Source organism: Methanohalophilus sp. RSK (assembly GCF_003722075.1).
Lineage (GTDB): Archaea > Halobacteriota > Methanosarcinia > Methanosarcinales > Methanosarcinaceae > Methanohalophilus.
The window spans coordinates 57,672-173,014 of record NZ_RDSK01000014.1; the positions used below are offsets into that span (position 1 = coordinate 57,672).

The following is a 115,343-nucleotide window of genomic DNA, read 5'->3' on the forward strand; positions in this document are numbered from 1 at the left end:
AGGCAATGCGCTACATTCATGATGTTGCAAAGGATGGAATAGTGGTGATGAATACCTCCCCGATTTATCCGATAACCGTTACATCGGGACAATGCACCTACCCTGACCCGCAGGAAATAGTTGCCAGACTTGAGAAGGATTACAGGGTTGTGGCCTTTGATGCTGTGGCCCTTGCCAGACAGGCCGGGAATATGAAAACCCTGAATGTCGTGATGCTCGGGGCAATTTCCTCTTATCTTCCAATCCCCGTGGATACACTGGTGGAATGTATAAGGAATATGGTGCCCCCAAAGACCATTGGTACCAATCTTGAGGCATTCCGGCTGGGCAGGGAAACAACAAGACAGTAACAACATTACCATGTACAGTATACCGGTTTCATGTTTTGATCTTGACCACACTCTGGATTGTGGTCAGGTATTTCGCTGGTCAAAAGAAGATGACTGGTGGCACGGTGTGGTACAGGGAGATTATGTACATATCTTTTATGAACAGGATACGGGAACTCTTTACATTGATTCCCGTCTCCCTGTGGAGTTTTTTGTGAAATACTTCAGGCTGGATGATGACCTGCCCTATATCTTTTCCTCAATCGATCATGACCCTTACGTACATGAAGCAATATCAAAATACAGGGGATTGCGCCTGATTAGACAGGATCTCTGGGAATGCCTTGTGTCTTATATGATAGCAACTGCTTCGAATATTCCCCGTATAATGAAATCCATCGAGAAACTGTCCCGGCTGCTGGGGGAGGAAATTGTAGATGGGATTTATGCCTTCCCTGAAATATCTGCCCTTGCAGATTGTTGTGGTGAGGATCTTTGTGACTGCAGCCTGGGTTTCAGGGCACGCCGGCTTGTCAAAGCTGCCAGGATGATAGAATCAGGAGAGTTAGACCTGTACGGGCTGTATGATATGGATTATTTTCAGGCCAAACAGCAATTGATGAATATAGAAGGCATCGGGGATAAGGTGGCTGATTGTATCCTCCTTTTTTCTTATGGAAAAATGGAAGCTTTTCCCGTAGATACCCATGTTGACAAGGTCATCAGAAATTATTATTCCGACAGTTTTGAAGGACCTTATACCAAACCCCGAATGGCTGAGTGGGCACGATCCTATTTTGGACCTTACTGTGGTTATGCCCAGCAGTATCTTTTCTATCAGCACAGGCTTGAAGGTAAGCTGGGCAATGGAATGGATTAAAGAAACTTATTGAGGAAGGCCCTGTAATCGGCATCCTTTATTTGCAGGATATTTTTCCCGGACAGGATTTCATATTCTTCTTTAATGCTCTTTGCAACCTGTTTTCCCAGGGAACAGTTGTGAATTTCATTTTCAAGTAATGAAGAGACAGTCGTATATTTGCGCGGGACTTCAGCTACATATTTCCCGTCTTCTATGTAGAATGCAAACACATCTGTTCTGTCGGTGTATTTCTCCCTGAACATCTCAGCATGTTGCTTAACCCATACCGGTGGACCTCTGTGTTTTTTGACCGTTGCAATCTGGAAATTTTCCAGTTCAATGATAAGTACGACATCCTTGCCTGCCCATATACCACTTTTAATGGGGCGAAAATCGTGTTTTTCAAGCAATGCTTCCACAGATTTCTGCATTTTGAAAAGCTGGGGATACAGTATGTCTTCCACGACATCGGGACTTTTGAATTTCAGAGCAACGAAAGAACTTGCCCTTTTATCCATTCTCTGGATTACTTGTTCACCGGACAGTGGAGCAGCATCTTTTCCGTTAAAAAAAGATTCATTTGGTTCTTTCAGGTACTGGCGGCAGAGGTCAATAAATAGACAAAATTTATCCAGGGATAGAGCAGCGGCTACGTTTCTTCCCGCATCTGTGGGGTCAATCACCTGAAGAGGCTCGCTAAATTCCTTTGTAGGCTTCAGGAACTCAATTTTCTGATTCGGCTCCCATGCTGATGCGGCTTCAAGCACGTTTTTGAAAGAGCCATAATGGATAATGAGCAGTTCAGTAAGATAGCCTGAGAAACCCCGGGTTTTCAGTTCTGAGCCATATGTTCCTCCGGCTTTCATGAACTGTTTGAGTAAAAGCACGTCATTCTCAAGATCTTTGATCCTTTCTTTTATGAAACGATTGTGAAAAGGCGTCCTGTCAACAGCTGAGATTATTCTGGAAGCATCGGTTACACGGTAGCAGGGGACGATATCTACATCAAAGCCGGCATAGTTCATTTTGGTGTAGGGGTGTTCTGCATAACCCTCCTCCCAAGATTGCCCTTCTTTTGCGAGTTCGTGGCCTATGAACAAACCATACTCTTCAAGTTTTTCCCGTGGAAGGGATGGGTCAAAACTTATGAATATATCAAGATCATGTGTTCCGGTGATCCATGTATTGCGAGCAGCTGAGCCTACCAGCTGGACCTTCACATCGGTAATACGTTCTTTTTTGGCTATCTGGATCGCTCTTATCATCAGATGATCGGCAGTCTTTTCCAGTTTTTCTTTTTCTTCCAGTGAAGGTTTGATACGTTCCAGTACCTTTTGTTCAAGAGGCAGCATGTAAATCCTTTTTATTTCTGTGTTTTTTAGTTACGTTATGTATGGCGTTTTAGTCGTCTTTCGCTATATATTATTTGAAGCTATATACTGTTTCTTTTATTGTTATTTAATAATATAAATAATCATAAAACTGTCTAACGATAAAAATTTATAGCTATCGATCTTCTCTTCTATGGATAACGGGAGTTTGACAGATGGAGAACAGGTGGGTGCAGTTTAACTGTCGTTGTCTTTTTTGAGTTGATATTTGGAGGTAAATATGTTAAGTGGAAAGATGACCGATGCGCTGAATGAGCAAATTAACAGGGAAATGTATTCTGCATATCTTTATATGGCAATGTCAGCTGCAAGTTCCTGTAAAGGACTTGACGGCTTTTCGAACTGGTTCATGGTGCAGTATCAGGAAGAAATGACTCATGCCATGCGCATATATGATTACTTGAATGGGCAGGGAGCACAGATCCAGCTTAAGGCAATAGAGCAGCCACCAAAGGAATTTGGTACGCCTCTTGAGATGTTCAAAGCTACCCTTGAACATGAGCAGTTCATCACAAGATCAATCAATGAACTGGTCACTCTTGCAAATGAAGAGAAGGACTATGCAACAAACATATTCCTGCAGTGGTTTGTCACCGAACAGGTCGAGGAAGAAGGCAATGATAATGAGATAATCAGCAAACTCCAGCTTGCCGGTGAAGAAGGCAATGGTCTGTTCATGATTGACAAGGAACTCGGGGCAAGAGTGTTCACCCCGCCTGCACAGGAAGGACAATAATCAGTAAAAGGAGGATTTGGTGTGGATATTGAAGAATTAATTAAAGGAAAAGTATCGGAAGGCAAAGAGAAACATGTACCTGACATTTCAATCAGCAAGTCCCATGGTTCAGATGTGGAAGACCTTGTGACGGTCCATGTGGGAAAGGAAGTTGCCCACCCCAATACTATTGAGCATCATATTGTATGGCTTGAGTTGTATGGTGTGAAAGAGAACGGGCAGGTAGTGGACCTTGGACGTGCGGAGTTTGGCCCCTCTTTTACCGAGCCTCTTGCAAGGTTTAAATTAAATGTTGCCGATTTCAAGGCTGTGTTTGCTATGTCCTATTGCAATGTACATGGCCTGTGGCAGAACCTTATCGAACTCTAAGGATTGATAAATTCATGGGCACAAATGCAGATAATGTAAAAGAAGTCAAGGTTTTCCTTCCAAGGTCCATAAGGTATGCCCAGGACATAAATGAAGACTTCTCTGAAGCTCTTGCGTCCTTTTATACTGCTGTTTGGGAAGACAGGGAGGATGGCCTCTCAATGAAGGAGAAACACCTTCTTGTCTTTTCCATTGCATGTTCCAATAATAACAGTGAAAGTGCAGTGAAAATTCTTGAAAGGCTCAAGAAATTTGGGGCAACCCGTACTGAGATTACGGATTGTATGATGATCGCTGCCTGGACAGGTGGGATTCAGAATTTCACTGATTTCAGCAGGCATGTATTAAAGCAGATGGATAAATTGGGATTTTGAAAGGCGATAGACTATGACTTTCAAAGATATATTGCTCGAGGAAAATGTCGGGGGATTTGATCTTTTCCTCAGAGCTCTTATAGGTTCGGTGGCAACGATTGCCCTGGCCATGGACCTGGTAGAAACCTCTCCCTGGAACTGGCTGGTCGCTCTGGTGGCTTTGGCCGGATTATTTACGGCAATGACAAGGCACTGTACGCCCTATCATTATCTGGGCATCAATACCGCAAAAAAATAATTATTCCAGCCCGATCTCTTCATCTGTAAGATAACAGGCCGGGTCATCTGCCCAGATATTGCCATAAACAGCTTCTGCACGGACACGGAAATTCCCATTGCAGATGTCCAGCCACTTGCACTGGCCACATCTTTTTGCATTTTCCTTCAATAGAGGTTTGCGATCTTTCAGGCCTGCAAGTAAATCGTCACTGAGATCTGTCCAGATCTCGCTGAAAGGCCTTTTCCTGATATTCCCGATTGTGTAGTGGCGCCAGAACTGATCGGGGTGGACTGTTCCGTCCCAGGAAACACAACCAATTCCTACACCGGTGGAATTGCCTCCGTTCATTTTCATAAGATCGAGGACTTCGGCCGCACGTTCGGGTTCTTCGTCCTTTAATTTCATGTAGAGGTAGGGGGCATCACAATGATTGTCCACGGTGAGTACCTCTGGTTTAATTCCCTTTTCATAAAGCTGTTTTGTACGATCCATAATCAAATCTACAGTTTCCCGGCTTTCTTCATGTATCAGGTCCTGTTTTATGAGGTCGCTGCCTCTGCCTGCATACACAAGATGATAGAAACAAATCCGTGGAATTCCTTCTTCTTCCAGCAGGTCAAATATTGCAGGGATTTCCCGGAAATTACTCTTATTAATTGTAAAACGCAGGCCAACCTTGATTCCTGCTTTCATACAGTTGTGGACACCTTCAAGTGCTTTTTTGAATGCCCCCTGTTGTCCCCGGAACCTGTCATTTGTCTCTTCTGTACCGTCAATGGATATTCCAACATAGGACAGACCGATTTCCTTTAGTTTTTTTGCCATGTCCATATCTATTAGTGTACCATTTGTGGAAATTACTGCTCTTAGGCCTTTTGAGACTGCATACTCGGCCAATTCAGGCAGGTCTTTCCTTACAAGAGGTTCCCCTCCGGAAAAAAGTATGACAGGCGTTTTGAATTCTGCCAGGTCATCAATGAGTCTTTTTCCTTCTTCTGTGGATAGTTCTCCCTCAAAATTCTTATCTTCTGCCCGGGCATAACAGTGAATGCATTTGAGGTTACATTTGCGGGTGATATTCCATACTACAACAGGTTTCTTGTCCTTTGAGAACTGGAGGAGGTGGGAAGGCAATCTGGAGGAATGCCTTCCATATCTCAGGGCATCCGATGGTTCAACAGTTCCGCAATAAAGTTTTGAAATACCGATCATTTCTAAACCTTCTTTAGTCAAAGTATTCGTCTTTAATGGTCTTTAGCATTTCATCGAAGGTGTACTTGCAGGGTTTTATAGTTGTTTCCACACCATATTCCTGAATGGTATTTGCCGTAGGAGTACCAATTGCAGCAATGATAGACTTTTTCATTACTTCCTTTATGTCATTGGTTTTTCCCATCTCTTCTACCAGGCTGAAAAAATTGCGTACCATCATGGAACTTGTGAAGGCAAAAACAGCAATATCCCCGGCTGCCGCCCTTTTGATAAGTTCTCTCTGCTTGTCTCCTTCGGGCCTCACGAGTGTATATACCTGTGTTTCCAGAACCGATGCACCACACCTTTCAAGCCCTTCTATAAGCAATATTGAACCATAGGCACTGCGCGCGGTATCCACGATCTTCCCCTTTACATCAGGACACAGATATTCAACCAATCCTTCTGAGCTGTAGACACCTGGTATACCAAGAACTCCAATATCAAGTTCTTCCAGCCTTTTTTTGGTATTTGGGCCGATGGCTATTACTTTTGTCCTGTTCAGGGCATTGATGAATTCATTCCTGTCATCTACCTTGTCCAGGGTATAGTCGATACCATTGGCACTGGTAAATATCACATAGTCACTTTTTCCAGAAAGAACATGGTTTTTGAATGTATCGAACATGTCGTCTTTCATATCAGTGAGTTCGATCATTGGTGCCTCGAACACCTCATATCCCATGGATTGTGCCATCTCGCGGGATTTTGCAAGGTAATTGCGAGGCCTCATTATTGCTATGGTATTCTTTTTTTTATCCATATTATCCCCATAAGACCTTTTGCATACCCAGGATGTCATGTACGGAAACCACATCACCCACAACTGTTATTGCAGGGGCTTTTACACCGGCTTCCTTTGCTTTTTCTGCTATGTTCTCAATATTTCCTGTGGTGATCCTCTGATCGGGGCGGGTTCCTTTTTCGATAATTGCTACCGGAGTTGTCGGATGTTTGCCATATTTTTTCAGTGCGTTCATATTCTGCTCCAGCCTTTTCACTCCCATAAATATGACCAGGGTCCCGGGGAATCGGGCCAGGCTTTCCCAATCAAGACCGGTTTTTGTTTTGTTCGGATCTTCATGGCCGGTTATGAATGTAACCATCGATGCGTGGTCTCTGTGGGTTACAGGGATTCCGGCATAAGCAGGTACTGCAATTGCAGAGGTGATACCTGGTACAACCTCAAAATCGATTCCCGCCTGCACAAGTTTTTCAGCCTCTTCGCCGCCCCTGCCGAACATATAAGGGTCCCCTCCCTTTAATCGAACGACACTTTTTCCTTCTTCTGCCTTTTTCACTATCAGATCGTTGATTTCTGTCTGGGTCAGTTTGTGGTTGCCTGCATATTTTCCTGCATCTATTTTTTCTGCCTCTTCAGGCATGCTCTGCAGGATTGCTTCTCCTGGCAACTGGTCATAGACGATGACCTCTGCGCTGTCTATCAACTTTCTTGCTTTTATTGTGAGCAGTTCCGGATCTCCGGGACCGGAACCAACAAGATATACTTTCCCGTAGCCGCTATTCATGGTATTTATCCTCGATTGACTTGTTTGAGGAACTAAGGAATTGATTGGTTAAAAAGGTTATATGTACTGGATAGAAGTTGGAGGAAGAAAAAGTGAAAAATATACTCATTGTTTATCGAGTATATATAATAAAATGTCCTTGTTGAGTTTTCCTTCTCTTTCTATCTTTCGGGCAACTTCTTCGTCTGACATGCCCTCAGATTTCAATTCCTTTATCCTTTCATTAACAGAAGGTGAGATGCTGTAATATTCATTTATGTCTTTCCGGTGGCCCCACACATCTCCCTCTATAAGTCTGATTCCTTCCATCTCAAGGAACATCTCAATGGATTTTGATACAGTTTTCCTGTAAGATGACGGTATCTGAATTACTTCCACATTCTTACATCTTTTAACGAGATCAAATATGTCCTTGTTGGACGGACGGAAAGCCAGATGAATCACCCTTTCCCCTTCATCGAGTGTTTCAATTTCATTCCTTTTGCTGACAACTCTGATTTTCATGATTTCACTCCTGATATCAAGTTTGATGTATAACTCAATAAATTATTATTAAGTCTAACCTCTTAAATAATTATCGAGTGAGAGGATCATTCACCTTTCTTCAAACGCAACCTTACAGCATCAGCATGAGCGTACAACCCTTCTTCTTCTGCAAGTGTGATTATTGTATCACTCAGGGATTGCAAGCCTTTCCTGTCCAGCTGCTGTATCGTGGAATATTTCAGGAAATGATTGATGTTTAATCCCGAGTAGAGTCTTGTATATCCTGCTGTAGGGAGAACATGATTTGTTCCTGAAGCATAGTCACCGGTTGAAACAGGAGCATATTTTCCTATGAAAATCGATCCGGCACTATCAATCCTGTCCAGGACTGTATCATCATCTGCTGTCACTATCTCAAGATGTTCGGGTCCGAAACGATTGGATAATTCAATACACTCATCAAGAGAATCACCTATAAGGATGGCCGCATTTTGCAGGGCTTCTTTCACTATTTCTGATCTGGGTGTAGTATCTGCAAGTTCCCTTAAGTGTTGTTGTGTATTCACTGCAATTTCCTCAGAGGTAGTGGTTAATACACAGATTGCATTGGGGTCATGTTCGGCCTGTGCCAGCATGTCAGCTGTGATAAAATCCGGGTCTGCAGTTTCATCTGCAATTATCAGGATCTCACTGGGCCCTGCCGGGAAATCTATCTCTGCATGTGTGCGGATAAGCATCTTTGCCGTAGTCACAAAGACATTTCCCGGTCCCACGATCTTGTCTACGGGTTTAACGCTTTCAGTTCCATAGGCAAGAGCTGCGACAGCCTGCACACCACCTAGTCTGTATATCCTGTCAGCACCAGCGACCTTTGCAGCTGCAAGTGTCAGGGGATTAACCTTTCCATCGGGCCCGGGAGGAGTACACATGGCTACGTCCTTCACTCCTGCAACTTTGGCCGGGATTATTGTCATAAGGGCGGTTGAAGGGTATGATGCTCTTCCTCCGGGCACATATGCACCTACGGACCTTAAGGGTACTGTTTTCTGTCCGGCTTTAACTCCCGGGAAAATTTCTACAAACCATTTGTCCCGAGGTAACTGTGCTTCATGGAATTTCCTGATGTTAGATGCAGCTTTATCCAGATGTTTCAGCAAAGATGGATCTATTTTTGTCATTGCTTCATTAATTTCGTCTTCAGTTACTTCGATGGCACCAATCCGGGCCTTGTCAAATTTTTCAGTATAATGACGCAGGGCATTATCCCCATCCTTTTTTACATCCTCAAGGATTGTTTCAACTGCATCCCTTACAGCCATCAGGTCTGATGCCCTTTCCATAAGATTATCCAATTCACCATTGGTGAGGTCTTTAATTTTCTTATAAAGCATGGGGTAAGTCTCCGTCTTTGTATTATGTATTAGATAGTTATCTCAGATGAAGTCCTGAAATGTTTTCTGTTGTTTTTTATTTTCCAATGTTTTCGGCTCTACATAACCATTGCTGTCAGTTTCCCTGCCCAGATATGATAGGATTTTTTGGGCGATCTTTGGCCCGACGATCCCTGCAAGTTGCTTTTCATTTGCGGTTGCAAGTTTCTGACGGCTGCGATATCCTTTCTTGAAAAGCTTGCGTGCTCTTGCCCTGCCTACATCGGGAATTTCCACCAATTCCATTAGTTCACTGCCTGCACCATAATGTATCCTTTTTTCAAGTTTAGCACATTCTTTTTCAAGTAGTGGATTTATTCTGGATGCAATCCTAAAAGTGGCATGCATAAGCCACTCGGCAATATCAGAGCTGGCATAAATGTCGCCTTCTCCGACCCGATAGTTCTCAACAATTTTTTCCAGGCTCTTTTCATTGATCCATTCCAGGAGTAACAGAGCGGTCTTGACCTCTGAAAGAAACCATTCATATTCTATCTGTTTGAAAGGGCTGGGCACTTCGATAAAATCTTCGGTATGATTCATCACATAATCATTTATTATTTCATAATCCCTGTTGCGCAAGTAAAGCAGGCGCATATCCGGTGTACTGCAAATCAGTTGCAACAAAGTCATATCTGTGACATGTGTTGTCTTTTCCAGTCCACGGATGATTTTTGAAGCCGAAAGAGGATCAATATATAGCGAGGATATCATTTTTCCCAGTTCGGTTGCCCGGATGATCTCATTATCCTGTTCAAGCATCCCCTCATTTTTAAGGAATATCAGGCAGTCTTCCAGCAGTTCCTCGAAATTCCAGCTCTCTTGCTGGTGGGCAAAAAAAGTGGAACCGAGAAAGGTAAGTATCTCCTTGTGGCAATTTGCAAAACCGCTTGCAATAGTGGAAAGTATGTGGGTACGCAGTGCATTCTCGGTACCCAGTTTGGACCATATATCTTCTGCGGAAGCGTTGATATATCTCTCCAGCACATCGGTGAGTTCTTCATAGGTTTTCACTATGACTACAGCCTCTCCATAGGGGTCCAGATGTGGTCTGCCTGCCCTGCCGGCCATCTGCTTGTAGTCAAGCACAGGAATGGGTTGCATCCCTGCATTGGGATCATAACGTTTGTAACTGCGGATGATCACACGTCGGGCAGGCAGGTTCAACCCGGCGGCCAGTGTTGGTGTGCTACAGATCATCTTTATTAAATTGTTCCGGAAAGCATCTTCTACGATCCTGCGATGAGCGGAATTCAGTCCTGCATGATGAAAAGCAACACCTTTTTTTATGCAGTAGGCAAGGGTTTCAGTAAGTTTAGTCTCCCCGTTTTCCAGAACTTCTTTTGCAACTTCTTCCAATTTATTCCGATTTTGCCTGTCGAGAAGTTCTCCTGCCACAGGGGCACACTTCTTTGCAAACCCTACGCAATTGCGCCGGCTGCTGTCAAAGACAAGACATTGCCCTCCCTCGATAACAGTGTCCAGCACAAGGTTTACAGTGTCTTCCTTGTGGCGTCTTTCGATAAACTTCTGGCTTTCATTGAAATTGATGGCATCCCCGAAAAAAATCCCCTCATGTAAGTCCGTAGGTCTCCACTCACTCAATACGAGTTTGGCTTCCAGCCACTGAGCAATTTCCATCGCATTACCAACTGTAGCTGAAAGAGCAACTACCTGTGCCTCAGGATTGAGTCTTTTGAGTTTTGTCAGGGTTACTTCCAGTGTGGGTCCCCTGTTTGCTGAGTCCAGCAGATGGACCTCATCAACGATTACAGCGGTGATATCTTTCATCCAGGGTGTGGAATTACGCAAAAGGGAATCAGTTTTCTCGGAGGTAGCAACGATTATATCATTGGAACCGAGCCATTCATCCCTTGAATCAAAATCCCCTGTTGATATGGCAGTTTTTATTCCCAGGCTTTCAAATCGTTTAAAATCCCTATATTTTTCAGAAGCCAGCGCACGCAGTGGTACAATGTAGAGGGCCTTGCCTCCCTTTTTGATAGCTTTTAGCATAGCCATTTCCGCAAGCAGGGTTTTACCGGATGCTGTGGGAATTGCTGCCAAAAGGTTTCCTCCTTGCAGAAGTCCTTTTTCTACAGCTTCTGCCTGGGGTGGATAGAGTTCTTCTATACCGGCCTGAAGATATAGGTTAATGGCTTCTGAAGGTAGGTCCAGTTCTTCGATTTTCATGAAATTTCACATCTAAAGGCGAGTTTGGATACCACTTTTGTTGATGAAAGTTACAAATACAATTAATAGCATTTATTATTAAGGGAATAAAGCTTATTTTGAAAATAGATGTTCTGCTTCAAAGTAAAAGCATCGTCTAAATCTCGCTCTGGACATTTAATAGTAAAAACTAAATTATAAGCACTATTATTTATTGGATGTTTTAGTAAGAGTAAATATGGTAGGTCCAATGGCAAACACATCAGATATTTCCACAACGGTACTTTCTGACACTTCCTGGCACTTCTGGAATTCCTGGAATGGACTGGATGTTGTATTCGTAATTTCCGTTATTGTACTTACGCTTGTTGCATCAAAATTAGTTGACAGGCTAATCCATCATCAATTTGAAATGGCCAGCCGTAGAATGGATGTCGATGAAACTGCTTATCGAATTATCAGGCATACATCCGTAGCTCTTGTTTATGTATTTGGCTTAGTTCTGATAATTATGCGTTTTCCGACGCTTCAAAACCTTTCTTTTGCTATCTTTGCAGGTGCAGGGTTTTTGGGTATAGTTGTTGGTCTTGCTGCACAGAGTACAATGTCAAATATAATTTCAGGTGTATCCCTTGCCATATTTCGTCCCTTTAGGGTAGGAGATCGTGTTAATGTCAGAGATGATTACGGCAAGATTACAGACATCACTTTGCGTCATACGATCGTTAAGACATGGGATAACCGCAGGCTTATCATACCAAACCATGTAATCAGTGACGAAGCAATCATAAATTGGACTATAGAAGACCCAACGGTATGCTGGCCGATTGACATTGGTATAAGCTATGATTCAGATATTGATCTTGCCCGTAAGATAATGGTCGAAGAAGGGCGCAAACATAATAAGACGATGTCTTTCTCTGAACTACGTCAATATGATGAAAAGTTCAGTGATGATGATATTCTTGTCCTTCTAACAGAACTCGGAGACTTTGCAGTTAACCTAAAATTATTTGTGTGGGTGCGGGATAGAAGTTTTGCTTATCTTACAGGATGTGAGATAAGGGAAGCCATCAAGAAGCGTTTCGATCAAGAAGGTATAGAGATTCCATTCCCATACAGGACACTGGTCTACAAAAAAGACCTGATTGCAGAACAATCAAACAGTTATTTCGGGCAAAAAGAAGATTAAGAGGATCTTTTAAATCCTCTTCTTTTTTTACTCGTTTCCAAGTTCCCCGTTGAAATACTTATCATAGGAACTCATATCGAAATGACCATGGCCACTCAGATTGAACAGGATTGTCTTTTCTTCTCCTGTTTCCTTGCATTTCAGTGCCTCATCGATAGCACATTTGATTGCATGGGATGATTCGGGAGCTGGGGCAAATCCTTCTGTTCGGGCAAAGGTCACACCTGCTTCGAATACTTCGATCTGGTGGTAATTTGTGGCTTCCATGAGGCCTTCATTGACAAGCTGGCTGATTATGGGTGAGCAACCGTGATAGCGCAATCCTCCGGCATGGATTGCAGGCGGTATGAAATCGTAGCCCAGAGTATGCATTTTCAACAATGGTGTCATTTTGGCAGTATCACCGTAATCATACCTGAATTCGCCGGCGCTTAATGTAGGACATGCGGATGGTTCTACACCGATTACTCTCAGATCATGACCATCCATTTTATCTTTGATGAATGGAAGTCCGATTCCTGCAAGGTTACTACCGCCACCACAGCAGCCGATAACTACATCTGGGTAATCTTCGGCCATTTTCATCTGTTCCTGGGTTTCCAGTCCGATTATTGTCTGGTGATGCATCACATGGTTAAGCACACTTCCCAATGCATACCGTGTATTATCATTGAGGGCAGCATCTTCCACAGCTTCACTGATAGCTATACCCAGACTTCCGCTTGTATCAGGGAAATCTTCCTGGATCTTCCTTCCGAACTGGGTCTCATTGCTCGGGGATGGAATCACATTTGCTCCCCAGAGGTTGATTAGGGATTTCCTGTAAGGTTTCTGGTAGAAACTTGATTGTACCATGTATACTTTACATTCAATGTCAAAATAATTGCATGCAAGAGAAAGAGCACTTCCCCACTGTCCTGCTCCGGTTTCAGTAGTGATCCTTTCGGTTCCCTCTTTCATGTTGTAGTAAGCCTGGGCAATTGAGGTGTTAGGTTTGTGGCTGCCTGCAGGGCTTACACCCTCGTGTTTGTAGTAGATCTTTGCAGGTGTGTCGAGTTCTTTTTCAAGTCTTGAGGCACGGTAAAGGGGTGATGGTCTCCAGAGCTTATAGATATCTTTTATTTCATCGGGAATGTCTATGTAACGCTTATCAGACATTTCCTGCTTAATAAGTTCCCTGGCAAAAAGAGGTTCCAGTTCCTCCGGTTTGATTGGTTCATTTGTTGCAGGATTCAATAGAGGCTCAAGGGGGGTGGGCATGTCAGGTAAAATATTATACCATTTCTTTGGCATATCATTTTCATCGAGTATATATTTTGTATATTCCATGATAAGTCCCTCATCTTTAGTGTACACTTTAGTACTATTTTGTACGGACAGTTGTTTATTTAAGACTATCGGATAATCATACCAGAAAAGGTTGCAATAGAAAAGATATATTTGTGAAGTTTTAGGGTTTGCAACCCAGTTCCACTCTTTCTTCTGGTGAGAGGGATAAATAAAAATCGATTATTTCAAGATCATCATAGTGTTTGCTATGCAACACTTCAAAAAAGCGGTCAAGTTTCTGGATAGTTTCCTTATGCATGGGCTTTAAAGATAGGAATTCTTTTGATTCTTTTTCCAAACCCACTTTAGCAAGCTTGTCTGCCAGTATTTTCACTGTTTCTCGATCCTGTTTCAAAAATTGTTGTCTTATGTAATCTATGTCATCCCTGGAATCATCAATTCCCTCTTTGTTTTCCCTGAATTCTTTTGCAGTAATATCATCATAAAGATGCATGTACCTTTGATGCAATTTTGCACTTTTTTCCATGTACCAATACCAGAAGCCATTGTCCATATCAGGATTACTTTCCCTTGTGCCATGGCTACTTCTTTCCTTTGCCTTTTTGACCAGCCATTCCCTTCTCCATTTATTGAATTCTGAATCGGGATTCTGGCTGGTCTCGGGGGCTTCGTTTGGACTATCCCCACTATTCATTAGCTCATACCACCACGTCTGCTATAAAGATAGAGAAGCACAACAGATAGCCTAACCTATCGCTATTAATGTAAGCTTTCTTGCTGTACCACCTGCTATACCACTAGCAAGTTTAAATTATATTTATTCTTATTTAACGTTATCCGCATCGTTTTGTATAGTAATCATTAGTATGAGGAAGTATGTTTAAAGATTTTAATTTCTAAAGATTATTATGCGTGAAATACTTGTAACAATATGTGATAATTATACATATTCACAAAATCATTAGTGATCACAATGAATACAGAAAATCAACTTTCTATGGAAGAAAAGGAATTATTGGGCCAACTGGTAAGTGGCAACCTTTCAATGCATCGTCTGGACAAACATGTCGAAAAGGATAGGGCTGTGCTCCTTCGCAGAATGGCTCTGGAAAGAATCTGGGATGTACAATTGGAACATATTGGTAGTTTCAGTATAAATGCAAATGAAGCAAGTAAGAGCAATATTGAAAATATGATTGGAGCAGTGCAGGTTCCTGTGGGAATAGCAGGCCCCATAAAAATTGGAGGAGAATTTGCGCAAGGGGATTATTATCTTCCTCTTGCTACTACAGAAGGAGCTCTGGTTGCCAGTGTGAATCGTGGTTGTTCAGCGATTTCTGTTTCAGGTGGCACTGTAGTGAGGGTCTTCAATGAAGTGATGACCAGGGCGCCTGTGTTCAGGATGAATGATATTAATCATGCAAAAGAATTTGTTGACTGGATAAAAGATGGGGACGTTTTTGAACAACTTCAAAATAAAGCTTCTGAAACAACACGATTTGGTGAACTTACCGGTGTTGAACCATATGTACTGGGTAACAATGTTTACCTGCGTTTTGAATTTGACACCAAGGATGCTATGGGGATGAATATGGTAACGATTGCTACCCAGGCGATTGTGGATCTTATCAGTGACGAGTTCGGTGTGTACCCGGTGTCCCTTTCAGGAAACATGTGCTCCGACAAAAAACCCGCAGCTATCAATAACATCAAGGGCCGGGGTAAAACTGTGGTTGTTGAGGCTGAATTGCCTGCTGAAGTTGTAGAAAAGAAATTAAAGACCACTCCGCAAGCAATGGAAGAGGTGAATTACAGGAAAAATCTTCTGGGTTCTGCCCGTGCCCAGTCCCTGGGATTCAATGCCCATGCGGCCAATATAATCGCTGCCATGTATATTGCCTGTGGCCAGGATCCGGCTCATGTTGTTGAGGGTAGCAGTGCGATAACTACAATGGACGTCACAAAATATGGTTCCCTTTATTGTACTGTTACCCTGCCGGCATTACAGCTGGGTACTGTAGGAGGAGGCACTAAAATAGGTACGCAGGCAGAATGCCTGGCTTTGCTGGGAGTTGCCGGTGGAAGTGATGTGCCCGGTGCCAATTCAAAAAAACTGGCTGAAATAATAGCATCAGCGGTACTTGCAGGCGAAATCTCTCTTGTAGGTGCACAGGCAGCCGGTCATCTGTCACGCGCCCATGCTGAACTGGGACGATAATCAGGATCTCTGGGAGTGGTATATCTCCCCTATCCTTTCCAGGCTCTCTGCTTCTTCAGGGGACTTATCATCCCTCACATTAACAAGCCTGGGAAAACGCAGGGCATATCCGGATTCATAATTGGGACTCTTTTGTATCTCTTCAAAAGCAATCTCAAAGACAATTTCGGGTTTTAATTCTATTTTTCTGCCAGCTTCATAAACAATCAAATCAGAAAAAAGAGTGGTAAGTTCTGCCAGTTTTTCGTCTGTAATTCCGGTGGCAACCTTCCCTATGGCAGGGAATTTCCCGGTGTCCGGATCATAACAACCAAGTGCATAGGAACCAATGAGGTTTGCCCGTCGTCCATATCCCCATTCGGCACCGATAACTACAAGGTCCAGGGTTTCCATAAGTGGTTTTTTCTTGAGCCAGTTCTTGCCTCTTTTACCGGGAGAATAAGGTGCATCGGGCTTTTTAATCATTATGCCTTCATGGCCTGCCCTGAGGGCATCTGCATAAATTTCCTGTATCTCTTCCTCATTATCAGTAATTATTTGCCTGTCTACGAGTATCCTGTTACTACTCTGTACATTCTGGAACAATAATTCTCTTCTTTTCCTGAGGGGGCTATCAATCAGGTTTTCCCCGTTAAAGTAGAGCATGTCAAAGAGGTTCAGTTTGAGAGGGATTGATTTGGCAATTGCTTCAACATCATATTTTCTTCTGAACCGCTTAAGTATATCCTGGAATGCCCGGGGTTTGCCATCTTCTCCGATTGCTACGGCTTCTCCTTCCAGAATAGCCGTGTCTGCATTCACATTTTCCTGTACTGCTTCTACTACATCGGGCAGGGAGGATGTTACATTTTCAAGCCTGCGGGAAAATATGTGTATGTTATTTCCCTCTTTATGGATCTGGACCCTTGCCCCGTCAAACTTCCATTCCACGGCAACTTCTCCGAGGTCATTCAGGGCTGACTGGATACTGGGTGTTACCTGGGCCAGCATCATTTTGACAGGGCGATTCAGCTGAATGTCAAGTTTCTGTACTTCTTCATTGCCCCCATTGCAGGCTGCAACGGCTACAAGCCCCAGGTCGTTTGTCAGCATGAATGCCCGTTCGACTGCAGCCACATCAGTTTCAAAGGCTTTGGAAATCGCATCCCTGACGATTCCTTCTCCCACACCTATACGCAGCTGCTCGATAGCAAGCCGGGCCAGATAACGTGCCTCTGTCGGGGTTGCCGAATTGAAAAGGTATTGTAGATTTTTTATTTTGGTACCCTGGGAACGTTTCCCTGCAGTATCTGCAATATGGGTAAACCTCTCATAGACTTCTTTAATCTCCATGCCGGGGTTTTCTTCAGTAAATGCTGAGAATGTGGACTGTCCGGCAGGATTTGAGGACAGGGCCTGTACTGCTGTTTCCCCTATATCCCCGGTTTTACGGATGATATTTTCTATTTCTTCTTCTGAAACCCCTGATGATTTTGAGAGGGCGGTATATAGGAGTCTGTTCCCGACACCCATCTGCCTGTCACTCCAGGCAGGGAAAACCGAACCCATTACAAAGTGGGTCACGACAGGGAGTTCATCAATTGTGACCTCTTTTAGGAGTTTTGCAATCACATCGGTCATTTCCAGTGAACCGGGGATCTGTTCGATACTTGCACATGTATCTGCAAAATATTCAAAAGAGGTCACTTATGAACACCTGTTCTCAATCTTCCCTGTAAATGGATATAAGGTCGCTCAGGATTGCACTTGCGGTTTCGATAGAACCCGCACCCCTGCCAGTTGAAGTTACTGTGCCTGCAAGATCGGTCTGCACCGATACAACATTGAGGGTTCCTCCGACAGCAAGTGGATGGCTTTCCGGAACAAGACGTGGTGATGTTCGGATATATCCGTCCTTGACTTCTCCGATTTGCTTGATAACATATCCTTCGGATTGTGCCAGGGAGAGAGCTTCAGGAGTAATTTTGGTGATACCTTTTACATCCACATCATGGTATGTTGCTTTCATTCCGAATACATAGTTTGCAAGAATTACAAGTTTACAGGCCGCATCGATTCCTTCCACATCATACGTTGGGTCGGTTTCAGCAATCCCCAACTCCTGGGATTCTGCAAGCATCTGTTCATATGAGGCGTGCTCTTCCCTCATCCTTGTTAAGATGTAATTGCAGGTTCCATTCAGGATTCCTTCAATACTGATAATTGAGTTGCCTGCGATAGTATCACGTATCAGGTTTATTGCCGGCATGGCACCACCGACGGTTGCCTCAAACCTGAATTTAGCATTGTTTTTCTGGGCAGCTTTTGCAAGTTCCCCGTATTTGAGGGCCAGGGGACCTTTGTTGGATGTGACCACATCCATTCCCTTCCCAAAGGCTGTCAACATGTTGTCAAGTCCCACTCCTCCGGTTTCAATGTCAGTAGGGGTGGTTTCAATGACAACTTCATGTTCTACATTCTTTATAACTTCCAGTCCGCTAAGTGTTTCGGTTCCCACCCGGCCATTTTCCTTTTTACTCTTGAGGATCTTTTCAAGATCAAGGCCATTTTCATCGATAGCAGCACTCTTGGAATCTGCCACAGCAATAACTTTCAGGTCAAAACCCTTTTTTTGGATCTCCTCTTTTTTCTGGAGGAATACCTGAGCTACTCCCTGTCCTACAGAACCAAAACCGATTATTGATGCACGAATAACTTTCATGTGTATAACTCCTCAGGAAAATTCTGCCCTTATGGGCTCAACAACAAGCAGGTCTTTTTTCTCTGCAACATCTTTGAGTATGCTGATTGCTTCATGCAGTTCTTTTATACCAACAGCACAGATCTTCAGGGAAGCAGATGAAGTGGTGTTTATGTGGGGCATGGAAAGGGAAATATCCACAACTTCTGCATATCCGGTCCTGTCAATGCTGTCTATAGTGTCCTGGATATCGGTATGTACAATATGGCCTATCAGGATGACCGCTCCTTCCTCTATCAATCTTTTTTCATCAACCCTGCTGATACCGATACCATTTTTTTCCAGTTTTTCTATAATTGCATCGAGATTATCAGGTTCGGCTTCAAAAACGAGCTGTACTGGAATGGTGCCTCTGGGTGTTCTTTCTTCATGATGATGGACAATTGATTTCAGGTTCCCGCGTAATTCTGATATGGGTGTCAGAGCGCAAAGGAGCTGACCTGGCGTGTCTTTCAGTTCTATATCCATTGAAACTCTCATAGGTAACCTCCTTTTGGTATAATTCGGATTATCTGTTTTTCATTCCTAACGGGTAATAGGCAATTATAGGTTTTGGTGGTCGGGAACTTTTTAATTTTTCAATACCAGTATATTCCCTCTTCCCTTTTTGAACTTGTCAATGAGTCCTCTTCTCTGCAGATCTGCGATCATCAGGCTTGCTTTTGCCTCTGAACAATTAAGTTTCTGCCTGAGGTCTTTCTGGGTGATTCTTCCTCCGGCTTTCTGTATTATTGCCAGGATTTCCTTCAGGTCTGCAGGCAGTTCCTCTTCATTTTTGTCCTCTTCTTCTGGCTTTACTTCATGAGGTATTTCACCTGATGGTGCCACCTCAGGCGTCTGTTCAGCATCAGACAAATCTGGAATAGTTGTAACAGAATTTTTGCCATTTTCTTCCCTTTTGCGGCGATAAAAATAGATTGCAACGATAAGTAGTGGAATTATGAGTATTAAGAAATAGGAGTAGTTATCCTGATCGTCAGATGTTTCTTCAACGATTTTTGTACCTTCCTCTACAGAGGCTGTCAGGTTGTTTAATTCGGTATCGTTGAGGTCTTCAATATCTTCTTCATATACCGGATAAAGCAGGATGTCGATTACGTAATCTCCTTGCTTTTTGATTGTAATTTCTTCTTCCGAGTAAGCTGTGAGTGTACTGTTTTCATACCCTCTGGCTTCTATAAGATATGATCCCGGCTCCAGGGTGAATGCATATATCCCATTATTTGCCACTACAGTTTGTGCAGGAGTTGTGTTTATTTCAAGTATCACATCTTCCTGTGGTTCCAAAGTGTACCAATTATATAGTGAGCCATGCACTGTTGCAGTTTCTTCGGCGGCTGCACAGCTGCTCAATATCAGAATGCACAGCAGGACAATTGTGGCTATTCGAAGTTGTTTGCTACTCACATTCCTACTTTAATACTGTATTGCATATATTGTTTATTGAAAATATGATTCTTCCTTTTTTTGATAATTTTCGTTTATTAATCCGGTTTATTGGGTTTAATTGAGTTTTAAGCCTAATTAAATTCTTATTTATAAAAATTAAACCATTATAAAGTTTTAAAATGCTTTATTTTTCTTTAATCTTTCCTGTTTTGAAAGTATATTTATATTCTCATCCGCCCAATATGCAATTGATGACGATGCTAAATACAAGGAGGATTGAGATGGATTTCAGAAAGATATTGATTTTTGTTCTGGTCATTGCAATGTGTGCAAGTATGTTTACAGCGGTTGCATTTGCAAAGCCAGATAATAATATGAACGGATAGGAAGGGGATTGTGCAGAATGCCACGATGATAACAGGGGCAATATGAACCCTGGCAATAATTCAAACCCTCAAGCTTCTGCTCGTGACAAGGTCCCGGGACAAAGGGAGCGGATGAAGAATAATTATGAGAATTCCAGGCAAAATCTCCTGGATGTTAAGGACAGGGTCCATAATGGGCAAATTTCTGCTAATTCCGAAGAGGTATGCAATGTATCCAGTGTGTATCTCAATGACACGATCACCTACATGGTCACCCGCCTGTCCGATACAAAGGAAGATTTCGAGGATAAAGGTGTACCAGAGGATTCCATTGAAAGAATTGATGAATACATCGGTCAACTTGAAGAGCAGCAGGAAAAACTCGAAGATGCCAATGACCGGGAAGAGCTTGCAGAAATTGCACAGGATGTACGTAAGGTCTGGCATGACGGTTCAAAGGACCTATACAAATTCAGGTCTCTCAACGTCATGAACGGTATTGGAAATTACATTGATGAAGCCGATTCGATTTCAGAGCGTCTCGAGTCCGAAATAGAGCGTCTCAATGAAAGTGGAGTGGATACAACCGATGTCGAACTAATGCTTGAGCGCTATAACACACTTATAGAAAATGCATCAGAATACCGTGAACTGGCCCTGGATGAGGAGCAAGGCAGCAGTGAATCCCTTGCCTACATGCAACAGGCAGTGGATGCTACACGTCAGGCCAACGATGTACTCCGTGACATACTGGAATTCCTGAAAGACCACAGACCGGGTTTTGCTAATCTTTCAGATGACACAAATGTCAGTGCCAATGGCAATGGTACAGCCGTGATTTCCGGGAATTTCGATATAAACCTCTCTGCAACAGATGCAAAGCTTGTTGTGAAGGATCTGGCAGGTGATGCAACCATAGAGATGGATGGGGAATATGAACGGATCACTCTCGAAGAATCCATGGGTAGAGGTACTCCTGCAGCAGTATATCTTGACTTCACAGGAGATGCTCATATCAATGGCAGTCGTCTTACTATGATGGTTTCAGGGGGGAATATCTCCATTGATGCCACAGGTACAGGCAGCACGGTGTTCACCGGGGAAGGAACCTATGCCACGGATTCTGAAACCATGGACTGGGCAGGAACCTATTCTACAGAGGATGAAGATTTTGATGATGAAGAAGAAATCGAGATTGAAGTAGCAATTGAAGGTGAGCAATCAGAAGTGAAAATAAAGTTCAATGAAACCGAGGATGAGTTTACTCTCAATACCACCGATCTGAATGAAATCATATCTGAGATTGGTAACAGAACTTCATTGACAGATGAACAGATCGAACAGTATATGGAGATCGATGAGGGCGAAGATTTCGATGATGAAGAAGAGATCGAGGGCGAAGATTTCGATGATGGAGAAGAAATCGAGATTGGAGTAGCAATTGAAGGTGAGCAATCAGAAGTGAAAATAAAGTTCAATGAAACCGAGGATGAGTTTACTCTCAATACCACCGATCTGAATGAAATCATATCCGAGATCGGTAACAGAACTTCATTGACAGATGAACAGATCGAACAGTATATGGAAATCGATGTGGACGAACACTCCGTAAACAGTACAATGAATGTGGAAATCGATGAGGGCGAAGATTTCGATGGTGAAGAAGAAATCGAAAATGAGGCCCTGGAGGAATGAATATCATGAAAAAGTTCATGGCTTTGTTGTTTGTCTTGGTCATGTTTTCATTCCTGATGGTTTCGGGATGTACAGACCAGAGTGATTCGAAAGTGGAAAATGAAACTGCATCCGGACAGAGTGGCTCGGAAGTGGATAATGAAACTGCATCCGAAGATTCTGCGGAAGATATACTTGCACAGGAAGGTGCAGCTCTTACTGATGAGGAAATATCATCATTGGATGATGATCTCGCAGAACTTGAATCAATGCTAGAAAGTGTTGATAATGAATCCAATATTACTGTAGAGGATATCTGAATTTCCTCTTTCCTTTTTGAGGGCCATGTATTAATAGAATAGTTTATATATTAACATATGATTAACATCAGGAGATGATTATGCAAAACACGAAAATTTATGGAGAGGAAGGTGCACAATACAATCCAGGTAATGTACTCCTTATCTTTGCTCTTGTAATCATGTTCCTGTTAGCCCTGCTTTTGGTAGGTATTGTAGGAGTAACCTGAGTTGTCCGCAACGTTTTTATAGAATTACAAATCATCTTTATTTACTAATATGAGCTTATTTTGACATAATCCGAAGTATGCTCGAGGTATATCATGAAGAACATGCTTAAAACTACAGTATTACTTGCAACACTTACAGGTCTGCTGGTAATGGTTGGTTCATACTGGGGTACAGGAGGAATGCTGGTTGCTTTTGCCTTTGCTATCCTCATGAATTTCGGTACCTACTGGTATAGTGACAAGATTGTGCTTAAAATGTACAAGGCAAAAGAAGTTACAGAAGCACAAGCTCCACAGCTGTACCGTATAGTGCATAACCTTGCTTACAATGCCGGCCTTCCAATGCCGCGGGTTTATATTGTGGAAACCTCAATGCCCAATGCGTTTGCTACAGGCAGGAATCCTGAGCATGCTGCAGTGGCAGTAACTACAGGTATTATGAATATCCTGGATTCAGAGGAGATCGAAGGTGTTCTGGCTCATGAACTTGCCCATGTCAGAAACAGGGATACACTTATCAGTGCAATAGCCGCAACAATTGCAGGTGTAATCACCATGGTTGCCACATGGGCCCAGTGGGCAGCAATATTTGGTGGACTCGGCGGACGTGATGGCGAAGGCAACAATATCATAGGCTTCCTGGCCCTTGTAATCGTTGCTCCCCTTGCAGCCACTATTATACGCCTTGCAATTTCCCGCTCCCGCGAATTTGCAGCGGATTCAGACGGGGCTCGTATTTCCAAAAACCCCCGGGCTCTTGCAAGTGCTCTTTCTAAACTTGAGAAAGGTGCAAGCAATTACAGGCAGAATCCAAGGGATGTGAAAGCATCTGAAAGTACGGCTCATATGTTTATCGTAAATCCGATAAGGAAAAGTACGCTTGCAAACCTTTTCCGTACACATCCCACAACAGAAGAGCGTATCAAACGCCTGGAAAATATGCATTAAAAGGTGAGGGATGCCTGTCCGGGTTCGGTCAGGTGTATCACCTTTATCCTCTCTTTTTCAAGTCTTTCTGCAATATGTCTGCGATGGCAGTTGCGTGGATTCTTTTCTGCACACATAAGAGCGATCTTTGTATCGTTGTCTGCCTTACTGTTTATCTGGTATAATAGGTCTGCAAACCCTTTCCTGAAGTCTGCGCTTTTCATATATTCCATATAAGAACGTTTACCTATCCCGCCAAGTAAAGGGTAGTGGCAATAGATAATTTCATTCTCTGGCAGTTTAACTTTCAGGTTCTCTGCATTGAATTCCGGACGCTGTGATTGTGGATAACTACGTACATCCACAACTATTTTTATGGAATTATCCAGTAACCTATTCAGGAATTCATTAAAAATGCTATTTCCATAGCCAATAGTATAGCATATCCGCCGGTCTTCCATAAACACTCTATTTGATACCTGGTTTAATTAGGATTTCGATGGGTTGCTATATATGGGCCTATTCAGGTAAAGATTATATATTCAGGAAATTCTATTCCCTTGCAGCTTGAGAGGATTTTACATGGTTCACAATACGCCCATAGGACGAATAATTAAGGCCGATACAATTAGCGATGCATGGTATCGCGGACTCAATATAATATGGAATCACGGGGAAAATGTAACTGATGAAAGGGGCAGCAAAATCAAGGAATTCATGAATCTAATGGTTGTTATCGATGATCCTTATTCCAATGAGATACCTGCTGATATTTCCTGGAATCAGGAACGTCTGGACGAATATGCAAAACAGCTAATTACGGGAGAAAATCCCCAGGACTTTGAATATACTTATGGGCAGCGATTACGCAACTGGGATGAGCGAGTGGACCAGATCTCCTATGTAATTGACAAACTCAAAAACAGTAAAAGTACCCGCAGAGCAACTGCGGTAACATGGATACCATACATTGATAATGAAGTTGATGAAGTGCCATGTATGATTCTCGATGATTTCAAAGTCCGGAACAATCGGGTTCATATGACCACCCTTTTCCGCAGTCATGATTTCGCAGGAGCCTATCCTGCAAATCTTTACGGTCTTTCACAGCTTCTAAAATATGTGGTACAGAATACCGGTTATGAAACAGGTACGATTACAACTATCAGCGTATCTGCACATATTTATGAACATGACTGGGACCGCATTGAAAGGATTGTAACAGGTGTGTGCTAAATGAGGGTAAAAATCAGTCGTACCAGTGTGGAGGGTGAAGTTTTTGCACCCCCATCAAAAAGTTACACGCACAGGGCAATCACTATTGGTTCCCTGTCTGAAAAATGTGTTGTTCGCAGGCCACTTATTTCGGAAGACACCAAGGCTACGATCCGTGCATGTAAAATGCTTGGCGCACATATTAATGAGGAGAAAGGGGACCTTTTTATAGAGGGAGTTAAGGGTAAACCTCACATTCCTGAAGATGTAATTGATGTGGGTAATTCGGGTACAACATTGCGTTTTATGACTGCTGTGGCATCCCTTGTGGACGGTGTATCAATTCTAACAGGTGACAATTCCCTGCGCACCAGGCCAAATGGTCCCCTTATTGAAGTTTTGCATGATCTGGGTGCGGAAGTACTATCCACTCTGAATAACGGCTGTGCTCCTCTTGTAGTTAAAGGGGGGTTGAAAGGAGCAATAACCAAGATAGATGGCTCCATCAGTTCCCAGTTCATCTCCGCACTTTTGATAGCATGTCCCCTCACAAGCCAGAGTACCACTCTTTCCATAAAGGGTGAGCTTCGTTCAAAACCCTATGTCAATGTCACTCTCGAAATACTGCGTGAGGCAGGAGCTGAAATATTTGAAGATAGTAGCCATAATATCAAATTCATAATTCCTCCCAACCAGCATTACAATTTAAGGGATTACCTGGTCCCGGGAGACTTTTCTTCTGCATCATATTTACTGGCCGCTGCCGCAATGACCGGTTCCAGGGTAGTTGTGAAGAACATGTTCCCTTCCCAACAGGGGGACATGGCTATAATTGACATACTCAAGCAAATGGGTGCGGGAGTATCCTGGGATAAAGAAAACGGTGTGGTAACGGTTAATGGACGTGATCTTAAAGGTGTACGGGTGGATGCTGCAGCAACGCCGGACCTTGTGCCAACCATAGCCGTCCTGGGTGCTGTTGCTGAAGGACAAACCGTGATAGAGAATGCCGAGCATGTCAGGTATAAGGAAACTGACAGGCTACATGCAATGGCTGTGGAACTCAAGAAGATGGGTGTTTCTGTGAAGGAGGATCAGGATCAACTGACAATAAAAGGGGGTAAACTTAAAGGAGGCGACCTGCACGGCTGGCATGATCATCGTATCGTAATGGCACTTACGATTGCCGGTATGGTTGCGGGCGATACAACCGTGGATACGGCAGAATCGATATTCATCTCCTATCCTAATTTCTTTGATGATGTCAGGTCTTTGGGTGCTGATGTTGTTGTGAATAAACAGTGATTGTGAACCATGAGGTACGATGTTGCCGTGGTGGGAGCCGGGCCTGTGGGTTCGGTTGCTGCAAGGTATGCTGCGCTGTACGGGGCAAAGGTTGCTCTTTTTGAGGAACATGCAACTGTGGGAAGTCCGGTCCAGTGTGCAGGCCTTTTGAGTGTTCGGGCTATGGATGAATGTGGTATAAGTCCCAATGACCTTTCAGTTATTAACAGTGTCAGGGGTGCTTTCGTGTATTCCCCGGCTGGGACCTGTCTTCCGATAGATGGTGGAAGTACCCGTGCCTTTGTGGTCTCACGCAAGATTTTTGACAGGAAACTGGCATCTCTGGCAACTTCTGAAGGAGTGGATCTTTTCCTGAATTCAAAAGTTGTTGCAATAGATAAGAATTCAGGTTTTAGCAGGTTGCATGTCCAAAGATCAGACAAACATGATGTGATCGAAGCTTCTGTGGTCATAGGTGCAGATGGTGTACGTCATGGTGTGGCTTCCATGGTAGGCCTGCCGGCTCCTTCACGTATTATGTCCGGAATCCAGTTTGAAGTTCAAATGAAAACAACTCGCCAGGACTTTGTGGAGCTTTTCGTAGGTACCTGTGCACCTGGTTTTTTTGCATGGGCAATTCCTTTGTCAGATGGCACTGCCAGGCTGGGACTTGCAACCGATAATATGGGCAGTCGGGATTCTCTGTCATATCTCTGTGAACTTAAAGACAAGCTTTCAAAAAGAGGGTGTGCAGTAGAAGGTATGCTGGATTTTGTAGTGGGAGGCATTCCTATAGGTGTTGCAGCCAGGACGTTTTCAGATGGTGTATTGATTTGCGGTGACGCAGCAGGTCAGGTAAAACCAACATCAGGGGGTGGTGTTTATACAGGGGCTGTCTGTGCAAAGATAGCAGGTGAAGTTGCTGCAAAAGCAGCATTTGAAAATGATACTTCCAAATCCCGGCTGGAAGAATATGAAAATCGCTGGAAGCAGGCACTGGGAAAGGAGTTAAATCTGGGGCTGAAAGCGCACGATTTTGTAGGTAGTCTGTCAGATGAGCAACTCGATGAATTATTTTCATCCCTGGCAGAACCGAATGTGCTTTCATTAATTGAAAAGTATGGGGATATGGACCATCCTTCCATATTATTGCGTAAATTCCTGAATCCTTTAAACTCCAGGCATCTAAAAGGTTTTTTTGTAGCTTTTTTGAAGACCCTGCTGTGAATTCAGTATATACTGACCCCTTTTACACTTTTTATGTTAAGGATTTCATTTACAGTATCTCCTGATATCTTTGAATCAGTGATAATAGTCATTTTTGCCTGATCGGTAAAATACGGATCATCTGAAACTGCCTGTCTGATACTAATACTGTGGGCGGCGATCACTCCTGATACTTCTGAAAGAATACCTACTGTAGCCGCATCTTCAGGTGTAATTATTATTACTCCAAGTCCCAGTGCAGGAGCCACATCCCTTAAGAAAGGAATTGAACGCACATTCTGGAATATGTTTCTAAGGGTTTCATCTTCAAGTATTGTGTCGGTAGTTGCATCTACGACCCGGCGGTCCACGCCTGCCTCTTTTGCAAGCTGGGTATGTGCAATCTCTATCTTACCGGAGGTCACTTTCCCATCCTTACTTACCTGAAATCCCCTTTCGAATAAAATTTTCAGTACCTTCTGTTGGGCAGGATGTTTTTCAAACTTTTCAAGTAACATTTTCCACATACAAATCACTATTCATTCAAATTATAAATAGAATTAAGTTCTTTGGTATTTTATTACCTCTTGCAATTTCTAGGTGGGAACTTCTTATTTTGTTTTTACATGTAGGAAGAAAGACATTTTAAGGATAAAGTCCATCATAATACAATCTGATTTGATTGGTTAAATGTGCTTTTTACGAATAAAAAAATCCCTTTCAGGGGTTATACACAAATCTTTTACAATGTGTTATTGTTAAAAATACGGGATTAGGATTATCATATTTGTGTGAAAGGAGGTATTTTGTGAAGGTATACAAAGATTATGAAGACCTGCCAAAAATCAAGCTTCCGCTTGATCAGGAGGTTTGTATCAGTGATAGTACCATCAGGGATGGAGCCCAAATGCCGGGGATTGTCTTAAAAAGCGGCCACAAGGTTCGAATTTATGACTATCTGCACGAGATTGGCATTGAAAAACTGGAAACGTTCGTTTATAATGAACGAGATCGCAAAGCCATTGGTCTCATGCTTGACAGAGGATATGAAGTACCCGAGGTAACGGGCTGGGCACGTGCAAAAAAAGAAGATATAGATAAGGTACTGCAGATTGGTGGTCTCAATGAAACCGGTATATTGATGTCTGTCTCAGATGTCCACATTCTGGAAAAGATGGGATTGCCCAGCAGAGAAGCTGCCGAGGACAGGTACCTTGAAGCCCTTCAGTATGCGGTAGATCATGGTCTTGCTACCCGTGCTCATGTGGAAGACATGACCCGTGCTGATAATTATGGTTTTGTCTATCCAATGATTGAAAAGATAATGGAAATTGACCCGGAATGTACCATAAGGGTGTGCGACACCATCGGCTATGGAATACCTTTTGATGGAGTGGACGAACCCTATGGTATTCCCTCAATTACCAAATATCTCAAAGATGAGATTGGTGTTAGAAACATCGAAAGCCACTGCCATGATGATTTTGGTTTTGCTTTTACAAATTCGATGGCATCTTACTGGTATGGTGCCAACTGGTCCAATGTAACCTTTATGGGTATAGGTGAGAGGGCCGGAAATGCTGAAATGGAAAAATTGCTTTTGTTCCTGGGCCAGCGGGTGGAAGGTTTTGATAAATACAATCTTGATGTCATAACTGAATTCTCTGAATTCATGCAAAAAGAAATCGGGATACGTGTACCTCGCAATAAAGCTGTGGTTGGTAAAAATGTATTCTCTCACGAATCAGGTATACATGCTGCCGGTGCTATTAAGAATCCTTTCACATACGAACCATATCCCCCGGAGGTTGTGGGTGGGGAACGTATATTCCTTGTCGGCGATTCTTCAGGTACTGAGGTCTTAAGATATAAGATCCAGGAAACCCTGCGGGAATTGCTTGATGTACAGATCACCGTGGAGAAGAAGGATCCCAGACTTAAATCCATACAGAAGGATATCCAGGCACTCTATGACAACGAAAAGCGTGTATCCTGTATCTCTGATGAGGAAATCCAGGGTTATGTCGAGAAATACTTCCTGTTTGAGCCAGTTGTAGAAAAGAACATGAGCAGGGAAAGTGCCTACTCTGGTGAATTTGTACCAGATCCCCTTTCAAGAAAGAAGAAGGATGTATAAGGTAATTATTCACCTTATACATTTTTACTACTTTTACTGAAGTTTACTGATGATAGCGTCTGTCATTTCACTGAGTTTTGCACTGCCGCCCATATCGTAAGTTACATACTTACCTTCGGAAATGACTTCTTCGGTTGCTTTAAAAATAGCATTTGCATTGTCTTTTTCTCCGAGATAGTCAAGCATCCAGGCACCGGCAAGAATTGTTGCAACAGGATTTACTTTGTCTTCTCCTGCGTATTTAGGTGCTGAACCGTGGGCAGGTTCGAACATTGCATAATTGTCCCCGATGTTTGCGGAATATATCAGGCCGATACTTCCTATAAGAGCGGAGCATTCCTCGCTGATAACATCCATGAACAGGTTAGTGGAAAGCAATACTTTCTTGTTGAAAAACTGCGGGTTCTTGATAAGTTGCTGGGCAATATTGTCAATGTGATATTCCCAGATGTCAATATCAGGATATTCTTTTCCTATATTCTCGACCTCTTCTAGGAAAGTTCCGCATGTCTGTTTGAGGATATTGCTCTTGTGGATTGGAACGACTGCATCATACCCACGTTTCTTTGCTTCTTCAAAGGCATACCTTGCAATGCTACGGCAGGCCGGTCGGGTAATCTTACGCAGTGCGATATATACATCATCCGTCAGTTTTACTTCTTCACCTATGTATATTCCTTCCGTTCCTTCACGTACGCAGATAAAGTCAACATCACCAAGGGGTGTGTTCGTGTTGGGGAATGTTTTTGTAGGCCGGACATTTGCGTAAAGATTGTATTTCTGTCTGATTGATACTGCGACACTTTTTGGAGAACCCGCGCCTCCGGGGGTGGTAGTTGGTCCTTTGAAACAGGCATCGGAGTTTTCCAGTATTTCCCATGTCTCATCGGGAATAAGGGTATTTCCTCCGTTTTCCTCCCACCAGGCGGCACCGGCTTCACAGGGTACAAACTCCACATCCGTACCTGCTGCCTCTGCTACTTTAAGCATGGCATCGACAAGTTCCGGCCCGACTCCGTCTCCTTTAATAACTGCTGCAGTTTTACTCATTTTAATCACTTCTATAATTAATTGTATTAATACGGCTATTGTGCCCCTTTAATGCCTCCATCATATATATGCTATCTGCCCAGTTGATCGCAACAACAATGTTCATCTATTTTTGATAATTTCCAGGTGTTTATTAGATTAATTGCGTTAATTTCATTTCCTGAGTATTTTTATATGGCAGGGAATCATACTTTCTTTCATGTCCCCAAACATTCCTATTACAGATGAGCATATACATATTGACCCTCGGGCAAAGGGTATTGATGCTGTAAAACAATTCCAGAATGCCGGGGGTACCCATATGATGGTGGTCTCCAAACCTACATGGACGCTTGGGGTCGAAGTTGTAAAACCAGATGACTATCGTATTGTTTTTGATGAAACCGTGGATATAGTTCGTCAGATCAATGAAATAGGGGTTGGTGCTTTTCCTGTCCTTGGTGTACACCCGGCTGAAATAACCAAACTGTGTGAAAGGATGGAACTTGAAAATGCCATCTCTCTTATGAAGTCAGGTCTGGAAATTGCATCTGAATATGTAAACGAGGGTCTTGCCGTGGGGTTGAAAAGCGGACGTCCTCATTATCCTGTTTCGGATGAGGTATGGGAAGCCTCCAACTCAATAATGTCTCATGCTTTTTCCCTGGGCAAGGATCTGGGATGTGCTGTCCAGCTGCATACTGAAAGTGTAGGAGAAGCTGAGCTGGAGGACATTGCCAGCAGGGCAAAGAGTGTTGGTATCTCCCTGGATAAAGTTGTAAAACATTATGCACCTCCCCTTGTGGATGTCTGTGAAAGGATAGGCTTGTATCCTGGTGTACTTGCCGGCAAAGGAGCAATTGAACAAGCCCTTAAGCAGGGTAGTCGTTTCATGATGGAGACGGATTATATTGATGATCCGCAACGTCCCGGTGCAGTACTGGGGCCAAAAACCATTCCCCGGCGAACCCTGAAACTTGTTGAAACCTATGGGGAAGAAGTTTTTTGGAAGGTTCATAAGGAGAATATCGAATCTGTTTATGAAGTGGCCATTGAACTTTAAATATCAAATAACAACAATTATCTATATTTTTGTTCGTTATTATCCTATCAGGAGATAATTCATGAAATTCCTTGTTGATAAACTACCGGAAACTGCAAATGCTTTTGCAGATATGCGTGCATCCCTTTTCAAGGACAGCGCCCTGGACATAAAGACAAAAGAATTGATCGCTGTTTCCTCATCTGTCCTGATGAGGTGTGAAAAATGTGTAGAAATACATTCAAAACGTGCAAAAGAGAATGGTGCAACAGAGGAGGAGATTGCGGAAGCAATTGCAGTCTCGATGTTTATTGCCGGGGGTTCGCAGTTACACTGGACCCGGAAATATGATCAGATTTTTGAAAATGCAAATGAATGAAACTGATGCTGGCATTATTAAAATTTAGACTCCGAATCCTTCCTGCAAACATTTTTCTCTGCGGCATCCGGCAGTTAAACGGAGTTCTTCTCTTATTTCAATACAATTTTGCCATAATCCGTGAACATTGCAGTATGCAAGGGCGCAGAACTCTCTGTATTTGCCAAAATGTACCAGTCTGAATAATGCATCAGGTGAAGTTCCCGGGGCGAAGTTGACTCGTCCGATCTTGATAGTATTCAGCATTTTAGTGCGTGCATACAATTCAATCCATTGAATTTGATGCTGCAGCGAATTCGGATGTTTCACATTTACCCCGGCTGCAACATGGATGTAATCCTTGCCGCTGTTGCCATAATTTTTTAGAACTTCAATAGAAGGTATGTGTCTTTCTTTTGATTGGTCGTCATATTTGTGTGACCTGTCATTTTTCATAATTTCTGATGGATCCATAATTTAGCCTGCCTGTTATCTTTAAAAGTGGGTAGTTTCTCAGAATGTTGTCTCCACTCTTCTTACAACTCCTCTGAGCAGTCTGGCAAGAATATCCGACCCCGTCATTATTCTTTTTTCATCATCTCCCCAATAGATTATGACATCCAGATCAATTACTTCCCCTTTATCCTGGTCAGGATACAGCCGGAGTTTCGGGATAACCTCTTCAAGTCTGGTTTTTGGTGACGTGACAATAACAGGTCTGTGGCAATAGTCTTCGGGATAGATGGTGTTACCGTAGGCTAGATCTCTGAAAAGATCATCACTGTTAAGGGTTCGTATGGGTTCCCCTTCCAGATTGGTGATAATAATCCATTTTCTGCCCGCTTCACTGACTTTCTTAAGAAACGGATCTTCAAGGGTCTGTTTAACTTCCGGAAAAACCGGTTTCCTGTTTTTTGTAGGAAGTGCAATTATACTCTTTGGGTCGATTGGGTTACCTTCCTTTGTTATTTTGGTATCATCCAGAGTCAAGAAATTAAGAGCCCCCTGTCCTTCCACACTTCCGATATCGGACCTTTCCGACTGTATATGCCTCTGGAGAACTTTTTTCAACGAGCGTTCCCTGAAAAATGTTAGCTCCTCTTTCCCAAGCCACCAGTCAAGCATTATTGCCGAAGATTTTGCAACCGGGAACAGGAGCAACTGATATACTCTGACAATTGGTACAAGGGATGCGCCGGCTTTCAGGGCTTTCCTTGTAAAATATGCCTGAGGCATAATTTCCCCAAAACATGTAGTAATTACTGTAGAGAAAAGGAAGGCAGCCATTCCGCCCATTAGAGAATTTGTTAACAGGGCTATAAGGACATTTGCAGCTACATTCCCCCACAGTAAAGTTGTTAAAAGATAGTTCGAATCGTGCCTGATGTCCAGCACTTTTCTTGCATCCAAATTGCCTGATTCGGCTTCAGTTTCCAGACCCATTCTGCTCAGTCCGAAAAGTCCAATTGTAAGGCCGGAAAACATTGCCGATTGACTGACAAAAAATAAAAGTAGAATCCAGGTTATGATTTCCATATTTTGCTTCCACTATAGTTGTGCGCCAATATATTTATACCTACTTAAAACTTTGACTGTTGGAAGATTATACTTATTGCTACCAATTTGTATTATCGAAGTTTTTGGTGTTATTTTCCTGTCAGCACAAATGCCATTAATTATTATAGAAGAGAGGTTGTTTCAATTTTAATGGGGATATGTTTGCCTGACTGGTAATCTTTGCTATATAGCCTTATATTTACTTTTGTTTGCGGGTTTGGTATTTTTACTTCATGGGTATCTGTGATATTATCATCCAGGGTTACCTTGAATATAACCTTGCCTTTAGATCTCGGCAGTTTAAGCTACCAAGACCTTTCCTTTGAGATATCCGTTTTACCTTCTAATTTGTATGTTTCCTTTATTATAGATATATTATTTGAGTCAAAAACTTCGATTACTGCAATGTGCTTCATCTCATCTTGATTATGAACTGTGAATAAAAATTGGGATACGCCTGTATATATAAAAGGGATTAGGACAAAGAATGATATTAACAGAAAAACTGCTGCAAATCCTGTGGCAACAATTAATTTTTTAGATTTTCTCAGGTAATCCCTCCATTAGAAACAAGTGTTTCATCTTTTATTATAATTAATATATTCAAAATTTATATTTGTTCAGATATCATTTATTTTATATATTAATTATACCTGGTTTTTCATCTAAATGTTTATTTTTTGTTTATTGGTTGGGTTAATATACTATTGACATTTTTGATTTGAGAATTATATTATAACTTCTATTGGTTATAAGGGTAAAAGTCATAATAGTTTTCAATGTAATATTCATGTGTCTATACGAAATAGGCTTTTGAGTGAGGGTAGAATATGACCGAGAAAACAGCATTAGACTGGATAGCAATTGCTCTTGTAGTAATTGGAGGTTTGAATTGGGGATTGTTTGGTATATCACAGGACTATAACCTGGTAGAACTTATCTTTGGATATAGTGCAATCGCACGGGTAGTCTACATTCTTGTAGGACTGGCAGCCCTGTATATGATATACTTTGCAAGCAAAGACCACCAATAATTTGGTGGCCTTATTTTTTATGCATGATGAAAAGTGCAGACAGCATAATTATGCTTTCCAAAAGCCCGAATGAAGGCGATTTTTCCGGCATCTTTGTACTATCTGGAAGGCTTTTATCACCCAGTTCTATCACTGAAATGGAATGTCTCTTTTTTTTTGTGGATGTATACGCAATTTTATTTCCTTCCGGTGACCACTGTTGCATAAACCCTTTCCCGATTTGCAGTTTTTCATTTCCTTTGTGGTCAGTTATCCACATTCCATATTCTCCGATATCTCCATAATTAAATACAATTTTATCTGCATCAGGCGACCATGCAGGAAATGAATATGCCTTGAAGTATCCCGAATCGTTGGTTATTTTTCTTTGATTGCTACCATCAGTGTTCATAACCCACAGGCTTGTAGTGTGATTATTATTCGTTTTAACATATGCAATTTCATCCCCCTCCGGTGACCAGGCAATGTCATATGCTTTTCCTTCGAAAATCCGGGATTTTTCTGAACCGTCACTTTCCATAATCCAGATGCCTTCAGTTTCCGGATTATTCGAAACGTAAGCAATGAGGTCCCCTTCGGGTTGCCATTGTGGTTCAAGATAGGGGCCATTGCTATCAGTGAGTCTAATATTTTCGCTACCATCGGAATTAATTATCCATATATCTGAGTCCTTGCAGATATTTGAGTTATTTAACATTCTTTGTTTTGTCCCATCTTCTTTTTCTACCATACCCCATATATCACCGTTTTCAGAAGCTGCAGATACATAAACAATTTTAGAGCCGTCAGGATTCCAGTCGGCTTCCCAACCCCTCAAGCCCAGCAGGTAGTTTTCCAGAAAGGCTCCTTCAGTTAGTTTCTTTTTGCCAGAACCGTCTGGATGCATCGTCCATAATTCATGATTTCCTGTCAGATTTGATATATAGAGTAACAAATTTCCTTCAGGAGACCAAGGGTCAAAGAAAAAACCACCGCTTTCATTTCCAGAAGTTAATTTTTCTTTATCCATTCCACCTTCTCTTGATAAGCAGGCACTTAGATTTTCCAGTGAATTACCTGTGCTTGAAGAATAGGCGATATATGTTCCGTCGGGTGACCAGTACGGAGCAAAAGTGTGTGTGGAATTTTCAATTGCAAATGTATTCTCGTCTGCACTAGAGGGGGTTACAATAAAAAATAATACCAGACAGAAAAAACAAAGAATTATTTTTAAATTCATTTTCATACATCCAATACACAGTAACAAAATGTACTGCCCGATCCCAGCACAATCCCAGATATAGGGGCTACGCACCAAACATCATAATTCAGCTTGATTTTATATGTATCTGAGTTGGAAGGTACATCAAAATTGATTGTACGTGATTTGGAGCATCCATCATATTCATACTCATCCCCAAGCATATTAATGGGTTCTATAAGTTTGACTGTTACTTTTGCCTCATTACAATTTACTGGAGTAGGATTTGAAGGATCATCATAATATATTCCTGCACAGCCATATGCACTCCATGTTGCTTCGATGTAACGGCTTCCGTCTTCTCTTTCATATAATGATGCTGTTACTTCCAAATCTGCATTTGTACTGTTAGAACCAGACGTACATGTAGTTATTTTTGTTGTCATTCATGAAACTCCTTTGTCTTATGTGGGTATAACTTACTAAGTGCACACTATATAAATTAATTGGGCATATATTTTATTTTACTTCAAGGTTGCCACATTGATTCACAATGTCTGATAGCAAACCTTTAATCCTCCCAGACAATATTCTCTTCCCCAAACCAACCTAAAACAATCCTTTTAATTTTTCAGTACCCATGTCTCTCAAAAATATAATGATAAAAGGTGCCAAAGAGCACAACTTAAAGAATATTGATGTAGTGTTGCCCAGGGATAAATTAATCGTGATCACGGGTTTAAGTGGCTCGGGCAAGTCATCTCTTGCGTTTGATACGATCTATGCTGAAGGCCAGCGTCGCTATGTTGAATCCCTTTCATCATATGCCCGGCAATTCCTGGGCCAGATGGAAAAACCCGATGTGGAATACATTGAAGGTCTCTCTCCTGCTATTTCCATCGAACAGAAAACCACCAGTAAGAACCCTCGCTCTACTGTGGGCACAGTTACCGAGATATACGATTACCTGAGATTGCTGTTTGCTCGGATAGGGGTTCGCCACTGCCCGGATTGTGGGCGTGCCATCGAACCCCAGAGTGTTGACCAGATTGTGGACAACATAATGAAGTTCCCTGCAAAAAGCAAACTTCATATCCTGGCGCCTGTTGTTCGGGAGCGTAAAGGTGAATACAGGAAGCTGCTTTCTGATATCCGGTCTGATGGTTATTCCCGTGCACGTGTGGATGGGGAGATAATCCGGCTCGATGAAGCTGATTCCCTGGAACTGGGGCGCTACAATAAACATAACATTGAAATTGTGGTAGACAGGCTTTCCATCAAAGAAGGAATAGAAGAACGTCTTTCTGATTCTGTGGAGCAGGCCCTTGCCAGGAGTGGCGGGACTGTTATAGCTGATGTTGTCGATGGCGATGAATTCGTATTCAGCGAAAAACTTGCCTGTCCACACTGTGGAACCGGATTTGAAGAACTGGAACCTGCCATGTTTTCCTTTAACAGCCCCCAGGGAGCATGTGATGTCTGTCATGGCCTGGGTACTTCCATGGAATTCGATCCGGACCTGATAATTCCTGGCAGATCCCTGTCTCTCAATGAAGGAGCAGTTGAACCTTGGGGTACGAGAAAAGATGGCTACTACATGCAGTCTCTCCAGTCCCTTGCTGATCATTTCGGATTTTCTATGGATGCACCGTTTGAAGATCTGGAGCCACAGTACCAGAATATGATTCTCTATGGCACGGCCACCAAAGTCCCGATGGTCCATACCGGTAAAGGTGGAGGTATCTGGAAACGTAACAGTAGGTTTAAAGGTGTTATTGCTGCCATTTCCAAGATATACAATCGTACAGATTCAGAAAATACCAAGGACCGGCTCAAACGGTATATAAGCACCAAACCATGTCCGGCATGTGAAGGTGAAAGACTCAAGCCAGCCAGTCTGTCTGTTTTCATAGAAAAGTTCAACATAATCCAGACAACTCATATGCCTATTGAGGATTGTCTCCACTTCTTCGAGAAACTGGAACTTCATTTGGACCAGCGGGAATTTTCCATAGCCCGCCTGATATTGAAGGAAATTAAATCCAGGCTGGGCTTTTTGGTTGATGTGGGTCTTGATTATCTAACTTTGAGTCGTTCAGCATCCACTCTTTCCGGAGGGGAGGCCCAGCGTATCCGTCTTGCCACCCAGATAGGCTCCAGTTTGATGGGTGTACTGTACATTCTGGATGAACCGAGTATTGGTTTGCATCAGCGGGATAATCTCAGGCTTATCAACACTCTCAAACACTTACGTGATATCGGTAACACTGTGATTGTTGTGGAGCATGATGAAGAAACAATAATGAGTGCCGATCATGTCGTGGATATGGGTCCAGGTGCCGGTATTCATGGGGGTGACCTGGTAGCGGAGGGTACCCCTGTGGAAATTATGCAAAATCCGGATTCTCTCACGGGGAAATACCTTGAGAGGAAACTGGAAATCCCGGTACCATTGGAAAGGCGTACTCCTGAGGGTTTCATTAAACTGATTGGTGCTGCTGAAAACAATCTCAAGGAAATTGACGTGGAATTCCCTCTCTCAGTAATGATATGCGTAACCGGGGTTTCAGGGTCAGGTAAAAGTACACTTATCAATGAAACCCTGAATAAGGTGTTAGCCCGCAAACTCAATCGTGCCAGGGAGAGAACCGGAAAATATTCCGGTATAGAAGGTCTTGAAAATGTTGACAAGGTAATTACAATAGACCAGTCTCCGATTGGCAGGACTCCCAGATCCAATCCGGCTACCTATACCAATCTCTTCACACCCATACGTGAATTATTTGCCCAGACAAAACTTTCCAAATCCCGTGGCTATAGACCGGGACGTTTCAGTTTCAATGTACGTGGAGGCCGTTGTGAGACATGTGGCGGGGAGGGAATAATCACTATTGAAATGCACTTTTTGCCCGATGTTTATGTGCCCTGTGAAGTCTGTCATGGTAAACGGTATAACAGGGAAACCCTTGAGGTCACTTACAAAGATAAAAGCATAGCCGATGTACTGGATATGACAGTGGAAGAGGCTCTTGGTTTTTTTGAGAATGTGCCAAAAATAAAACGTAAGTTACAGACACTTTTTGATGTTGGTCTGGGCTACATCAAACTCGGCCAGTCTTCAACCACGCTTTCTGGGGGAGAAGCCCAGCGCGTCAAACTTGCTACTGAACTGAGTAAACGCTCTACCGGTAAAACTGTCTATATTCTTGATGAACCAACTACTGGATTGCATTTTGATGATGTCAGGAAGTTACTTGAAGTGCTCCAGCGCCTCGTTGAGGGGGGAAATACAGTAATTGTCATAGAGCACAATCTGGATGTTATCAAGGTTGCAGATTGGATTATTGATCTTGGTCCTGAAGGTGGAGAAGGTGGAGGACGTGTCATTGCAGAAGGGGTCCCCGAAAATGTGGCAAAGGTCGAAGGTTCCTATACCGGTGAATTTTTGAAAAATATTCTCTCCCGATAATTCGGCCACAAGGTTTATTTTCTTTCAGGAAAAAATTTACATAACCAAAATACTGGTTACCGGTTTTCCGGGGGTGTATGTATGGTAAGAAAAATCCGTTGCAAGAATATCAAGAATGACCTCGAATATCTTGGGGACATTATGTCGCATCAGGAATGCAGGGAGCCCACTCCTGATGTGGCCAGGTTCAAGACCCAGGTAGAATATAAGAAGACATTATGCAAAATACTAAGGGATGAAAAAGAGAAGGAAGAGCTTGATCGCTGATTCCTTCAGATATCATATTTTTCAAAACAGGGAAGGCAGTAATAGTTCCCGTTCATAACTCTTGCCCGGCTTTCCATCATTCCTTCGCCACATTCGTGGCAGATGAGGGTCTGGAAAATAACTGCCTTTTCAGGCGGCTTTATTTCGATTTCCTCAATTTTGAACAGCTCTTCAAGAGGCATGTTCAGGACATCGTGGGATTTTTCTTCATGTTTTTCCTTAAACCGTTTCTTTTCCTCTTCTGTAGCACTGCCTTCCCTTATTTTTGGAAACAGGTTCTGATGTTCTTCATCATTTTTCATCCCATCAGGTTTCAACACAAGCCTGAGGGCTTTATCGTCTCCCCGATTGAAGAAAGTGTATACATGTTTGCCGAAATCACGGTATATCAGATTACCTTTACCGAAGGTGCATCCATTGACCACCTGTATGGCATCCACAGAGCATGACTTGTTTTCAACTATGCACACGAGCTCTTCATCTTCTGCCCTTATATTTTTGAAATGTTCTTCAGCTGCTTTTGCAGCCCTGAATCCCAGGGATAATCCGGGACAAAGATGGCCGTGGAACTTTATTGCGTCTTCAATTTCCATTAAATCCCTCATAGGTATTGTTTTCTTAATTTTTCAACTGTAATTTCAACTTGCTTAACTGCGGTACCGGTATATCGGTAAGGATCAACAAGTTTTTCGACATCCTCTTCATTAAGATAGCCGGATACTTCTTTATTTGCGAGTAAAGTTTCACGCAGGTGTTTTCCGCTTTCGTGGGCCTGCATGGCAGCTGTACGTACTATCTCATGGGCTTCCTGCCTGCCGACACCTCTTTTTGCAAGTTCTATCATGACCGCTTCGCCCATATTGAGTCCTTTGAGCAATTCGAGGTTACGCTTTATGTTTTCCGGGTAGAAGCGCAGGTTATCGGTCACACGGATACCGAGTTTCAGGATGTGATCGGTCAGTACACATGTTTCCGGGAAAACAACCCTTTCACAGGAAGAGTTTGTAAGGTCCCTCTCATCCCATAATGTGTTATTCATAAGTTCAGGTTCAATCATGGAACGTACAATTCTTGCAAGCCCGCAGATCTGTTCGGATTTGATGGGGTTGCGTTTATGGGGCATTGTAGAGGAGCCTACCTGTTTTTTGCCGAAACTTTCCTCTACTTCGGCAAGTTCACTTCTCTGCAGTGTTCGCAATTCAACGCCAATCTTATCCAGTGTTGTTACGACATTTGCCATCCACATGACAAATTCCGCATGACGGTCCCTCTGGATAATCTGGTTGGAAACATCCACACCTGTGATCCCAAGATATTCCATCGCTTTTTTCTGGATTTTAATACCCTTCTCGCCAAAAGCAGCCTGGGTACCTACAGCTCCGGTCATCTGGCCGACCTCTACCCTGGGCTTGAGCTGTTCGAGTCTCTCGATATGCCTGCCAATCTCGGATGCCCAGATTGCAAAACGCAGGCCGTAGGTTGTTGGCACACCGATCTGTCCGTGGGTTCTGCCTGCACATACAGTTTCTTTGTGTTCCTCAGCCTGATGCAGGAGTACTTCCAGTAATTGTCTGATTTTTGGTTCCATTACTTCAATGGCGTCTTTCATCTGGAGGCCTGTAGCCGTATCCAGCATATCGTTTGATGTTGCACCGAAATGTACCCATTTACTTGCCTCCTCTTCACATTTTTCGGAGATAGCAAGCACAACTGCCATCATGTCATGATGGATCTCATCTTCGATTTCCTTGACCCTTTTGAGTTCCACATTTTCAATGCTTTGTTCTATTATCCTGGCAGCATCTTCAGGGATTAATCCTACATCAGCTTCTGCTTTTGCAAGGGCTGCTTCTGCTTTCATGATGCATGCCAGGCGGTTTTCCTCACTCCAGACATGTTTCATTTCCTCGGTTCCGTATCGGTATTCTATGGGATGGATGGCCATTGATATTCTCCTTTTGTGAATTGGATCAGTGCGTTAATTACAATGGCATACAGATTGTTTTTAATTATAATTATGTTTGGGTTTGTAACATTACTTCTTTGATATTGATCTGAAGTTTAAAGGGCTGAATTTATGGTCTGCATTTCTAAGTTTCTATTTTGATATCGGCTATATTTACGGAAACCCTAACTTTTATATAGTTCACAACGTTAATTAGGAGTACCTAAAAATTACAGGAGAACAAACATGTTGGAAAGCTTTATGATTACATTCAGGGAAGGCCTGGAAGCCCTTTTGATTGTGGGAGTTATTCTGGGTTACCTGGTACAAACAAACAGAGTTTATGTGAATAAGTATGTATATGCCGGTGTGGGTCTTGGTATTCTTGGCAGTTTGCTGGCGGCAGTGACCCTCAACATTCTTGCAATTGAATTTGAAGGCAGGAATGAGGCACTTTTTGAAGGAGTAGTGATGTTGCTTGCAGCTCTTGTGCTCACGTCAATGATCATATGGATGCTCAAAGAAAGCAGCAATATATCCGCAAATATACGCAAGAATGTAGATTCCAAAACGGAATATGGCTTGATGGGTCTGGCTTTTGTTTCTGTATTCAGAGAAGGTATTGAAACGGTACTCTTTATGGGTGCTGCGGCAATGAACACAGAAACAAGTACCGTTCTTTACGGCGGTTTGCTGGGACTGGCCGCTTCTGTGGTCATAGCGTATCTGGTATTCAAATCCTCATATCACCTGGATCTGGGTATGTTTTTCAATCTTACCAGTGTTTTCCTGATACTCTTTGCTGCAGGACTCACTGCCCATGGTATACATGAACTTCAGGAAGCGGCTCTCATTCCGGTATTCAATGAACATCTGTGGGACATTAACCACATATTGAGCGAAGATGGTATTGCAGGATCATTGCTGAAGTCCTTGTTCGGGTACAATGGGAACCCTTCATTGCTGGAAGTAGTTTCATACATTGGTTACTATGTAGCACTTGGTATTGGCATAAAAGGTTTGAATTCAAAGAGTAAAACCGGTACGGTGCAGACTACATAATACTGTAAACATATATTCCGTCTGGAATATATTTTTTATTTAAGGGAAATATCCTGTTGTGGAATTGTAAACATAAACGTGCTGCCTTTTCCTTCTTCACTTTCAACATACACGTTCCCTCCATGCATTTCCACATAATTTTTTACAAGAGCCAAACCCAGGCCTGTACCTTCATATCTTCTGTTTTTTGCAGAATCAATTTGCTTGAATGGTTCAAAGATCATTTCTTTTTTGTCTTCAGATATGCCTATTCCATTGTCTTTTACCGATATACTTGCCTCTTTTTCTTCGGATTTGGCTGTGACAGATATTTTTCCTTTTTCTGCAGTGAATTTGATTGCATTGTTGAGAAGATTGTACATGACTTGTTTGAACATAATTATGTCCGCGTAGAGTAAATTATTTGCATTTTCACAATCAATAATGACTTCTATGTTTTTCTTTGAGGCGAGGGGGTGTATTAGCATATTCACGTCATCAAGTGCTTTCTGAATGTCAAAATATTCCGCTTCAACTTCTTTTTTACCTGCTTCAACTCTCGAAATATCCAATATGTCATTGATGAGTTGTAGTAGATTTTCTCCACTTTTTAAGATGTTCGATGCATATTTGTTTTGGGCATTGGTAAGTTCACTGCCGGGAACTTCAAGAAGCATCTGAGAAAAACCGATAATTGAATTCAGGGGAGTTCTGAGTTCATGGCTCATGGTAGTCATAAACTCAGATTTAGTTCGGTCTGCTTCTTCTGCTTTCATTTTTGCCTGTACGAGGACATTTTCGTTTTCTTTCCTTTCAGTAATATCCCTGGCTGAGCCAAGTGCTGCACACTGGCCTTCATATTTGATACTGCTTATTGCAATTTCTACCTGTCTTTTTTCCCCGTTTTTAGTAACTATACAGGTTTCAAGAGTTGCAGGTGCATCCTTGCAGTCAGCTCTTCTTTGCATGATTTCCCTGATTTTTTCCTTTTCCTCGGGGTGCACCAGGTCAAGCACTTTCATACTGTCGATTTCCTCTCTTGTATAACCTGTAATTTCGCAGATTCTATCATTGACAAACAGAAATCGTTCTCCGCAATAGATGTAGACCATCTCATGAGTATTGTTTACAATTGCACGATATTTTTCTTCACTTTCACGCAGTATTTCTTCAGTTTTCTTCAGTTCCGAAATATTATGTAAAAGAATAAGTTTCCCGAAAGGATTTCCTTGTTTATCATCAAGTAGGGTAATATTGATATTATAGGTGTTTTTCAATCCATTTTTCCATATCTCCTGTTCCCCGGATACATTCCCGCACAGATTATTTCTTTTGATTGTGTTATTCAGTTCAGGAAACAATTGTCTTATATTTTTGCCGAGCAATTTTTCGGTTTTGTTGCTGAATATCTCTTGTGCTGCAGGGTTTATATCCACGATACGTTCTTTATTATCAATAACTATAATTCCGTCATTCATCTTTTCCATTAAAAGGTCACGAGCCATGGGGACCAGGTCAAGGAATTTGAATTGGTGAAGGTTGAATGAAAGAATAAGTCCTGTCAGGGTAAATCCTACGATTGTAAGGTCCTGGCCAGGAAAAGGTCCAATATCTAATAGGTATAATATATTTCCTGCCCATGGAAAGACAAGAGCAACAATAATCAATTCTAACTGTTGACGATATATTTTTCTGGAAGATTTCCCTGAAAGCAATAATATCAGTGTAGCAACCAGTAATATCAGATAGTTATATGCTATCATTATCCAGAATCCCGGTCCATGGCCGTAAATAATGGTATTGAGCGCATCTGGTGCAGGTGTATAACTTGTCCAGATCAGGTTATGCCATTCGTTGGTTAACGTAAGGATGAATATGATAGCTGGTATCGTGCAAAGCGAGGTAAGGTTTTTTCGGGTAAGCCATTTTTCCATTTTTGTATATTGGATTGCAAAAATAAAAAGTAACAAAGGTGTAGCCAGTGATCCGATGTAACAAACCTTTGACCAGAAAATTTTTGCAGGTATCCCTGTAACCATAGATTCAAAGGCTCCGCATAGTTGCCATTCTATAATTGCAAGCATCAGAAGAAAAAGGGTGGTCCCTCCGGTAGAGGTACGTCTGTGCCACACTGCCAATGCTACAAAAGCGGATATAATCGTTGATACCAATAATATTAGAGCGTAGGGAGTCATTTGTAAAGTGATAGCTACACCTCATTGAAGGGATAATATAAGCACTGTGATGTATCGACCACTGAAAAAGAATCATTCATTTTACTTATATATTGTTACTATTATATATAGAACTTACATAGTAGACAGGAACAGATGTGAATCTTACTCAACAGGCACAATTATCCTGTAGCCATCGACTTCTCCAATAGTCACTTTGACCCCATACACCGCTTCGATATTTTCAGGTGTGATTACTTCTTCCTTTCCGTGTGCAAAAACTTCCCCATCTTTAATAAGGACATAACGATCGGAATATCTAATTGCCATATTAATATCATGCATGGTTATTACTGCTGAAACGTGTTCTTTCCTGGCAACCTCTACAACAGTATTCAGGATACTCAGCTGGTTTTTCAGGTCCAGGCTGCTTGTGGGTTCATCCAGCAGGAGTATTCGGGGTTGTTGCACCAATGCACGGGCAAGGCTTACTTGTTGCAATTTCTATGTGGGGGAAGTTCCAGATCATTTTTCCCTTCTGCAATTGAAAATGAAACACAGGTTTTGTATGGTATGCCCAAAACCATTATATACCATGTTCACTTTATATAGTATTTAGTTCATAATTATCAATGGAGGGTATTTATGTCACAACAAATCTTTGAGTTTTCAGAACAGCAGAAAAAAGAACTTTCCGATCTTTTCGGGGAACGGGTCAATTTAAGTCGCAGGGAACGTCATTTCTATAACCATGATGTAGGAGCTTTGCCTTCCATGGCAAAGAAACTCCTCGGAAAAGCGGAACCCGCTGCTATTGTTAAACTCAGGGATGAGGATGATGTTGTTAAACTGATGGATTTTGCTTCCCGTTATTCAGTGCCTGTGGTTCCCAGGGCCGGAGCTACATCCGGCTATGGAGGCGTGATTCCTACAAAGGGGGGAATTATTGCTGATGTCGGCCGGTTAAACCATGTATATGATATTGACAGGGAACAGCTGACAGCAACAGTCGGTGCGGGAATCGTCTGGGAAAAACTGGAATCCAAACTGAATCATGTTGATCTTTCTGTCTGTGCCCTGCCTTCAAGTGCACCGGCAGCTACAGTTGGAGGCTGGCTTGGGCAGAACGGTCTGGGTTACGGAAGTTATGAGTACGGCTGGTCCCAGGATACAATGGTTTCCGCACGACTGGTAACTCCCGAGGGTAAGGTGCGTGAGTTTGAAGGAACTGATCTGCAAAAAATTGCAGGCAATCTGGGTGCGCTTGGTATTATTACGCAGGTCACGCTCAAGATCAGACCGCACAGGCAAACAAAAGCAGTTTCTGCAAGCTTTGAGAGTCCTGGTGCTCTACAAAAGGCTCTGCAGTTGATTGATGAGCGCAACATTGCGCTCTGGTCCATATCATTTATTAATCCGGGTTTTGCTGACATGAAAAATCGTGCTCCTCAAAAATTGCACCACGGTGAACCCATCATACTGGAGGATACTGATCTACCTGAAGCTTACATCTGCAATTTTTTCTATCCGGATGACAGGGATGTAGGTGGTCTTGAAGATGCCATCAAAGAAGCCGGTGGTTCCATCCTTCCTGAGCAAATTTCAAAACATGAAACAGGTGAATGGTTCAGGACAATGAAAGTCAAAAGGCTTGGTCCTTCTTTCATTCCAGCAGAAATTGTAGTGCCCCAGGACAAGGTCAGTAAGGTAATCGATGAGATAAACGAAAAAATATCTCTGCCTGTATTGATTGAAGGGATGGTTTCCCGGGATGGCGAAGTAGTCCTCCTCTGTTTCATTCCTCATTCGGAGAGGTCCTTCAAGTTCAATATGGCATTCTCCCTGGGTCTTAGTATAATCAAGATTGCTGAAGATAATGGAGGCAGGATGTATGCTTCCGGTCTTTACTTTGCCGACCAGGCGGAGAAAGTTTACGGGGCAAGGCTCAAGCAATTGATGGATATCAAAAAGGAGCTTGATCCCTCCGATATCATGAATCCCGAGACATTTACCGGCAGGGGCTTATTCACTTCTGCGCTTTCCATGGCAGGTAAAATGGAACCTATGATGCGCTTTGTGGGTAACATGTCAGGAGTGGATAAGGCTGAATTCAAAGATCAGAAAAACATTCCTGGTGACATAATTTCCCATGCATACACATGTGCACAGTGTGGCTATTGTGTAAATGAATGTGATCAGTATTACGGGCGTGGATGGGAATCCCAGTCCCCCAGGGGTAAATGGTTCTTTATCAAGGAATACCTGGCCGGAAGGGATGAGATAAATCAGGAACAAACTGATACTTTCCTTGCATGTACTACCTGTGAATTGTGTGATGTACGGTGCCAGCTGGATCTTCCCATTGAGAATTCCTGGTTGCGCCTGAGGGAGAATCTTGTGCAGCAGCGTGGTAAGATGACCTTCCCGCCATTTGAGATTATGGCTCAGAGTCTTAACAAAGAACGCAATATCTGGGCGGAATACCGCAAAGGCAGGGATGAATGGGTTCCGGAGGACCTCAAACCCAAGATCAAGGAAAAGGCCGATTATGCCTATTTTGCTGGGTGTACAGCTTCTTTTGTGGAAAAGGATATCGCAGAAGCATCTGCTCGCATGCTTTCTGATGCCGGAATTGATTTTACTATTCTGGGCAAGGAAGAATCCTGCTGTGGTATTCCAATGCTCGCAGCCGGAAAGTGGGATGTTTTCGAAAAAATCATGAAAATGAATGTAGGCAACATGAAGAAAAAAGGTGTCAAAACCGTAATTACTTCCTGTCCTGCATGCTGGTTCGTGTGGCATACCTATTACCGACAGTGGGCTGAAAAACTGGGAATTGATTATGATTTTGAAGTCAAGCACTATTCCGAAGTACTTGCTGAAAGGATGGACGTACTTGAACCCAAACTCAAGGTTCCACTTGAAAAGACCGTTACTATCCATGATGCCTGTCACATGGGGCGTGCCGGAGGTATCTATGAGCCACCCAGAAAACTTGCAAAAGCGATTCCCGGTGTTGACTTCCGTGAAATGGAACACAACAGGGAAAACGGACACTGCTGTGGTTCAGTATTGACCCTGGTGGACGAGCCTGACGTTGCCAATGTAATTGGTGGTATGCGCCTGAAAGAAGCTGAAGCCGTGGGTGCGGATATTATGCTTGCTGCCTGTCCATGTTGTCAGGTGCAGTTGCGTGTGTCTGCACAGAAGAGCAATATTCCAGTGGATGTGCAGGATCTGGGTGCAACCGTGGCCCGTAGTATGGGATATGATATTGCGGATACCACAAATGATGCTCTGGCGGGATGGGCTGTCTTTGAACAGATGATCTATCTTATGAAACCTGAGAACATGACCAATCTGATGATGGAACTGATGCCACAGATGATGGCCGCCATGCCTTCGTATATGAGGGGAATGATGAAAACGGTCAAATATGTACCGGGTATGGATAAGCTAATGGCACCGATGATGCCCAAAATGATGCCGATGCTCCTGCCGTCCCTGATGCCGAAGGTCATGCCGGATATGCTTGAAGCAGTTACCCGTCATGTCCAGATGCCTGACTACATGGAAGAACAGCTCCCGGACCTGATGCCAAAAGCAATGGAGAATCTGATGCCCAACATGCTCCCACAGATTGCACCGCTTTTGACACCCCGGATGATAGAATACATCAAGCAGAACTAAGATTCGATACACCCCCTTATAGGGGGTGTCATTTTTCTATTTTCATACCTGCCGCTTCCAGTGCAGAAAACGCTACCTCGCAATTTATTTGTTTTACAAAAATGTAATCCGTATCATAGGTTGACATTACAAAAATACTGATTCCATTTTCAGAAAGTGTATTGCTGATCCTTGCAAGGATGCCTATCTGGCCAAAGTCCAGCGGCCCCTTTACTTTGAAACAGTTCCAATTTTTTCACATTTAATATTTTCCGGAATGATATTTAGCGGGCAGATGACGGAAAGTTCTTCTGTGATTCTGGTTATGGAAAAGATGCTGGAAGATAATACCCATTCAGGCAGTTTTTCAGTTGCTTTTAGTCTGCATATCCCAAATTTCTCGCTTATCAATACAAGGCTTATTGAATTTTGTGTTATGCTTTCCATTTTCCTGCTTCCGTTGTGCTGTTACCTATGTTTCCCTGTATTATTTATAAAATGAACACTTCTCTTTAATGGGGGTTGTAAGTTGCTATCGCAAATTCCTGCAATACTTGAGGAACTAGATCCTGAAAATATCGATAAAGAGGTATTAAGGGCTGCTATTATCGCAGAATTCGATGCGGTTAATATCTATGAGCAGATGGCAGGCTTGACAAAAGATGAAAATCTTCGTGCAATCCTTCTGGATATTGCCAGGGAAGAAAAACTTCATATTGTAATGTTCCAATCTGTTTTACTTGAATATGATCAGGAGTATCTGGAAATAATGGCGGATTATTCCCTTGCCCGCAAATGATTCTTTGTCAGATTAAATTTATATATTTGCAGCTGTTTATTTTGATGTGAAAGGTGGGTAGGGGACCTTGCGATCAATAATGAATTTAAAAAATAATCGTATTCTGATAGTTTCAATTGTCGTTTTTGTGACATTTGCATTATTTCTGGCATTTGTGGATGCAAGTGCTTCCACTTCAACTACAGGTGTTGAACAAAAGATAAGTGGCTATTCATTCTCCCAGCCCAATTCATCCGCTGCGGCTTCATCAAGTGTTGTTTACCTTGATTTAAAAGGTGAGAATGGGGTTTCTGTAATTCTTGAAGATGAGATTGCAGACCTTCTTGAAGAAAAAGGATTTAAAGTGGAAACCGTTTCAATGGAACCAGTCATTTATGACAGTACTGCACTTGCTGTTGTTGTTAATAAATCAGATATTTTCTACAATCCGTTTTACTCAACTGCAGCTATGGATGTGGAATTTGTTTATTCCCACACAGGCAACATGGAATACCTGGATATGCTGATTGATGATTTTGATAAGCCGGTTGTCTTTTCTTCTATGGATGGTTATCAGCTATTGCGACATGGGCAACTCACCATAAATGATACTACAAAAGGTCTTGTAACCTATCCCTACTATAGACGTCATATTGCTGAAAATATAGCATCAGGGGTAGTTGAAAAAGCATTCAGTGATGATTTATGAGTTTATAATGGAGGGAATTGTATGCAATTGTCCACCAGCAAGCATGTTGAAATTCTGGATATTACCGATAAGGTGTCCGGTGCGGTGAGAAGCAGTAATATCGATGAAGGAATGTGTGCGATTAGTACTTCCCACACAACGTGTGCGATAATTGTCAATGAACACGAATCGGGCTTGGTTTCTGATATTATAGAATTGCTGGAAAAACTGGTTCCTTCAAGTGCAGGTTACTATCATGACCGGATAGATAACAATGCAGATGCCCATTTAAGAGCTGTTCTTCTGGGAAACAGTGAAACGATGCCTGTGAGAAAAGGCAATCTTGAACTTGGTACATGGCAGAGTATATTTTTTGTGGAATTGGATGGGCCGCGTAAGAGGAACGTAGATATAGTGGTATCATCATCTGATTTTAGGGGATGAATTCTCAACTCCTACTATTTTTATTCAGTGCTAATTGTTTATAGGTGGCCTATTATGGTGGAAAAAGATAAAAAGAAAGAAACTGAAGGCAAAGATAAGAAAAAGAAAGTGGCACATGTGGAGCCGGTGCATCCGGGAGATGAACGGGTAGGAAAAAGCCGGCATCTGCTTGATACCTGTGAATGATATTTATGTCAGGGCCAGTGCGGTTGATCCCGGCGATAAATTTGTCTCTTGCTAACGGTAACAGAAACGGTTCTTATAACGGGATTATTCCTTTTTACAAAAGTCATTTTAAGGTTGAGGGTGAGTGTTCCTTCTTCCCCTGTTTCAAAATTAACATTTAATTCAACAGGTTCACGCATCTCACATTTACTTATATTGAATTTCTTGGATGCGTCAAGTATCTCAATCCCGACAAACTTGTTGTTTTCGTCCACGTCAAGGATGATATCATCTAACATCAATGAGGATTTGTATTTGCGGTCCTGAGGATAGATGTACATGCTGTCATTTAGCCAATCGTAATCGAAATGACTATGTTCATAATGAACTACATCGCCGCTCATTTACTTAATCCTCCTTTTTATTTTCTGATCCATAATCCCTACAGATTTTCATGGATTTGCCTTAAGGAGGTAGGATGATAATTGTTAGGACGGCACATATCTGTTTCGTCTTCAACTGTTAGTCTATCTGAAAACCCGTCTCTCCCATTTCATTTTGGCCTTAAGTTTACCTTCTTATCAATAAAGCTATTATCATTAGTACTCCAACAGTTAACAATATTCCAAATCCAGATGCTACAGTTGATTCATTCTCTGCACGATTTTCAACTTCTTCTTTCAACCTATCTTCTAATGACTCATTCAATGTTGTGGTGGAATCTGCAGAAGTTTCCTCCTCTTCATAAATTGCAGATATCGCAAACGGTGAAAATCCGGGTGTTTCGGATTCATAAATGAAGTAATTCTCATTTTCATCTATAACTTCGGTTGGAAGCTGAGTCCATTCTCCATCATTATACCGGCAAAGTACAACTGAAGAAGGTTCTACATCATTATCAGAAATCCATTCTTTACTTACCCTAAATCCAACTACAGGATCCTCCATATCATCTTCATTAAAGGCGACATTGCCAACCCAGATATTCAGATTCTGATAGACTTTTCCTGGTGCAGAAGAATCCACCAACGCTGATGTATCCTTGAGGACTTCAACTGATGTTTTGCTTTGACCTTCATTGGAGAGGCTTGTAAACTGGATGGTCATTAAATCGATATCATCTTCACTGAACTCATATCTTACATCTTCACCTGCAGCCACCTTACTCACCTGTGCATGCTTGGAGGCGATATTTTCAAACTCTTCACCTGTGGCCCCACCACCTCCTCCCCCACTTCCACCATTCCCTGAAGAATCGTCTTCTGAAGGAACAGTAGTTTCGTTATTGATATCAACAGTTTTGTTTGTAGATAATACACTTCCATGCAAATTTGCAGTATTTGCCATATCAATATTTTCTGGATAAATTGCAGTAGTATCACCTGCATTTCCGGTCACATTAAAGTGTAAATTAAATATATTTCCTGAAGATTCGTTTTTTATGGAAATGCTACTATCCGTTGTAGTCAAAGTTACAGAATGAACATTATCTCCTGTAAGAATAGTCCATCCGTTTGTGAGGTTACCGACTTCTACAGATTCAAGGAACAGAACTGACTCATTGTATTGTATATCACATTTAATGGTCTGGATTGGACCATTGGAAACATTTTGAATAATGATTGGAATTGATAGTGTATCGTTCTCATTTGCTTCATAATCTTCCTTTAATCCGATTGAATCCGCCATAACAAGACTTTCACTTTTTTTAGAGTCATATATTCTCCTGTATTTATAAGAATTATTTAGATTCTTGAGTGTCACTCCAATACTATATCTCCGACACTGGCTTGTATCATCATATTGACGTCTACTGCATCTGCAAATTCTTCATTTTTATCAAGATCAAAATAACGATTTGATGCTAAGTTTCCTACACTGGCTTGCATCATCATGTTAACGTCTACTGCATCTGCAGAAATTCCATTCCCATCAAGATCGCCAGTAATTATCATATTGGAATCTCTATAGATATCGGAGCCGGCGGATGTTTGTACAGATATTTCTTCAGAGTAGAAACCGGCTTTGTCGAATATGATATTATATGTCCCAGGTTCAATATTTGTAAATATATAATATCCTGAAGTGTTAGTAGTGTTTTTATCAATCAGATTTCCAGACTGCATAAAAGATACATCAACATTTTCAATACTTGTGCCATTGAAGTTGTAGCTAACATTACCAGACAATCTTCCTGGAGTTTCCACTGTGAAAATACCATTTTTGGAAGAAGCATAACCATGTAAATTTGCAGTATTTGCTAAATCAACATTCCATGGGGTTAGTTCAGTACTTTCACCAGACTTTCCAATTACGGAAAATGTTAAATTACAGATATCTCCAGATGATTCATTTTGGATAGTAAGTTCACTATCAGAAGTAGTTAGAGTGATTGAATATCCATTGATACCTTTGGATACTGTCCATCCTGATGTGAGATTGCCTGAGCCTATAGATTCAAGAGACAGAATTGATTCATTGTATTGTATATCACATTTAATGGTCTGGATTGGACCATTTGAAACATTGAGAAGTTCTAATGGAATAGTTAAAGTACTGTCTTCTACTGCACTTGAATCATTAAAACCGATCGATTTAGCCATGCATATAATGTTCTCATCGATAGCAATATAGTCAATTTTTGTTTCAGTATCATCAGCTACATCGTTAATTGCAGTAAGACTGACATTATAGTTTCCGTAATTTGTGTACGTATGCGTTGGATTTTGTTCTGTTGAAGTATTACCGTCACCAAAATCCCAAAGCCATTGTGTAGGTTCTTTTGATGACAAATCTGTAAATTTCACAGACAGTGGCGGAACAACTCCTGAAGTAACATTGGATGTAAAGTCAGAAACCGGAGGATATGCAGATATGAAATTATGCAATTGAGGGTACCCATCATTTATGGATGCATGAATAAACCATGCATTATCAAAATCCCAATTTGTGTATGTTGATTGCTGTTTCATTTCGATAGTAGTTTTTGGTATACCTTTTCCTGTATCACTTTGTCCTGATGTTTCTTTGTTGTAGTAACTACTAATAACACTTCCAAAATTGCCACCAATGAGACCGCCATAATAATCATTGCCATTCAAATTCCCAATTGAATAGCTGTTTTTGATTGTACTACCAGAATCACTAGAACCGATTAAACCACCTATGTACCAGTGACCAGTCACATTTCCTGCCGCATAGCTATTATAAATTTCACCTTGCGAATTTTCACCAACAAGTCCACCTACATAGTCGGCATTGCCAATCACATTTCCTGTTGCATAACTTTGATTGGTAATGGATTCATAATTGTAACCAACAAGTCCACCCACATAGTCTGAATTGCCAGTTACATTTCCTGCTGCATAACTTTGATTGATAATAGATACATAGTTGTAACCAATAAGTCCACCCACACGTATGTAACTGCCAGTTACATTTCCTGTTGCATAGCTATTATAAATTACACCGTTTAAATTCCTACCAATCAGTCCTCCAACCTCGGAGTCATAACCAGTCACATTTCCTGCCGCATAGCTATTATAAATTTCACCTTGCGAATTTTCACCAACAAGTCCGCCTACATAGTCGGCATTGCCAATCACATTTCCTGTTGTATGACTTTGATAGATAATAGATTCACGATTGCAACCAACAAGTCCGCCCACATATGTATTTCCACTTACATTGATATTGTTAAGCCCTAAGTAAGATATTATTATTTTATTATTTTTGCGAGTACAACCGAAGAGGCCCACGTATTCGGAAAATGGTCTATTAATGAATAAATCAAATATTGTGTAATTATTGCCGTCAAGAGAACCAGTAAATCTGTAATCATAATCACCGATTGGTTCAAAACCTGCACCATCATTCCATTCAGATGTTACAGATGCATCAATATTATTAATCAGTATATAGTTTGCATCTAAGTCATTCTGTATATTTTGAAGTTCATTTACATTCGATATCTGATATGGACTCTCAACAGAACCATCTCCACCTGCAAATGCAGCAGCAGAGCCAGTAATTAATATTATACAAAATAGAAATGAAATAATGGGATATTTTACAATTGATATATCGGTTACTGTTTTTCTGATAATACTGTATTCATCTTTTGGCATAGTTTTAGATGTGAATTGACAACACTTAAATTTTCCTATATGAATCGAATATGAATTTGAAGTTCTTTTATATTCCAAAACATTTGATAGCTGTTAAAGGTAAAAACTACAAATTTCTTCAATCTTTATTATTAACATTAATTTACTTTATTTCACTAATCGGGAAAATTATACATCACAACCAATTCAAAAATAACAAGACAAAACACCAATTTTCGGGCTATGTTTTCTAATTTTCCCACCTCCAAGATGTCCTACATTATCTCTTTTATAATCCGGTTTCATTTCTGATTTAAACCATTTGGAATCAATTTTATAAATTGAATATTTGTGAATACCATTATCCGGGCTTGTTTTGTCCTCAAGTATCGCAATCACATTGTCAACTCTGTCTAAGACATTATGTGGGATACCTATCCTATTATTACTTTTATGGGCACTCTTTATGACAACTTTTTGGCCATCAAGTATAGTTTCATTGCTATTATTTCCGTTATCGAGTAATTTCACACCAAAGTGCTTTGCTGCATGCTTAGCCATAAGATGACCAAAATTATTACCGGCTCTCCCGGAGTCCTCATCTTGTACCATGTATCTCACCTTTATAAATAATTTTTATTTGTTGTGAAAAGTTCAAAACCAACTGAGGAACATTCCACTTCTCCGAAGTGCTTCTTATAATTCGTGTGGCCAGTGATCAAGAATTTAGCCATGTATGAATATTTGAAATTCTATTATATAAAATATTTGAAGTTGCAATGTTGATCATCTAATACAAAATCGGCATTTAAAACAAATTTGCAGATTTCTGTTTATCAGTATTAATTATAACACCGCAAAAAAGATTGTGATGCGAGGGAAGGGATTCGAACCCTCGAACTCCTACGAGAATAGGCCCTGAACCTATCGCCTTTGGCCTGGCTGGGCAACCCTCGCACACGATTTCTGGCTATAGATAGGGCTTTTGATTCTTAAGGGTTTTGGTCTTGGATAAAAAGTAGGTCAGGGATGTTTCACCCTGACATCTAAATATAGGAGTTTGTTTTTGGAGGTTGTAAGCCGGAAGTTTTTAACCCCCGGCATGGGTTAGAATTTGTATTTCTCCCCTATAAACAGAATGCATGGCCGGTATATAGCCTCTTTTGCCTGTTTTTTCCAACGAGGGGTGACTCTGAGCATGGCATTAAAAAATATAAAGGGTCATTAAATGAAAAAGGAACAAACGGATGAGTTCCTTCTCATCCGATAAGTTTCAATATCAGGGCTTTCTGTGCATGCAACCGGTTTTCTGCCTGATCGAAAACCACTGAATGGGTTCCGTCCATGACCTCTGCAGATATCTCTTCTCCCCTGTGGGCCGGCAGACAATGCATAACGATTACATCATTCTTTGCTACATCAAGCAACTTACTGTTTATCTGGTAATCCGCCAGGTCACTCAGTCTTTTATCCCTTTCCTCTTCGTCTCCCATGGATATCCAGACATCGGTATAGAGAACGTCGGCATCAGTAGAAGCCTTTATTGGATCCTTTAGGATCTCAACCTTGCCATCCATTTCACGTGCCATGCTTACGATATCATCGTCCGGATCATAACCATCAGGACAGGCCACAGCAATCTCCATTCCTACCAGGGCACAACCCAGTATCATTGAATTGCACACATTGTTGCCATCGCCTACCCAGGTAAGCTTCAGTCCTTCCAGATTATTCTTGTACTCCTGGATTGTCAGCAGGTCTGCCAGGATTTGGCAGGGGTGTTCCTTATCGGAGAGGGCATTGATCACAGGCACGGTAGCATGTTCTGCGAGTTCTTCCACGGTTGAGTGGCTGTTCACCCTGGCAGTAATAGCTGCTACATACCTGGAAAGGACCTTTGCGGTGTCTGCAACCGTTTCACCCCTTCCTATCTGCATGTCCCTCTGGTTCAGGTACAGGGAATGGCCGCCCATATCACTCATGGCCACCTCAAAGGAGACCCGGGTTCTGGTAGATGATTTTTCAAAGATCATCGCAAGGCTTTTGTTTTTCAGCAGATCAGTGACCTTGCCCTTAATTCTCTTTTCTTTCAGATCCTCTCCTGTCTCCAATATAGCCAGTATATCTTCTTTGGAAAGGTCCGTCATTGACAGAACATTTTTCATTATATCAGCTCTGTTTTAACTCTCTTATCTTATTCATATGTGTGATTTTCTTTCGTACAAGAGCCCGGGTGCCGATATCCCGGCGTGAATGCAAATCGCCGATGATATTTTCAAGTGCATCCTGTGCTATTCTTTCAGCCTTGCTTATAGAATTAGCGATACCGACAACAGCTGCGGCGCGAGATGTGCTGGTATAGATTTTACCATCTTTTTCATATACACTGGAATAGAACAAAATTGCATCGCCCATATCCCCGAAAACAATCTCTTTGTCTGAATCGGGGTTATCCGGATACCCTGCCGGAACAACATACTTACACACAGTTGCCCTCTTGCTAAACACCACATCGAGGTCTTCCAGACGCTCTTCCACGATAGCTTCCATGACATCAAGCATATCGGTCTCAAGCAGAGGCATTACGTTCATAGCTTCGGGGTCTCCGAAACGTGCATTGAACTCTATTACCTTGGGTCCTTTCCTGGTAAGGATGAACTGGCCGTAAAGGATGCCCTGGTACGGGATTCCTGTAACTTCACAGAGCTTTTCTACTACCTTTTGCATGATTGCTTTTGCCTTCTCCAGATCATCTACCATCATGAAAGGCAGGATTACATCAGTGTCGGAATAGGCTCCCATTCCGCCGGTGTTGGGTCCCAGATCATTTTCGAATGCTCTCTTGTGGTCCTGTACGCAGGGAGCAAAAGCAAGGGTGCTCCCGTCAACAAATGCCTGCAGGGTGAATTCTTCTCCTTTCAGGTTCTCTTCAACAACCACACTATCTTTTTCGAGGATACTAAGTGCATATTCATAGGCATCTGTGGTATCTGGCAGCTGATCGCCCATAACCCTGACGCCTTTGCCTCCGGTAAGTCCGGCGGGTTTTATCGCGACATCTCCCAGTTCCTCGATATATTCTTTCAACCCTTTTTCGTCGTTGAATACTTTAAAAGCAGGACATCCTTCGATATTTTCTTCCTTCATGAAAGTCCTGGCCCATGATTTATCAAATTCAATCTGGGCAACATCCTTTTTCGGACCCACTGAAGGAATTTTGGCTTTTTCAAGAGCATCTACAAGACCGACTGCTAGAGGTGCTTCCGGACCTATGAATGCAATGTCTATTTTTTGTGAAGTGGCATATTCAACCACTTTTTCCACATCTGTTTCTTTTTCAAGTAAGAAATCCCTGCAAAGCTTTGCTATACCGGGATTTTTTTTGCTCATTACTGCATACAGTTGCGGCTCTCTCTTACTTCTGGAGATGGCTTCAGCAATGGCATGCTCTCTGCCGCTTCCACCGATAAGCAAAACATTCATCTGTAGACCTCTCTGATTAAAAATCCTATAAAACACGTTGCCATATATTCATTATATTATGCAAATATGTGTTGTAAACAGTTATTATTAGAATAGAGCATTTCGGATAATTAGATAAATACTTTCCGCTTTGGCCGGTTATTCTTCTTTGAGCAGATCGGATGCTCTCACAAGCGGATTCAATGTCACATTTTCATTCCACAAATTCGCTTCTGCTCCTTCCTCCCTGTCAACAACGGTAATCACTTCATCAACATTGGCACCGAAGTCCCTGAGAAGATTGACCGCTTCAAGAACAGATCCGCCACTTGTGGTAACGTCTTCTATCAGTATGACTTTATCTCCTTCTTCCAGATCACCTACAAACCTTCCCCCGGTTCCATAAGCCTTTGCATCCTTGCGTATGAGTAAAAGGGGAATCTCTGTTTTCAGGGAAACGGCCGTTGCAAGAGGAACTCCGCCAAGGGCCACTCCGCCAATACGACTTGTTGTAGTAAGATCAATCCTGGCTGAGGCGATGTCCGATATTTTTTTGAGGGTTACAGGATCTGAAATTGCCTTTTTTATGTCAACGTAATATTTGCTGGTTTTTCCCGAGGCAAGGGTAAACTGGCCGAACTTGACGGCTTCGCACTTCTTGAGAGCTTCTATGAGTTCATCTTTCTCATTGTTTTCCTGCATGGCATTTGTCTCCTGAGGTTACCAGGGTTCCTTCTTGATTCCAAGTACGTAACCTATTATATTGGTCCCTATGTGTAAAAGGGGTGTTAGTATAAGTAACACTATAATGATATTCAGTGTGAAATTTGCAACAAACCATTGTGGGGCTACCAGGTAGGTCAATATCCAGGCACCTGCTACAAAATCAAGCTGATCTGCAACTGGCAAAGGAGCTCCTCTTTTCAGATCAATCCTCCTTTTAACAAAACTCATTGTCATATCACCAAGGAGCGAGCCAATCGAAAGAGCAGCAATCGGAATTATTGCATCCGGGATTGTAAACCCAAAAGGAGGTAATCTAATCCCCATAAACTCTATTTGGGTAAAGGCAATCCACGTTTGTAGGATCCCGGCAACGATTCCAAACAAACTTCCGGCGACAAATCCCCTTATCGTTTTTCCGTCACCAAGTATCCTTCTTCCGTCACCCAGGGTTCTTTTGCCATCAATGGGTCTTCCTCCTCCCAAAAGAGCTGCAAAAGGACTTGGAAGGTAGGCAGGTACCATTAACCACACAGCGAGAATAATTGTATCAAGCGTCTTGATCAGCCCCTTTTGACCTCAGTTATTTTCGTTTTTATATAAGGGTTTGCTGTTTTATTCCTGTATGGAGGGGTGAAATTTGAACAAATCCCTGTATATTATTCCTTTAAGGGAATCACTATCAGTTTAAATAATTAACAGCGTGAACTAAACTAGGCAAATCCCTTTATACCCGAAAAACTTTCCTTTTGATAATATAATTCTTACAGGACAGGCTTGTTTACATGGATCTCCAAAACCTCATTTCCAGAAAAAACCTTATTTTCGTAACAGTGACAGCATTCGGGATACTTGCAGTTTTGATAACTATTGGAATGCTGACGCCCCTTGTGGTTCAATTTTTAACTGGTATGCAAATAAGTATGGATGCAACATATTTCAATAACAGGGCAGCACCGATTGCCGGTTTACTTGTAATCCTGCTCTGTGCCTGCCTGCTTGTCACCCATATATCCGGCAGGTATATTGGTATGCTGCTTGGAGGTATAGTTCTCTTGTCTGCACTTATGGCAATGTTTTCTCCTACCGGAGAACTGCTTGTAGACATTTCTATAATTCCCATGCTTGCCGTTTTTGCGGCATCTCTGTACCGGCTGGTTCATGTTACCAGAAAACGCCGTGGCAAATCCCATTTCAAGGGAATAGGTGCCCACATTATCCATATTGGAATTTTGCTGGTGATATTCGGTACCATTTTCAGTTCAGCAATGAAAGTAGAAGATTCAGCTGTAGTTAGCATTGGTGAGGAAACATCATTTGAGAAGATTCCTTATTCTGTAAGTGTGATGGGTATGGATTCAAGTTTTGAAGGTACACCCTATGACAATTATCCTGGTTCATCCTATACAACGGATGTTGGCCTTATAATTTCCAAAAACGGGAATGAGTTTGACAGGGGTACAGTTCGGTATATAACCGATATAAAATGGAGGCAGACCTATACTTCTACTTACATTAACCGGGGGATCATGGAGGAAGTTTTTATTGCTCCCAAAGCCCTCGATGAAAAATCCGGGGAAGTTGACCTGTATCTGCGGGTAGTTCCATTTATCAGCTTTCTCTGGGCTGGTATTTACATAATGCTTGGAGGTATGTTAATACTGCTCCTTGGAAGTACAGTGCTACCAGATAATGAAAATGAGGTGGCCACATGAATTTTGGAATGATTATTATCTGGCTGGCATTTCTGTTTGGTTTGCTTGCTACGGTCTATTCATACCTGGGTTTTCGCAGGAAAGATGAGAATTACCGGATACTTTCATTAAGGCTTGAAATTGCCTGTGCTGTTTTGGTCACAGTTGCTTCTGTCATGCTGATGTATTATCTTTATGATGTAGCCGCGTTCTTTGAGTATGTTTATGCTCATTCCAGTCTTGATCTTTCCACTTACTATCGTCTTTCAGCTTTCTGGGCAGGTCAGGAAGGTTCTCTTTTGTTGTGGGCCTGGGCCATTTCGGTTATGCTTCTGGTTCTCAGGTATTCTTTCCGTTTTACCGAAGGCAATGTATTCATGATCACAAGGATAGTGTCCCTGGGTATTCTTTCGGTATTCCTCATGCTGCTTGTACTTGACAACCCGTTTGCGGTATATTATTCAAAAGCCGGCTCTGTTCTGGTAAGCAACTGGAATCCGTTTGTCCATCCCTATCACCTAACAGATGGGCAGGGCATGAATCCGCTGCTTCGCAATCCCTGGATGGCTATCCATCCTCCCATCCTTTTTTTGGGCTATGCAGCTTTTACTATTCCTTTTGCATCTACTATTGCTGGTTTGCTCCTTAATGACAGCAGCTGGCGCAAAATAGCCAATAATTGGATGCGTGTTTCCTGGTTACTCCTGACTGCAGGGATAGGTCTGGGTGGTTTCTGGGCCTATGAGGTACTTGGCTGGGGTGCATGGTACTGGAGCTGGGATCCGGTTGAGACCTCGTCGTTGATTCCCTGGATAACCGCGACAGCTTATCTGCATACAATATACGGCAGACAGGGACAGTTCAGGTTCCTGGCGCCAGCAATGGCTATTTTATCATTTATACTTGTAATTTTTGCAACTTTTGTTACGAGAAGTGGTATGTGGGCCTCAGTCCATTCCTGGCAAGATTTCAATGCAGAAAGCCTCTTAATAGGTATATTCCTGGCAGGAATTACGCTTGCGGGGACATCGCTGCTTGCAAAAAGGTATTTTGAAGAGCAGGACTGAAACTGTTCTTTGCTTTTTATTTTTAAGGGGCAACAGCCAGGTTTTCAGTAGTGTTATAGTTCGGTTGGGTGCGAATCGGGAGTTGAATTGTGAACTCACTACCTTTTCCTTCTACGCTTTCCACCAGGATTTGACCGTTGTGACCTTCAATGATTTTCTTGCAGATGTAGAGGCCAATGCCAGTTCCTCCATATTTTCTTCTGGTAGAGCCATCTACCTGATAAAAGCTTTTAAAAATGTTTTCTAATTTGTCTTTGGCTATCCCAATTCCGGAATCTCTTATTTTTATCTCGACATATTTGCCTGTTCTGCTGGTGGAAACTTTTATTTTACCATTTACAGGAGTGAATTTGATTGCATTATCGAGTATATGGAATATAGCATTTTTCAGATATCTTTCATCAACATTTATATGTGGAATATTTTCCAGGCTTCTTTCAAGTGTCAGGTTATATTTTGTAAAATTAATTGGCAGGTCATTCAGGACCTTGTCGAGAAGGGAATTTATATCTGTATCTTCAAAATTGTATGTCACATTCTGACTACTGTCCTCACTGGCATAGAGAAGAGCATTGACATGTTGCTGTAGCCTATCACAATTCCTGATTATTGTAACCAGGGCGTCATTTTGCTTGTTATTAATTACACCTAACTCGCCTTTAACGAGCAAATCGCTGAAACCTTTGATGGATGCAAGAGGTATTTGCAACTCCCTGCTTATATTGGCAAGAAATTCATTTCTCATGCCGTCCAGTTCCTGAAGTTCTTTATTTGCCTCTACAAGGGCCATTTCTGCCTGTTTTTTTTCGGTAATATCTTCACCGGAACTGATGGTACCCATGATGCCTCCCTGATCGTCTTTGAGTACAACATCATGCCAGAAAACCAATCGTTCTTCACCTGTACGTGTAAGAATAGGTTTTTCCGAGAATTCGGGAGGTTCAATTTCCCCCTCCAGGACCATTTTATAGCCGGTTTTTATCATATCCCTTATTCTTTCCGGCAAAAAGACATCGAACCATTTCTGTCCTATAATTTCTTCCTGGGAATACCCCAGAATTTCAGAAGCTTTCTTATTGGCAAGTACTACTTTCAGGTCCCTGTCAACGACGCCTATTATTGTTTGGGCAACGTCGATGTAAGTCTGTGCCTGGTCTCTTTCTTTTGCAAGTTTATCATAGAGGTTCTTTATTTGTAACAGGGGATTGATTCTTGTTAGAATTTCCAGGTCATCGGACTGGTCGGTTATGAAATCATCTGCCCCATTTTTCAGAGCTGCCCTTATCTCTTCTTTGTCTGTTTTGGTGACCATAATTATGGGAAGATACTGATTACCTGTATTTTCCTTAAGCTCCCTGCAAATGCGGTAGTTAACCTCTTCAGGCATAGTATTGTCAATTATAACTATAGTCGGTGTACTTTTTTTGATAAAAGAAATAGTATCTTTTTTGGGTTCTGCTTGTAGCACCCTGTATGCTGACAGATACCCCAGCAATTTATCATTATTTTTGCTGCTTATAAGGGCAATTGAGGCTATTTTATCATTGAGCATGTCACCGCATCCAGATACTATTAATATATTGTATACCCATACTTATATATTAATCCATTCTTTAAAAAACCCTATGTTATCCTTGTTTAAAACATTGTCATAATTTTTATATCCCAGGATATTTGCTATCATATTGGTATGTTTTCCCTTTATTTTCTGCAATTCATCTGAGGTATAATCCGTAATTCCTTTCCCGAATACCTGCCCGTTGCACTCGAGTTTTACTATATCTCCACGATCAAAATCACCCTCTAAACCAATTACACCCGAAGGCAGGAGACTCATGCGGTTTCTTACCGCATCTCTGGCTCCTTCATCTACCACGATTGTGCCTGAGGAATGGGCAAGTAAAATCCATCGAATGCGGTTCTTATGGACTTCTCCTTCAGCTAAAAACAGGGTGCCGATTTCTTCACCCTCCATTATTTTGAGGATTGCGTTTTGGATAGAGCTGTTTGCAATTACCATGTGGCAGCCTGCCATATTGCATATCTTGGCAGCATCGATCTTTGTTCTCATGCCACCGGTTCCTTTAGTACTTGAAGGGCTCCCGCCATAACTTTCTATAGTTGGTGTAATCTCAGGAACAGTTTTCAGTAATACAGCATCCTTGTGCCTTTTAGGATTTTTATCATATAAGCCATCAATATCCGATAGGAGTATCAGCAGATCGGCTTCCATTTTGCTGGCAACCATTGCGGAAAGCCTGTCATTATCTCCAAGGGTAGCTTCTATCTCGTGCACGCAGGTACTGTCATTTTCATTGATAATCGGGATTACCCCATATTCCAGTAACGTGGATATGCTGTTTCTCAGGTTGAGATAGGTTAACCTGTTGGTAAAGGAGTCATAGGTCAAAAGAATCTGGGCAACATTAAGATCGTAAGTACTAAAAGCCTCCATCCATTTTTGCATCAAAATATTTTGACCAACAGCTGCTGCTGCCTGTCGGACCGGAATTTCCCGCGGCTTACAGCCAAGTTGCATCAGGTCAATTCCCACTCCTATGGAGCCAGAGCTGACAAGAATGACTTCTTTTTCCAGACTGTGGAGGTATGCGACCTGGGAGGCCACATGTTTCATGAATTCCTCATTCAATCCCCCACAATCATTACTTATTGAAGTTGTTCCTATTTTGATAATAACTTTTTTTGCGTTGTCAAGGATGACTTTTCTCTTGCTCAAAATCACAATCCCCGGATATTATTTCAAATGATGTCGCTTATCTGTTTATCCAGTTTCCTGTGGGTAAATTGTTTTGCATTATCTCCTGCATAATCGGATACCCTGTCACCGTTACCCAGAAGAATATACTTGTATATCAAAAGACCTTCCATTCCTACGGGTCCACGTGCGTGTATTTTGTTTGTGCTGATGCCAACCTCTGCGCCTTTACCATACCTGAAACCGTCGGCAAATCTTGTAGAGGCATTTACCATGACGCTTGAGGAATCCACAAGTTCGGTAAATGTGCGGCGCTTATCTTCGTTTTTGGTGACAATACAATCAGTATGATGCGAACCGTACCTGTTAATATGATCGATTGCTTCATTTATTGAATCAACCGTTTTCACAGACAGTATCAAATCATTATATTCAGTGCTCCAGTCTTCATCGGATGCTTTTTTCACACCTAGGATACCGGTATTTTCTGCAATAGTGTATGATTTTTCATCCAGGCGGACCTCTACACCTGCTTCCAGGAATCTTCCTATCATTCCGGGCAGGAAATTGCTTGCAATATCACTGTTTACAAGCAATGTTTCCATTGCGTTGCACACTGCCGGATACTGTACTTTTGAATCATAGCAGACATCAATCGCTTTTTCCATATCTGCTTCATTGTCCACGTAGACATGGCATATTCCGTCTGCATGACCCAGTACGGGTATCCTGGTATTATCCTGTATGAACTTCACAAAAGCGTTCGACCCACGGGGTATAAGCAGGTCTATATAGGAATCAAGTGCCAGGATGTCCATTACCTCTTCCCGGGTTTCCATCAGTTGAAAGGCCTTTGCAGGAATATCCCCGATTTCTTCTAGGCATTCTTTAAGTATGTTGAAAATAGTACGATTTGAATTAAAGGCCTCACTTCCGCCCTTAAAGATCGTTGCATTACCGCTTTTCAGGCAGAGGGACATGATCTGCGGAACAACATCAGGACGTGACTCGAAAATAACCCCTATAAGGCCGATCGGACAACTTACCTGATACAATTCCAGTCCTTCATCAAGTTCCAGGCAGCTGAGAGTTTTGCCTGTTTGGTCTTCAAGTTCCATGACATCTCTTATACCTGCGATCATTCCATCGATTTTGCTATCATTTACTTTCAGCCTATCCACAAGAGCCTGTGAGATTTTCCCTTGCTCTTTTAACTGCTCAGCAGCTTCGAGGTCTTTGCGGTTTGCCTTAAGTATTGAGTCTCTATTTTGATCAAGGGCTTGTGCCATTGCTTCAAGCCCTTTATTTTTTAGGGTTGTATTTATGCTGGCAAGTTTGATGGAGGCATCTTTTGCTGGTATGACTTTTTTCTCTGTATTATCGGTCATGGGAACACCTGATTATATGGTTGTAACTATGGCAAGAGCAAATAAGATCATCATATAAAAAAAGCTTTTAGCTATTTAATTGGGGTTTTAAAAATAGTAGGTGAAGTAGGCATGGCGCCTACTTCGTATTGTGCTTATTTGGCCGGGATGATGAGGGATCTCTCACCAGCAGGCTCAAACTCACGAAGCGCACCGCGTCCGAACTCCTTCCTTGGCTGGGAGAAGTCGAATGGGAGCATTTCGTCGGCGAAACATACCTTGATCAGTGGATTGAGTGCATATGCATCTCCACGACCGGCGTGTGCTCCGGCTGCGATTGCAGCGTAGCCACCCTGGTGACCAACGTTCATTGCGTAGTTCGGATAGTTTGGACCACGGAGTTCATGGGGCAGACCTTCGTCGGACTGGTAGGAGAAGGTGTTGGTTGCACCACACTGGTCCTGCAGATCGTATCCGAAGAATCCGAGACGTCCGTGACCTTCCTTGTGCAGGTACATACAGAGATACCATGCGGAGAGACCGGCGTTTGCGTTACCGGTTGCAAGGGATCCTGCGCTACCGGCAGCTGCGGACAGGACGGTTGCTCTCTGGGATCCACCGAAGTGGTCTTCAAGGGCAACGGGGTATTTCTCGTAGTTCTCGAGACCGTAGAGTGTGGACTCTGTTGCGATATCCTTGATAACATCCATACTTGGGGCGACCTTGTTGTCGATACCCTTGTCAGCTGCACCGTCATACTTGTCGTTGATGTATTCAACGTCATAGTACAGGTTGTCATCCAGAATGTTGTTGGTGTATGCAGCAGTGGAGTACTGGGTGAAACCGACACCACCGGACATGTAGGATCCGAGCCAGATCTGGTCATAAAGCATACATCCTGCACCGACTACCTCCAGGGTTACGTTTGCAGGATCATCTGGATTTACACGGCTGGTCTGGACGATATCTGAGAGGTTACCAAAGGTGACACCACCAGGTTCGTTTGGTGCACGTGCACGTCTTGCCGGGAGCATGTCTCCCATGTTGACAACACCTGCGTGCTTTGCTGCATAGGAAAGGTCTGCTACAGCTGCTTCACCGGCACACATTCCGTATGCTGCGATGTAAGACATACCGATCTGCATTGCAGTCCATCTTGTGGTCTGACCACCGTCTGTTGTCCTGGATACGATGGTTGGGATGTGAGCTGCCTGCCAGGTAGTGTTACCGATAGAGGATTTGAGCTGTTCTGCCTGTTCTGCAGGGAACTGTTTGTCAATATCGATGAGGAATTGGTCATCGATCTCGTCTGCAAGTTCATCGTCACCTGTGAATATTTTCACGTAACAGTCATCGACGAGTGCAGGGTGGGTCTCTACCATGTGTTCCTGGACAATTGCACCGCCAGGGAGTGCGTGGTTGAGCACTTCGAGGTAGTGGTTGATAGTTTCAGGGGTAACCTCAATACCCAGTCTTTTTTCGAGGGTTTCGTGGGCCATATCCATACCGACAATACAGGTTCTGCGTATGTCGTCCCACATCTGCTGCATTGCAGCATTGTTGACATAGTGAAGGTCATCATTTTCGACCATCATGTCATCATTACCGGAGATGAAGGATGGTGTAAGAGCTCTCTGACCGAGTGGAATACCACCGCAGTGCATCATTGGGTTGTAGCCTGCAAGACCTCTCTTTTCTGCAATTTCCTTACCGACTTTCTTCATTTCCAGTTTCCTGGGGTTCTGGTCGACACCGAGGCGGTAATATGGAATTCTCATATCTGTAATGTCGCCGCCTTCCATCTTGTTGGTGCCGTGCTCCTTTGTGAATTTAGTTTCTAAATCTTTCTGGAACATTCTCTTTCTGTCGTTTGCCATTTTACTCACTCCTGTACAGCTGGCTTGTATCCATACATGGTTCTCTGTTCAAAGACCCTGTGTACCCATTCGAGGACTTCCTTGTCCTCCCTGTATGGGACGTTATCTACACGATAGATTGTGGTCCTTTTTGCAGCTTCTTCGTCGGACATTGGTTTTCCGAGGTCGACCTTATTGTCGATTGGTCTTCCTACCTGGTCCTTGTCCATGATGATTGTACCGTTCTCGAGCCTACGTCTGTCGAGCATGTCAAACATTACACCATCTTCCTGAAGACGGAGGGAGTGACCGTGCACTGTTGCACCTCTTAGTCCAGACAGAGCCGGGCAGGTCATTTCGGTTTCAAGCTGGAATTTTGCAATTTCTTCCATGTCCCTTTCACGGGCTTCAACGACCTGGCGGCCGGAAAGTGTGCCCGGGTCTACGCCTCTGAAATTAATTGCAGTGTTGTAGGACCTGAAATATGGGGTGGAAGGTGCATTGTACATTGAATCTACAAACTGTACGTATCTGACCCTGTCACCTGCTTTTGCACCATCTGTAGGTTCGACCAGTTCACGGATGGAACATTCTGGTTCGCCCATTTCTGCCAGTGGTGGGTGGGTGCTTGGGTAATCTGTACCGGGAACACGGTGTCCGAGAATAATGGTTAAGTCGTCATCAGAGATTTCCCTGAGTTTTTCGACTTTACCGGACATGTGTTTCCTTCTATTTTCCGCAACACTTGTTGCTCCGGGATAAAACTGTGCTTCATATGCCATATGATTACACTCCTTTGTTATCAATTGATTTCATTGTGGATTTCACTGCTTTAACGAGTTCGTTTAACTTGTCTCTTGGACAAGTTTCTCCTCGTGTCACTCCAGTCACAATCTCCATCACTTTTCCCTTTGTCTGGATGTTTTTATCTTGAGGTTTTACCAATCTAGTATGGATACCGGCCTTTGCAAAATCTTCAAAGTCCACGATTGTCTGACAGACAACCACTGCCGGTACTTCTGCATGGACCAATATTTCCCTTACTTTCCTGACAACGTGATCACGAATGTTCCCTGTATGAATGACGGCCATCTTGTGCCTGTTTATCTGTTTGATCTCCTCCGGGTTGATACCAAAGGAACCGGATCTCATTTGTTCATCTGGAACGCCTGATCCCGAATTGAGCACAAGCACACTTACCTGTATGTCTTCTTTGCGCATTCCGTAAGTCAGTTCACAAATAGGCTTGGTGATGTGGCGGCTCCCGGGACTCATAGCGACTGCAACGACATCGGTCCTGCCGGCTTCGGAGAGTGTGCCTCTCTGGGCAAGTCCGCCTCCTTTGCCAAGGCCCATTCCGTGTCTGCAATCTACAACCTGGGTTTCCCGGTCAAACATCTGGAATCATTCCTTTTCATTTGTTCTCAGGAGGTTCACCTGTGATTCGATCTTGCTTTTCGGGTCATAAAGACCGTATAAGGCAGGATCGGCAGTAGGACCTCTTTTTGCATAATCTGAAACCGTTTGCCTTGTCTGGATGAAACGCCCTTCCCTAATGTCAAAACCGCAGGGAAGTGTGTCTTCACAAATTGCATTTATTTCTTCCATGACTTCTTTTCCGGCAAGTTCCAGTGTAATTCTCCCCACAAGTACTTCCAGGCCCATCTCGGTTTTACCAAAATGTACATTTGTCCTTACTGGATGATGTACGGGTGTTCCGACAGCAGGTCCGAATGGTACTTTTGTAGGTAAGCGCGGCCCCTGTATGAATGCCCTTTGTATACCTTCCAGACTGCAAAGTTTATTGAGCAGCCCCTCTACGGTATCGGGTTTAATCATACGTTTTGGGAATATCTCGATCTGTATGGATTTTTTTGTGTCTGAAGCAGAAGTTTCCATTATTGGTACCTTCAATCTTTGTGACTCATTTAGAGTGATTCAGCGACTGCTTTTATTGGTTCTCTGAATTCTTTGATTGTACCGAATACATCACCTATGAGGCCGGATGTTTTCTCGATGGAGAACATCTGGGTACCTGCATCAAGTGATACACCAGCGGATACACATGGTATTGCGAATCCTCTTGAGTGCCTGGTTACAATGTGGTTACCGTTGAATACTCCGGGGCCACCGCCACCATAGATAGAGTGGCTGAAGAAAGAGAATCCGACAGCAGTACCCTGTGCCCTACCCATGTCACAGCCAGGCAGGCCGGTTTCTTTCTCAATGATGTCGTTGTAATACAGAATTGTGGATGACACATTCTGAGCGGCCCTACCTGCACCACAGTTTACCATGGATGCAGCAAGTTGGCCAGCTGCAGCATAAGCATTCCACATGGATACATCGTTTGCCTTGTAGAAGTTGTAACCTGAAGGAGCAGTTTTGTCGACTTCGATTACATTGTCCTCAATTGCCCTTTCTACAACAGACTGTACTACGGTACCGACGGTTCCGTCTTTGCCATTGTCTTTTACAAGATCGTATACTACGTTGTTGGCGTTAAGGCCCTGGCATGCAAATCCAAGAAGCTGATGTCTCTCGAACTCTCCGACTGCATTACCCATTTCGAACATACCTGCCTGTTCGAAGATGGAAGACAGTGCGGCTGCATTCATTGCTTTTTTCTCTGTAATTGCAGCAATGTGGTTGGTCATGATGTTCCTCAGGGAGTAACCCAGACCTTCATTCTTCTGTGGGATGTTCAGGATTGAAGCGATGTTTCCACCGGCCAGATCCATTGTCTGTGGGTAGTTACCCCATACTGCTCCTTTGACCACAGGTGCGTTGAACATGTCAACATTGAACATGTCAACAATGGTCTGGACGGTTGCTGCTGCACTTACGGTAAGTGCGGAAGAGTAGTCAGCACCGGCGGTGAGCCTTGCGGTTGGAAGCTGAACAAGAAGTTGTTTGCCGCCACCGAGAGTTTCGATGTTTGTATCGTCATCACCGTCTATCTGTACAAGTTCCTTTACGGAATCTGCAATTGCGCCAGCATTTTCGACAATATCGAGTTCCATTTCACGTCCCGGCATGTGGCGAGCCTTTCCGCCCATCTTACCGGTTGCGAGAGATTTTTGAATACCTCCCAGGTTGACTGCTACAGTCCTCTTTGTGTCTCCGATGATACGCTGAATTGCTGCGTTCCTTGTAGGAGCGAGCTCTTCAATTGCAACGCCGCTTTCTAAGAGTTTTCCTCTGTCGTCGTAGATGTCTATTTTGTCAGACACGTATTTTCCTCCTTTAAGTTTTTTTTTAAATGGAAAGAAAATCCCCATTTGGAAAGCAATCACGCTTGAGCGAGGATATGCTGTAAGCACTTTCAGGGTGAGAAGCCTTCCTGTCGGTTTTCTTTAATTTATTCATGTCAGCAATGGAGCTTTTTCCTTTAAAACTTTTGCATTCGTTTTTTGATCCGGCACAATACACAATGATTATTCATGATAATTACTCAATTACATTTGATTTCTTACGTACTTTACCACAAAGATTTAGTAATATCTTTATCTACCACTTGGCCACATGGAGATCGTTGCTGATATTGGGGGCAGTCCCGGAATTGACTGCCGAGGGTTTTGTTCATATTGTTACTTTAAGAAGGTACAGGAAGTACCACCTTTTGGTTGTAAGCACTGTTTTCCTTTTGCAAAGGGTTGTGATTACTGTACACGTAGTATCCGGGAATCCTATCCCGGTTTTAAACCTCTGCAGATAGTAATGAGGGATGTATCCCAGAATTTACGTTTTTCATCTTCTGAACCGGATAAATTTACCATCAGTGGGGGAGGGGATATCAGTTGTTATCCCGATCTTAAAGAACTTGTCAGCTTCCTTTCCCGTTTTGAAAAGCCCATTCATCTGGGATACACAAGCGGAAAAGGCTTTGATGATCCTGATGATGCTTCCTTTTACATTGAAAACGGTGTCAGTGAGGTTTCATTTACGGTTTTTGCCACCGACCCTCAACTCAGGGCCAAGTACATGAATGATCCTGAACCAGAAGTTTCAATTGAAATTCTACGACGCTTTTGTGAAAAATGTGATGTATATGCCGCTATCGTCCTGATCCCCGGTGTAAATGATGGTAATGTCCTGGAAAAAACCCTTTCAGATCTTCAGGAAATGGGTGCAAAGGGAGCAATATTGATGCGTTTTGCCAACAGTCGCGAAGAAGGGTTAATTCTGCGCAACTCCCCTGTTCTGGAAGATATCACTACACATTCGATAGAGGAATTTGTGACCATAGTAAGAAATGCGGCAGACAAATTTGATCTGCGTATCACCGGCACACCTCTTGAAGATCCTCTTATTGGTTGTCCCTTTGCCATAAGGAAGGACAAAGCAGCACTTTCCAAACTCCCGGAAGTTATAAAGGCTGCGACCATTGTTACCAGTAAAGCTGCTCATCCGAGATTACAGGAAGTTTTCAAGGCGCTGGATGCACCTGTCAATGTTGTGGCGGCAGGCAAGGACATTGGATGCCTTATCACAATTGAGGATTTCCAGGCACTTGACCTGTCGCAGATAAAAGAAACTGTAATGATTCCGGGCCGCACGCTTGCTCATGATCCTGAGATAAAAAAGATTCTTTCAAATGATGGTGTGGAGAGACTTATCAGACGAGGTCCGGACCAGCTCACCTATGACGGCGAAATGTCCATTGGTCTGGATAGGGATGAAGTACTTGCTTTTGAAATAGAAAATCTCACCGAGCTTATTCAGCACATAAACGTAGTTGGCCTTCCTGTGGAATAATTACATATAATCCGCAAGTCCCATCTGTTTTGATTTATCGTTCTTAAACAACGATTCGATATCGTATCCGATAAGTTCGATGCGCTGCTGCGTATAACTCGATACATTATACTTTTTTGCAACCTTCAGTGAAACTTCAAGATATTTCTTGACCGCCCCTTCATGAACCGTCAGTATGACCCTCCCGCCACAATGCGGGCAGGTACCAGTAAGAGGTGCCCTCCTGAATTTCCCGCCACATTTGACACATCGGGTCCCCTGTCTGGAAAATGCCCTGAGATTGCCAAAAAGATCGGGGAGGAAGTGTGATATGAGGACCCTTTCAGCCACATCTGCCACATCGACTGCACGTATTTTTTCTGCCAGGGAAAGTTGGGCATCCATTTTATCCACCATAGAACCCAGAGTCTTGTATGCACTTTTGACCGGTCCTGCGGCAATATCCGAAGTATCGTGTGTAAACATGAATCCGTCAAACTGTGCCGGGGTTCCCAACCTGCTGCTGACCAGATCCATGGTTTCTTCCAGTTCCTTGGGATTCGTATAATTCAATGTAGTTTCATAGAATTCCAGAGGATAAGAGGAACAAACATCAATATTATGTGCTTCCTTATCAACTTCACTGGGATCAATCCTGGTTGTAAGCACAAGGGGAGCATCCATCTTTCCTCCTCTTTTATCAGGCAGGTATTCATGTGAAAAGTTAAGCAGGCCGTCCATAAGCAACATGACGCAATCCTCATCGCCATCGCAATTACGCCTTTTTGCTGCATGGAAGAAAGGATGGGCATACCCAACAGATGCTTTTGTGAATCCTACCAGTCTGCCCAGGACCCCCGCTGAGGTGTGTGGAGCCAGACCGATTAGCATCACCCCGATAACGTCCTCTATAGTTTCTGCTTTGTAATAGGGTTCAAGTCCATAATACTTCACCAGCAGGTCATCGATATACTTTGTAGTCTGGAGGATATATTCTGCCGCACCACGGGACACCACCAGGTCCTGCACTTTAAGGATTACGACCTGGTCATCCCTTTCCAGTGTATTGCCGTGAATGTCTGTCTCATATCCCAGTTCAAGAAGTTTTTCAGCTGTGGTTCCCAATTCATCGGCCCGGATATGTGTCAGGGGAATATCCGACATGTCGTACCTGACGGTTCCATCCTTGAATGTAAAAAGGTCATGTTTTGCTCGAAGGATTCCTTTTTCGAGAGGCTCAGGGGTCATGTGTTTTGACATCATCCTTTTTACCCCTTTGAAGGATTCCAATTTATTTCGTTCCCCCAGCCTCTCAAATGCCCTATCGTATACCGTTTTGAAATTTATGTTGTGTGCGGTTACACAGGATGTGGCTGCTTTACATTTTGGACAGATGTCCTTATTGACAGCCCTGCCACAACGGGGGCAGAAAAGTTTTGGGATTGTATGGGTGCCACATTCACATCTGAATTCATGGGTTTCCATTCCACAGGATGGACAAATACGGTTTCCTATCTCTATTTTTATTTCGCCCACTTTGCTGTTGTTGTTGGCTTTATAGGATGCGGCACTTGAGAGCATGCGGGTATTTCCACCGCTTTCCCCAATCGGAAACAATACATGCGGGGGAGGGGACATTTTACGCCGATTAGCTTTTTCGGGTCTTCCCATCCTTGCCCCAATGCGCATTGGTGCTTTCTCTCTGACAGTCCATCCTGAGAGTTTAGTGACACATTCAAGGATATCTTCACAAGGTAATTCTTCCCACTGTTTTTTCAGGTCCTCTCCAAGTCCGAGACAATTTATAAGAGGCAAAGGATTGTCGATTGCAATTTTGCTATCATAAATCCGGTGTAATACGAGAAGTTTTTCTAGGATCGTTTTTATTCCCTGTTCCTTTGCTTTTTCTTCAGGTAGCAACAGTCTGTTTCCCTGGTTTTCTTTTATGCCATTTTCAGCAATGAATTCTGCAAGTTTTACGAATTCGTCTCTTTCAATGTCATGCCAGGTATAGGTGTAATCAGGGTGTAGGGGAAGATTATAACGGTTACAAATATCCATTACTTCATGCTGGTTTGGATTTACAGGGGGATTATGGCCAGTTTCTTTTGAGTATTCCTGTGCCCACCATTCCACACAGTAAGATGCAGGTATAAGTGGATGATTATTTTCCAGGAAATCCCCGTAATTGATTAGTATTTCACCGATATCGATAATGGTTTCTACCTGTGAATGTAGTTCGATTGCAGTTTTTTCATCATCTATCCGAAGCACGTCTCCGTTGTAGAGGCGCACGGTTGGTCCCTCGATAGAGTCTACAGGTGCCATTCCGGCAGCTTTTCCGGGTCTTTCTACTTTCAGCTGGGTACCTGCAACAATGAAATTATCCATTATGACCATGCCTGCGGGATTGATACCGGCTGCCGCGAACGATGTATTACGTGACCTGCCATAGCGGAGCCTGAATCCCCCAGGTCTGGATGGATGGGAAAAGACAGGTCTGCCTGCAATGAGGTCCCGCATGTATTTATCCTTGGGCTTGACCTTGGTCTTCTCATCTTTATCTTCCTCATCAGAACTTCCTCCTGAAATGAACGTATCCAGCCATTCCCATCCGTCGATTTTGAGTTTGTTCACATGTTTTTGTACTTTTGGAGCTTTTAGGGCCAACCCCTCGGCAAGTACGAGTGCCATCCCCCCGCGAACCCTGTTTGTTTCGATCCTGTCAAGGTTTCTGTAACCTTCAACTTCTTCCTGTTCAGTGGGCTCTCCGTCTATGCAGATGGGACAATTATCAACGATCAGGCGTATTTCGTCTTCCGAGGGCATGTACTGGAGGGTGGCAATTCTTCTGTATAGCAATATTTCTTCGACATATCTTTCCACTTCTTCCTTGCGGGGTTTGTACCTGTCAACACCGATTCCTCTTCTGACATAATCTCCCACAAGTACAGAAAGGGCCTGTGCTGTACCACCGGCACTGCGTATAGGTCCTGCGTAATATATCTTGATGTATTCAGTACCATCGTCGTTTTTGCCCAGGTCTACCCTGTCGATCCCCTCGATTGGTGCGGCAACTACGCCTTCGGTAAGCATTGCAACCGCCACCCGTATGGCGCTCTCTATTGCCTCACGTTTTGTATCAAAGTTCCCCACATTGCCGGCAGCGATATCTTTTCCAAGGGCCAGGGCTGCTTCTTCCCGCGAAAGGTCGGTTTCCAGTTCCCGGATACGCCCGGCTACACCTTCAACCCCGATGAGATTTTCTACCCGGTCTGCAAGGTCTTTTGCCAGGGGAATCTCTGTTTCGGGTTTTGGATCCTTTCCCTGTGAACGTGCCCGGTTTGCTATTTCAATTTCCTTATGCAGCACTTCTTCCATTAGGTCGAAGTATTTCTGCATGGTTTCGCTTACTGCAATGTCTCCCATTATGATCTGCCTTTCACAAACAATATGTGGTATAGTAAAAAAAGTCTGCCATAGAAAAATTCAGGCGTACATACCTGCTGACTCAGGAGACATGACAAGTGTATTGATCTCTTTTTTGTATTTTTCAATGCTTTTGAGGACATCATCGGTTGTCAGGGTTTCGGTTTCTATATTTTCTAAGTCCGAGCGGGTTATGACATCAGGCATCTGTTTGCGCAATTTGACGATTTTGTTAAATACACAGGCATTAATTATCCCTTTAACGTCAGCCCCCGTTAGGCCTTTGCTGGCCTTTGCCAGTTTTTCATAATCCATTCCTTCCTCAAGGTTGCGTCCGCTTAAGTGTATATGATAGATACCCTGCAGGGCCTTTTCATCGGGGAGGGGTACTTCCATTTTCAAATCAAATCTTCCCGGGCGCAGGAATGCCGGATCTATATGGTTGGGCCGGTTTGTAGCACCCATTATGATCACTCCTTTTGTACTTTCGATCCCATCCATTTCCTGCAAAAGAAGGGATACTATCCGTACTGTAACTTCATGTGAAGTGTCTCTCTGGGGCATTAATGCATCTATTTCATCAATAAAAATTACCGAAGGGCTGCTAGCCTTTGCTTTTTCGAAAAGGGTATTCAAGTTTTTCTCTGATTCTCCGTACCATTTGGAGAGTATGTCTGAACCATTTATGGAATAGAAGTTTGCATCGAGTTCTTTTGCAGCAGCCTTTGAAAGCATGGTCTTCCCGGTGCCTGGCGGCCCATATAACAGAATTCCACGAGGTAGTTCTGCCTTGTAAATCTCATATATTTTAGGAAAACGTATTCCCATGTCGATTAGCATTAGTTGCTCTTTTGCTTCCTTGCATCCCCCAACATCTTCAAAATCAATATCCAGAAATTCACGGGGAATGACTTCGAATTTCCCTTCTTCTCCTGTTTTTTCTCCTCCCTTTTCTTCAAATGAATGGGGTTTATATTCAGGTTCTCTTAGGGGCATTGGTACAAGGGATAGATCACTTTCTCCCTCGCCGGCTTCATATCCACAGTTTACAAGTATCTCGAGTATTTCCAGAAAAACGGGAATGTTTTCTTTTAATTCGGCAGGGTCAAGGATTGAGGTTGAGGATATTTTGAATGTTTTTTTGGTATGACTGAGTATGTAGAGATTTTTGTTTGCCGTGTTGAGTATGCGTAAACTTCTTTTTGTGCCTTCGATTGAGTATTTAGCTACCGGAAGTTCTTTTTTTAATAATTCGATGGTTTTTTCAGCACTTGCTTCGTCATCAAGGACGACTCTTCCGTATATATCATAAAGTTCATCATTAAAGGAATGTGGAGATACAAGGACAGCTGAAATTTCATAAATCTCGTCCCTTGTATGCAGGGGAGAAAGTAATGAAACAACATTTTCTTCGTTGATTGAGAAGAATATGTTATTATAATCCTTCATATTCAGGACATCACTGTTTATCTTAAAAGGCATATTTCAAAGTTTAATTTCCGTCTTTTAAAAAGGTTGCGCCACTTGGATAGTGGTTTTTTTGATGGTGTTTTATGAATTGAGAGGCCTTTGGCTCATTTAGCAGGAATAAATATAACTAATATTAAACTCAAATTTATATTAATGCTTATTGAGAGGTGACTACTATGAAGAAATTTATAACTATTCTGATGGCCCTATTTATCTTTTCCATGTCTGCAGGTGCCACGATTGTTGATGACATGAAAACCGAGGTGGATGAATACAATGCCAATTCGGATAACGTCCCCTCTTCCCTGAAGGACATGTTGGGGAATGAGCGTATTCATGTTACTATAGATATGAATAATGGGTCTGCGTTAAATCTCACAGCCGTGACAGTCGATGGTAAGATTGTTGAATTTGACGAAATGGAAGATGGTGAAGAATTTGAACCCTCTCTTATTGTAAAAACGGATGAGGACACCGCAAGGGCCATAATGGATTCTGCGTCTCCAGCTCAGGTTTTCCTGGATGCTTATGACAGAGGGGATATTGAGATAACTTCTCCAAGTTTTACAAAAAAAGTATCTCTTTCAGTAGGGAAATTTGTATTGAAAGTATCTCAATGGCTGGGCTTCTACTGATATAATTCCCTTGTTTTATTTATTTTTTATTTTTACTGTATGGCATTTCTACCAGAAACTACATAAAAGTTCATGCATAATTAGTTACAATTCTACTTATTGCATGTTATGCTATTACTGGCATATTTTTGACCCGTATGGCCAATCAGACTTATCAATAAGAGGACATGAAGAGGTATTCTATGAAAACTAAAATAACGGAAACAATTCTGAGGGATGCGCACCAGTCGCTTCTTGCGACCAGGATGCGCACGAGGAGTATGTTGCCTATTATTGAAGAATTGGACGAAGTTGGATATTATTCTCTCGAGATGTGGGGAGGAGCAACTTTTGATTCCTGCATCAGGTACCTCAATGAAGACCCCTGGGAAAGGCTGCGTGAACTTAAGAACCATATGGATAACACATATGCCCAGATGCTTCTGAGAGGACAGAATCTTGTTGGATACCGGCATTATTCCGATGATGTGGTCGAAAAGTTCGTGACCAAGGCCTATGAAAACGGTATTGATATCTTCCGTATATTTGATGCTGTTAATGATATACGTAACATGGAAAAGTCAATTACCGTTGCAAAAGGACTGGGGGCCCATGTACAGGGTACAATCAGTTACACCACAAGCCCGGTTCACACCGTTGAAAAATATGTGGATTTTGCTAATGAGCTGGCTGCTATGGATTGTGATTCGATTTGTATCAAAGATATGGCAGGGCTTTTGACACCGCATGAAGCCAAAGAACTGATTAGTTCTCTAAAAAAGGAAGTTGGCCTTCCTGTAGATCTCCACTGTCATTGCACTTCTGGTATGGCTCCTATGACTTACATGGCGGCATGTGATGCCGGTGTAGATATAATGGATACTGCCCTCTCTCCATTTGCCTGGGGTACCTCCCAGCCTCCCACCGAATCCGTGGTAGCTGCACTTAAAGGAACACCTTATGATACAGGTCTGGATCTCGAGCAGCTTGCCGTAGTAAGCCGTTATTTCAAGGATATCAAGTCCAAATACAGCGGGGTAATCAATCCGATATCCGAGCAGATTGATACCAATGTACTATTGTATCAGATTCCAGGAGGCATGCTTTCCAACCTTGTATCCCAGTTAAAGGAGCAGAACGCCCTTGACAGGTATGGTGATGTACTGGAAGAGATGCCCAAAGTCAGGGCCGAACTTGGATATCCACCTCTTGTAACACCTACAAGTCAGATAGTGGGATCACAGGCTGTCCTTAACGTTCTCATGGGGGAGCGGTACAAAGTTATTCCCAGAGAAGTCAAGGATTATGTGCGAGGTCTCTATGGCCGTTCACCATCACCTATAAGTGATGATATCATTACAATGATAATTGGTGAAGAAGATCCTATCGATGTAAGGCCGGCCGACCTGCTTGAACCTGAGTATGATAAAAGGAAAAAGGAAGCCGAAGAAATGGGTCTTGTCAAAAAGGAAGAAGACATATTGACATATATCCTGTATCCTTCCATCGCTCCAAAATTCCTGCGTGGGGAGGCCAGGGAAGAAAAACTTGCACCTGCCAAACAAACTGCATCACCACCTCTGTCTCAGGTTTCAATACCTACCAGGTTCAAGGTGGAAGTGGATAATGAAATGTTTGATGTACATGTTGAACCAATGGATGGTAGTGTTGTTGCAGTCGAGGAAAGCAGTCCAAAGACTCCTTCTACTTCAGCATCTTCTCCTGGTGCTGTAACCTGCCATATGCAGGGTATGGTTCTCTCAGTTGATGTCAACGTTGGGGACAATGTTGAAGAGGGAGATAAGATTGGTGTCATTGAAGCAATGAAGATGGAAAATGCTATCAATTCACCCCATGGCGGTATTGTCAAGGAAATCCTTGTTGCTGAAGGTGATTCCGTGACAACGGATGATGTGATTATGATCATTGAGTGATTTAGCCGGAGGTTTTCGATGTTTAAGAAAATACTGATTGCAAACCGCGGTGAGATCGCGATCAGGGTGATGAGGGCCTGCAAAGAGCTTGATGTGTCCACGGTTGCGGTTTATTCCGAAGCCGACAGCAATGCTCTTTTTGCCAAATATGCAGATGAGGCGTACTGTATAGGTCCACCTCCCTCTTCCAAAAGTTATCTGAATATAGATGCAATTATCGATGTGGCCAAAAAAGCAGGGGCAGAAGCAATTCATCCCGGATATGGTTTCCTTTCGGAGAATTCGAAATTTGCCAGTGCCTGTGAAAAAGCAGGCATCAAGTTTATCGGTCCATCGAGTGAAGTTATAGAAAAGATGGGTAGTAAGATCACTGCCCGTTCGGCAATGATCGAGGCCGGTGTACCGGTGGTTCCCGGTGATGGAAGAGCTGTTGAGGATGATGCTACGGCAATTGAAATAGGTGAATCCATCGGATATCCTCTGATGGTGAAAGCTTCGGCCGGTGGTGGTGGTATAGGCATGAAAGTTGTTTATACTCCCGAAGAGCTGACCCGGGCACTTTCATCCATACGTAATGTTGCAGCTTCTACATTTGGTGATTCAACCGTCTTCATTGAAAAATATCTTGAAGAACCACGCCACATAGAGATACAGATATTGGCTGACTCTCATGGCAATTGTCTATATTTCGGTGACCGTGAATGTTCCATTCAGAGAAGACACCAGAAATTGATTGAAGAAGCTCCCTCTCCCATAATGACTCCTGAACTTCGCAAGGATATGGGTGAGGCTGCTGTCAAAGCCGCCAAAACAATAGGGTATGTAAATGCCGGTACTGTTGAATTCCTGTATTCAAAGGGTGATTACTATTTCCTTGAAGTAAACACACGGTTGCAGGTAGAACATGGAGTTACGGAACTTGTTACCGGCATCGATATTGTAAAGCAGCAGTTGCGTGTTGCCTGTGATGAGAAATTACCTTTTACCCAGGATGATATTGAGATCCGCGGCTCGGCTATTGAATGCCGTATCAATGCCGAAGATCCCTTGAATGATTTCGCCCCATCACCCGGTAAGATACGCAGGTATCGTTCGGCAGGCGGCCCTGGTGTGAGAGTGGACAGTGGTGTCCATATGGGTTATGTTATTCCTCCCTTTTATGATTCAATGATCTCCAAACTGTGTGTATGGGGAAGTGATCGTGAGGAAGCCATTGCACGTATGAAAAGAGCCCTCTATGAATATGTGGTTGTAGGGGTTAAAACCAACATTCCTTTCCACAGAACGGTTTTGTCCATGGATGCATTTGTAAAAGGGGATCTTACAACACACTTCATTGATGCCCACAATGTGCTTTCAGCTTTAGAGAAGGTTGCTGTATCTGATAGTGAAAGATGTGCAACCCTTTCTTCTGCTCTTGAGGACCGCAACAAGAAAATTGCAGCGATCAGTACTGCAGTTGGTTCATATATGAATGCTGCAAGAAGACATGATATGAAAGGCTCAGATAAATGACGACAGATAACTTTTTTTATCTGTCACTCTTTCTTTATTGTGGGGAGTTTTTGTGGAGAACAAAAAGATTGAATTGATACGTCTTCTTTCTCAGACAGACGGCAAGCCTATTTCCGGGGAACAGATTGGCAGAAAACTGGAAATTTCCAGGACAATGGTCTGGAAATACATTCAGTCGCTTCAAAACCAGGGTTATTCAGTCATCTCATCCCCTGGCAAAGGTTATATTTTAAACTCGGTTCCCGATTCTCTTTTACCGGAACTTGTGCAAGCAGGTCTTGAAACAGATATTTTAGGTAAGGACATCCGGCATTTTATGGAACTTGAGTCCACCAACGATTATGCAAAAACAATTGCAAGAGATGCAAATGAAGGCACTGTTGTTGTTGCAGAAGTCCAGAAAAAGGGACGTGGTAGAAAGGGTTTTGATTGGGTCTCTCCTCAGGGGGGGATATGGATGTCTATAGTTCTTAAACCATCGATAGTTCCTGCGGATGCTTCAAGATTGACTCTTGTGGGCGGGCTTGCTGTGGTTGATTCTCTGAAATCAATTGGCCTTAATCCGTCTTTGAAATGGCCAAACGATGTGCTTGTTAACGGCAAAAAGATTTGTGGAATTCTTACAGAAATGGAAGCTGAAATAGATCGGGTTGGATATATTGTCCTGGGTCTGGGAATTAACTTAAACTTTAATACCGATATGTTGCCGGAGGAAATCCGGGATGGTTCCACAACCATAAGTGATGAGCTTGGTAACTATGTGGATAGGCTTGAATTTGTTCGCTCTTTACTGTATAATCTGGAACAGTATTATATCCATTTCAAGACACAACCCTTTGAAGAATTAATGGAAAGGTGGATAGATTCTTCGGATACTATTGGTAGAAACGTACGCATTGTCACTCCTTCTAAAATGCTGGAGGGCAGAGCAATTGGGGTATCTCTCTCCGGGGGTTTGCTTCTGCAGAAAAACGATGGTTCAACCGAAGAAATTATGTCTGGCCGTTGCATCTACATCTGACGGGGTTTGTGATGAAGGATATTCCATATTTTAAATTTTTTTATTATTTTATACTATGTAGTATTCTTTTGTGTGGTGTGGTAACTGCCGGGGATTCGGAAGTAATCCTCAATGGGACTTCCGTGTATGTCAAAGCCGGAGAGAGTTTCGATTTTGAGCAGAATTACTCTCTGCATGTCAAGTATGTCAATCCTGAAAGTGAAAGGGTATGGGTATCCCTTTCATTGAATGGTGAAAGTGTGGCGGATTCTATTCTGGGCAGGGATGAGGTATTTACCTACTCCAGTAATTCATCAACGGTATTCAATATTACAATGGATAGGATATATTATGGTTCCAGTGGTGAGCTGGTAACCTTTGAGCCGGTTTATCAATATGTAGATCAGAGGTATCCTTATGATCCGGATAATGAAGAGATGCAGAATAAAATGCCAAATTCATCTAAAAATGAATCTAAAAATCAGGGAGTGCCTTTTTTAAACCCGACACTCCTGGTTCTGTTTGCACTTCTGTTACCCTATGCTTATGAACACAGGTAATTTTAGAGTTTGATATCTCCTTTATCCATAAGGACTCTCAGTTCCTCAAGACTGAGTTTGCCGGTCTTTTCAAACTTTTCTTTTGCGGCGAAGTGCTGATCACTCTTTTTTTGTTCGTCCTTATTAGTTTGTATATCATTCAATTTATCAAGATAGATGCTCAGTTCATCCCTCAAGTTAGATATTTTTGTTTTGAGAGGATCTATCTTTTCACGGGTAGGAGCAATGACCTGATAGGTTTCTTTAATCTGCGAATGGAATTTATCCGCTTCTTTACGGACCTCATCGACCTGCTTATATAGCTCTATCATATTCAAATGATGTTGCTGGGATTTTTCTGCAAGTTGCTTTATTTCCTTTGAAACATCTCTTTCCTCGTCACCAATGTCCCTGGTATTTTCATAAATATTGATGACCTGGTTGTGGAAATAATTGGCAGCTTTTGCTGCTTCAAGACGCTTTTCCAGTTCGTTGAGTTTTTCAAAAAGATCCTGCTCGTGCTTCAGGGGAATGTCGGCGTTGAGGAATTTATCAAGGTCTTCTGCATAGGCTTTAGAAAGGGTTTCCAGACTCCCTTTTGATTGTTCGTTATATTGATCACGCTTTTTCTTGAGATAATTTATGTCTTTTACGACCTTGTTTCTTTCACCAGCAACTTCATTCCTTCTGGATTTTAAATCAGCTATCTTCTTGTTGATATCATCACGTTGCGTTTTTTCTTCCCGTGCCTCTTTTGCAAGTTCCCTGACTTTTGCATTGAGCTCATTCCTTTTCTCTTTGAGTTCATCAATATTAGTTTTATGAAGTTTGAGCTCTTCGAAAACCCCTTTTAAGCTCTTTTCATGCTGGGATATCTCTTTCCTGTAATTATTTACAGTATCTTTGAGTTCACGTTCTGTCATTGAAGATACATCTTTCATGCAACATTCCCCGCAATCACTTCTTTTTGGTTTTCCCAGTACTCAAGTGCTTCTTTGTGGCTTTTGATCCTTCTTTCCAGCCAGTTATGTCTGGGTTTTTTTTCACCAAGTTCTTTATGAATCTGATCCAGGTTTTCTTCTTTTTCCATAGATTTTATCAGGGATGCTATTTCGGAGGAAGCTTTTGAAGCTTCCTGTATGCGGGCTTTAATCTGGCTGGTGTATTCGCGTGTATTCTCTTTTTCAAGTTCAGCTATTTTTCCCAGGACATCTTGAATAGTTTTTTCTTCATTTTCCAGCTGTCTGGTCCTTTTCAACTCCTCTATGTCATCATTTGTGGAGTGCATAATTCGATTATCAAGTTCTTCGGGACAGGCTGTGAACATTTCTCCCAGCAGATTATTCGCCTGGTGATACAATTGCTGCTTTTTTTCCTTGAGTACTTCTAAGCGGTTTTTCTCTTCTTCTCTTTTATTTTTAGAGTTGCTTATTGTATCCTCGAGTTTTTTAACTTCATACTCAAGTTTACTGTATTCCGCATTGTACTCATTCAGAAACTTCTGGTGTTTTTCAATCACACCTTTCACCAATCCTTCTTTGCCAGGGAAGGGTGAATTTTCTTCAACTGCACTCTCATTCATCTTAAAAACCTTTCGTAGTCTTATATCCTGTATAATTGCGCATGTGGCACGCCATTAATAGTAATTATTGATTCGGGATTGATCATCCCGCATTCCAGGGCACATTCAATTGTTTTCTTGCCAAACAGATTCGCACTGGTTGCCCTTCCAAGAGCAGATTGCACTTGTTTTTCAGATACGATGTCCCCTTTATAGAAACTTTCCGTTATTTCGACAACAACATTCCCGTGTTCCAATTTCTGTCCGATTAACTCCTGGTCACAAGCAGCAACAATCAGTATGTCTCCGGCTCGGTGTTCTTTGAGGTACATATATTTCCTCATACAAGTCTTATATGTTTTTTATCAGGTGCCAGCAAATCACCCGTTCGTTTCATTTTCTGAATAAGCTCCTCTGCATGTTCCCTATCTATATTTTCAGCTGAGGCTTCTTCATAGACTTCATCCAAGGGTGCTTTACCGCCGGCATGTTTCTGACTTACATGCTTTATAACATCCTGAAGTATGTGTATTTTGTCACGCTGGCTTTTACTTGTACCTGATGCTATGACATCCACATCAAGAGCTCCGGTGTCAGGATCAACACCAACTTGTTTCATACATGCGAGGGAAATTTTAGTGGTACGTTTTGCATCTTCAAGGGTCACAGTGTTGCTAAGCCGGATTCGGGCGCTGGATTCAGCAAGCCTGACCAGTGCTTCCAGCTGCCGTGCAGTGACAGGTACGGGTGAATCTTTGTTTTCTCCCATCTTACGTAGATCTAGATAGAAATCGACCAGATGTTGCCTGGCCTCTTCTTCCATAATGGGGTAGACCATCCTGCGTGCATAGGCTACGTATTTGCGCAATAATTCCGTCTCGATTTCAGGTAGGATTACTTTTTGATGAGAAGCAACCTTTTCCTGTGTGATTGTAGAAGTGGATAACTTGTCCCATTGCTCATAGAGTTCTCCGGCATAATGGGATTTGAGAATATGGTTTGCGATATTGGTGTCCATTTTTGAATCCGGTACATCAAGCAGGATGAAAATCAGATCAAACCTGGATATGAGGGCGGGAGGCATATTGATCTGCTCTGCAAGCCCTTCGTATCTGTCAAAACGCCCGTATTTAGGGTTTGCTGCTCCCAGCAAGGCACAACGGGATTTCAGTGTTGCCAGGATTCCAGCTTTTGCTACAGAGATTGTTTGTTGTTCCATTGCCTCATGGAGTGCACTTTTGTCTTCTCTGCTCATCTTATCCATTTCGTCCACTGCCGCAACTCCCATGTCTGCCATTACCAGGGCACCGGCTTCCAGTGTCCAGCGACCGTCTCCCAGATCATCCTTAACCGCTGCTGCGGTCAGTCCACTTGATGAGGCACTCTTACCCGAGGCAAACACACCTCTTGGGGATAATTTCACCATGTATCTGAGTAACTGACTTTTTGCAATACCGGGGTCTCCTACAAGCAACAGGTGGATATCTCCTCTGACACGTCCTCCGTCAGGCAGGGATTTTGGGACTCCTGAGAATAACTGTAAAGTTAGTGCTTCTTTGATATTCTCATAACCATAAATTGAAGGTGCTATGGATTTTATAATTTTATTATATATCTGTGGATCATTGCTAAGTTCTATTATTTCGTCTTCTTCTTCCGGAGATATATCCAGCTCATCAAATTCCTGATCCAGGTATTCTATGGAATTGCAGTGTAAAACAAGATCGTAGAATGTGGATTTACCTTCGCGTGTGGTTCGTTGGTGGGATCTGAGGATGCCGTTTACTACTACACGGTCACCTGGTTTCACAATGCCGGCAAGTTCATCTTCGGCATCGACATCAATACTCTGGGGCTGACTTCCTCCCTTGAGACTTTCGGGAGATTCCTGTACCTGGAGCTTCTGGGCATCGATGAAATTGGATTTATCAATGAGAAGTTTGAATGGCCCTCTTTTGCCGCAACTCTCTTCTTCACATTCGCCGGGTTCCACGAATTTTGGCCCGCTCTGGGGTACATAATTTACTGTTTCACAACGCATACAGTAAAATGCCGCATTGGTAATCTTTGGACGTACTTCGGTTGCCTTGCGGATCATTCCTTCAACTGCAATGAACTTGAGAAGATGATTGCTCCTGAGGTCACGTATCGTGACCTTGTTTGGAATACTGGTAAACTGGATGTGTGCATCATGCAGTTGTTTCTCAACAGGGAGCTCAATTTGTTTAAGAGCTTCTTCAGCCGAGGGGATAACCTCATCCGGCGTTTGTAATAATTCTTCGGAAAGTTCCCTGTCGAATTGTTCCAGATCTGTAAAATTTACTTCTATACTTCGTAATTCCGGGTATTCGTTGGCAAGTTTAAGTATATCGTGCCAGCAATACCGTTTAAGGAAATCCCGAAACTTATTTTCCCATTTTTCTTCCGTCATTAATATCAGTGCATACCAGATTTGACTTCGGATTATAAAAACTTACAACCTTTATCTATCTTTCGTGTGTATCATTTCTTTTGTCGTTGTATATCCCTGAGTACACCTCTTAATGTCTGTACTTCCCGGGGGGTAAGTTCTGCACGTCCGAATATCCTTTTTAGCATAATTGAAGTTTTTTCTATCTTATGTTTGGGGTGTTTTATATCTGCAAGCACCTGTTCTAAGTGGTCATATAACAATTGAAGATCAAAACCATCAGCAATTGGTCTCTCGCCGATTTCCAGATTGCTCATCTCATACATTGTAACTGTTGCTGCATGGGAGATGTTCATTATGGGATATTTTTCTGATGTTGGAATTGTCATTATCATATCGCACCGTTTGAGTTCTTCCCGGTTAAATCCATTATCTTCTCTTCCGAAAAGGAAGGCGATCTTTCCATTAATTTCTCTGAATTTATTCCTGATCTCGGCGGGAGTGTAGGCCGGCATACGTATGTGCTGGTCGGTTTTTATACCTGCAATTCCCGATGTACCAATTACTATATCTGTATCTCCAATAGCCTCTTCCAATGTGTCTACCTTTGGGGCACTTTCCAGTAAATCACGTGCATTGCATGACATTGCTCTTGCCTGTCCTTCGAGTTTGCAGGGATTTACAAGCACCAGGTCATCAAATCCGAAGTTTTCCATTGAGCGTGTAACCGAACCTACATTTCCCTGGTATAGAGGTTCTACAAGTACGATTCTTATCTGCGGTGACATGTCTTGCTTTTTGAATACGCTCTTTACTATAATATCTTGCGAATGGTTGTCTGTTTGTAGGTGGGTTGATGCAATATTTCGTGCCAAAAAATGTTATATATGATACGAACAATCTATTTTCTGCTGCTCTAACAGCATTACTATGGAGTGATTTAATGAGTCTTGAAAAAATATTGAAAGATACTTTCAAAGGGGAAACGACAGAAGTTGGATGGTACCTTGCCATGTCAAAACTGGCAGAGAGGGAAGGCTACCCTGAAGTTGCAGTTTACTTGCGCCAGATTGCAATGGATGAGGCCTGGCATGCCGCAGAGACTGCAGAAATTCTTGGCCTGATCAAAGATACCACAATTGAGAACATCAAGATGATGCTTGAAGGTGAAACCATGGCAGAAGGTGAAAAGGGTGATGCTGCTAAAGTTGCCAGGGATGAAGGTAATGTACAGGCAGCTCTTTTCTTCGAGAAAGCTTCCTTTGATGAGGCAAGGCATAAAGAAGGCCTTAAAGGTCTGCTGGAAAGATTGGAAAAAGAGTGCTAATGAGGGATTATTAATGTCAAAAGATATTCTTGAAAAGGGTGCCATTCTCCAGAGGGACCGTGAAACATTCGCTATTGCCCCCCAAACACCGGGAGGCATTGTATCACCTGATATGTTGCGTAAGATTGCTGACACTGCGGACAAATATGAGGCATCTGCCATTAAACTGACATCTGCTCAGCGTGTCTGTATTGTAGGTCTCAAGGAAGACGATATTGACAATGCCTGGGATGACCTGGGTATGAAACCAGCTGCTGCAATAGGTCCATGTGTGAGAAGTATCAAGATTTGTCCGGGTACCACTTTCTGTAAACGTGGTCAGCAGGATGCTGTAACTCTCGGCCTTGAGCTGGACGAAAAATACCATGGAATGCAACTTCCATCCAAATTCAAAATTGCGGTATCAGGCTGCATGAATTCCTGTTCCGAACCGGCTGTCAGGGATATAGGTATCATGGGTACTCCAAAAGGTTATACCGTGATGGTTGGGGGCAATGCAGGTATTCGTCCAAGACTTGGTGATGTGATAGCTGATGAACTGAATGATGATGAGGTCAAAGAACTCGTTGATAAGATTGTCAGCTTTTACAAGACCCACACAAAAAAGCACAGGATCGGACGCATGATCGATGATATGGGTCTTGAGGATTTCATGCGGGAAATTGGCCTGTAATTTACAGGATTCTATTCCATCCTTTCCTTTTTTTTCTAATTCTCCTCTCCGGTTTTGTTTTTTGCATAATGAAAATATTTAAATATAATTGTTACCACCAATAAACCATCTTATATTAATACTGCTAATAATTTTTGTAAAATATCTTTTAAAATGGTATCAGGAGATAGAATTTATGGCTATGGAATATTATGCTGGCATATCCGATGCTATGAGGATCACATTCGTGCAGGTCATGATACTGGCCACGATCGCAATTGTGATATTCCTCTATGGAATGTATATAAATCTGAAAAAATGGGGATTAGGTGCTGAAAGTTACGGTCAAAAGCCTTCCAAAGGCAGCATCTTTACTTTCCCGAAAACACTGGCCTATCAGCTGAGTGAGGATGGGCATGGTCATGGGCAGAATATCATTGTGACTCTTGTGCTTGATATTCTATTGCAGCGTCGTATAATGCGCCGCAGTCCCCTTCGCTGGTTCATGCATATTACCATTTTTGTAGGCTGGATGGCCCTTTTTATTATGTCCCTTCTAATGTTCCTTGTGGAATTACTTCACATGGCACATCTGGGAATCGGGCCCGAACCTGCAGTCTTCAGGGAATTCCTCAGTCCAATTAATGACCTGTTCAGCTACATTCTGCTTACAGGTATAATAATTGCAATCGCAAGAAGGCTCTTTATTCCAAGAATGCGTGAAGCTACCATTGCATATGACTCCATACTGCTTGGTGGACTGACACTCATTACTGTTACAGGTTTTATTTCAGATGGTATCAGGAACGGCACTTTCTGGGGCATGGGTCTTGAAAATCACCTTGCTCCACCAGCTGCACTGTTCCACGTGATAATTTCCCTGCTCTTCTGTATTGCTTACATCCCGTACAGCAAATACATCCACATGATTGCATCACCCCTTACGATTTTGGCCAACAAGGGAGGCGAATAAAATGGTACGTGATAATCCGTCTATTACAACGGAAAACCTTACAGCTGTCCAGCTTATGGAAATCGATTCCTGCACACGCTGTGGTGAATGTGTACAGTGGTGCCCGACCTATGACGCATCAGGCAAAAAACCCGGTCTTGCACCCAGGGACAAGATTCTGCGCTGGCAGGAATATATGAAGAAATCCTATGGTCTGCGTGCCCGGCTCTTTGGGCCCAAACAGGTTCCAGAGGAAGAAATTGAACAATTCAAGGAAGATGTTTACGGATGTACCACCTGTGCAATGTGTGCTACAGTTTGTGAATCCGGTATCAATACCGTTGAACTCTGGGAAGCAATGCGTGCCAATCTCGTAAAACGTGGCAATGGTCCTGTTGGTAAACAGCCCATGTTTGTCAAGCTCATAGGAGAATATGGCAACCCATACATGGCAGATCCCAAGGAACGTATCAGCTGGGTTCCCGATGATGTGAAAATAGAAGATAAAGCAGATATTCTCTATTTCGGTGGTTGTACCGCGGAACTGAGGCAGAAGAAGCTTGCTTTTGCAACCGCACGTGTACTGAACCATCTGGATATTCCATTCACCATGCTCGGCGAGGATGAACAATGCTGTAATTCCGCTCTTGTAAGAACCGGCCAGTACGAAATCGAAGACATTTCCAGAAAGTCTGCCCGTAAAAATGTAGACGGTATCAAGGCAAAGGGTGCTACCAAGGTACTCTTCGCTTGCGCGGGTTGCTACAGGACGGCCCTTGTGGATTGGCCAAGGTTGCTTGGTGAAGAACTTCCATTCGAAATTATCCACATAACCGAGTACCTTGACAAACTCATCGATGAAGGCAAGATCAACTGGAAACAGCCCTTTGATAATAAGACAATTACCTACCATGACCCATGTCACCTGGGACGCCACGTGGGAGTCTTCGAACCACCACGAAAAGTCCTGCGCAGTATTCCCGGTCTGAACTTTGTTGAGATGGACCGTATCAAGGATAACCAGCGCTGCTGTGGTGCAGGCGGTGGTGTCAAAGCAGGTATTCCGGATCTTGCACTTGGTGTCGCTGAGACAAGGGTTGAAGATGCTCTTGCCAAGAATCCGGATATTCTTTCCAGTGCCTGTCCATTCTGTAAGAGAAATCTTTGTGATGGCAGGGACTCTGTCAAAGCAGACAATCTGGAAGTTGAAGATATCATTGTTTTGACAGCTGAGGCTCTTGGTATCGATCTTTCTGATTGTGAAGATCAGGCAAGATAATCAACTCAAGGGGTTCTACCCCTTTTATTTTCTCTTTTTAGAAACCTACATAAATTATCAGTTACGTCTTGTTGCTGCTATGCAAATTCCCTATGAGTTTTTAGGCAGGATATTCATATACCTGATGATTTTGGCTTTGGCAGGGATACTGTTGGCACTTATAGTAGGTGCATACAGTTTCAGGAAAAGGCACATTATTTTCCCAAATTTTGTGCTTTTCATTCTCTATATGTTCTATACTCCAGCCAAATGGATATGCAGAATGTTCCATATCAGGGATACCCTGGTTGATGAGATTCTGATCGAAGTGCGCAATGCTGTAATGCTGGATGAATTTAGGAACAGTGGCGGTTTACGTGTTCTATTCCTGCCACAATGTCTCAGACATGCCCGGTGTCCTGCGCGTTGTGACCCTATTCATGGTTATGAATGTCGGCGATGTGGTCTCTGCTCCATTGGTTATATCAGCGAGGAAGCTGAAAAACGTGGATTCCGCGTTTTTGTAATTCCCGGAGGAAGTTTCATAAAGAAAATCATAAACAACTATCATCCTACTTCATGTATCGGAGTGGCCTGTTATACTGAACTTGCAGAGGCTATGGAAGAAGTTTCATTTATGCCAGTGCAGGGAATCTGCCTCTTAAAAGATGGTTGTTTTGAAACAGAAGTGGACGTTGAGGCTGTAATTGAGAAAATGGAGGCATGCAATGTACGATCTGATAGGTAAAGTGCTAATAGGAGCCGTGGCAATATCTGTCTTATTGAGTAGCCTTGCTCTTTTTGTCAGCCGCATCAGCCTTAATCGGCATGTACGTCTTGCAGGTATTTTTGCATGGATACTTGATTTATTCTACCTGCCTATCAAATATTTCTTTTGCAAGTTGTCCGATCCCCGTATTCTGGATAGCTGGATGGTTTCCCTGAAAAACATCGCTCATTACCATGCTTTCAGAAGGACTCGTAACAGGATAATGCTCCTTCCCCACTGTATGCGCAATCTTGATTGCCCTGCCCATGCTTCAAGATATGGTATACAATGCAAGGAATGTGGCAGGTGTATCGTTGGACAGCTAAAAAGAGATGCGCAGAAGTATGGTTATCGTTTTTACATTATAACCGGTTCCTCATTTGTGAAGCATGTATTGAAAGAAAAGCCTGCAGATGGAATTCTGGTTGTTGGTTGTAATTATGAGATTAACAAGGGTATGCGTTTTCTACGAGATAAAGGCGTTATTGCTTATGGTGTCCCTCTTGAAAGTGATGGTTGTTATAATACCTCTATAAGTTACGAAAAAATTGCAGGTATTCTTGAAGAATTCGGCCCGGTTGATGGTAGTTTGTGAGTGAGGGGAGTAAGCTCCCTTCTGTTGATGCAAAGATGCATTGGCAGTATTCGGCTAAGCGTCACACCAAAACGGGGTTTGTCCGAACAACAACTTTGATCCCATTTCGACTTGCACCCACGAGGATTCGCCGTTCCATCCGTACCCTACGCGACCTCAATTTTTCATATCATTGCTTTAACGCAGGTCGGTATCGTTTCTGTGCCATCATGCGGTAAAACCGCAAGAGCCGGTTTCCCGGCTGCCCGGGCTCTCGCCCGATACCCTTTACAGGTATTCGCGTGTCCGGAAGGTGGGGAGACTTTCCTCAGACCCGAAGGCCCGGAAACTGCCCTCCCTCTCTCACAAAGCCCCTAATTCATCGGATATATAGAAATACTTATCGCAATGGCTTTTTTTTATTTTCTTATTCAGAATTAAAATTCAGTGAAATCGAATCTATGCAAAAGTGCTCTCCGGTAGGGGCCGGTCCATCATCAAAAACATGGCCCAGGTGGCCTCCACAACGGCTGCATATCACTTCGATGCGTTTCATTCCCGGGGAATAGTCCGGTATTCTTTCAATGTTGTCTTCAGATACTGCTTCCTGGAAGCTTGGCCAGCCGGTGCCTGTATCGTACTTTGTAGAGGAAGAAAATAGTTCCTGGCCACATCCGGCACAGGAGTAGATACCTTTTTCATAAAAATCATTGTATTTGCCACTGAAAGGTGCTTCTGTACCTTTTTTCCTGAGGATACGAAACTGTTCTGCAGACAATCGTTTTTTCCATTCTTCTTCTGAAATTTGGTTCCAGTTTTCTGACATATTAACTCTCAGTAAAGATATTGCAAACGGCTGGATGGAGAATGTTTGGTAGGATTGAATCAGCCGTTCGCAACCATACTAACATTGTGTTTGGGTTACATAATCGTTTGCCTGATGCCTTAGGGTACGACCAAAACCTGCGTTTTAGAATGTCTTACCACATTTTCTGCCACACTGCCAAGCAAAAGATGACTGATACCGGTTCTACCAAGTGTTCCCATCACGATGAGGTCTATCCCATTTTCCGTGGCAAATTTGGTGATGCCATCTGCGGGATTGCCCTCAATGATTAAAGGTTCTACCTCAACATTTGCTTTTTTCCCGGCGTCAACAACGTATTCAGTTGCACCTTTTCCTTCATCTTTAAGGTGATTGCGCAATGAATCAGCCCACTTTTCTCCGCGAGACGCGATAGATACACTTACAGGTGGTAAAACGTAGACCGCCTTGACCTTTGCGTCGGTTGCTTTTGCAAGTTCAATACCCCAGCTAACGGCATTCTTTACATTCTCAGACCCATCGGTAGCTATCATTATCTTTTCAATTTTCGTACTCATCAATATACCCCATAATATCTTGTGATTATTATGCTATATTTCTTTTGGTTGTATTTGCAATATAATCACAATCTTAATTTATGGCTACTATCATTTATTCCATGATGGGCGAAACGGTTCTTGTTGCAGAGGATATTTTCCGGGATTACGGTTGCCTACATGCTCTAAATGGAATTAACCTGTGTGTGGAAGAAGGTGAATTTATTGCAATTATCGGTCCCAATGGGGCAGGCAAATCTACCCTTCTGAAAATTGTTGCCTCTCTGACCTCTCCTACCAAAGGTACATTGCAAATCTTTGGAACAAAAGATAAAGACAGGGAGGATGTACAGGATAGAATAGGAATGCTTTCCCATGAAACTTTCCTGTATGACAACCTGACAGCTCGTGAAAATCTTTTGTTTTTTGGGAAACTGTATGGCATGGAACATGCTGCTCTTGATGAGAGATGTGATTATCTTATCCGGAAAGTCGGTCTGTGGAAAAGGGCCGAAGATCCTGTTAAAAATTTCTCAAGGGGGATGAAACAACGTCTGTCCCTTGCAAGGGCTATTATCCATGACCCTTCCTTGCTATTACTTGATGAGCCTTATACCGGCCTTGATATGAATGCATCTTCACTTATGGAAAACCTCCTTGTGGAAAAATCGGGTATGACGAAGATAATGGTAACTCATGATATGGACAAGGCATTTCGTCTGTGCAATCGTCTGTTGATCATGGAGGCCGGGAATATTGTTCATGATGTGGTAGCCAACGATCCAAATGCACGTAAATTTGCCGAAGCCGTCTGTTTTTCTGATGGAGGGCAATTTAAATGCTAAAGGGTCTGAATATAGCCTTTAAGGATTTGAAAATTGAAAGCAGGGCCAGGGAGATATTTATTTCGATGGTTGTTTTTTCGTTATTGATCCTTATCATCTTTAGTATTGCTTTTTCTGACCTGTTGTCTTCTGCCAGCAAAACTGCAACTGTGACTTCGGGTGTGCTCTGGATATGTTTCATATTTGCAGGGACGCTGGGCTTAAACCGCACTTTTGCTACAGAGGTCCAGAACGGTTGTATGGATGCCCTGAAAATGTGCCCCATACCCCGCAATTCAATTTACCTCTCCAAGGTCATCTTTGTATTCTTGCTGATGCTACTGGTAGAGATAATTACTATCCCAATGTTTTCTGTCCTCTTTAATTACCAGTTTACTGCAATCATCTGGGTAGGGATAGTCATATTACTGGGATCCTTTGGCTTTGTTGTGGTGGGATGCCTGATATCTGCTCTTGTCATACGGGCCCGTGCAGGGGAAATGCTGCTTCCTGTCCTGCTTTTACCCCTGTCCCTGCCGGTGATCATCCCGGCGGTCTCGGCTACGTCGGGCCTGTTGAGGGGTGAGGATATATTTTCTTTAATGTCATCTATCCGACTGCTGGTAGTCTATGACTTTGTCTTCTTTGCAGTTTCAATGCTGGTTTTTGAATATGTCGTAGAGGATTAATATACAATGAGTTCCATAGTCATGCAGACATCTGAAATAACCCTTACAAACCGGTGATGTTAGTTGCAGTGGGAAAAATATTCCAAACCATTTTACCTGTTCACAGCCCTGATGCTAATTGTGGCATTTGGAGCCATTTTTTTCTATCTGCCGGTCATGAAAGATTCGGCGGGTAATGTACTGGATTCCAGCTTTAATATATTCTATTTCCATATGCCGATTGCAATTGTTGCCTATCTGGCCTTTTTTGTTGTTTTTGTTTCGAGTATCCTCTATCTGCGTGAGAATGATTCGAAATGGGATATGGTATCTCTTTCTGCTGCAGAAGTAGGTGTCATATTTGCATTCCTTGTGCTTGCAACCGGCTCCATCTGGGCAAAAGCTATATGGGGCTGGTACTGGGTGTGGGAGCCCCGGTTAACGACATCCCTTGTGCTTTTTCTTGTGTATGTGGGCTATCTCATGCTCAGGACGGCTCTGGATGACCCTCTAAAAAGGGCCCGGTTATCTGCTGTTTTCGGGATTGTGGCCTTTGTGTCAGTTCCTTTGAGTTTTCTTTCCATTCGCATCTGGAGAAGTGCCCATCCCCTGATGTTTGGAGGCTCTCTTTATGGTCAGGAGGGAGGCGGGCTTGAAGGCTCTTCCTTACTTCTTGTGCTGCTTCTCAATATGCTGGCATTTGTGATGCTGTTTGTAAGCCTTACTTCTTTTAAGTTCCAAAATGAAAAGTTTGAAAGAGAACTGGAAATGACCAAAGGTCGTTGAGTAAAGCATATATGCCCCTGTGGGCATGAATATTGAAATATGCTATTCGATCCGATCAATATTGAAGGTTTATCCATCCCGAACAGATTTGTACGCTCAGCAACCCATGAATGGCTGGCAGAGGAAGACGGCACACCCACAGCAGCCATAGGGGATATGTATGAAGAGCTGGCCAAAAACGAGGTTGGACTTATTGTAACAGGATATTCTTATGTAAATCCTGCCGGAAAAAGCGATGGTTTGCAGCAGGGTATTTATGATGACTGCTTTATAGGCCCTTACAGGAAGATTGTTGAAAGGGTTCATTCCTATGATAGTAACATCGTTCTCCAGATTGTGCATGGAGGACGACAATCAATGGTACAGCACGGTTATCCTCTGCTTGCTCCCTCTGCGGTTGAAGACAGTTCCACCGGTAAACTTCCAAGGGCAATGACAGAAGATGAGATCTTGGAAACCATTGATGATTTTGTTAATGCTACCCGCAGGGCAATGGAGGCAGGTTTTGATGGAGTACAACTGCATTGTGCCCATGGCTTTTTGCTGAGCAGTTTTATTTCACCCTATACCAACAGGCGTGAGGATAAATGGGGTGGTTCTGTGGAAAACCGTACACGTATTATCACCGAGATAGTGCGCCGTATCCGGGAGGATGTCTCCTCCGATTTTCCTGTAATGGTCAAACTGAATGCAACTGATGGTTTCGATATATATTCTGGTCATATTAGCCTGGATGCACCTGAATGCGTGGAAATTGCTGCCCATCTTGAAAAAGCGGGTGTATGTGCCATAGAGGTAAGTGGTGGAATTGTCGAGGCTGGTTCTGTGATGTCCCAGCCCGGGGTTGATTCAGAGGAAAAGGAAGCCTACTTCAGACGTTATGCCAAGATGATAAAGGATACTGTAAGTATACCCGTAATACTGGTGGGGGGTATCCGCACAAGAGCCGTTATGGATGAAGTGCTCAGGGTTTATGCGGATATGGTCTCCATGAGCCGTCCGTTCATCAGCGAACCAGACCTTGTGAAAAAACTGGAGCGAGGTGCAGAAGGGGCGCGCTGTGTTTCATGTAACCGTTGTTTCGATAAGGGTGGCATTAGGTGCAATTATGATTTTGACCTATAAGGTCAGGATCTTTCTAAAAAATAAACAGGAAATATCGGCGGGCATAAACATTATTAATTTTTGTGCAGCTCAACTTACCCTATATATAGGGCGTTGTACATCTTATATCTCATGCGACTTGATGTATATCTTATAGAAACCGGCTTTTTCAGTTCCCGGGGAAGGGCCAAGAAGGCAATTAGTGAAGGTCATGTGAAGGTTGATGGGAACGTCACAACGAAATCTTCCCGTGAAGTGTCCGAGTTCAATGAAATAGAAGTAGATGAAGGGCTCGATAAACCCCGGGGATATTTTAAACTTCGTAACATACAGGAAAAGTTCGATTTAATCAAAGAAGGTGACAGTGTATTGGACCTGGGTTCCAGTGCCGGGGGTTTCCTGATGTTTGCATGTGAACTCGGTGCGAATGTAGTAGGGATTGAATACAGCCGCCATTTTCGCTCAGAACTTGGGAGACTGGCTTATGAAAACCCAAACATTACCATAATCTTTGATGATGTATTTACGATGCCTACTTCTAAAATACCAGGAAGTCCTTTTGATGTAGTGCTTACTGATATGACTCTTGAGCCCGAGGCTTCAATAGAGGCTCTCAGCAAGGTACTACCCCTTCTCAGGGAAGATGGAATGATTTTTCAGGTAATTAAACTGGGCAGGGGAAGAAATAAAAAACGCCTGGTTGAAAATATTAAATCGCTGGGAATCGAGGTCCTGGAAGTCCTGGATTCGGCCCAGAGGGAATTTTACGTAGTGGCAAAAAAGACATGAGGGACTTATGTTGCTCAAGGTTTATGGTAAAGGCAGGCCTTACAGGCTTTTTGCTGCAGGGATGCATGGTGGTGAATGGAAAGACACTTCCGGCCTCCTGCTGAAGTTGCAGCCTCCATTGTCGGGTTCTCTTTTCCTGTTGCCCCTTGTTGACCGGGGTAGATACCTCTCAACTCTTCAGGAAGGCTACTATAAAGGACCAGGTTCAAAAATTCCTGTTTTTGTGAACAATTGTGCGCCTGAGATATATATTGAGATTCATTCCTATTCAAAGCAAAATTTCCATAAACTTGCCGGAGGGGATCGTATTTCCAGAACAGGTGTTCCTCCTTACAGTGTGTTGGAAGAAGGCCTACTGCTTGGTTCGGTCTCTCCTCACATCAGATTACATTTCCCCAAAGAGGCTCTCTGCTTATCTCTGGAGGTGCAAAGGGAAAATCCTGCATCATATGAAATTGCACTTCATATGCTTAATAGGATTAAAGATTGTAAGGGTCGGGATGATTTCATTGCCTTTTTGAAAAAAGAATATCCATCTGCGGCTCTTAAAGCAATTGAGGATTACAAAAAGTTTTATGGCCTGTGAATATGTCACAGGCCAGACGGCCATTTAGAAAGGCCTGTTGTAGTTATGGATGTTATGTTCGGGATTCACATCCATCATATCTTTTTTCTGAGCCCGCATCATGTCGTCGATCCTCAGGATCATGGTTGCAACTTCTGAAGCAGACCTTATAGATTGGGTCTTAACACGCAGGGGGTCAACTATTCCTTTTTCAACCATGTCAAGATAGTCGCCGCTATAGACGTCAAATCCAATATTGGGATTTTCGACATGTGCATTACGCAGTTTCAGGATTACGGATGTCGCGTCCATTCCACCGTTTTCAGCAATAGCCATGGGTATGGATTCTACAGCATCGGCAAATGCAGTGATTGCAAGTTGCTCCCTGCCACCTATGGTTGAAGCATAGTTGCGCAGTCTCTGGGCAATTTCCACTTCTGCTGCACCGCCACCTGCCACGATCTTGCCATCCTCAAAGACTGAGTTGATAACATGGAGTGCGTCATCAAAGGCTCTTTCCAGATTGTCCGTGACATGCTCGGTACTTCCACGAAGCAGAATGGTAATTACCTTTGTATTTTCACATTTCTTTATGAATATCTTGGCAACGGTGGACTCTCCTTCTTCTCCGACCTCGCCTGCATGTCCCAGGTCCTCTTCACTGAGATCGAATACCTTTTTTACGATTTTTGCACCGGTTGCATAGGATATGTTCCTGATTTCATCATCACTCACTCTGCGGATGCCCATCACACCGCTCTTTTGCAAGTAATGTGCCACCTTATCACCGATGTTCTTGGAACATATTACGACGTTTGCCCCGCTCTGGATGACATGGTCGGCCATCTTTTTGAAATCATCCTCTTCACGGGTAAGGAAATCTTGCATTTCATCAGCATTGCTAATTTGTAATTTGGAAGTGTTTGATGTTTTCTGGGTTTCAAGAGGTGTGTCTATAATAGCAATTTTTGCATCCTTTACAGTTTTTGGCATACCGGGGTGTACCCTGTACTTATTGAGCATTATGCCATCGAGGATCTCTGTTTCATCGATATTTTTTCCAGATTCCTGTCTGAGGATTATGTCGTTGTCTACATTGACACTTCCCTTTTTGCTAATCTGCAGGATTGCATCCACACAAAGTGCTGCAAGTATTTCCTTATTGGTTTCGGAAGCCTTTCCTGACATAGAAGTGCTGGCTATCTTTTCAAGAGCTTCTCTGTTTCCTTCGGTTACATCTATGGCAAATTCATTGAGAATTTCCAGAGCTTTTTCAGATGCATTTTCGAATCCTCTTACGAGAACACGTGCATGCACACCTTCTTCTATAAGATCGGATGCTTTGTCAAGTAATGTACCTGCAGTTACAACTGCACTGGTTGTACCGTCACCTGCAATCTCTTCCTGGGTACGGGCAACCTCTACAATCATTTTGGCAGTTGGATGCTCGATATCCATTCCCTTGAGGATCATGGCCCCGTCGTTGGTGAGGACTATGTCTCCAACGGAGTTTACCATCATTTTGTCCATTCCCTTGGGTCCAAGGGTGGTCTTGACAATGTTTGCTACCGCCTTTGCCGCGGCGATGTTTACGGATAAAGCATCCTTCCCCTGCTTATGTTCGGTGCGGGGGTTTACGATGTAGGCGGGTTGTCCGCCGTAATGTCCTGGCATTGATGTTGAACCTCCTGATGAATAATCTGTATATAAAGAAATCTAACTGTCTATGGTTCTATAAATACGTTTCGCAGTATCTCTTTGCTATTGTTAGCCTTTTCAAAACCTTTAATATATAGAGCGGGCTCTTATAAAGCCTATGCTTTATTTTGTCGGACTTGGTTTATTTGATGAAAAGGATGTTTCTGTAAAGGGGCTTGAAGTTATAAAAAATGCCGATAAGGTGTATGTGGAATTTTATACTTCCCGATTGATGGGTGCGGATAAAGAAAAGATGGAAAACCTGTATGGCAGGGAAATACACGTTCTTGACAGGCAGGAAGTAGAGCAAGATCCCTGGTGGCTGGAAGAAGCAAAAGAGATGGATATAGCTTTTCTAACAGGTGGGGACACGATGGTATCCACTACTCATGTAGATATCCGGCTCAGAGCAATGGAGTTGGGTATTGAAACCCGTTTGATCCACGGCGCTTCCATAGTCTCCGCTATTTGTGGTCTGACCGGTCTCCAGAATTACAGGTTTGGCAAAGCGGCAACCATTCCTCATCCATACACGAGCAGCCGGGGAAATACCATTATTTCTGAAACACCCTATGATACTATTTTGCGTAACAGGCAGTTGGGTCTGCATACGGCTGTATTTCTTGATATTGATATGAATAAGGGTTACATGACGGTCAATCAGGGTATTGAACTTTTGCTTAAGATAGATGAAAAAAGAGGGCAAAATCTCATAAAAGGTTCAATAGCTGTAGGTATTGCAAACGCAGGTTCTGAAAAACCTATTGTAAAGGCAGATTTTGCTGAATATCTCGAAAGTTACGATTTTGGCTCTCCCCTGCATATTGTAGTTATTCCTGCAGATCTGCATTTTGTCGAGGCAGAGGCCCTTGTTAAACTTGCGGATGCACCTGAATCTATCCTTGAAGAAGGGGAAGAAAATTAATTTGAAGTATTTTGAGTAAAAATGTTTACTGGTGAGAGTGTAATATGGTACGTGGTTCAGTAGGAGTCATATTCGGGGAAACAGGAACTCTTAATTTCAAGTTCCTGGTATCGGACAGTACGGCAGTTCTGAGAGGCCATTATGTCAAAATATGGCATGAGACAGATGGCTGGATACTTGCACAGGTAATGTCAATTGTGCGCTCCAGTGAAAAATATTCTCTGGAAGAAGCCAAAAAAGGGCAGAGGAAAGATCGAAATGATGACCGTATAGTGGCCTCTGCCACAATAATAGGAAGCCGGGATGATCGTGGGCTTTTAAGAGCACCTATGAGTCCGTTCAGTCCGGGGGATCAGGTCTATCTGGCAGATGATACACTTATTAGAGATACACTTGGTCTTGTGGGAGATGATATGTATATCGGATTGCTTGAAGGCACCGGTATTCCTGTACACCTTAATGTGAACAGTCTTGTGCAGAAACATTGTAGCATCCTTGCAAAAACCGGTAGTGGTAAGTCTTACACGGCCGGAGTAATTCTTGAAGAATTACTTGATCATGATGTGCCTATGTTGATAATTGATCCTCATAGTGAATATTCTTCCCTTAAAGAATCAGCCAGTGGTAATGACGGTGACCTAAAAAAATACGGTATAAAATCTAAAGGATACGGCTCCATGATACAGGTTTACACTCCTGCCGACAAGTCAATAAATCCAAACGCAGATCATCTTTTCAGGTTAAATGGAGTAAATCTCACTCCCAGTGAACTGATGACTTTATTCCCTGACAATTTTAACAGTACCCATTCCGGTATTCTCTATGAAGCTGTACACAGGTTACGTGCTGATGTGGAAACCTATTTCCTTGATGATATAATCAGGGAAGTCAGCAATAATGAAAGCAAAGCCCGCTGGAATGTAATTAATTTACTTGAAGATATTAACCAGCTGGATATACTTTCCCCCCAACCAACTCCGGTTGAAGAGTTAATGCAGGATGGAAAGGCCTCGATCATTGACCTGAAAGGGGTTCCTCCCCATATACAGACAATGATTGTGGCCCAGCTCTGTGATACTCTTTTTGAAGCTCGCAAACTTGGCACAATTCCTCCGGGAATGCTGGTTGTGGAAGAAGCTCATAATTTTGCTCCTGAAAGAGGATATAGCAAGAGTTCCAGTTCCGAAATTCTCCGAACAATAGCCTCAGAAGGGCGAAAGTTTGGTTTGGGGATGCTGGTCATCTCCCAGAGGCCTGCAAGGGTTGATAAAAATGTACTTTCACAGTGTGGAAGCCAGATTATATTGAAAGTTACCAACCCCAATGACCTTAAATCTATCAGTAAAGGTCTGGAGGGTGTAAATTCCTATGTAGAAGAAGAATTGTTACGCCTGCCACCCGGAATTGCGATGCTGGTGAGCAATGATATTGAACGCCCGATTCTTGTGGACATACGTGTCAGGAAATCCAAGCATGGTGGGGAATCCGTGAAAATTCTCAATAAATCCTCGCGTAAAGTATCTCCCAAAACCAAAAAAGAGTCCAAAACAAAACCTGTAACTAAACCTGTAGAAGAAAAAAAATCCCAATCTCCGCCACCTAAAAGACAACCAAGCCGCAATCCTAAGAAAGATAGTGGTGGTCTTTTCAATAAGCTGTTTGGCTCTGAAAGTAAATAAGGTGTTATAAATGGCAGCGGATTTGAATGAGAAAGTTGGACGGTATGAAAAATTGCTTAAAAAGGCCCTGGAGCTTGCACAACCTGCTCCAAGGGCCAATTCCCATTTGATGAAAGTAGCAGATGATTACCTGGATATGGCTCAATCCTATTATAATGACGGTCTTCATTTTATTAAGATTGAGGATCCTGTAAATGCCCTTGTATGTTTCAGCTATGGGCATGCCTGGCTGGATGCCGGTGCAAGGCTTGGGATTTTTGCTGTAGATGATGATGTGTTATTTACAATATGATCTGTAATTCCTAATTCAAATTCGGTTTAAGCAGAGAATTAATATAAGTGAAACGAATATGACTGAGTTTATTGCTTAATATACTATTTGTGCTTATTAGTTTTGATGGCGATGTTTTAATTTGAGAGAATGTAGAAGTTTTAAACCTGGAGACGAAAAGTATGCCGAGTTATCATGTAACCCTTGAAGCCGCCTGGTTGGTAAGGGATGTGAAAAGCGCAGATGATGCCATTGGTGTAGCAATTGCTGAAGCCGGAAAGAGGCTCAATCCCCAACTTGATTTTGTTGAAGTTGATGTGGGTTCTACCTTCTGTCCTGCCTGTAATGAACCTTTTAGTAGTGTTTTCATAGCAGCAAATACCGGTATTGTCGGTCTTATCCTGGAAATGAAAGTTTTTGATGCTGAAAGTGACGAACATGCTTCCCGTATTGCCAAATCGGTCATCGGAAGGACCTTGAGGGATGTACCTCTTACTGTAATAGATGTCGAAGAATTTGTCAGATGAAGTGGGAGGTCTAATGTCGGGACCCATAGATGTTGTAGGACATGCGGCATTGGATTATCTTTTTGAAGTAGAACATATCGCTTCACCCAATGAATCCTATCCGATAACAAACTACGAAGTGCTTTTCGGAGGAGGTGCTGCCAACATTGCCGCAGCAATGGCGCAGTTGGGCGGTAACTCCCGCCTGGTTGCTGCTGTAGGGGATGATTTTTCCACAAGTGGCTATGAGCAACATCTGGTGAATCTGGGTGTTGATCTTTCTCTCCTTTATCATATAGAAGGTGAGGAAAGTACCAAAGCTTTTGTCTATACTGACCCGAATCATAATCAATCATCCTACTTTTACTGGGGTTCATCTTCAAAGTTGCTGGGTATGGAAACTCCAGCGCTGGATTTTGTCCATCTGGCACCCTCTGAGGCAAGTTTCAGTGCCCGGGTGGCCCAGAAATCAGAGTTTGTTTCTTTTGATCCGGGTCAGGACCTGGTTACTTACTCAAAAGAGCATCTGATTACGATACTGGATAATACGGATATTCTCTTTGCCAATATCCATGAGGTCAAGCGTGTAAAAGAGATGACGGGGAGGTCTTTTGATGATCTGAAGCAATCCATTTCAACTATTGTAGTTACCTGTGATTCCAGTGGAAGTAAGATTTATCATAAGAATAAAAAGATCGATATTCCTGTCGTGGCCGTAAAAACTGTGGATCCCACCGGGGCGGGAGATGGTTACAGAGCGGGATTCCTTTTGGCTTTCAGCAAAGGCCTACCCTTTGAGGTATGTGGCAAAATAGGTTCAACAGTTGCTTCATTTGAAGTGGAATGTGTTGGATGCCAGACCAATCTGCCAACATGGGGTGCTATGAAAAAAAGATATGAGGAGAACTTTGGAGCATTACCCCTCTGATCTCTTCTTTTTTGTTTTATTTATTTTTGTTCTCGATCACGGCCTGGGCTGCTGCCAGTCTTGCAATGGGAACGCGGAAGGGTGAACAACTTACATAGTTGAGTCCCACATTATGGCCGTATTTTACAGAAGCCGGTTCTCCACCGTGTTCTCCACAAATACCAATCTTGAGTTTACTATTTGTGTTTCTGCCCTTCTCAATACCGATCTTGACAAGCTCTCCGACCCCTTCCTGATCAAGTACTGCGAAAGGGTCCTGCTCCAGTATATTGTTCTCTATATAGGATGGGAGGAACTTACCTGCATCATCCCTGCTGAAACCGAAGGTTGTCTGGGTCAGGTCATTGGTACCAAAGGAGAAGAATTCGGCCTCTTCAGCGATACGGTCTGCAGTAAGGGCTGCTCTTGGCAATTCGATCATGGTTCCAACCAGATAATCAATGGTTGAACCGTTACAATCCATTACTTCCTGTGCAGCCGATTTCACTGTTTCCTTGATTACCTTGAGTTCATTGACATGGCTGACCAGTGGTATCATTATTTCCGGCACAATTTCAAGTCCTTCCTTTTTCAGGTCACATGCTGCTTCAATAATAGCTTTGACCTGCATCTGGTACACTTCCGGATAAGTAATGCCAAGGCGGCATCCACGGTGGCCAAGCATCGGATTGACTTCTTTGAGTGATTCTACTCCATCTATCAGTCTGTTTACTTCAGCGATCTCTGATTGTTTGGCACCCTTATTTTTCAGTTCGCGTAATTTTTCCGTGAGTTCCTCATAGTTGGGCAGGAATTCGTGAAGTGGCGGATCAAGTAACCTAATTGTGACAGGATGACCTTCCATTGCACGGAATATTCCGGTAAAGTCTTCCTTTTGCATAGGAAGCAATTTTTCAAGTGCCTTTTTCCTTTCCTGAATGCTTTCTGCCATTATCATTTCACGAACAACAGGGATTCTTTCCTCGCCAAAAAACATATGCTCTGTACGGCAAAGGCCAATCCCTTCAGCTCCGAATTCCCTTGCGACTGTTGCATCATGGGGGGTATCGGCATTGGATCTGACATTTATGGATCTGATATTGTCAGCCCATCCCAGGATGGTATCGAGTTCACCACTCAGTTCGGGAGAAATTAGTTTGACTTCTCCCAGTATGATTTCCCCTGTGCTGCCGTCGATAGTTACATAGTCTCCTTCTTTGACAGTAACGTTCCCGTTGGTGAATTCTTTTTTGTCGATGTTGATTGTAATCTCGCCACAACCGGCAACACATGGTTTACCCATTCCTCTGGCAACAACTGCTGCGTGGGATGTCATTCCGCCGCGAACAGTGAGTACACCTTCAGAAGCTGCCATTCCTCCGATGTCCTCCGGTGAGGTTTCGGTACGTACAAGAATAGTCTGTTTTCCTTCCTTGGATTTTTCTTCGGCTTCCTCTGCTGTGAATACAACCTTTCCGACTGCTGCACCTGGGGATGCCGGTAATCCTGTAGCAATCACATCGAGGTTTGCATCGGGATCTATCATTGGATGGAGGACTTTATCGATCTGTGAAGCTTCGATACGTGATACTGCAATTTCTTTATCAATGAGGCCTTCTTTTTCCATTTCCACGGCTATTCTGATAGCTGCTTTTGCAGTTCGCTTCCCGGTTCTTGTCTGAAGCATGTAAAGGTTACCTTCCTGAATGGTAAACTCTATGTCCTGCATATCCCGGAAGTGATTCTCCAGTTTCCTGTAGATGTCCACCAGTTTATCATAGACCTCAGGCATGCTGTCCTGAAGTGCTTCTATGGGTTGTGGGGTGCGTATTCCTGCAACTACGTCTTCTCCCTGGGCATTTGTGAGGAACTCGCCGAAGAAGCATTTTTCACCGGTAGCAGGGTCACGTGTGAATGCCACACCGGTCCCGGACTTGTCACCCATGTTTCCATAGACCATGCTCTGTACGTTTACAGCAGTACCCCAATTGTCAGGTATATTATTCAGGCGGCGGTATTTTATGGCCCTCTGGTTGTTCCAGGAATTGAATACAGCATCGATAGCCATCTGGAGCTGCTTTCTGGGATCCTGTGGAAACTCTTTCCCTGTATTGTCCTTTATTATTGCTTTGAATTTTTCGACCAGGTATTTGAGAGAATCCGTGTCCAGTTCGGTATCCAGTTCTACATCCAGCTCTTTTTTCCGGGATTCTATTACCTTTTCAAAATTTTCAGTAGATATTCCAAGTACAACATCTGCGAACATTGTCAGGAATCTTCTGTAACTATCATAAGCAAAACGCTCGTTAGATGTCTTTTTTGCAAGTCCTGTGACAGTTTTGTCGTTTAGGCCGAGATTGAGAACAGTATCCATCATTCCAGGCATTGAAACCCGTGCTCCGGAGCGGACAGAAAGGAGGAGGGGATTGTCCGGATCACCAAATTGTTTGTTATTTGCTTTTTCGAGTTTTTGTAAAGCCCGATCCACCTCATCAAGCATTCCGGGTGGATATTGATTGTCTCTTGTATAGAGCACGCACACTTCGGTGGTAATTGTAAAACCTGGAGGTACCGGAATACCCAGGTTTGCCATTTCGGCAAGGTTTGCGCCTTTACCACCCAGCAAATCTTTCATGCTGTTTTTTCCTTCGGTTTTATTATTTCCAAAAAGATAAACGAATTTTTTATCTGCCACTAACTTTCCTCCCATGGAAATGTAGATTCCTGATTATATGTAGGGTCCTGTTTGTTAGTAGATGACACAATAGTTCATTTTATATTAAGGTTTAACGATGCATCATATTTTGAAGCAAAAATGAAATAATTCCCGGGGTATTAATTTTGTTTAAATCCTTATTTTGTGCCCGGGAATGGCATAGATTCCTATTAAAGGTATTGCGATATATTTATATATAATAAATTTAATCTATTTATACTTCCTAATTACCTTATATAATGGAAAATGCATATGAAAAGGCTTGGAGTAGTGTCCCACCTGATAGGTGGCAGGAAACTTATAGTGAAAGGCTCCGAAAGCATGTCTTCATGCAATATAAAGGAATTGCCCCGGAAAGGGTCGGCAGTTCTGGACAAGAAGGTTGCAAGAATTGGCAAAGTTTCCGATATAATAGGGCCCGCTTCCCGGCCTTATGTCGTAGTCAGGATTTTTAGTGACGTACCGGATTCGAAGGCAAAAAGCTGGATTCGAGAAAAGGTGTATGTCAAATAACTAATGTTTGCGTTTTTATTCCGTGATTTTAATCAGAGGTCCAATACATGGTAGAAGTTGAAAGGGTAAGGTATTCAGACACTTCCGAACGAGAAAAAATGCGTGCTATGATAAAAGCGCGTCGTGAGAAGGAAAAGAATACTGATGTAGAGAATAAGGCACTTGAGTGCCCTGAGTGTGGTAGCCGCAATCTTGAACAGGATTACGAACGTGCAGAACTTGTATGTGCGGATTGTGGTTTAGTAGTCGATGCTGATTTTGTAGATGAAGGGCCTGAATGGCGGGCTTTTGACCATGACCAGAGGATGAAGCGCTCCCGTGTGGGTGCGCCGATGACCTACACGATACATGATAAAGGTCTCTCCACAATGATTGATTGGAGGAACCGTGATTCTTATGGAAAGTCCATATCATCCAAGAATCGTGCCCAACTGTATCGTTTGAGGAAATGGCAGAGGCGTATCCGTGTAAGTAATGCAACTGAACGAAACCTGGCATTTGCTCTTTCAGAACTTGACCGGATGGCCTCCGCACTTGGTCTTCCCAGGACGGTTCGTGAAACAGCAGCTGTTGTTTACAGAAAAGCGGTTGACAAGAACCTGATTCGTGGTCGTAGTATTGAAGGTGTTGCCGCAGCTGCTCTGTATGCGGCATGCAGGCAGTGCAGTGTTCCAAGGACACTGGATGAGATCGGAGAAGTATCCAGGGTCAGCAGGAAAGAGATTGGTAGGACATACCGTTTCATTTCAAGGGAATTGTCCCTCAAACTCATGCCTACTTCCCCGATAGATTACGTGCCCAGGTTCTGTTCGGGTCTCAGCCTGAAAGGCGAGGTGCAATCCCGCGGTGTAGAAATCCTGCGGCAGGCATCGGAGAAAGAATTAACAAGTGGGCGTGGGCCTACAGGTGTTGCTGCTGCGGCTATCTACATTGCCTCTATCCTGTGCGGGGAACGCCGCACACAGCGTGAGGTTGCAGACGTGGCAGGTGTGACAGAGGTTACTATCCGTAACCGTTACAAGGAACTTGCAGAGGAACTCGATATCGAGATTATCCTCTAAAGTTTGGAAGGATAATTTTAATATCCTTCAACTTCTTTTCTTCCCTATACATGCTTGCAATACTGGACATGCTGTTTGTGGGATTTGTAATAGGTCTTACAGGAGCGCTTGTGCCCGGTCCAATGCTTTTTGCCACCATTGAAAGGTCTTTGAAAAAAGGATGGAGGGCAGGGCCTGAAGTTATCCTTGGCCATGCTTTGATTGAACTTTTAATTTGTATTCTCATTGTGCTGGGCCTTACATCGCTTATAGGGGATGCGGAAATGTCCGTTATATCCTTTGTAGGGGGTATGGTACTTGTTGGATTTGGTTTACTTACGATAATACAGTCCCGGAATACATCTATCGATCCAGGATTATCCGGTGGAGTCCTGGCAAACCCTGTTTCTGCAGGTATACTAACTTCGGCTTCCAATCCTTATTTCTGGATATGGTGGCTGGCTGCAGGAAGTGCACTTGTGCTCCGGGGAATGGAGATAGGCATATTTGCTGCTGTGATGTTTGTAGTCGGTCACTGGCTGGCTGATCTTGGATGGTTTTCCTTTGTTTCCACATCTCTTAGCAAGACGAGAAGTTTCTTTTCGGGAACCGTATATAGGAGTGTCCTTGCATGTTGTGGGGTTTTCCTGATGGGATTTGGTACCTGGTTTGCCCTGGGGTGATTTGATGGAACGTTTGTGTGTGAAAGTGAAAAAACGATTTGGGGAACCTGTCAGGCAGGCACTGGCGGAGATGGATTTACTGGATAATTCATACAGGCTGTCTGCGGATGATGAATGTCTGTATGTGCCTGTTATGGATGAGTGTCCGGAAGGCGTCTGTTCAAATCTTCCCCATGCGGCAGATCTGGTCAAGCATGACCTGCAACCCAATAAGAAACAGATCACTCCCGAAGGTTTACTTGGTTTTTCTCCCTCTTTTGAAATTGTGGGGGATATTGCGATTCTTGACGGCGATGAAGAGGAACCTGAAAAAGTTGCCCGGGCTCTTCTGGAATTTCGAAAGAGTCTGCGTGTGGTTTTACAGGAGGAATCAGGGATCACAGGGGAATTTCGGGTACGCAGGTTCTGGCTGGTTGCCGGAGAAGACAGGACTGAGACGGTGCACCGGGATCATGGATGCAGGTATCTGGTGGATGTCGCGAAGGTTTATTTTACTCCCAGGCTTTCCACGGAACGCCAACGGGTGGTTTTGCAGCTGAAACCGGATGATGTTGTTGTGGATATGTTTGCAGGTGTGGGTCCATACAGTATCCCGGCGGCCAAAAAATGTGGTTATGTGTATGCGATAGATAAAAATCCGCAGGCAGTTGAGTACCTGCAAAAAAACATCGAACTCAACCGCCTGGGTAATGTTGAAGCCTTCGTGGCAGACGCCTGTGATCTTCCGGGGATGCTGGGTCAGGTAGCAGACCATGTAATCATGAACCTGCCCCATAATGCCTGTGATTTTGTCAATGAGGCCGTGGCCCTGACCAAACCCGGAGGTATAATCCATTATTATGCAATGGCACACGAAGATGATCTTTTTGGTCCCTCTCTTTGCCTGATCGAAGAGGCCGCAAAAAAAGCAAGTAGGGAATTTGAAGTGCTGGCTACTCGCTCGGTCCGTTCGTATGCCCCGCATCAGTACAATATATGTATCGATGTGCGGATTGATTGATATACAGACAAGATAGCGAAATGGTTAAATCCTAATATCCGTATCTGGATACGCCTCTGTGTGCCGTCGTGGCTTAGTGGTATAGCGGCTGATTCGTAATCAGCAGGCCGGGGGTTCGAATCCCCCCGACGGCTTTAAACCTGCAGTACCAATCCTACCCCCTTTGAATGGTCAAAAGAGGTGGATTTTCTTATTTGCTTTTTTCGAATTCTTAATAAGATCTTTATACTTGTCGGGGTTATTGTTTAGAAGCACTATTAATTCTGGAGCAAAAATGATTCCTGCTGAGTTCCTCGTCGTGTTCTTTGGACTGATTTCGATTTGACGGCAGGGCCCTTTGAAATTATTAGATATGTTTATATCTGTAGTAGTATTTTTATTATTACCGTTTAGTAATTAAGTAAAGAATGGAGTAATGATTGTATGGGACTTTCTGGTATTTTTGGTAATGCAGGTGTTGTTGAACCTGAGAAATTGGAATCGGATTATGGACAACTTATGTGTGACGGGGAAACAATAGAGATTGGATTTGTTGTTATTCGTGACACTTTCATTTTCACAAATAAACGGTTAATTGTCGTTGATGTGCAGGGAGTTACGGGTAAGAAAAGAAGTTATCTGTCCATTCCCTATGACAAGATATCAAAATACAGCATTGAAACTGCAGGGCATTTCGATCTGGATGCAGAACTTAAGATATGGATTGGTAGTGATCCACGGCCGATTGAAAAGACCTTCAACAAAAAAGTGGATATCTATGAGTTGCAGAAAGTATTGTCCACTCATGTGCTTGGCTGATTTTATCGGATTATGATTTTTTATTTAGCAAGGTGGGCTACCTGTATGCCCGCTGAATTTATTTTTATTATTTTTACAGGAGTTTTTCTGTGTTTGTTAACCCGGGTTGCTATTGCAGGGGTTTAACGGTTTGTTGTTTTTGGAATAACTAATGCAATAAAATTATATGCATTGTATTATTTCCCCTATGTATTATCACAATTAATGAGAGATCACAATGGCCAGGGAATCAACGGGTGAGAATATCAATTTTGAGGAAAAGTTGTGGCAGACTGCAGATAAACTCCGGAATAATATGGATGCTGCGGAGTATAAGCATGTCGTATTGGGCTTGATTTTCCTGAAGTATATTTCCGATGCTTTCGAGGAGAAGTACACTGAACTCAAAGAGGACGAGTGGGCCGATCCTGAGGATCAGGATGAGTACCTGGCCGAGAATATTTTCTGGGTGCCGCCGGAAGCCCGCTGGGAGTACCTGCAGAACAATGCCAAGAGACCGAATATCGGCAGGCTTGTCGATGATGCGATGGCTGCGATTGAGAGGGATAATTCCACCCTGAAAGGTGTGCTGCCGAAGAATTATGCCCGGGAGGCGCTGGATAAGCAGCGGCTCGGGGAGTTGATCGACCTGATCGGTACGATAGGACTGGGAGATCGGGAAAACCGCAGCAGGGATGTGCTGGGCAGGGTTTACGAGTATTTCCTGGGCAGGTTTGCGGATGCAGAAGGCAAGCGTGGCGGCCAGTTCTATACCCCGCGCAGCATTGTGAGGGTGCTGACCGAGATGATCGAGCCGTACCACGGCAGGGTGTACGATCCGTGCTGTGGCTCGGGCGGGATGTTTGTGCAGAGCGAGAAGTTCATTGAGGCCCACGGTGGCAGGGTTGATGATATCGCGGTGTACGGGCAGGAGTCCAACCAGACGACCTGGCGGTTGTGCAAGATGAACCTGGCCATCAGGGGCATAGATGGTAATATCCAGTGGGGCGATTCCTTCCATGATGACCGGCACAGGGACCTGAAGGCGGATTTCATCCTGTCCAATCCGCCGTTTAATGATTCGGACTGGAAGGGCGACCAGCTGGCCGATGACAGCAGGTGGCAGTTTGGCAGGCCGCCGAAGGGCAATGCGAATTTTGCCTGGGTGCAGCATTACATCCACCATCTCTCCCCTACAGGCATTGCGGGGTTTGTGCTGGCCAATGGTTCGATGTCCTCAAATACTGCAGGCGAGGGTAAGATTCGCAAAAGTATTGTGGAAGAGGACCTGGTGGATTGCATGATAGCCCTGCCGGGCCAGTTGTTCTACAATACGGGCATCCCGGCCTGCCTGTGGTTTGTGACCCGCGACAAGCAGAATAACAAGTTCCGGGACCGCCGGGGTGAGGTGCTGTTCATCGATGCCCGGGAGATGGGTTTCTTGCGGGATCGCACCCACCGGGAACTCACGGATGAGGAGATTAAGCAGATCGCCGACACCTACCATGCCTGGCGCGGTGAGGATGTCGGATTTACGTATGAGGATGTCCCCGGCTTTTCCAAGTCCGCAAACCTCGAGGAGATCGCAAAGCACGACCACATCCTGACCCCGGGCCGTTATGTGGGCTTTGCCGAGGAGGAAGAGGACGATGAGCCCTTCGAGGAGAAGATGGAGCGGCTGACGACTCAATTGGCGGAGCAGTTCAGGGAGTCCCGGGAGCTGGAAGAGCGGATTAAGGAGAATTTGAAGGGGATTGGGTATGTCTCTTAATTGGAATACATTTGTTTTTTTTGATACAAACTGTCTGAGATCTACTAAGAATGGTAAAGTTATTTATGATTCTTTCGATTTTAGTCTTGACTATGAAAAATTGGAGGAATTTATTTCGGAAAATGAACTTTCCGATAGTGTACATTTGGGAGTATCGAGTATTGTAATTGAAGAATTAAAAAAACAAAAAGTTGAAGCTTACCATGAAGATGTCAAAGAGTTTCAGAAGAGTATGCGTGAACTAGAAACTATTAAAGATCGTCTATCTAAAATTCATGAAGCATGCTATATTCAGGAAAGTAATGTGCCACAAGTTTCAATATCTGATATGAATTCCTATATCTCTAATTGTGCTGGGGATTTTTTAGATGAGAAGAATATAAGTATAGTTGATTTTCCAGAGGCTAAGTTAGAAATTGTTTTTAAAAACATAATTAGAAGAGCTTTGGAAAGAAATCATCCTTTTAAAGAAGCACGTAATGGTAAGAAACTATACAAGGATGCTGGATTTAAAGATGTACTTATCTGGGAATCTTTATTGCATTATCCATATATTAATAATTATGATTTAATTATATTTGTTAGTAATGATGATGACTTCAGAATGTGTGAACAAGAATTTATTGACAAATTTGACAAACATTTTGAACATTGCAATACTTGTACAGAAGTAATTGATAAATTAACAGATACTTATTTTATGGGCAATATAAATTATGCAAAAATTATTATTTTTGCTCATGGCGAATATTTCAATGATTTCTTAAGAGTCCAGCTTTCGGAATTTGATAATATTATCTTGGATGACAAACAATATGATGTAACTGATTTCCAAATACTTAATTCTTGTAAATCTGTATTTGAAGATGAATATGGCTCTTTTTTTGTAAAATCATTATTACAAATTCAATATTTAGATGAAAATGGAAAAAAGCAAAAAAGTGATTTTGAAGCAGATACAATGCTAGATGATACTCTTGCTCCTGAATATACATCTTTCGATGAGGTGTTTGAGTGATGAAACAAGAATCTCACTTACAACGAAAAATAAATCTCAAAAAAACTGATGTTGGTACTATTCCTGAAGGTTGGGATGTAGTAAGAATTAATCAGATTAAATCAAATAAAAAATATGCTATTGCAATGGGTCCCTTTGGTTCAAATATTACAAAAGATAATTTTATTCCATCAGGTATACCTGTAATTCGAGGTACAAATTTAGAAGATTTCAAATTTAAAGAAGAAGACTTTGTTTATTTAAGCGAAACGAAGGCAGACGAATTAAAGGCTAGTAATGCCTTCCCAAAAGATATTGTAATCACTCATCGAGGTACACTTGGACAGGTTGGTATCATTCCAGAAAACTCAAATTATTCTCGTTATGTGGTTTCACAAAGTCAAATGAAACTATCATGTGATGAAAATATTGTAAATCCTTATTTTGTGTATTATTTTTTGAAATCCAAGAGAGGTCAACATCTTTTGTTGTTGAATAAATCTCAAACAGGTGTTCCTGCCATTGCAAGACCTACTACCTCATTAAAAGGAATAAAAATACCTTTCCCAAATTTTGATGAGCAAAATGCAATCGTTGATATTTTAAGGTCCTTGGACGACAAGATCGAACTCAACCGCCGGATGAACGCCACCCTCGAGCAGATCGCACAGGCCATCTTCAAGCAATGGTTCATCGATTTCGAATTCCCGGATGAGAACGGGCAGCCCTACAAATCCAGCGGCGGTGAGATGGTGGAGTCGGAGCTGGGGAGGATTCCGCGAGGGTGGGAAGTAAAGGAGCTAAAAAATTTTGGTAATATAATATGTGGAAAAACACCATCAAAGAAAATACATGATTACTATGAAGACGGAACTATTTCATTTATTAAAATTCCAGATATGAGGAATAAAATATTCCCTATTGATACTGAAGATAAATTATCTAAAAAAGGTGCAGAAGCAATTTACAAGAAAAAGGTCCCTGCAAATTCAGTTTGTGTAAGTTGCATTGCAACTGTTGGTTTAGTTTGCTTGACAAATGAGGAAGCATATACAAATCAGCAGATCAACTCTATCATTCCAGTTTCGAGTGTGAGTCCTTACTATCTTTATTTTGCTATGAGAGAACTATACGAAAAGTTACATTTGTGGGCTAGTGGTGGTTCGGCGACACTTAACCTCAATACAAAACAATTCTCTGGAATAAAGATAGTTATGCCACCAGCAGATGTCATGGTAAAATTCGATGATCAGAATGATTCCATTTTCAAGAAAATACTTTGTAACTCTGTAGAAAGCAAAGTACTTTCTCAAACCCGCGATTTATTGCTTCCTAGACTAATGTCTGGTAAAATTAGGATTCCAGTTTGAGGTTAAAGTATGAATACATCTTGAATATCTTTAAAAGTTACTTTTTATGGTATATAAGTTAGAATAAGCAAATTATCGCCACATAAACCCATAAGTGTATAAAAAAATAAATTTTATATCTATTTGATGAATTGACTATTTATATAACTTATATTGGAGAAATTCATGAAGACCTTTATAGATAAATTATCGTCTTATAACTTATTTAATTACTTATTTCCGGGAATTATATTTGCAGTAATGTCTGAAAAAATAACTCCATATTCATTTTTGCAAGATGATATTGTTGTTGGTTTCTTTGTTTATTATTTCATTGGATTAGTAGTAAGCAGATTCGGGTCATTGGTGGCTGAGCCCATTTTAATTAAAGCAAAATTTTTGAAATTTGCTACATATGATGACTATGTCAAAGTCTCTCAAAAAGACCCTAAAGTTGAATTGTTGTCAGAAGTAAACAACATGTATAGAACAATTAGTTCATTATTTATTCTTTTAGTTTTTCTTA

114 protein-coding genes, 2 tRNA genes and 1 other RNA gene (2 of these 117 cut by a window edge) are annotated in these 115,343 nt (G+C 42.7%); 62 read left to right on the top strand and 55 right to left on the bottom strand.

Going from position 1 to position 115,343, the window contains the following annotated elements:
• Both EFE42_RS07395 and EFE42_RS07400 read left to right on the top strand, forming a co-directional pair.
• Positions 1-350, top strand: the 3' portion of a protein-coding gene (locus EFE42_RS07395) for an indolepyruvate oxidoreductase subunit beta (protein WP_123136641.1). The gene continues 244 nt to the left of window position 1, outside the view; the window shows 350 of its 594 coding nt (coding positions 245-594); its start codon lies beyond the left edge, outside the window; it ends in the stop codon at positions 348-350.
• A complete protein-coding gene (locus EFE42_RS07400) occupies positions 298-1,209 on the top strand; it encodes a DNA-3-methyladenine glycosylase (protein ID WP_370448680.1) in 912 nt (303 codons plus the stop codon). Before EFE42_RS07395 ends, EFE42_RS07400 begins: the two co-directional genes overlap by 53 nt.
• Here the strand turns inward: EFE42_RS07400 and cca are convergent.
• A complete protein-coding gene (gene cca / locus EFE42_RS07405; protein WP_123136643.1) occupies positions 1,206-2,543 on the bottom strand; it encodes a CCA tRNA nucleotidyltransferase in 1,338 nt (445 codons plus the stop codon). The genes EFE42_RS07400 and cca overlap by 4 nt on opposite strands.
• A gap of 259 nt (positions 2,544-2,802) precedes the next feature.
• Here cca and EFE42_RS07410 point away from each other — a divergent pair, with 259 nt between their 5' ends.
• From EFE42_RS07410 to EFE42_RS07425, 4 genes are read left to right on the top strand one after another with little or no spacing between them, the layout of a single operon-like run.
• Positions 2,803-3,318: a ferritin gene (locus tag EFE42_RS07410; RefSeq protein WP_123136644.1), complete on the top strand. Its 516-nt coding sequence runs from the start codon at positions 2,803-2,805 to the stop codon at positions 3,316-3,318.
• 21 nt (positions 3,319-3,339) lie between these two features.
• Positions 3,340-3,687, top strand: coding sequence for a desulfoferrodoxin family protein (locus EFE42_RS07415; protein WP_123136645.1), 348 nt, complete (start codon positions 3,340-3,342; stop codon positions 3,685-3,687).
• Between the two features lie 14 nt (positions 3,688-3,701).
• Complete coding sequence (locus EFE42_RS07420) at positions 3,702-4,061, top strand: carboxymuconolactone decarboxylase family protein (protein ID WP_123136646.1); 360 nt, start codon at positions 3,702-3,704, stop codon at positions 4,059-4,061.
• Positions 4,062-4,074: 13 nt separating this feature from the next.
• Positions 4,075-4,299 carry a DUF2892 domain-containing protein gene (locus EFE42_RS07425; protein ID WP_123136647.1) on the top strand — a complete coding sequence of 75 codons (225 nt, stop codon included), beginning with the start codon at positions 4,075-4,077 and terminating at the stop codon, positions 4,297-4,299.
• On the opposite strand, the gene ahbC is transcribed toward EFE42_RS07425, so the two are convergent.
• From ahbC to EFE42_RS07455, 6 genes are all read right to left on the bottom strand, one after another.
• Positions 4,300-5,493, bottom strand: coding sequence for a 12,18-didecarboxysiroheme deacetylase (ahbC, locus tag EFE42_RS07430; RefSeq protein ID WP_123136648.1), 1,194 nt, complete (start codon positions 5,491-5,493; stop codon positions 4,300-4,302).
• A 13-nt stretch (positions 5,494-5,506) separates the two neighbouring features.
• Positions 5,507-6,295, bottom strand: a complete 789-nt coding sequence (locus EFE42_RS07435; protein ID WP_123136649.1) for a uroporphyrinogen-III synthase — start codon at positions 6,293-6,295, stop codon at positions 5,507-5,509.
• A 1-nt stretch (position 6,296) separates the two neighbouring features.
• Positions 6,297-7,061, bottom strand: coding sequence for a uroporphyrinogen-III C-methyltransferase (cobA, locus tag EFE42_RS07440; RefSeq protein ID WP_123136650.1), 765 nt, complete (start codon positions 7,059-7,061; stop codon positions 6,297-6,299).
• Between the two features lie 105 nt (positions 7,062-7,166).
• Positions 7,167-7,565 carry a DUF1699 family protein gene (locus tag EFE42_RS07445; protein ID WP_123136651.1) on the bottom strand — a complete coding sequence of 133 codons (399 nt, stop codon included), beginning with the start codon at positions 7,563-7,565 and terminating at the stop codon, positions 7,167-7,169.
• Positions 7,566-7,651: 86 nt separating this feature from the next.
• Positions 7,652-8,938 carry a histidinol dehydrogenase gene (gene hisD, locus EFE42_RS07450; protein ID WP_123136652.1) on the bottom strand — a complete coding sequence of 429 codons (1,287 nt, stop codon included), beginning with the start codon at positions 8,936-8,938 and terminating at the stop codon, positions 7,652-7,654.
• A gap of 42 nt (positions 8,939-8,980) precedes the next feature.
• Positions 8,981-11,170, bottom strand: coding sequence for an ATP-dependent DNA helicase (locus tag EFE42_RS07455; protein ID WP_123136653.1), 2,190 nt, complete (start codon positions 11,168-11,170; stop codon positions 8,981-8,983).
• Between the two features lie 217 nt (positions 11,171-11,387).
• Here EFE42_RS07455 and EFE42_RS07460 point away from each other — a divergent pair, with 217 nt between their 5' ends.
• A complete protein-coding gene (locus EFE42_RS07460) occupies positions 11,388-12,341 on the top strand; it encodes a mechanosensitive ion channel family protein (RefSeq protein WP_233564773.1) in 954 nt (317 codons plus the stop codon).
• 27 nt (positions 12,342-12,368) lie between these two features.
• Here the strand turns inward: EFE42_RS07460 and EFE42_RS07465 are convergent, their stop codons facing one another.
• Together EFE42_RS07465 and EFE42_RS07470 are read right to left on the bottom strand one after the other, a co-directional pair.
• Positions 12,369-13,670 (bottom strand): TrpB-like pyridoxal phosphate-dependent enzyme, encoded by a 1,302-nt coding sequence (locus EFE42_RS07465; protein ID WP_123136654.1) that lies wholly within the window; start codon positions 13,668-13,670, stop codon positions 12,369-12,371.
• 121 nt (positions 13,671-13,791) lie between these two features.
• Complete coding sequence (locus EFE42_RS07470) at positions 13,792-14,325, bottom strand: hypothetical protein (RefSeq protein ID WP_123136655.1); 534 nt, start codon at positions 14,323-14,325, stop codon at positions 13,792-13,794.
• 279 nt (positions 14,326-14,604) lie between these two features.
• Between EFE42_RS07470 and hmgA the strand changes: the two genes are divergently transcribed.
• Entirely contained in the window at positions 14,605-15,849 is a 1,245-nt protein-coding gene (gene hmgA, locus EFE42_RS07475; RefSeq protein WP_123136656.1) for a hydroxymethylglutaryl-CoA reductase (NADPH), read from the top strand.
• Here hmgA and EFE42_RS07480 read toward each other — a convergent pair whose 3' ends face one another.
• From EFE42_RS07480 to EFE42_RS07495, 4 genes are all read right to left on the bottom strand, one after another.
• The gene (locus EFE42_RS07480) at positions 15,850-17,535 is read right to left on the bottom strand and encodes an ATP-dependent DNA ligase (protein ID WP_123136657.1); all 1,686 of its coding nucleotides are present in this window, start codon (positions 17,533-17,535) and stop codon (positions 15,850-15,852) included.
• A gap of 16 nt (positions 17,536-17,551) precedes the next feature.
• Positions 17,552-18,550 carry a homoserine dehydrogenase gene (locus EFE42_RS07485; RefSeq protein WP_123136658.1) on the bottom strand — a complete coding sequence of 333 codons (999 nt, stop codon included), beginning with the start codon at positions 18,548-18,550 and terminating at the stop codon, positions 17,552-17,554.
• Between the two features lie 12 nt (positions 18,551-18,562).
• Positions 18,563-19,069 carry an amino acid-binding protein gene (locus EFE42_RS07490; RefSeq protein WP_123136659.1) on the bottom strand — a complete coding sequence of 169 codons (507 nt, stop codon included), beginning with the start codon at positions 19,067-19,069 and terminating at the stop codon, positions 18,563-18,565.
• A 90-nt stretch (positions 19,070-19,159) separates the two neighbouring features.
• Entirely contained in the window at positions 19,160-19,996 is an 837-nt protein-coding gene (locus EFE42_RS07495; protein ID WP_123136660.1) for a winged helix-turn-helix transcriptional regulator, read from the bottom strand.
• Positions 19,997-20,406: 410 nt separating this feature from the next.
• Here EFE42_RS07495 and EFE42_RS07500 point away from each other — a divergent pair, with 410 nt between their 5' ends.
• The 4 genes from EFE42_RS07500 (at position 20,407) to htpX (ending at position 23,494) form a co-directional block, all read left to right on the top strand.
• Positions 20,407-22,038 carry a hypothetical protein gene (locus tag EFE42_RS07500; RefSeq protein ID WP_123136661.1) on the top strand — a complete coding sequence of 544 codons (1,632 nt, stop codon included), beginning with the start codon at positions 20,407-20,409 and terminating at the stop codon, positions 22,036-22,038.
• A gap of 5 nt (positions 22,039-22,043) precedes the next feature.
• Positions 22,044-22,337 (top strand): hypothetical protein, encoded by a 294-nt coding sequence (locus EFE42_RS07505; RefSeq protein WP_148039267.1) that lies wholly within the window; start codon positions 22,044-22,046, stop codon positions 22,335-22,337.
• Between the two features lie 80 nt (positions 22,338-22,417).
• On the top strand, positions 22,418-22,546 hold the full coding sequence (locus EFE42_RS10890; RefSeq protein WP_255419071.1) for a hypothetical protein: 129 nt from the start codon (positions 22,418-22,420) through the stop codon (positions 22,544-22,546).
• A 93-nt stretch (positions 22,547-22,639) separates the two neighbouring features.
• Entirely contained in the window at positions 22,640-23,494 is an 855-nt protein-coding gene (gene htpX, locus EFE42_RS07510; protein WP_123136663.1) for a zinc metalloprotease HtpX, read from the top strand.
• Here the strand turns inward: htpX and EFE42_RS07515 are convergent.
• Positions 23,491-23,934, bottom strand: coding sequence for a DUF488 family protein (locus tag EFE42_RS07515; protein ID WP_123136664.1), 444 nt, complete (start codon positions 23,932-23,934; stop codon positions 23,491-23,493). The genes htpX and EFE42_RS07515 overlap by 4 nt on opposite strands.
• Before the next feature lie 121 nt (positions 23,935-24,055).
• On the opposite strand from EFE42_RS07515, the gene EFE42_RS07520 reads away from it, so the two are divergent.
• The 3 genes from EFE42_RS07520 to EFE42_RS07530 are packed head-to-tail and all read left to right on the top strand — an operon-like array spanning position 24,056 to position 27,199.
• Positions 24,056-24,709: a thymidylate synthase gene (locus tag EFE42_RS07520; RefSeq protein WP_123136665.1), complete on the top strand. Its 654-nt coding sequence runs from the start codon at positions 24,056-24,058 to the stop codon at positions 24,707-24,709.
• Positions 24,710-25,993: a 3-phosphoshikimate 1-carboxyvinyltransferase gene (aroA, locus tag EFE42_RS07525; protein ID WP_123136666.1), complete on the top strand. Its 1,284-nt coding sequence runs from the start codon at positions 24,710-24,712 to the stop codon at positions 25,991-25,993.
• Positions 25,994-26,002: 9 nt separating this feature from the next.
• A complete protein-coding gene (locus EFE42_RS07530; RefSeq protein WP_123136667.1) occupies positions 26,003-27,199 on the top strand; it encodes an NAD(P)/FAD-dependent oxidoreductase in 1,197 nt (398 codons plus the stop codon).
• 2 nt (positions 27,200-27,201) lie between these two features.
• On the opposite strand, the gene EFE42_RS07535 is transcribed toward EFE42_RS07530, so the two are convergent.
• Positions 27,202-27,705: an amino acid-binding protein gene (locus EFE42_RS07535; protein WP_123136668.1), complete on the bottom strand. Its 504-nt coding sequence runs from the start codon at positions 27,703-27,705 to the stop codon at positions 27,202-27,204.
• Between the two features lie 281 nt (positions 27,706-27,986).
• On the opposite strand from EFE42_RS07535, the gene EFE42_RS07540 reads away from it, so the two are divergent.
• Positions 27,987-29,315 (top strand): isopropylmalate synthase, encoded by a 1,329-nt coding sequence (locus tag EFE42_RS07540; protein WP_123136669.1) that lies wholly within the window; start codon positions 27,987-27,989, stop codon positions 29,313-29,315.
• A 33-nt stretch (positions 29,316-29,348) separates the two neighbouring features.
• On the opposite strand, the gene EFE42_RS07545 is transcribed toward EFE42_RS07540, so the two are convergent.
• A complete protein-coding gene (locus EFE42_RS07545; protein ID WP_123136670.1) occupies positions 29,349-30,365 on the bottom strand; it encodes an isocitrate/isopropylmalate dehydrogenase family protein in 1,017 nt (338 codons plus the stop codon).
• Between the two features lie 199 nt (positions 30,366-30,564).
• Between EFE42_RS07545 and EFE42_RS07550 the strand changes: the two genes are divergently transcribed.
• Positions 30,565-31,407: a TatD family hydrolase gene (locus EFE42_RS07550; protein ID WP_123136671.1), complete on the top strand. Its 843-nt coding sequence runs from the start codon at positions 30,565-30,567 to the stop codon at positions 31,405-31,407.
• A 61-nt stretch (positions 31,408-31,468) separates the two neighbouring features.
• Positions 31,469-31,765 carry a carboxymuconolactone decarboxylase family protein gene (locus tag EFE42_RS07555; RefSeq protein WP_123136672.1) on the top strand — a complete coding sequence of 99 codons (297 nt, stop codon included), beginning with the start codon at positions 31,469-31,471 and terminating at the stop codon, positions 31,763-31,765.
• A gap of 24 nt (positions 31,766-31,789) precedes the next feature.
• On the opposite strand, the gene EFE42_RS07560 is transcribed toward EFE42_RS07555, so the two are convergent.
• Positions 31,790-32,218 (bottom strand): desulfoferrodoxin family protein, encoded by a 429-nt coding sequence (locus EFE42_RS07560; RefSeq protein WP_123136673.1) that lies wholly within the window; start codon positions 32,216-32,218, stop codon positions 31,790-31,792.
• Positions 32,219-32,257: 39 nt separating this feature from the next.
• Complete coding sequence (locus EFE42_RS07565) at positions 32,258-33,280, bottom strand: DUF21 domain-containing protein (RefSeq protein WP_123136674.1); 1,023 nt, start codon at positions 33,278-33,280, stop codon at positions 32,258-32,260.
• An 851-nt stretch (positions 33,281-34,131) separates the two neighbouring features.
• Here EFE42_RS07565 and EFE42_RS07570 point away from each other — a divergent pair.
• Positions 34,132-34,335 (top strand): DUF378 domain-containing protein, encoded by a 204-nt coding sequence (locus EFE42_RS07570; RefSeq protein WP_072560261.1) that lies wholly within the window; start codon positions 34,132-34,134, stop codon positions 34,333-34,335.
• A 10-nt stretch (positions 34,336-34,345) separates the two neighbouring features.
• On the opposite strand, the gene EFE42_RS07575 is transcribed toward EFE42_RS07570, so the two are convergent.
• Together EFE42_RS07575 and EFE42_RS07580 are read right to left on the bottom strand one after the other, a co-directional pair.
• The gene (locus EFE42_RS07575) at positions 34,346-35,554 is read right to left on the bottom strand and encodes a DUF5050 domain-containing protein (RefSeq protein ID WP_158599205.1); all 1,209 of its coding nucleotides are present in this window, start codon (positions 35,552-35,554) and stop codon (positions 34,346-34,348) included.
• Between the two features lie 2 nt (positions 35,555-35,556).
• Positions 35,557-35,961, bottom strand: a complete 405-nt coding sequence (locus tag EFE42_RS07580) for a hypothetical protein (protein WP_123136676.1) — start codon at positions 35,959-35,961, stop codon at positions 35,557-35,559.
• Positions 35,962-36,155: 194 nt separating this feature from the next.
• Between EFE42_RS07580 and uvrA the strand changes: the two genes are divergently transcribed.
• Both uvrA and EFE42_RS07590 read left to right on the top strand, forming a co-directional pair.
• Complete coding sequence (gene uvrA, locus EFE42_RS07585; protein WP_123136677.1) at positions 36,156-38,984, top strand: excinuclease ABC subunit UvrA; 2,829 nt, start codon at positions 36,156-36,158, stop codon at positions 38,982-38,984.
• Positions 38,985-39,065: 81 nt separating this feature from the next.
• Positions 39,066-39,251, top strand: a complete 186-nt coding sequence (locus EFE42_RS07590) for a hypothetical protein (RefSeq protein WP_123136678.1) — start codon at positions 39,066-39,068, stop codon at positions 39,249-39,251.
• Positions 39,252-39,256: 5 nt separating this feature from the next.
• On the opposite strand, the gene EFE42_RS07595 is transcribed toward EFE42_RS07590, so the two are convergent.
• Entirely contained in the window at positions 39,257-39,844 is a 588-nt protein-coding gene (locus EFE42_RS07595) for an FmdE family protein (RefSeq protein WP_123136679.1), read from the bottom strand.
• Positions 39,845-39,852: 8 nt separating this feature from the next.
• Entirely contained in the window at positions 39,853-41,196 is a 1,344-nt protein-coding gene (gene purB / locus EFE42_RS07600) for an adenylosuccinate lyase (RefSeq protein ID WP_123136680.1), read from the bottom strand.
• Between the two features lie 246 nt (positions 41,197-41,442).
• Here purB and EFE42_RS07605 point away from each other — a divergent pair, with 246 nt between their 5' ends.
• Positions 41,443-42,258, top strand: a complete 816-nt coding sequence (locus EFE42_RS07605; protein ID WP_123136681.1) for an FTR1 family protein — start codon at positions 41,443-41,445, stop codon at positions 42,256-42,258.
• A 35-nt stretch (positions 42,259-42,293) separates the two neighbouring features.
• Here EFE42_RS07605 and EFE42_RS07610 read toward each other — a convergent pair whose 3' ends face one another.
• Complete coding sequence (locus EFE42_RS07610; protein ID WP_158599206.1) at positions 42,294-44,408, bottom strand: histidine kinase N-terminal 7TM domain-containing protein; 2,115 nt, start codon at positions 44,406-44,408, stop codon at positions 42,294-42,296.
• Positions 44,409-44,576: 168 nt separating this feature from the next.
• Positions 44,577-44,912, bottom strand: a complete 336-nt coding sequence (locus tag EFE42_RS07615; protein ID WP_199724106.1) for an ABC transporter ATP-binding protein — start codon at positions 44,910-44,912, stop codon at positions 44,577-44,579.
• Positions 44,913-45,056: 144 nt separating this feature from the next.
• On the opposite strand from EFE42_RS07615, the gene EFE42_RS07620 reads away from it, so the two are divergent.
• On the top strand, positions 45,057-48,101 hold the full coding sequence (locus EFE42_RS07620; RefSeq protein ID WP_123136683.1) for an FAD-binding and (Fe-S)-binding domain-containing protein: 3,045 nt from the start codon (positions 45,057-45,059) through the stop codon (positions 48,099-48,101).
• Positions 48,102-48,129: 28 nt separating this feature from the next.
• On the opposite strand, the gene EFE42_RS11020 is transcribed toward EFE42_RS07620, so the two are convergent.
• Entirely contained in the window at positions 48,130-48,303 is a 174-nt protein-coding gene (locus EFE42_RS11020; RefSeq protein WP_199724111.1) for an ACT domain-containing protein, read from the bottom strand.
• Positions 48,304-48,311: 8 nt separating this feature from the next.
• Entirely contained in the window at positions 48,312-48,527 is a 216-nt protein-coding gene (locus EFE42_RS10645) for a hypothetical protein (protein WP_199724107.1), read from the bottom strand.
• A gap of 82 nt (positions 48,528-48,609) precedes the next feature.
• Here EFE42_RS10645 and EFE42_RS07630 point away from each other — a divergent pair, with 82 nt between their 5' ends.
• The 4 genes from EFE42_RS07630 (at position 48,610) to EFE42_RS10895 (ending at position 50,176) form a co-directional block, all read left to right on the top strand.
• Positions 48,610-48,879, top strand: coding sequence for a ferritin family protein (locus EFE42_RS07630; RefSeq protein WP_123136684.1), 270 nt, complete (start codon positions 48,610-48,612; stop codon positions 48,877-48,879).
• Between the two features lie 79 nt (positions 48,880-48,958).
• On the top strand, positions 48,959-49,567 hold the full coding sequence (locus tag EFE42_RS07635; protein ID WP_123136685.1) for a hypothetical protein: 609 nt from the start codon (positions 48,959-48,961) through the stop codon (positions 49,565-49,567).
• 21 nt (positions 49,568-49,588) lie between these two features.
• Positions 49,589-49,990, top strand: a complete 402-nt coding sequence (locus EFE42_RS07640) for a secondary thiamine-phosphate synthase enzyme YjbQ (protein ID WP_123136686.1) — start codon at positions 49,589-49,591, stop codon at positions 49,988-49,990.
• Positions 49,991-50,044: 54 nt separating this feature from the next.
• Complete coding sequence (locus EFE42_RS10895; RefSeq protein WP_255419072.1) at positions 50,045-50,176, top strand: hypothetical protein; 132 nt, start codon at positions 50,045-50,047, stop codon at positions 50,174-50,176.
• An 8-nt stretch (positions 50,177-50,184) separates the two neighbouring features.
• On the opposite strand, the gene EFE42_RS07645 is transcribed toward EFE42_RS10895, so the two are convergent.
• The 9 genes from EFE42_RS07645 to EFE42_RS07685 form a co-directional block, all read right to left on the bottom strand.
• On the bottom strand, positions 50,185-50,559 hold the full coding sequence (locus EFE42_RS07645; RefSeq protein ID WP_233564774.1) for a DUF2283 domain-containing protein: 375 nt from the start codon (positions 50,557-50,559) through the stop codon (positions 50,185-50,187).
• Positions 50,560-50,725: 166 nt separating this feature from the next.
• On the bottom strand, positions 50,726-51,919 hold the full coding sequence (locus tag EFE42_RS07650) for a PGF-pre-PGF domain-containing protein (protein ID WP_123136687.1): 1,194 nt from the start codon (positions 51,917-51,919) through the stop codon (positions 50,726-50,728).
• Complete coding sequence (locus EFE42_RS07655) at positions 51,916-54,282, bottom strand: GLUG motif-containing protein (RefSeq protein WP_123136688.1); 2,367 nt, start codon at positions 54,280-54,282, stop codon at positions 51,916-51,918. Before EFE42_RS07655 ends, EFE42_RS07650 begins: the two co-directional genes overlap by 4 nt.
• A gap of 186 nt (positions 54,283-54,468) precedes the next feature.
• Positions 54,469-54,873 (bottom strand): hypothetical protein, encoded by a 405-nt coding sequence (locus tag EFE42_RS07660; RefSeq protein WP_123136689.1) that lies wholly within the window; start codon positions 54,871-54,873, stop codon positions 54,469-54,471.
• A gap of 260 nt (positions 54,874-55,133) precedes the next feature.
• Positions 55,134-55,218, bottom strand: a tRNA-Leu gene (locus EFE42_RS07665).
• A gap of 302 nt (positions 55,219-55,520) precedes the next feature.
• The gene (argF, locus tag EFE42_RS07670) at positions 55,521-56,429 is read right to left on the bottom strand and encodes an ornithine carbamoyltransferase (protein WP_123136690.1); all 909 of its coding nucleotides are present in this window, start codon (positions 56,427-56,429) and stop codon (positions 55,521-55,523) included.
• 1 nt (position 56,430) lies between these two features.
• Positions 56,431-57,744: a phosphoribosylamine--glycine ligase gene (purD, locus tag EFE42_RS07675; RefSeq protein WP_123136691.1), complete on the bottom strand. Its 1,314-nt coding sequence runs from the start codon at positions 57,742-57,744 to the stop codon at positions 56,431-56,433.
• 138 nt (positions 57,745-57,882) lie between these two features.
• Positions 57,883-58,425: an orotate phosphoribosyltransferase gene (pyrE, locus tag EFE42_RS07680; protein ID WP_123136692.1), complete on the bottom strand. Its 543-nt coding sequence runs from the start codon at positions 58,423-58,425 to the stop codon at positions 57,883-57,885.
• A gap of 18 nt (positions 58,426-58,443) precedes the next feature.
• Entirely contained in the window at positions 58,444-58,992 is a 549-nt protein-coding gene (locus EFE42_RS07685; RefSeq protein WP_255419074.1) for a CDP-2,3-bis-(O-geranylgeranyl)-sn-glycerol synthase, read from the bottom strand.
• A gap of 239 nt (positions 58,993-59,231) precedes the next feature.
• On the opposite strand from EFE42_RS07685, the gene EFE42_RS07690 reads away from it, so the two are divergent.
• Both EFE42_RS07690 and ccsA read left to right on the top strand, forming a co-directional pair.
• The gene (locus EFE42_RS07690) at positions 59,232-60,161 is read left to right on the top strand and encodes a cytochrome c-type biogenesis CcmF C-terminal domain-containing protein (protein ID WP_123136694.1); all 930 of its coding nucleotides are present in this window, start codon (positions 59,232-59,234) and stop codon (positions 60,159-60,161) included.
• Positions 60,158-61,207 carry a cytochrome c biogenesis protein CcsA gene (gene ccsA, locus EFE42_RS07695; RefSeq protein WP_123136695.1) on the top strand — a complete coding sequence of 350 codons (1,050 nt, stop codon included), beginning with the start codon at positions 60,158-60,160 and terminating at the stop codon, positions 61,205-61,207. The genes EFE42_RS07690 and ccsA overlap by 4 nt, the downstream gene beginning before the upstream one ends.
• A gap of 22 nt (positions 61,208-61,229) precedes the next feature.
• On the opposite strand, the gene EFE42_RS07700 is transcribed toward ccsA, so the two are convergent.
• From EFE42_RS07700 to mcrB, 8 genes are all read right to left on the bottom strand, one after another.
• On the bottom strand, positions 61,230-62,759 hold the full coding sequence (locus tag EFE42_RS07700) for an ATP-binding protein (RefSeq protein ID WP_123136696.1): 1,530 nt from the start codon (positions 62,757-62,759) through the stop codon (positions 61,230-61,232).
• Between the two features lie 42 nt (positions 62,760-62,801).
• Complete coding sequence (gene proB, locus EFE42_RS07705) at positions 62,802-63,944, bottom strand: glutamate 5-kinase (RefSeq protein WP_123136697.1); 1,143 nt, start codon at positions 63,942-63,944, stop codon at positions 62,802-62,804.
• Between the two features lie 23 nt (positions 63,945-63,967).
• On the bottom strand, positions 63,968-65,311 hold the full coding sequence (locus tag EFE42_RS07710; RefSeq protein WP_123136698.1) for a glutamate-5-semialdehyde dehydrogenase: 1,344 nt from the start codon (positions 65,309-65,311) through the stop codon (positions 63,968-63,970).
• 134 nt (positions 65,312-65,445) lie between these two features.
• Positions 65,446-67,167 carry a coenzyme-B sulfoethylthiotransferase subunit alpha gene (gene mcrA / locus EFE42_RS07715; RefSeq protein ID WP_123136699.1) on the bottom strand — a complete coding sequence of 574 codons (1,722 nt, stop codon included), beginning with the start codon at positions 67,165-67,167 and terminating at the stop codon, positions 65,446-65,448.
• A 5-nt stretch (positions 67,168-67,172) separates the two neighbouring features.
• On the bottom strand, positions 67,173-67,928 hold the full coding sequence (gene mcrG / locus EFE42_RS07720; protein WP_123136700.1) for a coenzyme-B sulfoethylthiotransferase subunit gamma: 756 nt from the start codon (positions 67,926-67,928) through the stop codon (positions 67,173-67,175).
• Between the two features lie 4 nt (positions 67,929-67,932).
• Complete coding sequence (gene mcrC / locus EFE42_RS07725) at positions 67,933-68,544, bottom strand: methyl-coenzyme M reductase I operon protein C (RefSeq protein ID WP_123136701.1); 612 nt, start codon at positions 68,542-68,544, stop codon at positions 67,933-67,935.
• A gap of 6 nt (positions 68,545-68,550) precedes the next feature.
• The gene (mcrD, locus tag EFE42_RS07730; protein WP_123136702.1) at positions 68,551-69,045 is read right to left on the bottom strand and encodes a methyl-coenzyme M reductase operon protein D; all 495 of its coding nucleotides are present in this window, start codon (positions 69,043-69,045) and stop codon (positions 68,551-68,553) included.
• A 29-nt stretch (positions 69,046-69,074) separates the two neighbouring features.
• Positions 69,075-70,379, bottom strand: coding sequence for a coenzyme-B sulfoethylthiotransferase subunit beta (mcrB, locus tag EFE42_RS07735; RefSeq protein ID WP_123136703.1), 1,305 nt, complete (start codon positions 70,377-70,379; stop codon positions 69,075-69,077).
• A 292-nt stretch (positions 70,380-70,671) separates the two neighbouring features.
• Here mcrB and mmp10 point away from each other — a divergent pair, with 292 nt between their 5' ends.
• Positions 70,672-71,904, top strand: a complete 1,233-nt coding sequence (mmp10, locus tag EFE42_RS07740; RefSeq protein ID WP_123136704.1) for a methyl coenzyme M reductase-arginine methyltransferase Mmp10 — start codon at positions 70,672-70,674, stop codon at positions 71,902-71,904.
• Here mmp10 and EFE42_RS07745 read toward each other — a convergent pair whose 3' ends face one another.
• Entirely contained in the window at positions 71,905-75,312 is a 3,408-nt protein-coding gene (locus EFE42_RS07745) for a DNA polymerase II large subunit (protein ID WP_123136705.1), read from the bottom strand. It lies immediately after the preceding gene.
• A 60-nt stretch (positions 75,313-75,372) separates the two neighbouring features.
• Complete coding sequence (locus EFE42_RS07750; RefSeq protein ID WP_123136706.1) at positions 75,373-76,794, bottom strand: 26S protease regulatory subunit; 1,422 nt, start codon at positions 76,792-76,794, stop codon at positions 75,373-75,375.
• A gap of 164 nt (positions 76,795-76,958) precedes the next feature.
• Between EFE42_RS07750 and EFE42_RS07755 the strand changes: the two genes are divergently transcribed.
• The 5 genes from EFE42_RS07755 (at position 76,959) to EFE42_RS07775 (ending at position 82,405) form a co-directional block, all read left to right on the top strand.
• Positions 76,959-77,417 carry a hypothetical protein gene (locus EFE42_RS07755; protein WP_123136707.1) on the top strand — a complete coding sequence of 153 codons (459 nt, stop codon included), beginning with the start codon at positions 76,959-76,961 and terminating at the stop codon, positions 77,415-77,417.
• 182 nt (positions 77,418-77,599) lie between these two features.
• Positions 77,600-79,330, top strand: a complete 1,731-nt coding sequence (gene oadA, locus EFE42_RS07760; protein ID WP_123136708.1) for a sodium-extruding oxaloacetate decarboxylase subunit alpha — start codon at positions 77,600-77,602, stop codon at positions 79,328-79,330.
• 18 nt (positions 79,331-79,348) lie between these two features.
• Positions 79,349-80,845, top strand: a complete 1,497-nt coding sequence (locus EFE42_RS07765) for an acetyl-CoA carboxylase biotin carboxylase subunit (protein WP_123136709.1) — start codon at positions 79,349-79,351, stop codon at positions 80,843-80,845.
• A 52-nt stretch (positions 80,846-80,897) separates the two neighbouring features.
• The gene (locus tag EFE42_RS07770) at positions 80,898-81,866 is read left to right on the top strand and encodes a biotin--[acetyl-CoA-carboxylase] ligase (RefSeq protein ID WP_123136710.1); all 969 of its coding nucleotides are present in this window, start codon (positions 80,898-80,900) and stop codon (positions 81,864-81,866) included.
• A gap of 77 nt (positions 81,867-81,943) precedes the next feature.
• Positions 81,944-82,405 carry an S-layer protein domain-containing protein gene (locus EFE42_RS07775; RefSeq protein ID WP_233564780.1) on the top strand — a complete coding sequence of 154 codons (462 nt, stop codon included), beginning with the start codon at positions 81,944-81,946 and terminating at the stop codon, positions 82,403-82,405.
• Between the two features lie 2 nt (positions 82,406-82,407).
• On the opposite strand, the gene EFE42_RS07780 is transcribed toward EFE42_RS07775, so the two are convergent.
• From EFE42_RS07780 to EFE42_RS07800, 5 genes are all read right to left on the bottom strand, one after another.
• Positions 82,408-83,325 (bottom strand): coiled-coil protein, encoded by a 918-nt coding sequence (locus EFE42_RS07780; RefSeq protein WP_123136712.1) that lies wholly within the window; start codon positions 83,323-83,325, stop codon positions 82,408-82,410.
• The gene (locus tag EFE42_RS07785; RefSeq protein ID WP_123136713.1) at positions 83,322-83,966 is read right to left on the bottom strand and encodes a hypothetical protein; all 645 of its coding nucleotides are present in this window, start codon (positions 83,964-83,966) and stop codon (positions 83,322-83,324) included. Before EFE42_RS07785 ends, EFE42_RS07780 begins: the two co-directional genes overlap by 4 nt.
• 20 nt (positions 83,967-83,986) lie before the next feature.
• Positions 83,987-84,277 carry a DUF424 domain-containing protein gene (locus EFE42_RS07790; RefSeq protein WP_123136714.1) on the bottom strand — a complete coding sequence of 97 codons (291 nt, stop codon included), beginning with the start codon at positions 84,275-84,277 and terminating at the stop codon, positions 83,987-83,989.
• 8 nt (positions 84,278-84,285) lie between these two features.
• On the bottom strand, positions 84,286-86,376 hold the full coding sequence (locus tag EFE42_RS07795; RefSeq protein ID WP_199724108.1) for a minichromosome maintenance protein MCM: 2,091 nt from the start codon (positions 86,374-86,376) through the stop codon (positions 84,286-84,288).
• Between the two features lie 71 nt (positions 86,377-86,447).
• Positions 86,448-87,143: an RNA methyltransferase gene (locus EFE42_RS07800; protein WP_123136716.1), complete on the bottom strand. Its 696-nt coding sequence runs from the start codon at positions 87,141-87,143 to the stop codon at positions 86,448-86,450.
• 155 nt (positions 87,144-87,298) lie between these two features.
• On the opposite strand from EFE42_RS07800, the gene EFE42_RS07805 reads away from it, so the two are divergent.
• The 6 genes from EFE42_RS07805 to EFE42_RS07830 all read left to right on the top strand — a co-directional run bounded on the left by EFE42_RS07805 (position 87,299) and on the right by EFE42_RS07830 (position 91,908).
• Positions 87,299-87,682 carry a ferritin family protein gene (locus tag EFE42_RS07805; RefSeq protein ID WP_123136717.1) on the top strand — a complete coding sequence of 128 codons (384 nt, stop codon included), beginning with the start codon at positions 87,299-87,301 and terminating at the stop codon, positions 87,680-87,682.
• A 13-nt stretch (positions 87,683-87,695) separates the two neighbouring features.
• On the top strand, positions 87,696-88,355 hold the full coding sequence (locus EFE42_RS07810) for an NAD(P)/FAD-dependent oxidoreductase (protein ID WP_123136718.1): 660 nt from the start codon (positions 87,696-87,698) through the stop codon (positions 88,353-88,355).
• A gap of 175 nt (positions 88,356-88,530) precedes the next feature.
• Complete coding sequence (locus EFE42_RS07815) at positions 88,531-89,307, top strand: disulfide reductase (protein ID WP_123136719.1); 777 nt, start codon at positions 88,531-88,533, stop codon at positions 89,305-89,307.
• Position 89,308: 1 nt separating this feature from the next.
• Positions 89,309-90,565, top strand: a complete 1,257-nt coding sequence (locus EFE42_RS07820) for a (Fe-S)-binding protein (protein WP_123136720.1) — start codon at positions 89,309-89,311, stop codon at positions 90,563-90,565.
• A gap of 79 nt (positions 90,566-90,644) precedes the next feature.
• Positions 90,645-91,292, top strand: a complete 648-nt coding sequence (locus tag EFE42_RS07825) for a DUF116 domain-containing protein (protein ID WP_123136756.1) — start codon at positions 90,645-90,647, stop codon at positions 91,290-91,292.
• Positions 91,273-91,908 (top strand): DUF116 domain-containing protein, encoded by a 636-nt coding sequence (locus EFE42_RS07830; RefSeq protein ID WP_123136721.1) that lies wholly within the window; start codon positions 91,273-91,275, stop codon positions 91,906-91,908. Before EFE42_RS07825 ends, EFE42_RS07830 begins: the two co-directional genes overlap by 20 nt.
• Here EFE42_RS07830 and rnpB read toward each other — a convergent pair.
• The 3 genes from rnpB to EFE42_RS07845 all read right to left on the bottom strand — a co-directional run bounded on the left by rnpB (position 91,907) and on the right by EFE42_RS07845 (position 93,270).
• Positions 91,907-92,252: RNase P RNA component (gene rnpB, locus EFE42_RS07835), an RNA gene on the bottom strand. The two genes, EFE42_RS07830 and rnpB, sit on opposite strands and share 2 nt — an antisense overlap.
• A gap of 62 nt (positions 92,253-92,314) precedes the next feature.
• Positions 92,315-92,713, bottom strand: a complete 399-nt coding sequence (gene msrB, locus EFE42_RS07840; protein ID WP_123136722.1) for a peptide-methionine (R)-S-oxide reductase MsrB — start codon at positions 92,711-92,713, stop codon at positions 92,315-92,317.
• Positions 92,714-92,832: 119 nt separating this feature from the next.
• Positions 92,833-93,270 (bottom strand): universal stress protein, encoded by a 438-nt coding sequence (locus EFE42_RS07845; protein WP_123136723.1) that lies wholly within the window; start codon positions 93,268-93,270, stop codon positions 92,833-92,835.
• An 80-nt stretch (positions 93,271-93,350) separates the two neighbouring features.
• Here EFE42_RS07845 and EFE42_RS07850 point away from each other — a divergent pair, with 80 nt between their 5' ends.
• From EFE42_RS07850 to EFE42_RS07875, 6 genes are all read left to right on the top strand, one after another.
• Positions 93,351-94,094 (top strand): ABC transporter ATP-binding protein, encoded by a 744-nt coding sequence (locus tag EFE42_RS07850; protein WP_233564775.1) that lies wholly within the window; start codon positions 93,351-93,353, stop codon positions 94,092-94,094.
• Complete coding sequence (locus tag EFE42_RS07855; protein ID WP_123136724.1) at positions 94,088-94,762, top strand: heme exporter protein CcmB; 675 nt, start codon at positions 94,088-94,090, stop codon at positions 94,760-94,762. The genes EFE42_RS07850 and EFE42_RS07855 overlap by 7 nt, the downstream gene beginning before the upstream one ends.
• A gap of 111 nt (positions 94,763-94,873) precedes the next feature.
• Positions 94,874-95,527, top strand: a complete 654-nt coding sequence (locus EFE42_RS07860) for a cytochrome c biogenesis protein (protein WP_123136758.1) — start codon at positions 94,874-94,876, stop codon at positions 95,525-95,527.
• A gap of 39 nt (positions 95,528-95,566) precedes the next feature.
• Positions 95,567-96,652 carry a HisA/HisF-related TIM barrel protein gene (locus EFE42_RS07865; RefSeq protein ID WP_123136725.1) on the top strand — a complete coding sequence of 362 codons (1,086 nt, stop codon included), beginning with the start codon at positions 95,567-95,569 and terminating at the stop codon, positions 96,650-96,652.
• A gap of 111 nt (positions 96,653-96,763) precedes the next feature.
• On the top strand, positions 96,764-97,420 hold the full coding sequence (locus tag EFE42_RS07870) for an SAM-dependent methyltransferase (RefSeq protein ID WP_123136726.1): 657 nt from the start codon (positions 96,764-96,766) through the stop codon (positions 97,418-97,420).
• Between the two features lie 7 nt (positions 97,421-97,427).
• Positions 97,428-98,006, top strand: coding sequence for a DUF2119 domain-containing protein (locus EFE42_RS07875; protein WP_123136727.1), 579 nt, complete (start codon positions 97,428-97,430; stop codon positions 98,004-98,006).
• 24 nt (positions 98,007-98,030) lie between these two features.
• On the opposite strand, the gene thsA is transcribed toward EFE42_RS07875, so the two are convergent.
• The gene (gene thsA / locus EFE42_RS07880; RefSeq protein ID WP_123136728.1) at positions 98,031-99,659 is read right to left on the bottom strand and encodes a thermosome subunit alpha; all 1,629 of its coding nucleotides are present in this window, start codon (positions 99,657-99,659) and stop codon (positions 98,031-98,033) included.
• Between the two features lie 142 nt (positions 99,660-99,801).
• Here thsA and dph5 point away from each other — a divergent pair, with 142 nt between their 5' ends.
• The 5 genes from dph5 (at position 99,802) to EFE42_RS07905 (ending at position 103,992) form a co-directional block, all read left to right on the top strand.
• Complete coding sequence (gene dph5, locus EFE42_RS07885) at positions 99,802-100,608, top strand: diphthine synthase (protein ID WP_123136729.1); 807 nt, start codon at positions 99,802-99,804, stop codon at positions 100,606-100,608.
• Positions 100,609-100,652: 44 nt separating this feature from the next.
• Positions 100,653-102,287, top strand: a complete 1,635-nt coding sequence (locus tag EFE42_RS07890) for an ATP-binding protein (protein WP_123136730.1) — start codon at positions 100,653-100,655, stop codon at positions 102,285-102,287.
• Positions 102,288-102,297: 10 nt separating this feature from the next.
• Complete coding sequence (locus tag EFE42_RS07895) at positions 102,298-102,579, top strand: DUF357 domain-containing protein (RefSeq protein ID WP_123136731.1); 282 nt, start codon at positions 102,298-102,300, stop codon at positions 102,577-102,579.
• 161 nt (positions 102,580-102,740) lie between these two features.
• A complete protein-coding gene (locus EFE42_RS07900) occupies positions 102,741-103,085 on the top strand; it encodes a DUF555 domain-containing protein (RefSeq protein ID WP_072359494.1) in 345 nt (114 codons plus the stop codon).
• A gap of 13 nt (positions 103,086-103,098) precedes the next feature.
• Positions 103,099-103,992 (top strand): carbohydrate kinase family protein, encoded by an 894-nt coding sequence (locus EFE42_RS07905; RefSeq protein ID WP_123136732.1) that lies wholly within the window; start codon positions 103,099-103,101, stop codon positions 103,990-103,992.
• Positions 103,993-104,008: 16 nt separating this feature from the next.
• Here EFE42_RS07905 and ppdK read toward each other — a convergent pair whose 3' ends face one another.
• Entirely contained in the window at positions 104,009-106,681 is a 2,673-nt protein-coding gene (ppdK, locus tag EFE42_RS07910) for a pyruvate, phosphate dikinase (RefSeq protein ID WP_123136733.1), read from the bottom strand.
• Between the two features lie 258 nt (positions 106,682-106,939).
• Between ppdK and EFE42_RS07915 the strand changes: the two genes are divergently transcribed.
• The 10 genes from EFE42_RS07915 to EFE42_RS07960 all read left to right on the top strand — a co-directional run.
• Positions 106,940-107,200 (top strand): H/ACA ribonucleoprotein complex subunit GAR1, encoded by a 261-nt coding sequence (locus EFE42_RS07915; RefSeq protein ID WP_158599208.1) that lies wholly within the window; start codon positions 106,940-106,942, stop codon positions 107,198-107,200.
• Between the two features lie 47 nt (positions 107,201-107,247).
• Positions 107,248-108,261 (top strand): transcription initiation factor IIB, encoded by a 1,014-nt coding sequence (locus EFE42_RS07920; protein WP_072359502.1) that lies wholly within the window; start codon positions 107,248-107,250, stop codon positions 108,259-108,261.
• Positions 108,262-108,311: 50 nt separating this feature from the next.
• Positions 108,312-108,923 carry a LysE family transporter gene (locus EFE42_RS07925; RefSeq protein WP_123136735.1) on the top strand — a complete coding sequence of 204 codons (612 nt, stop codon included), beginning with the start codon at positions 108,312-108,314 and terminating at the stop codon, positions 108,921-108,923.
• Between the two features lie 4 nt (positions 108,924-108,927).
• Positions 108,928-109,923, top strand: coding sequence for a class I SAM-dependent methyltransferase family protein (locus tag EFE42_RS07930; RefSeq protein WP_123136736.1), 996 nt, complete (start codon positions 108,928-108,930; stop codon positions 109,921-109,923).
• A 62-nt stretch (positions 109,924-109,985) separates the two neighbouring features.
• Positions 109,986-110,057 (top strand) — tRNA-Thr (locus EFE42_RS07935).
• Between the two features lie 289 nt (positions 110,058-110,346).
• Positions 110,347-110,721: a PH domain-containing protein gene (locus EFE42_RS07940; protein WP_123136737.1), complete on the top strand. Its 375-nt coding sequence runs from the start codon at positions 110,347-110,349 to the stop codon at positions 110,719-110,721.
• A gap of 217 nt (positions 110,722-110,938) precedes the next feature.
• Positions 110,939-112,471, top strand: coding sequence for a class I SAM-dependent DNA methyltransferase (locus EFE42_RS07945; protein ID WP_123136738.1), 1,533 nt, complete (start codon positions 110,939-110,941; stop codon positions 112,469-112,471).
• Positions 112,461-113,489 carry a PIN domain-containing protein gene (locus EFE42_RS07950; RefSeq protein ID WP_123136739.1) on the top strand — a complete coding sequence of 343 codons (1,029 nt, stop codon included), beginning with the start codon at positions 112,461-112,463 and terminating at the stop codon, positions 113,487-113,489. Before EFE42_RS07945 ends, EFE42_RS07950 begins: the two co-directional genes overlap by 11 nt.
• Positions 113,489-114,838 (top strand): restriction endonuclease subunit S, encoded by a 1,350-nt coding sequence (locus EFE42_RS07955; protein WP_123136740.1) that lies wholly within the window; start codon positions 113,489-113,491, stop codon positions 114,836-114,838. The genes EFE42_RS07950 and EFE42_RS07955 overlap by 1 nt, the downstream gene beginning before the upstream one ends.
• Before the next feature lie 165 nt (positions 114,839-115,003).
• Positions 115,004-115,343, top strand: partial view of a hypothetical protein gene (locus EFE42_RS07960; protein WP_123136741.1) — the 5' portion only. The gene runs 146 nt beyond the window's last position; 340 of the gene's 486 nt are visible here — the first part of the coding sequence; its start codon is at positions 115,004-115,006; its stop codon lies off the right edge, out of view.

Excerpts from the sequence above, each read along its gene's own strand:
- EFE42_RS10895 (WP_255419072.1), top strand. The coding sequence starts at position 50,045 with ATGGTGGAAAAAGATAAAAAGAAAGAAACTGAAGGCAAAGATAAGAAA.
- purB (WP_123136680.1), bottom strand. The coding sequence starts at position 41,196 with ATGGCCATCCATCCCATAGAATACCGATACGGAACCGAGGAAATGAAA.
- cca (WP_123136643.1), bottom strand. The coding sequence starts at position 2,543 with ATGCTGCCTCTTGAACAAAAGGTACTGGAACGTATCAAACCTTCACTG.
- EFE42_RS07635 (WP_123136685.1), top strand. The coding sequence starts at position 48,959 with ATGAATTTAAAAAATAATCGTATTCTGATAGTTTCAATTGTCGTTTTT.
- EFE42_RS07545 (WP_123136670.1), bottom strand. The coding sequence starts at position 30,365 with ATGAGTAAAACTGCAGCAGTTATTAAAGGAGACGGAGTCGGGCCGGAA.
- EFE42_RS07940 (WP_123136737.1), top strand. The coding sequence starts at position 110,347 with ATGGGACTTTCTGGTATTTTTGGTAATGCAGGTGTTGTTGAACCTGAG.
- EFE42_RS07605 (WP_123136681.1), top strand. The coding sequence starts at position 41,443 with ATGTTGGAAAGCTTTATGATTACATTCAGGGAAGGCCTGGAAGCCCTT.
- EFE42_RS07830 (WP_123136721.1), top strand. The coding sequence starts at position 91,273 with ATGTACGATCTGATAGGTAAAGTGCTAATAGGAGCCGTGGCAATATCT.
- EFE42_RS07580 (WP_123136676.1), bottom strand. The coding sequence starts at position 35,961 with ATGACAACAAAAATAACTACATGTACGTCTGGTTCTAACAGTACAAAT.
- EFE42_RS07535 (WP_123136668.1), bottom strand. The coding sequence starts at position 27,705 with ATGTGGAAAATGTTACTTGAAAAGTTTGAAAAACATCCTGCCCAACAG.
- ccsA (WP_123136695.1), top strand. The coding sequence starts at position 60,158 with ATGAATTTTGGAATGATTATTATCTGGCTGGCATTTCTGTTTGGTTTG.
- EFE42_RS07805 (WP_123136717.1), top strand. The coding sequence starts at position 87,299 with ATGAGTCTTGAAAAAATATTGAAAGATACTTTCAAAGGGGAAACGACA.
- EFE42_RS07570 (WP_072560261.1), top strand. The coding sequence starts at position 34,132 with ATGACCGAGAAAACAGCATTAGACTGGATAGCAATTGCTCTTGTAGTA.
- EFE42_RS07925 (WP_123136735.1), top strand. The coding sequence starts at position 108,312 with ATGCTTGCAATACTGGACATGCTGTTTGTGGGATTTGTAATAGGTCTT.
- EFE42_RS07820 (WP_123136720.1), top strand. The coding sequence starts at position 89,309 with ATGGTACGTGATAATCCGTCTATTACAACGGAAAACCTTACAGCTGTC.
- EFE42_RS07900 (WP_072359494.1), top strand. The coding sequence starts at position 102,741 with ATGCCGAGTTATCATGTAACCCTTGAAGCCGCCTGGTTGGTAAGGGAT.
- EFE42_RS07505 (WP_148039267.1), top strand. The coding sequence starts at position 22,044 with ATGAAAAAGTTCATGGCTTTGTTGTTTGTCTTGGTCATGTTTTCATTC.
- mcrA (WP_123136699.1), bottom strand. The coding sequence starts at position 67,167 with ATGGCAAACGACAGAAAGAGAATGTTCCAGAAAGATTTAGAAACTAAA.
- pyrE (WP_123136692.1), bottom strand. The coding sequence starts at position 58,425 with ATGCAGGAAAACAATGAGAAAGATGAACTCATAGAAGCTCTCAAGAAG.
- EFE42_RS07915 (WP_158599208.1), top strand. The coding sequence starts at position 106,940 with ATGAAAAGGCTTGGAGTAGTGTCCCACCTGATAGGTGGCAGGAAACTT.
- dph5 (WP_123136729.1), top strand. The coding sequence starts at position 99,802 with ATGCTTTATTTTGTCGGACTTGGTTTATTTGATGAAAAGGATGTTTCT.
- EFE42_RS07745 (WP_123136705.1), bottom strand. The coding sequence starts at position 75,312 with ATGGGAGACATTGCAGTAAGCGAAACCATGCAGAAATACTTCGACCTA.
- EFE42_RS07780 (WP_123136712.1), bottom strand. The coding sequence starts at position 83,325 with ATGAAAGATGTATCTTCAATGACAGAACGTGAACTCAAAGATACTGTA.
- EFE42_RS07950 (WP_123136739.1), top strand. The coding sequence starts at position 112,461 with ATGTCTCTTAATTGGAATACATTTGTTTTTTTTGATACAAACTGTCTG.
- EFE42_RS10890 (WP_255419071.1), top strand. The coding sequence starts at position 22,418 with ATGCAAAACACGAAAATTTATGGAGAGGAAGGTGCACAATACAATCCA.
- oadA (WP_123136708.1), top strand. The coding sequence starts at position 77,600 with ATGAAAACTAAAATAACGGAAACAATTCTGAGGGATGCGCACCAGTCG.
- EFE42_RS07620 (WP_123136683.1), top strand. The coding sequence starts at position 45,057 with ATGTCACAACAAATCTTTGAGTTTTCAGAACAGCAGAAAAAAGAACTT.
- EFE42_RS07850 (WP_233564775.1), top strand. The coding sequence starts at position 93,351 with ATGGCTACTATCATTTATTCCATGATGGGCGAAACGGTTCTTGTTGCA.
- EFE42_RS07815 (WP_123136719.1), top strand. The coding sequence starts at position 88,531 with ATGGCTATGGAATATTATGCTGGCATATCCGATGCTATGAGGATCACA.
- EFE42_RS07825 (WP_123136756.1), top strand. The coding sequence starts at position 90,645 with ATGCAAATTCCCTATGAGTTTTTAGGCAGGATATTCATATACCTGATG.
- EFE42_RS07875 (WP_123136727.1), top strand. The coding sequence starts at position 97,428 with ATGTTGCTCAAGGTTTATGGTAAAGGCAGGCCTTACAGGCTTTTTGCT.
- mcrC (WP_123136701.1), bottom strand. The coding sequence starts at position 68,544 with ATGTTTGACCGGGAAACCCAGGTTGTAGATTGCAGACACGGAATGGGC.
- EFE42_RS10645 (WP_199724107.1), bottom strand. The coding sequence starts at position 48,527 with ATGGAAAGCATAACACAAAATTCAATAAGCCTTGTATTGATAAGCGAG.
- ahbC (WP_123136648.1), bottom strand. The coding sequence starts at position 5,493 with ATGATCGGTATTTCAAAACTTTATTGCGGAACTGTTGAACCATCGGAT.
- EFE42_RS07550 (WP_123136671.1), top strand. The coding sequence starts at position 30,565 with ATGTCCCCAAACATTCCTATTACAGATGAGCATATACATATTGACCCT.
- EFE42_RS07785 (WP_123136713.1), bottom strand. The coding sequence starts at position 83,966 with ATGAATGAGAGTGCAGTTGAAGAAAATTCACCCTTCCCTGGCAAAGAA.
- mmp10 (WP_123136704.1), top strand. The coding sequence starts at position 70,672 with ATGGAGATCGTTGCTGATATTGGGGGCAGTCCCGGAATTGACTGCCGA.
- EFE42_RS07640 (WP_123136686.1), top strand. The coding sequence starts at position 49,589 with ATGCAATTGTCCACCAGCAAGCATGTTGAAATTCTGGATATTACCGAT.
- EFE42_RS07855 (WP_123136724.1), top strand. The coding sequence starts at position 94,088 with ATGCTAAAGGGTCTGAATATAGCCTTTAAGGATTTGAAAATTGAAAGC.
- EFE42_RS07895 (WP_123136731.1), top strand. The coding sequence starts at position 102,298 with ATGGCAGCGGATTTGAATGAGAAAGTTGGACGGTATGAAAAATTGCTT.
- htpX (WP_123136663.1), top strand. The coding sequence starts at position 22,640 with ATGAAGAACATGCTTAAAACTACAGTATTACTTGCAACACTTACAGGT.
- EFE42_RS07490 (WP_123136659.1), bottom strand. The coding sequence starts at position 19,069 with ATGAGAGTTTCAATGGATATAGAACTGAAAGACACGCCAGGTCAGCTC.
- EFE42_RS07765 (WP_123136709.1), top strand. The coding sequence starts at position 79,349 with ATGTTTAAGAAAATACTGATTGCAAACCGCGGTGAGATCGCGATCAGG.
- EFE42_RS07460 (WP_233564773.1), top strand. The coding sequence starts at position 11,388 with ATGGTAGGTCCAATGGCAAACACATCAGATATTTCCACAACGGTACTT.
- EFE42_RS07470 (WP_123136655.1), bottom strand. The coding sequence starts at position 14,325 with ATGAATAGTGGGGATAGTCCAAACGAAGCCCCCGAGACCAGCCAGAAT.
- EFE42_RS07445 (WP_123136651.1), bottom strand. The coding sequence starts at position 7,565 with ATGAAAATCAGAGTTGTCAGCAAAAGGAATGAAATTGAAACACTCGAT.
- EFE42_RS07515 (WP_123136664.1), bottom strand. The coding sequence starts at position 23,934 with ATGGAAGACCGGCGGATATGCTATACTATTGGCTATGGAAATAGCATT.
- mcrG (WP_123136700.1), bottom strand. The coding sequence starts at position 67,928 with ATGGCATATGAAGCACAGTTTTATCCCGGAGCAACAAGTGTTGCGGAA.
- EFE42_RS07755 (WP_123136707.1), top strand. The coding sequence starts at position 76,959 with ATGAAGAAATTTATAACTATTCTGATGGCCCTATTTATCTTTTCCATG.
- EFE42_RS07955 (WP_123136740.1), top strand. The coding sequence starts at position 113,489 with ATGAAACAAGAATCTCACTTACAACGAAAAATAAATCTCAAAAAAACT.
- EFE42_RS07795 (WP_199724108.1), bottom strand. The coding sequence starts at position 86,376 with ATGACGGAAGAAAAATGGGAAAATAAGTTTCGGGATTTCCTTAAACGG.
- EFE42_RS07465 (WP_123136654.1), bottom strand. The coding sequence starts at position 13,670 with ATGGAATATACAAAATATATACTCGATGAAAATGATATGCCAAAGAAA.
- EFE42_RS07865 (WP_123136725.1), top strand. The coding sequence starts at position 95,567 with ATGCTATTCGATCCGATCAATATTGAAGGTTTATCCATCCCGAACAGA.
- EFE42_RS07800 (WP_123136716.1), bottom strand. The coding sequence starts at position 87,143 with ATGTCACCGCAGATAAGAATCGTACTTGTAGAACCTCTATACCAGGGA.
- EFE42_RS07500 (WP_123136661.1), top strand. The coding sequence starts at position 20,407 with ATGAACCCTGGCAATAATTCAAACCCTCAAGCTTCTGCTCGTGACAAG.
- EFE42_RS07945 (WP_123136738.1), top strand. The coding sequence starts at position 110,939 with ATGGCCAGGGAATCAACGGGTGAGAATATCAATTTTGAGGAAAAGTTG.
- mcrD (WP_123136702.1), bottom strand. The coding sequence starts at position 69,045 with ATGGAAACTTCTGCTTCAGACACAAAAAAATCCATACAGATCGAGATA.
- EFE42_RS07905 (WP_123136732.1), top strand. The coding sequence starts at position 103,099 with ATGTCGGGACCCATAGATGTTGTAGGACATGCGGCATTGGATTATCTT.
- EFE42_RS07690 (WP_123136694.1), top strand. The coding sequence starts at position 59,232 with ATGGATCTCCAAAACCTCATTTCCAGAAAAAACCTTATTTTCGTAACA.
- EFE42_RS07790 (WP_123136714.1), bottom strand. The coding sequence starts at position 84,277 with ATGTACCTCAAAGAACACCGAGCCGGAGACATACTGATTGTTGCTGCT.
- EFE42_RS07860 (WP_123136758.1), top strand. The coding sequence starts at position 94,874 with ATGCTAATTGTGGCATTTGGAGCCATTTTTTTCTATCTGCCGGTCATG.
- EFE42_RS07595 (WP_123136679.1), bottom strand. The coding sequence starts at position 39,844 with ATGGAAATTGAAGACGCAATAAAGTTCCACGGCCATCTTTGTCCCGGA.
- EFE42_RS07565 (WP_123136674.1), bottom strand. The coding sequence starts at position 33,280 with ATGGAAATCATAACCTGGATTCTACTTTTATTTTTTGTCAGTCAATCG.
- uvrA (WP_123136677.1), top strand. The coding sequence starts at position 36,156 with ATGTCTCTCAAAAATATAATGATAAAAGGTGCCAAAGAGCACAACTTA.
- EFE42_RS07425 (WP_123136647.1), top strand. The coding sequence starts at position 4,075 with ATGACTTTCAAAGATATATTGCTCGAGGAAAATGTCGGGGGATTTGAT.
- purD (WP_123136691.1), bottom strand. The coding sequence starts at position 57,744 with ATGAATGTTTTGCTTATCGGTGGAAGCGGCAGAGAGCATGCCATTGCT.
- EFE42_RS07555 (WP_123136672.1), top strand. The coding sequence starts at position 31,469 with ATGAAATTCCTTGTTGATAAACTACCGGAAACTGCAAATGCTTTTGCA.
- EFE42_RS07590 (WP_123136678.1), top strand. The coding sequence starts at position 39,066 with ATGGTAAGAAAAATCCGTTGCAAGAATATCAAGAATGACCTCGAATAT.
- msrB (WP_123136722.1), bottom strand. The coding sequence starts at position 92,713 with ATGTCAGAAAACTGGAACCAAATTTCAGAAGAAGAATGGAAAAAACGA.
- EFE42_RS07660 (WP_123136689.1), bottom strand. The coding sequence starts at position 54,873 with ATGGTACAAGATGAGGACTCCGGGAGAGCCGGTAATAATTTTGGTCAT.
- EFE42_RS07485 (WP_123136658.1), bottom strand. The coding sequence starts at position 18,550 with ATGAAAGTTATTCGTGCATCAATAATCGGTTTTGGTTCTGTAGGACAG.
- EFE42_RS07420 (WP_123136646.1), top strand. The coding sequence starts at position 3,702 with ATGGGCACAAATGCAGATAATGTAAAAGAAGTCAAGGTTTTCCTTCCA.
- EFE42_RS07750 (WP_123136706.1), bottom strand. The coding sequence starts at position 76,794 with ATGCCTTTTAAGATAAACAGTGATGTCCTGAATATGAAGGATTATAAT.
- EFE42_RS07575 (WP_158599205.1), bottom strand. The coding sequence starts at position 35,554 with ATGAATTTAAAAATAATTCTTTGTTTTTTCTGTCTGGTATTATTTTTT.
- aroA (WP_123136666.1), top strand. The coding sequence starts at position 24,710 with ATGAGGGTAAAAATCAGTCGTACCAGTGTGGAGGGTGAAGTTTTTGCA.
- EFE42_RS07560 (WP_123136673.1), bottom strand. The coding sequence starts at position 32,218 with ATGGATCCATCAGAAATTATGAAAAATGACAGGTCACACAAATATGAC.
- hisD (WP_123136652.1), bottom strand. The coding sequence starts at position 8,938 with ATGCTTTATAAGAAAATTAAAGACCTCACCAATGGTGAATTGGATAAT.
- EFE42_RS07645 (WP_233564774.1), bottom strand. The coding sequence starts at position 50,559 with ATGAGCGGCGATGTAGTTCATTATGAACATAGTCATTTCGATTACGAT.
- EFE42_RS07920 (WP_072359502.1), top strand. The coding sequence starts at position 107,248 with ATGGTAGAAGTTGAAAGGGTAAGGTATTCAGACACTTCCGAACGAGAA.
- EFE42_RS07845 (WP_123136723.1), bottom strand. The coding sequence starts at position 93,270 with ATGAGTACGAAAATTGAAAAGATAATGATAGCTACCGATGGGTCTGAG.
- EFE42_RS07655 (WP_123136688.1), bottom strand. The coding sequence starts at position 54,282 with ATGCCAAAAGATGAATACAGTATTATCAGAAAAACAGTAACCGATATA.
- thsA (WP_123136728.1), bottom strand. The coding sequence starts at position 99,659 with ATGCCAGGACATTACGGCGGACAACCCGCCTACATCGTAAACCCCCGC.
- EFE42_RS07710 (WP_123136698.1), bottom strand. The coding sequence starts at position 65,311 with ATGACCGATAATACAGAGAAAAAAGTCATACCAGCAAAAGATGCCTCC.
- EFE42_RS07520 (WP_123136665.1), top strand. The coding sequence starts at position 24,056 with ATGGTTCACAATACGCCCATAGGACGAATAATTAAGGCCGATACAATT.
- EFE42_RS07530 (WP_123136667.1), top strand. The coding sequence starts at position 26,003 with ATGAGGTACGATGTTGCCGTGGTGGGAGCCGGGCCTGTGGGTTCGGTT.
- EFE42_RS07435 (WP_123136649.1), bottom strand. The coding sequence starts at position 6,295 with ATGGATAAAAAAAAGAATACCATAGCAATAATGAGGCCTCGCAATTAC.
- EFE42_RS07930 (WP_123136736.1), top strand. The coding sequence starts at position 108,928 with ATGGAACGTTTGTGTGTGAAAGTGAAAAAACGATTTGGGGAACCTGTC.
- EFE42_RS07870 (WP_123136726.1), top strand. The coding sequence starts at position 96,764 with ATGCGACTTGATGTATATCTTATAGAAACCGGCTTTTTCAGTTCCCGG.
- EFE42_RS07810 (WP_123136718.1), top strand. The coding sequence starts at position 87,696 with ATGTCAAAAGATATTCTTGAAAAGGGTGCCATTCTCCAGAGGGACCGT.
- EFE42_RS07890 (WP_123136730.1), top strand. The coding sequence starts at position 100,653 with ATGGTACGTGGTTCAGTAGGAGTCATATTCGGGGAAACAGGAACTCTT.
- EFE42_RS07455 (WP_123136653.1), bottom strand. The coding sequence starts at position 11,170 with ATGAAAATCGAAGAACTGGACCTACCTTCAGAAGCCATTAACCTATAT.
- EFE42_RS07410 (WP_123136644.1), top strand. The coding sequence starts at position 2,803 with ATGTTAAGTGGAAAGATGACCGATGCGCTGAATGAGCAAATTAACAGG.
- ppdK (WP_123136733.1), bottom strand. The coding sequence starts at position 106,681 with ATGGGAGGAAAGTTAGTGGCAGATAAAAAATTCGTTTATCTTTTTGGA.
- EFE42_RS07700 (WP_123136696.1), bottom strand. The coding sequence starts at position 62,759 with ATGCTCAATGATAAAATAGCCTCAATTGCCCTTATAAGCAGCAAAAAT.
- hmgA (WP_123136656.1), top strand. The coding sequence starts at position 14,605 with ATGAATACAGAAAATCAACTTTCTATGGAAGAAAAGGAATTATTGGGC.
- cobA (WP_123136650.1), bottom strand. The coding sequence starts at position 7,061 with ATGAATAGCGGCTACGGGAAAGTATATCTTGTTGGTTCCGGTCCCGGA.